The organism is Chitinophaga niastensis, assembly GCF_003014755.1.
GTDB lineage: Bacteria > Bacteroidota > Bacteroidia > Chitinophagales > Chitinophagaceae > Chitinophaga > Chitinophaga niastensis.
In genome coordinates this window covers 1-115,343 of record NZ_PYAW01000010.1, presented here as the reverse complement: position 1 = coordinate 115,343, position 115,343 = coordinate 1, and the positions used below count along the sequence as shown (strand labels likewise).

108 protein-coding genes and 1 tRNA gene (1 of these 109 running past the window's edge) are annotated in these 115,343 nt (G+C 40.0%); 63 read left to right on the top strand and 46 right to left on the bottom strand.

Annotation, left to right across the window (positions count from 1 at the left end):
* The 10 genes from CLV51_RS27605 to CLV51_RS27565 all read right to left on the bottom strand — a co-directional run.
* Positions 1 to 921 carry the start of an MBG domain-containing protein gene (locus tag CLV51_RS27605; protein ID WP_106531350.1) on the bottom strand. The gene continues 7,848 nt to the left of window position 1, outside the view, so 921 of the gene's 8,769 nt are visible here — the first part of the coding sequence; it begins with the start codon at positions 919 to 921; its stop codon lies beyond the left edge, outside the window.
* 93 nt (positions 922 to 1,014) lie between these two features.
* Positions 1,015 to 2,157, bottom strand: coding sequence for an ABC transporter substrate-binding protein (locus tag CLV51_RS27600; RefSeq protein WP_106531349.1), 1,143 nt, complete (start codon positions 2,155 to 2,157; stop codon positions 1,015 to 1,017).
* A gap of 19 nt (positions 2,158 to 2,176) precedes the next feature.
* Entirely contained in the window at positions 2,177 to 2,740 is a 564-nt protein-coding gene (locus CLV51_RS27595; RefSeq protein WP_106531348.1) for a phage tail protein, read from the bottom strand.
* A 38-nt stretch (positions 2,741 to 2,778) separates the two neighbouring features.
* Positions 2,779 to 3,327, bottom strand: coding sequence for a phage tail protein (locus tag CLV51_RS27590; protein ID WP_106531347.1), 549 nt, complete (start codon positions 3,325 to 3,327; stop codon positions 2,779 to 2,781).
* 9 nt (positions 3,328 to 3,336) lie between these two features.
* Entirely contained in the window at positions 3,337 to 3,894 is a 558-nt protein-coding gene (locus CLV51_RS27585; protein ID WP_106531346.1) for a phage tail protein, read from the bottom strand.
* Positions 3,895 to 4,231: 337 nt separating this feature from the next.
* Complete coding sequence (locus CLV51_RS27580) at positions 4,232 to 4,534, bottom strand: hypothetical protein (RefSeq protein WP_106531345.1); 303 nt, start codon at positions 4,532 to 4,534, stop codon at positions 4,232 to 4,234.
* Positions 4,535 to 4,576: 42 nt separating this feature from the next.
* Positions 4,577 to 5,470: an NAD(P)H-binding protein gene (locus CLV51_RS27575; protein ID WP_106531344.1), complete on the bottom strand. Its 894-nt coding sequence runs from the start codon at positions 5,468 to 5,470 to the stop codon at positions 4,577 to 4,579.
* 182 nt (positions 5,471 to 5,652) lie between these two features.
* Complete coding sequence (locus tag CLV51_RS29980) at positions 5,653 to 6,051, bottom strand: RagB/SusD family nutrient uptake outer membrane protein (protein ID WP_106531343.1); 399 nt, start codon at positions 6,049 to 6,051, stop codon at positions 5,653 to 5,655.
* Positions 6,000 to 6,203, bottom strand: coding sequence for a hypothetical protein (locus CLV51_RS29975; RefSeq protein WP_146151395.1), 204 nt, complete (start codon positions 6,201 to 6,203; stop codon positions 6,000 to 6,002). Before CLV51_RS29975 ends, CLV51_RS29980 begins: the two co-directional genes overlap by 52 nt.
* A gap of 89 nt (positions 6,204 to 6,292) precedes the next feature.
* Entirely contained in the window at positions 6,293 to 6,568 is a 276-nt protein-coding gene (locus CLV51_RS27565) for an RNA polymerase sigma factor (protein ID WP_106531342.1), read from the bottom strand.
* Positions 6,569 to 6,832: 264 nt separating this feature from the next.
* On the opposite strand from CLV51_RS27565, the gene CLV51_RS27560 reads away from it, so the two are divergent.
* The 3 genes from CLV51_RS27560 to CLV51_RS27550 all read left to right on the top strand — a co-directional run bounded on the left by CLV51_RS27560 (position 6,833) and on the right by CLV51_RS27550 (position 9,609).
* Positions 6,833 to 7,564: a DUF92 domain-containing protein gene (locus tag CLV51_RS27560; RefSeq protein ID WP_106531341.1), complete on the top strand. Its 732-nt coding sequence runs from the start codon at positions 6,833 to 6,835 to the stop codon at positions 7,562 to 7,564.
* A gap of 97 nt (positions 7,565 to 7,661) precedes the next feature.
* The gene (gene mgtE, locus CLV51_RS27555; protein ID WP_245898980.1) at positions 7,662 to 9,044 is read left to right on the top strand and encodes a magnesium transporter; all 1,383 of its coding nucleotides are present in this window, start codon (positions 7,662 to 7,664) and stop codon (positions 9,042 to 9,044) included.
* A gap of 163 nt (positions 9,045 to 9,207) precedes the next feature.
* On the top strand, positions 9,208 to 9,609 hold the full coding sequence (locus tag CLV51_RS27550) for a winged helix-turn-helix transcriptional regulator (RefSeq protein WP_106531340.1): 402 nt from the start codon (positions 9,208 to 9,210) through the stop codon (positions 9,607 to 9,609).
* A 116-nt stretch (positions 9,610 to 9,725) separates the two neighbouring features.
* Here the strand turns inward: CLV51_RS27550 and CLV51_RS27545 are convergent, their stop codons facing one another.
* Both CLV51_RS27545 and CLV51_RS27540 read right to left on the bottom strand, forming a co-directional pair.
* Positions 9,726 to 9,914 (bottom strand): class I lanthipeptide, encoded by a 189-nt coding sequence (locus CLV51_RS27545; RefSeq protein WP_106531339.1) that lies wholly within the window; start codon positions 9,912 to 9,914, stop codon positions 9,726 to 9,728.
* Positions 9,915 to 10,355: 441 nt separating this feature from the next.
* The gene (locus CLV51_RS27540; protein ID WP_211302138.1) at positions 10,356 to 11,822 is read right to left on the bottom strand and encodes an RICIN domain-containing protein; all 1,467 of its coding nucleotides are present in this window, start codon (positions 11,820 to 11,822) and stop codon (positions 10,356 to 10,358) included.
* Positions 11,823 to 12,395: 573 nt separating this feature from the next.
* Here CLV51_RS27540 and CLV51_RS27535 point away from each other — a divergent pair.
* Both CLV51_RS27535 and CLV51_RS27530 read left to right on the top strand, forming a co-directional pair.
* Positions 12,396 to 12,923: a CHRD domain-containing protein gene (locus tag CLV51_RS27535; protein WP_106531338.1), complete on the top strand. Its 528-nt coding sequence runs from the start codon at positions 12,396 to 12,398 to the stop codon at positions 12,921 to 12,923.
* 157 nt (positions 12,924 to 13,080) lie between these two features.
* On the top strand, positions 13,081 to 13,581 hold the full coding sequence (locus CLV51_RS27530) for a CHRD domain-containing protein (protein WP_106531337.1): 501 nt from the start codon (positions 13,081 to 13,083) through the stop codon (positions 13,579 to 13,581).
* A 203-nt stretch (positions 13,582 to 13,784) separates the two neighbouring features.
* Here CLV51_RS27530 and CLV51_RS27525 read toward each other — a convergent pair whose 3' ends face one another.
* Positions 13,785 to 14,282 carry a YMGG-like glycine zipper-containing protein gene (locus CLV51_RS27525; protein WP_106531336.1) on the bottom strand — a complete coding sequence of 166 codons (498 nt, stop codon included), beginning with the start codon at positions 14,280 to 14,282 and terminating at the stop codon, positions 13,785 to 13,787.
* A 59-nt stretch (positions 14,283 to 14,341) separates the two neighbouring features.
* Positions 14,342 to 14,443 carry an AraC family transcriptional regulator gene (locus tag CLV51_RS27520; protein WP_106531335.1) on the bottom strand — a complete coding sequence of 34 codons (102 nt, stop codon included), beginning with the start codon at positions 14,441 to 14,443 and terminating at the stop codon, positions 14,342 to 14,344.
* On the opposite strand from CLV51_RS27520, the gene CLV51_RS27515 reads away from it, so the two are divergent.
* From CLV51_RS27515 to CLV51_RS27505, 4 genes are all read left to right on the top strand, one after another.
* Positions 14,420 to 15,022, top strand: coding sequence for an MFS transporter (locus CLV51_RS27515; RefSeq protein WP_106531334.1), 603 nt, complete (start codon positions 14,420 to 14,422; stop codon positions 15,020 to 15,022). The two genes, CLV51_RS27520 and CLV51_RS27515, sit on opposite strands and share 24 nt — an antisense overlap.
* 14 nt (positions 15,023 to 15,036) lie before the next feature.
* Entirely contained in the window at positions 15,037 to 15,201 is a 165-nt protein-coding gene (locus tag CLV51_RS28970) for a hypothetical protein (RefSeq protein ID WP_158267173.1), read from the top strand.
* A gap of 76 nt (positions 15,202 to 15,277) precedes the next feature.
* The gene (locus tag CLV51_RS27510; RefSeq protein ID WP_106531333.1) at positions 15,278 to 16,357 is read left to right on the top strand and encodes an AI-2E family transporter; all 1,080 of its coding nucleotides are present in this window, start codon (positions 15,278 to 15,280) and stop codon (positions 16,355 to 16,357) included.
* Between the two features lie 56 nt (positions 16,358 to 16,413).
* Complete coding sequence (locus tag CLV51_RS27505) at positions 16,414 to 16,896, top strand: hypothetical protein (protein ID WP_106531332.1); 483 nt, start codon at positions 16,414 to 16,416, stop codon at positions 16,894 to 16,896.
* A gap of 42 nt (positions 16,897 to 16,938) precedes the next feature.
* Here CLV51_RS27505 and CLV51_RS27500 read toward each other — a convergent pair whose 3' ends face one another.
* A complete protein-coding gene (locus CLV51_RS27500; protein WP_106531331.1) occupies positions 16,939 to 17,316 on the bottom strand; it encodes a winged helix-turn-helix transcriptional regulator in 378 nt (125 codons plus the stop codon).
* A 126-nt stretch (positions 17,317 to 17,442) separates the two neighbouring features.
* On the opposite strand from CLV51_RS27500, the gene CLV51_RS27495 reads away from it, so the two are divergent.
* Entirely contained in the window at positions 17,443 to 18,453 is a 1,011-nt protein-coding gene (locus CLV51_RS27495) for a zinc-dependent alcohol dehydrogenase family protein (RefSeq protein ID WP_106531330.1), read from the top strand.
* 13 nt (positions 18,454 to 18,466) lie between these two features.
* Here CLV51_RS27495 and CLV51_RS27490 read toward each other — a convergent pair whose 3' ends face one another.
* From CLV51_RS27490 to CLV51_RS27480, 3 genes are all read right to left on the bottom strand, one after another.
* Positions 18,467 to 19,336, bottom strand: a complete 870-nt coding sequence (locus tag CLV51_RS27490; protein ID WP_106531329.1) for a universal stress protein — start codon at positions 19,334 to 19,336, stop codon at positions 18,467 to 18,469.
* Positions 19,337 to 19,346: 10 nt separating this feature from the next.
* Positions 19,347 to 20,930 (bottom strand): BCCT family transporter, encoded by a 1,584-nt coding sequence (locus CLV51_RS27485; protein WP_106531328.1) that lies wholly within the window; start codon positions 20,928 to 20,930, stop codon positions 19,347 to 19,349.
* A gap of 109 nt (positions 20,931 to 21,039) precedes the next feature.
* Positions 21,040 to 23,466, bottom strand: a complete 2,427-nt coding sequence (locus tag CLV51_RS27480) for an ABC transporter permease (protein WP_106531327.1) — start codon at positions 23,464 to 23,466, stop codon at positions 21,040 to 21,042.
* 208 nt (positions 23,467 to 23,674) lie between these two features.
* Here CLV51_RS27480 and CLV51_RS27475 point away from each other — a divergent pair, with 208 nt between their 5' ends.
* On the top strand, positions 23,675 to 24,214 hold the full coding sequence (locus CLV51_RS27475; protein WP_106531326.1) for a GNAT family N-acetyltransferase: 540 nt from the start codon (positions 23,675 to 23,677) through the stop codon (positions 24,212 to 24,214).
* Here CLV51_RS27475 and CLV51_RS27470 read toward each other — a convergent pair.
* Together CLV51_RS27470 and CLV51_RS27465 are read right to left on the bottom strand one after the other, a co-directional pair.
* Positions 24,182 to 24,592, bottom strand: a complete 411-nt coding sequence (locus CLV51_RS27470) for a hypothetical protein (RefSeq protein ID WP_146151393.1) — start codon at positions 24,590 to 24,592, stop codon at positions 24,182 to 24,184. The genes CLV51_RS27475 and CLV51_RS27470 overlap by 33 nt on opposite strands.
* A complete protein-coding gene (locus tag CLV51_RS27465; RefSeq protein ID WP_245898978.1) occupies positions 24,565 to 25,407 on the bottom strand; it encodes a DUF899 domain-containing protein in 843 nt (280 codons plus the stop codon). The genes CLV51_RS27470 and CLV51_RS27465 overlap by 28 nt, the downstream gene beginning before the upstream one ends.
* 140 nt (positions 25,408 to 25,547) lie before the next feature.
* Here CLV51_RS27465 and CLV51_RS27460 point away from each other — a divergent pair, with 140 nt between their 5' ends.
* On the top strand, positions 25,548 to 26,531 hold the full coding sequence (locus CLV51_RS27460) for a GlxA family transcriptional regulator (RefSeq protein ID WP_106531324.1): 984 nt from the start codon (positions 25,548 to 25,550) through the stop codon (positions 26,529 to 26,531).
* Positions 26,532 to 26,543: 12 nt separating this feature from the next.
* Here CLV51_RS27460 and CLV51_RS27455 read toward each other — a convergent pair whose 3' ends face one another.
* Complete coding sequence (locus CLV51_RS27455; protein ID WP_106531323.1) at positions 26,544 to 27,038, bottom strand: PH domain-containing protein; 495 nt, start codon at positions 27,036 to 27,038, stop codon at positions 26,544 to 26,546.
* Between the two features lie 209 nt (positions 27,039 to 27,247).
* Complete coding sequence (locus CLV51_RS27450) at positions 27,248 to 27,451, bottom strand: hypothetical protein (RefSeq protein WP_106531322.1); 204 nt, start codon at positions 27,449 to 27,451, stop codon at positions 27,248 to 27,250.
* Positions 27,452 to 27,790: 339 nt separating this feature from the next.
* On the opposite strand from CLV51_RS27450, the gene CLV51_RS27445 reads away from it, so the two are divergent.
* Positions 27,791 to 29,665, top strand: a complete 1,875-nt coding sequence (locus tag CLV51_RS27445) for a M1 family metallopeptidase (RefSeq protein ID WP_106531321.1) — start codon at positions 27,791 to 27,793, stop codon at positions 29,663 to 29,665.
* Here CLV51_RS27445 and CLV51_RS27440 read toward each other — a convergent pair whose 3' ends face one another.
* The gene (locus tag CLV51_RS27440) at positions 29,666 to 30,262 is read right to left on the bottom strand and encodes a 2OG-Fe(II) oxygenase (protein ID WP_106531320.1); all 597 of its coding nucleotides are present in this window, start codon (positions 30,260 to 30,262) and stop codon (positions 29,666 to 29,668) included. It abuts the gene before it with no gap.
* 210 nt (positions 30,263 to 30,472) lie between these two features.
* Between CLV51_RS27440 and CLV51_RS27435 the strand changes: the two genes are divergently transcribed.
* The 6 genes from CLV51_RS27435 to CLV51_RS27410 all read left to right on the top strand — a co-directional run bounded on the left by CLV51_RS27435 (position 30,473) and on the right by CLV51_RS27410 (position 41,613).
* Positions 30,473 to 31,036, top strand: a complete 564-nt coding sequence (locus CLV51_RS27435) for an RNA polymerase sigma factor (protein ID WP_106531319.1) — start codon at positions 30,473 to 30,475, stop codon at positions 31,034 to 31,036.
* Between the two features lie 59 nt (positions 31,037 to 31,095).
* Positions 31,096 to 32,319 carry a FecR family protein gene (locus CLV51_RS27430; RefSeq protein ID WP_106531318.1) on the top strand — a complete coding sequence of 408 codons (1,224 nt, stop codon included), beginning with the start codon at positions 31,096 to 31,098 and terminating at the stop codon, positions 32,317 to 32,319.
* A 160-nt stretch (positions 32,320 to 32,479) separates the two neighbouring features.
* Complete coding sequence (locus tag CLV51_RS27425) at positions 32,480 to 35,881, top strand: TonB-dependent receptor (RefSeq protein ID WP_158267172.1); 3,402 nt, start codon at positions 32,480 to 32,482, stop codon at positions 35,879 to 35,881.
* A gap of 21 nt (positions 35,882 to 35,902) precedes the next feature.
* The gene (locus CLV51_RS27420; RefSeq protein ID WP_106531316.1) at positions 35,903 to 37,564 is read left to right on the top strand and encodes a RagB/SusD family nutrient uptake outer membrane protein; all 1,662 of its coding nucleotides are present in this window, start codon (positions 35,903 to 35,905) and stop codon (positions 37,562 to 37,564) included.
* A gap of 76 nt (positions 37,565 to 37,640) precedes the next feature.
* On the top strand, positions 37,641 to 39,608 hold the full coding sequence (locus CLV51_RS27415) for a glycoside hydrolase family 97 protein (RefSeq protein WP_106531315.1): 1,968 nt from the start codon (positions 37,641 to 37,643) through the stop codon (positions 39,606 to 39,608).
* Positions 39,609 to 39,627: 19 nt separating this feature from the next.
* Positions 39,628 to 41,613, top strand: a complete 1,986-nt coding sequence (locus tag CLV51_RS27410; RefSeq protein ID WP_106531314.1) for a glucosidase family protein — start codon at positions 39,628 to 39,630, stop codon at positions 41,611 to 41,613.
* Positions 41,614 to 41,785: 172 nt separating this feature from the next.
* Here the strand turns inward: CLV51_RS27410 and CLV51_RS27405 are convergent, their stop codons facing one another.
* Both CLV51_RS27405 and CLV51_RS27400 read right to left on the bottom strand, forming a co-directional pair.
* Positions 41,786 to 43,471, bottom strand: coding sequence for a SusD/RagB family nutrient-binding outer membrane lipoprotein (locus CLV51_RS27405; RefSeq protein WP_106531313.1), 1,686 nt, complete (start codon positions 43,469 to 43,471; stop codon positions 41,786 to 41,788).
* A gap of 45 nt (positions 43,472 to 43,516) precedes the next feature.
* A complete protein-coding gene (locus CLV51_RS27400) occupies positions 43,517 to 46,951 on the bottom strand; it encodes a SusC/RagA family TonB-linked outer membrane protein (RefSeq protein WP_106531312.1) in 3,435 nt (1,144 codons plus the stop codon).
* Between the two features lie 320 nt (positions 46,952 to 47,271).
* Between CLV51_RS27400 and CLV51_RS27395 the strand changes: the two genes are divergently transcribed.
* Together CLV51_RS27395 and CLV51_RS27390 are read left to right on the top strand one after the other, a co-directional pair.
* The gene (locus CLV51_RS27395; protein WP_106531311.1) at positions 47,272 to 47,640 is read left to right on the top strand and encodes a YccF domain-containing protein; all 369 of its coding nucleotides are present in this window, start codon (positions 47,272 to 47,274) and stop codon (positions 47,638 to 47,640) included.
* 245 nt (positions 47,641 to 47,885) lie between these two features.
* Complete coding sequence (locus CLV51_RS27390) at positions 47,886 to 48,605, top strand: nuclear transport factor 2 family protein (protein ID WP_106531310.1); 720 nt, start codon at positions 47,886 to 47,888, stop codon at positions 48,603 to 48,605.
* A 45-nt stretch (positions 48,606 to 48,650) separates the two neighbouring features.
* Here the strand turns inward: CLV51_RS27390 and CLV51_RS27385 are convergent, their stop codons facing one another.
* Positions 48,651 to 49,229, bottom strand: coding sequence for a YdeI/OmpD-associated family protein (locus tag CLV51_RS27385; protein WP_106531309.1), 579 nt, complete (start codon positions 49,227 to 49,229; stop codon positions 48,651 to 48,653).
* Between the two features lie 117 nt (positions 49,230 to 49,346).
* Here CLV51_RS27385 and CLV51_RS27380 point away from each other — a divergent pair.
* Both CLV51_RS27380 and CLV51_RS27375 read left to right on the top strand, forming a co-directional pair.
* A tRNA-Lys gene (locus CLV51_RS27380) sits at positions 49,347 to 49,419 on the top strand.
* Between the two features lie 226 nt (positions 49,420 to 49,645).
* On the top strand, positions 49,646 to 50,992 hold the full coding sequence (locus CLV51_RS27375) for a site-specific integrase (protein ID WP_106531308.1): 1,347 nt from the start codon (positions 49,646 to 49,648) through the stop codon (positions 50,990 to 50,992).
* 103 nt (positions 50,993 to 51,095) lie between these two features.
* On the opposite strand, the gene CLV51_RS27370 is transcribed toward CLV51_RS27375, so the two are convergent.
* The 4 genes from CLV51_RS27370 to CLV51_RS27345 all read right to left on the bottom strand — a co-directional run bounded on the left by CLV51_RS27370 (position 51,096) and on the right by CLV51_RS27345 (position 53,898).
* Positions 51,096 to 51,434, bottom strand: a complete 339-nt coding sequence (locus CLV51_RS27370) for a hypothetical protein (protein WP_106531307.1) — start codon at positions 51,432 to 51,434, stop codon at positions 51,096 to 51,098.
* 11 nt (positions 51,435 to 51,445) lie between these two features.
* On the bottom strand, positions 51,446 to 51,850 hold the full coding sequence (locus CLV51_RS27365) for a hypothetical protein (RefSeq protein ID WP_106531306.1): 405 nt from the start codon (positions 51,848 to 51,850) through the stop codon (positions 51,446 to 51,448).
* Between the two features lie 596 nt (positions 51,851 to 52,446).
* Positions 52,447 to 52,704 carry a hypothetical protein gene (locus CLV51_RS27350; protein WP_106531303.1) on the bottom strand — a complete coding sequence of 86 codons (258 nt, stop codon included), beginning with the start codon at positions 52,702 to 52,704 and terminating at the stop codon, positions 52,447 to 52,449.
* A gap of 177 nt (positions 52,705 to 52,881) precedes the next feature.
* A complete protein-coding gene (locus tag CLV51_RS27345; RefSeq protein WP_106531302.1) occupies positions 52,882 to 53,898 on the bottom strand; it encodes a sensor histidine kinase in 1,017 nt (338 codons plus the stop codon).
* A gap of 448 nt (positions 53,899 to 54,346) precedes the next feature.
* Here CLV51_RS27345 and CLV51_RS27340 point away from each other — a divergent pair, with 448 nt between their 5' ends.
* Positions 54,347 to 54,694 carry a hypothetical protein gene (locus tag CLV51_RS27340; protein WP_106531301.1) on the top strand — a complete coding sequence of 116 codons (348 nt, stop codon included), beginning with the start codon at positions 54,347 to 54,349 and terminating at the stop codon, positions 54,692 to 54,694.
* Between the two features lie 145 nt (positions 54,695 to 54,839).
* Here CLV51_RS27340 and CLV51_RS27335 read toward each other — a convergent pair whose 3' ends face one another.
* The 7 genes from CLV51_RS27335 to CLV51_RS27300 form a co-directional block, all read right to left on the bottom strand.
* Positions 54,840 to 55,295 (bottom strand): macro domain-containing protein, encoded by a 456-nt coding sequence (locus CLV51_RS27335; RefSeq protein ID WP_106531300.1) that lies wholly within the window; start codon positions 55,293 to 55,295, stop codon positions 54,840 to 54,842.
* A gap of 433 nt (positions 55,296 to 55,728) precedes the next feature.
* Positions 55,729 to 56,196 carry a DMP19 family protein gene (locus CLV51_RS27325; RefSeq protein WP_106531299.1) on the bottom strand — a complete coding sequence of 156 codons (468 nt, stop codon included), beginning with the start codon at positions 56,194 to 56,196 and terminating at the stop codon, positions 55,729 to 55,731.
* 124 nt (positions 56,197 to 56,320) lie between these two features.
* Complete coding sequence (locus CLV51_RS27320; RefSeq protein ID WP_106531298.1) at positions 56,321 to 56,668, bottom strand: hypothetical protein; 348 nt, start codon at positions 56,666 to 56,668, stop codon at positions 56,321 to 56,323.
* 6 nt (positions 56,669 to 56,674) lie between these two features.
* Complete coding sequence (locus CLV51_RS27315) at positions 56,675 to 61,039, bottom strand: DUF6443 domain-containing protein (protein ID WP_106531297.1); 4,365 nt, start codon at positions 61,037 to 61,039, stop codon at positions 56,675 to 56,677.
* Between the two features lie 43 nt (positions 61,040 to 61,082).
* A complete protein-coding gene (locus CLV51_RS27310) occupies positions 61,083 to 65,192 on the bottom strand; it encodes a DUF5977 domain-containing protein (protein ID WP_146151392.1) in 4,110 nt (1,369 codons plus the stop codon).
* Positions 65,189 to 66,610 (bottom strand): hypothetical protein, encoded by a 1,422-nt coding sequence (locus CLV51_RS27305; protein ID WP_106531295.1) that lies wholly within the window; start codon positions 66,608 to 66,610, stop codon positions 65,189 to 65,191. The genes CLV51_RS27310 and CLV51_RS27305 overlap by 4 nt, the downstream gene beginning before the upstream one ends.
* A 520-nt stretch (positions 66,611 to 67,130) precedes the next feature.
* The gene (locus CLV51_RS27300; protein ID WP_106531294.1) at positions 67,131 to 68,336 is read right to left on the bottom strand and encodes an IS4 family transposase; all 1,206 of its coding nucleotides are present in this window, start codon (positions 68,334 to 68,336) and stop codon (positions 67,131 to 67,133) included.
* 558 nt (positions 68,337 to 68,894) lie between these two features.
* On the opposite strand from CLV51_RS27300, the gene CLV51_RS27295 reads away from it, so the two are divergent.
* The 26 genes from CLV51_RS27295 (at position 68,895) to CLV51_RS27155 (ending at position 94,032) form a co-directional block, all read left to right on the top strand.
* Complete coding sequence (locus CLV51_RS27295) at positions 68,895 to 69,251, top strand: helix-turn-helix domain-containing protein (RefSeq protein WP_106531293.1); 357 nt, start codon at positions 68,895 to 68,897, stop codon at positions 69,249 to 69,251.
* A gap of 265 nt (positions 69,252 to 69,516) precedes the next feature.
* Entirely contained in the window at positions 69,517 to 69,714 is a 198-nt protein-coding gene (locus tag CLV51_RS27285) for a hypothetical protein (RefSeq protein WP_106531291.1), read from the top strand.
* Between the two features lie 206 nt (positions 69,715 to 69,920).
* Positions 69,921 to 70,325, top strand: coding sequence for a plasmid mobilization protein (locus CLV51_RS27280; RefSeq protein ID WP_106531290.1), 405 nt, complete (start codon positions 69,921 to 69,923; stop codon positions 70,323 to 70,325).
* Entirely contained in the window at positions 70,322 to 71,470 is a 1,149-nt protein-coding gene (locus CLV51_RS27275; protein ID WP_158267170.1) for a relaxase/mobilization nuclease domain-containing protein, read from the top strand. Before CLV51_RS27280 ends, CLV51_RS27275 begins: the two co-directional genes overlap by 4 nt.
* A 19-nt stretch (positions 71,471 to 71,489) precedes the next feature.
* The gene (mobC, locus tag CLV51_RS27270) at positions 71,490 to 73,499 is read left to right on the top strand and encodes a conjugal transfer protein MobC (protein ID WP_106531288.1); all 2,010 of its coding nucleotides are present in this window, start codon (positions 71,490 to 71,492) and stop codon (positions 73,497 to 73,499) included.
* 23 nt (positions 73,500 to 73,522) lie between these two features.
* Positions 73,523 to 74,362 (top strand): hypothetical protein, encoded by an 840-nt coding sequence (locus CLV51_RS27265; RefSeq protein WP_106531287.1) that lies wholly within the window; start codon positions 73,523 to 73,525, stop codon positions 74,360 to 74,362.
* Between the two features lie 669 nt (positions 74,363 to 75,031).
* Positions 75,032 to 76,426, top strand: coding sequence for a S41 family peptidase (locus CLV51_RS27260; RefSeq protein ID WP_106531286.1), 1,395 nt, complete (start codon positions 75,032 to 75,034; stop codon positions 76,424 to 76,426).
* Between the two features lie 18 nt (positions 76,427 to 76,444).
* The gene (locus CLV51_RS27255) at positions 76,445 to 77,476 is read left to right on the top strand and encodes a sensor histidine kinase (protein WP_106531285.1); all 1,032 of its coding nucleotides are present in this window, start codon (positions 76,445 to 76,447) and stop codon (positions 77,474 to 77,476) included.
* Positions 77,477 to 77,494: 18 nt separating this feature from the next.
* The gene (locus CLV51_RS27250; protein ID WP_106531284.1) at positions 77,495 to 78,208 is read left to right on the top strand and encodes a LytR/AlgR family response regulator transcription factor; all 714 of its coding nucleotides are present in this window, start codon (positions 77,495 to 77,497) and stop codon (positions 78,206 to 78,208) included.
* Positions 78,209 to 78,317: 109 nt separating this feature from the next.
* Positions 78,318 to 79,187: an RteC domain-containing protein gene (locus tag CLV51_RS27245; protein ID WP_106531283.1), complete on the top strand. Its 870-nt coding sequence runs from the start codon at positions 78,318 to 78,320 to the stop codon at positions 79,185 to 79,187.
* A 104-nt stretch (positions 79,188 to 79,291) separates the two neighbouring features.
* Positions 79,292 to 79,813 (top strand): hypothetical protein, encoded by a 522-nt coding sequence (locus CLV51_RS27240; protein ID WP_106531282.1) that lies wholly within the window; start codon positions 79,292 to 79,294, stop codon positions 79,811 to 79,813.
* A 253-nt stretch (positions 79,814 to 80,066) separates the two neighbouring features.
* A complete protein-coding gene (locus tag CLV51_RS27235) occupies positions 80,067 to 80,405 on the top strand; it encodes a DUF4134 domain-containing protein (RefSeq protein WP_106531281.1) in 339 nt (112 codons plus the stop codon).
* Between the two features lie 20 nt (positions 80,406 to 80,425).
* Positions 80,426 to 80,794, top strand: coding sequence for a DUF4133 domain-containing protein (locus CLV51_RS27230; RefSeq protein WP_106531280.1), 369 nt, complete (start codon positions 80,426 to 80,428; stop codon positions 80,792 to 80,794).
* Entirely contained in the window at positions 80,751 to 83,222 is a 2,472-nt protein-coding gene (locus CLV51_RS27225; RefSeq protein ID WP_106531279.1) for a TraG family conjugative transposon ATPase, read from the top strand. Before CLV51_RS27230 ends, CLV51_RS27225 begins: the two co-directional genes overlap by 44 nt.
* Before the next feature lie 10 nt (positions 83,223 to 83,232).
* Positions 83,233 to 83,907: a conjugal transfer protein TraI gene (locus CLV51_RS27220; RefSeq protein WP_106531278.1), complete on the top strand. Its 675-nt coding sequence runs from the start codon at positions 83,233 to 83,235 to the stop codon at positions 83,905 to 83,907.
* A gap of 5 nt (positions 83,908 to 83,912) precedes the next feature.
* Positions 83,913 to 84,560, top strand: a complete 648-nt coding sequence (locus tag CLV51_RS27215; protein WP_106531277.1) for a hypothetical protein — start codon at positions 83,913 to 83,915, stop codon at positions 84,558 to 84,560.
* Positions 84,557 to 85,204 (top strand): hypothetical protein, encoded by a 648-nt coding sequence (locus CLV51_RS27210; RefSeq protein ID WP_106531276.1) that lies wholly within the window; start codon positions 84,557 to 84,559, stop codon positions 85,202 to 85,204. The genes CLV51_RS27215 and CLV51_RS27210 overlap by 4 nt, the downstream gene beginning before the upstream one ends.
* On the top strand, positions 85,201 to 86,403 hold the full coding sequence (gene traJ, locus CLV51_RS27205; RefSeq protein WP_106531275.1) for a conjugative transposon protein TraJ: 1,203 nt from the start codon (positions 85,201 to 85,203) through the stop codon (positions 86,401 to 86,403). Before CLV51_RS27210 ends, traJ begins: the two co-directional genes overlap by 4 nt.
* A 16-nt stretch (positions 86,404 to 86,419) precedes the next feature.
* Positions 86,420 to 87,037 carry a conjugative transposon protein TraK gene (gene traK / locus CLV51_RS27200; RefSeq protein WP_106531274.1) on the top strand — a complete coding sequence of 206 codons (618 nt, stop codon included), beginning with the start codon at positions 86,420 to 86,422 and terminating at the stop codon, positions 87,035 to 87,037.
* Between the two features lie 347 nt (positions 87,038 to 87,384).
* Positions 87,385 to 88,623, top strand: a complete 1,239-nt coding sequence (traM, locus tag CLV51_RS27190) for a conjugative transposon protein TraM (protein WP_106531272.1) — start codon at positions 87,385 to 87,387, stop codon at positions 88,621 to 88,623.
* Between the two features lie 20 nt (positions 88,624 to 88,643).
* Positions 88,644 to 89,480, top strand: a complete 837-nt coding sequence (gene traN / locus CLV51_RS27185) for a conjugative transposon protein TraN (RefSeq protein WP_106531271.1) — start codon at positions 88,644 to 88,646, stop codon at positions 89,478 to 89,480.
* Positions 89,481 to 89,500: 20 nt separating this feature from the next.
* Positions 89,501 to 90,631 carry a hypothetical protein gene (locus tag CLV51_RS27180; RefSeq protein ID WP_106531270.1) on the top strand — a complete coding sequence of 377 codons (1,131 nt, stop codon included), beginning with the start codon at positions 89,501 to 89,503 and terminating at the stop codon, positions 90,629 to 90,631.
* 462 nt (positions 90,632 to 91,093) lie between these two features.
* Positions 91,094 to 91,492: a DUF6943 family protein gene (locus tag CLV51_RS27175; protein WP_106531269.1), complete on the top strand. Its 399-nt coding sequence runs from the start codon at positions 91,094 to 91,096 to the stop codon at positions 91,490 to 91,492.
* A 59-nt stretch (positions 91,493 to 91,551) separates the two neighbouring features.
* Positions 91,552 to 92,325, top strand: a complete 774-nt coding sequence (locus CLV51_RS27170) for a DUF3560 domain-containing protein (protein ID WP_106531355.1) — start codon at positions 91,552 to 91,554, stop codon at positions 92,323 to 92,325.
* A gap of 91 nt (positions 92,326 to 92,416) precedes the next feature.
* A complete protein-coding gene (locus CLV51_RS27165; RefSeq protein ID WP_106531268.1) occupies positions 92,417 to 92,851 on the top strand; it encodes a hypothetical protein in 435 nt (144 codons plus the stop codon).
* Between the two features lie 806 nt (positions 92,852 to 93,657).
* Positions 93,658 to 94,032, top strand: coding sequence for a hypothetical protein (locus CLV51_RS27155; protein ID WP_106531266.1), 375 nt, complete (start codon positions 93,658 to 93,660; stop codon positions 94,030 to 94,032).
* A gap of 93 nt (positions 94,033 to 94,125) precedes the next feature.
* Here the strand turns inward: CLV51_RS27155 and CLV51_RS27150 are convergent, their stop codons facing one another.
* Positions 94,126 to 94,443, bottom strand: coding sequence for a hypothetical protein (locus tag CLV51_RS27150; RefSeq protein ID WP_106531265.1), 318 nt, complete (start codon positions 94,441 to 94,443; stop codon positions 94,126 to 94,128).
* Between the two features lie 244 nt (positions 94,444 to 94,687).
* Here CLV51_RS27150 and CLV51_RS27145 point away from each other — a divergent pair, with 244 nt between their 5' ends.
* The 11 genes from CLV51_RS27145 to CLV51_RS27090 all read left to right on the top strand — a co-directional run bounded on the left by CLV51_RS27145 (position 94,688) and on the right by CLV51_RS27090 (position 104,361).
* Positions 94,688 to 95,158 (top strand): JAB domain-containing protein, encoded by a 471-nt coding sequence (locus tag CLV51_RS27145; RefSeq protein WP_106531264.1) that lies wholly within the window; start codon positions 94,688 to 94,690, stop codon positions 95,156 to 95,158.
* A gap of 298 nt (positions 95,159 to 95,456) precedes the next feature.
* Positions 95,457 to 97,997 (top strand): DEAD/DEAH box helicase, encoded by a 2,541-nt coding sequence (locus tag CLV51_RS27140; RefSeq protein WP_106531263.1) that lies wholly within the window; start codon positions 95,457 to 95,459, stop codon positions 97,995 to 97,997.
* Between the two features lie 329 nt (positions 97,998 to 98,326).
* On the top strand, positions 98,327 to 98,572 hold the full coding sequence (locus CLV51_RS27130; RefSeq protein WP_106531261.1) for a hypothetical protein: 246 nt from the start codon (positions 98,327 to 98,329) through the stop codon (positions 98,570 to 98,572).
* Positions 98,573 to 98,579: 7 nt separating this feature from the next.
* Positions 98,580 to 99,047 carry a hypothetical protein gene (locus tag CLV51_RS27125; RefSeq protein ID WP_106531260.1) on the top strand — a complete coding sequence of 156 codons (468 nt, stop codon included), beginning with the start codon at positions 98,580 to 98,582 and terminating at the stop codon, positions 99,045 to 99,047.
* Between the two features lie 106 nt (positions 99,048 to 99,153).
* The gene (locus CLV51_RS29830; RefSeq protein ID WP_106531259.1) at positions 99,154 to 99,783 is read left to right on the top strand and encodes a DUF4145 domain-containing protein; all 630 of its coding nucleotides are present in this window, start codon (positions 99,154 to 99,156) and stop codon (positions 99,781 to 99,783) included.
* A 54-nt stretch (positions 99,784 to 99,837) separates the two neighbouring features.
* Positions 99,838 to 100,092, top strand: coding sequence for a hypothetical protein (locus CLV51_RS27115; RefSeq protein WP_106531258.1), 255 nt, complete (start codon positions 99,838 to 99,840; stop codon positions 100,090 to 100,092).
* A 16-nt stretch (positions 100,093 to 100,108) separates the two neighbouring features.
* Positions 100,109 to 100,528: a hypothetical protein gene (locus tag CLV51_RS27110; protein WP_106531257.1), complete on the top strand. Its 420-nt coding sequence runs from the start codon at positions 100,109 to 100,111 to the stop codon at positions 100,526 to 100,528.
* Between the two features lie 23 nt (positions 100,529 to 100,551).
* Positions 100,552 to 100,878: a hypothetical protein gene (locus CLV51_RS27105; protein ID WP_106531256.1), complete on the top strand. Its 327-nt coding sequence runs from the start codon at positions 100,552 to 100,554 to the stop codon at positions 100,876 to 100,878.
* Positions 100,879 to 101,039: 161 nt separating this feature from the next.
* The gene (locus CLV51_RS27100; protein ID WP_106531255.1) at positions 101,040 to 101,945 is read left to right on the top strand and encodes a DUF6731 family protein; all 906 of its coding nucleotides are present in this window, start codon (positions 101,040 to 101,042) and stop codon (positions 101,943 to 101,945) included.
* Complete coding sequence (locus CLV51_RS27095; protein WP_106531254.1) at positions 101,942 to 102,403, top strand: hypothetical protein; 462 nt, start codon at positions 101,942 to 101,944, stop codon at positions 102,401 to 102,403. The genes CLV51_RS27100 and CLV51_RS27095 overlap by 4 nt, the downstream gene beginning before the upstream one ends.
* Before the next feature lie 698 nt (positions 102,404 to 103,101).
* Entirely contained in the window at positions 103,102 to 104,361 is a 1,260-nt protein-coding gene (locus CLV51_RS27090) for a site-specific integrase (protein WP_106531253.1), read from the top strand.
* A 515-nt stretch (positions 104,362 to 104,876) separates the two neighbouring features.
* Here CLV51_RS27090 and CLV51_RS27085 read toward each other — a convergent pair.
* The 8 genes from CLV51_RS27085 to CLV51_RS27050 form a co-directional block, all read right to left on the bottom strand.
* Positions 104,877 to 107,015 (bottom strand): PLP-dependent transferase, encoded by a 2,139-nt coding sequence (locus CLV51_RS27085; protein WP_106531252.1) that lies wholly within the window; start codon positions 107,013 to 107,015, stop codon positions 104,877 to 104,879.
* Positions 107,016 to 107,221: 206 nt separating this feature from the next.
* Positions 107,222 to 108,793 (bottom strand): AMP-binding protein, encoded by a 1,572-nt coding sequence (locus CLV51_RS27080; RefSeq protein WP_106531251.1) that lies wholly within the window; start codon positions 108,791 to 108,793, stop codon positions 107,222 to 107,224.
* 2 nt (positions 108,794 to 108,795) lie between these two features.
* Positions 108,796 to 109,047 carry a holo gene (locus CLV51_RS27075; RefSeq protein WP_106531250.1) on the bottom strand — a complete coding sequence of 84 codons (252 nt, stop codon included), beginning with the start codon at positions 109,045 to 109,047 and terminating at the stop codon, positions 108,796 to 108,798.
* A gap of 12 nt (positions 109,048 to 109,059) precedes the next feature.
* The gene (locus tag CLV51_RS27070; RefSeq protein ID WP_106531249.1) at positions 109,060 to 109,950 is read right to left on the bottom strand and encodes a diiron oxygenase; all 891 of its coding nucleotides are present in this window, start codon (positions 109,948 to 109,950) and stop codon (positions 109,060 to 109,062) included.
* Positions 109,937 to 110,947, bottom strand: coding sequence for a methyltransferase (locus CLV51_RS27065; protein ID WP_106531248.1), 1,011 nt, complete (start codon positions 110,945 to 110,947; stop codon positions 109,937 to 109,939). Before CLV51_RS27065 ends, CLV51_RS27070 begins: the two co-directional genes overlap by 14 nt.
* A 96-nt stretch (positions 110,948 to 111,043) precedes the next feature.
* Complete coding sequence (locus CLV51_RS27060; protein WP_106531247.1) at positions 111,044 to 112,324, bottom strand: condensation domain-containing protein; 1,281 nt, start codon at positions 112,322 to 112,324, stop codon at positions 111,044 to 111,046.
* Positions 112,325 to 112,657: 333 nt separating this feature from the next.
* Positions 112,658 to 113,389 (bottom strand): alpha/beta hydrolase, encoded by a 732-nt coding sequence (locus tag CLV51_RS27055; protein ID WP_106531246.1) that lies wholly within the window; start codon positions 113,387 to 113,389, stop codon positions 112,658 to 112,660.
* A 106-nt stretch (positions 113,390 to 113,495) separates the two neighbouring features.
* Positions 113,496 to 114,125 (bottom strand): 4'-phosphopantetheinyl transferase family protein, encoded by a 630-nt coding sequence (locus tag CLV51_RS27050; protein ID WP_106531245.1) that lies wholly within the window; start codon positions 114,123 to 114,125, stop codon positions 113,496 to 113,498.
* A gap of 306 nt (positions 114,126 to 114,431) precedes the next feature.
* Here CLV51_RS27050 and CLV51_RS27045 point away from each other — a divergent pair, with 306 nt between their 5' ends.
* Both CLV51_RS27045 and CLV51_RS27040 read left to right on the top strand, forming a co-directional pair.
* Positions 114,432 to 114,818, top strand: a complete 387-nt coding sequence (locus CLV51_RS27045; RefSeq protein WP_106531244.1) for a phage integrase SAM-like domain-containing protein — start codon at positions 114,432 to 114,434, stop codon at positions 114,816 to 114,818.
* A 40-nt stretch (positions 114,819 to 114,858) separates the two neighbouring features.
* Positions 114,859 to 115,224, top strand: coding sequence for a site-specific integrase (locus CLV51_RS27040; protein ID WP_158267168.1), 366 nt, complete (start codon positions 114,859 to 114,861; stop codon positions 115,222 to 115,224).
* Positions 115,225 to 115,343: the final 119 nt, after the last annotated feature.

Sequence of the window (115,343 nt, the reverse complement as noted above, 5' to 3'; positions counted from 1 at the left end):
TATTTGGGTGATGCTGTTGAGTGGATCAGCAGCAGCAATGAGTGCATCACGTAACTCAGGCAAGGGAGAGGTCCAGTTGTGGCCATCGCCAGGTGTGGCAGACTGGTTATTTACATATACAATACCGCTTGCATCCGGATTGACTATTGTCAGGTTGCAGGGCAGTGCTTTTTTCAGGTCATAGGAAATTGGGATGATTGAGGAGAGGGTATTATCCATGCCCCAATAGGTTGTATTCTGGAGATGCTTACGCAGTTGATCAGAAGAGCCGATTTGGATATCGCACAAATACCTTGCGTTTACCGCATTTATACTGGGGAAGTTAAGGACAGCAGTCGTCGCCGGCATTACAGACTGGGAAGAGGTGAAATCGCATGAACCCAGAGATAAATCCCAGAAATTCCTGTTCACATTGATACCCGCTATCAGCGTAGGGCTATTAATATTCCCGGTGAAAGCAAACAGCTGATCACCGGCAAGGCCAAGACTGATATATGCCTTAGTGCCTGCTGATGCGGTGCTGACAGTTGGGGTTCCGGTTTGAATATATCCGATGGAGGCTGTAGGTCCATATTTACAGAAGATGAGCACCTGTTGACCGGCACGTATAACAGTATTACCGGACGACCAGGTGATAACACCATCTGTTTGCGAACCCGTACCTGCTGCACAAGAGAGCGACTGAAAGCCGCTACCGGTCCATCCCAGGTCTGTAAAGTTAATGAGCGTATTGGCCGGGCAATCACGTAGCATGACAAACGAAAAAACATCATTTTGCGTGACGCCATTGGTGTTGTCATCAAATATGTTGATCCCGGTAAACACCAGGTCGCCCGCGCCGATGGCCTGCGCCTGCACGCATTGCGAAATACTGGTGAGCAATAGCAGGGATATTACTGTCCTGAGTAAAGTTAACTTCATATAGGGGGGAAGTCTTTGGTATAAGAAATATATAAGTATACACCCTGTTTTTCAGGATGATAAATTATTTTAAATTACCTTACCGGGCCTTGTTTAGGCGCAGAGGTAGGTGTTGATCCAGCCGGAAGATACGCCCTGTATCTTCTCATTCACAATCTCCTGCCAGATCTGCGCAGTGTTATCTGTTCCTCCGATTATTTCGGGCTCAAACGCCTCGTTAGTTTGCACCAGCCATGCGGGGGCAATCATGTGGTGCGTAGCAGTGTCCATGCAAAGGGAGCCGCGCGGGCTATCCAGCGTAACATCGCTGAGTGCTGCCAGTATATCCCTTGCTTTGAAGTGGTGTATGTTTGCGGTATTGAAAATATGTTCCAGTATAATAGCGGTATCCCACCCGTGCATACCGGGGAGGTTGGCTTCGCGGCCAGTGTGACTTTGGAACTGTGTCTTCAGCAGTTGATTAGCATTGTTATGGAGAGATGATATCCATGGTACGTATCCGCTGATACGGAATGGCAATTTCAGTGCGCCATGCACTGCAGTTAAGCTTTCATCCAGCAACATAGGGCTGCCGAATAGCTGTAAGCCGGGTGTTACATCAGCATCCTGCAGTTGTTGAAGAAAACAATGCGCCAGGTCGCCGTTGAAAAGTGCCAGCAACGTTTGTACGTGCGCGTTAGTCCGCAGAAAATCATGCAGCGGAGCGGAGTTGAATTCTTTCACTTTGTATTGGCCCACGAAGTTATAAGCAACGTTGCCGCCGTTATCCATATATGACTGTACCAGGGCATGATTATGTGAATAACCGCCATCGTAGAACGAGGTACATACAGCAGCATTCTTTGAAATATCAGCTGCATAACGACCGGTAAGTCTGCAATGAATGATGTTGTTAAGCGTGTGTGACAGCACTGTAGGATGAGGTTCCCAGTCGTGCATATATTTAGCACCATTGTGTACTACCAGCACCAGGCGGTTCAATGGTTTTGCCAGGGCTGCTATTTTGCTCACCGCTTCCTGGTCTGCATATACTACCAATACATCCACCTGTTTTTCCAGCAGCATCTTTTCTGCCTGTTCCAGCATCATATCTGCATCTGTACCAAATTCAATATTGGCTGTTAGCAATTCCGCACTTACCTGCCGGTATTGCAGGTAAGCCTGCATGCCTTGCAGGAAATCGTGATGCAAAAGGGGATGAAATGTGGATCTTGGTAAAAGTGCTCCTATCTTCATATTGGTTGGTCCTGAATCATTAAGCTGACGGGAATATGCCGAACAGGGAAATAATAAAATTGACGACAAGGTAAGGCTGCATGTTCTCTATAGGTTGACCATTTCCGGAGGGTTGCACTGTCATCATCGTGTTAATGTCTGATGGGTTTACCAGTAGTGGGGCCAGGCGTTTAGTACCATTTGGGGCGCTACTATATGTCTGTGTTCCATTGGTAATGGCGTAGTAATTGTTATCAGGTGTTGCCAACGTACCGGGGTTTTCACCCAACATAGGCATATACACCGGTCCGGAAACAAGATGGGAGTGCGGTGGAAGATTGTTGGGCGAAAGCGTTACTGTTTCCGTACCATCAATTTGGGCCTGTGCATAGGGAATACCCATATTTGTACCGGGGTGTAAAGGTACTCTTCCCCGCAGGTCCGGCAGGTTAAAGGTATTTATACCGTCACCTCCATAAGTAGTGCCTATCAGGTTGAACAGCGTATCGTAATCTGAAATGGGAAGCGTCTGCCCCTGGCAGAACATCCATCCTACCGGTTCAAAGTTTCCTGCGAATATTCTTATTTCTCCTACAAAAGGCATTGGTAAAATTGTTTTAATATTATCTTATCATTTGGTTGTTAGGTCCTCGCAGGAAATGTTCCTTTCAAAGAGATCAGGAATAATATTGTCAGGTACGGTTGCATGTTGTTTACCGGTACTGGCGAGGCGCTAGGCATTGCCTGTATAGCTGTATTTATGGGCATTGTACCAGCTCCGGCAACAGTATCATACAGTAGTGCGGCACCATTGCCTGGATAATTGCCTACAGGATTGATAGTGTTACTTACGTCTCCTGCCGGTAGCGATAATTGCCGCGTCTTAATGATGTGTGTATGCGAAGGCATTTCATTTACGGATAAAGTAACCGTTTCAACACCACCGGTCATACCAAGATCCCGCTGGCTCATGCCCGGTCCTTGCCCGGTGCCAATAGGTACCATTCCTGCCATATTGGGCAGCGCAAAATTAGCTCTTCCATCTCCGCCATAGGTAGTGCCCAGCAATGAGAAAAGTGCCGTGTTCTGAGATATCGGGAGTAGTTGCCCGTTACATTCGGTAAAATTTATAGGGGCAAAATTAAAAGGAACCATTATAATTTCACCAACAAAAGCTTCATCAGCTGACATAGGGATATATTAATTTCGTGAAGGGAAGACACCCGTCAGGGCAATAATGAAATTGATGCCCAGGTAAGGCATTATATTATTAAAGGGAATCCCTGTGGACACACTGTTTTCTGTTTTAAGCGGACCGTTCTGCGGATCAGTTACGAGTGCATCTACCTGCATAACTTTCATCTGATCATCGGCCTTGTTGCTGTAGTTGGGGGCAACGGTTACTGCGGGAAATGCATTAACAGGTGAGGCAGTAGTAGCTGCACCTGCCGTTTGCATTTTAAGCGTAGCAGTTACTGCGTGCCCATGCTGCGGCATAGTTGATGTATCGATGGTAGTGAAATATGAGCCTCCCTTTTCTCCCAAAGTATGCCCATTACCCTGATGCATAGGGATGCGCCCCTGGAAATTCGGTAACCCAAAATTAATTCTTCCGTCACCGCCATAGGTAGTGCCCAATAAAGAAAATAATGCCTGATTTTGATTGATCGGTAGTATTTGCCCGTTGCAAAGTGAATAATATTTCGGTGCAAAATTAAAGGACACCATAACTATTTCTGACAGGAAGGGAGTAGCCATCTATATATACTTAGTGTGTTATAGGGGATAAAATAATAATAGCGCGCTTGAAAATTGGAGTAAAAGTATATTATATTTTTTTGCGACGCAACATTATTTATTCCGGGGAACAAAAAATCAGGGGGCTGCCTTGCAGAAAGTGCCTATGATCCTGAGAATGACCGGGAACTGAAGATATGGTATATCAATGACTTGCACAGGTAAATCACCCTACTAACGTAAACGCACCTATTAAAATGATCCGTGCCAGGAATAAAGCAGGCTACCTGGTTGCCGCCAAACGCAGAAAAATTATCCCTTCAGGGATAATTTTTCTGCGTTTGGTAGTTTTTTGAAATTATGCTGATAACATATTATAAAACCCAATTCCCTCCATCACGGTAACAACAGGTGCTTCATCGCATCTTTCTTTTATAGAAAGCTGGAACTTTTTGAAGGCCGGTAAGGTTAGTAAAGGATTGTTGTCTTCCATAAAATGCGCAATATGCATATAGCTAACCCCATCTGCCAATTTATAAATTGAGTATTGAAAATCAACAGGCTGGGATGCATGTAGCTCCTGTAATATCTCCCTGCTCAGCTCATCATTTTGCTGTACTTTTTCTGCCTTTACTTTGTAATGAACAATTACTTTTTTCATGATTTTTTTTCTTTTATCTCTCTGAAATATTTTTTATAAAAACTAATGCTGCTGATAAACAAATGCAAACTCTTTGGCGAAATCTGCAAAGCTTATTTTGCCGGAAGCATGCTGCTTATTTTTATAGTAGTCATCAAACAGTGTCCCATTTCTTAAAGCAATGCCTATTTCTACTACATAAACGGATGCCATTTGTTCCGTTAAGCCACTTTGCATCAACCCTTGTAATAATTCTTCGTCAGAAAAACCAACCCAGGCCAAATTTGGCTGGTCAATGGCATGACCTAATATGGCCGCTATTTCCCCGCCATTTTTTTCATCACTCGCTATGTAGCGGACATTCTTTCCTGTAAAAGAAAGTGTATCCAACGCCTCGGCAGCAGCTGCTGCAATATCCTCCGGATGCGACAGCACCATATTAACCGAAGCATCAAAATTATTTCCAATGATATTTTGATGTTTTATCATTTGCATAGCACCAAAGAAGTTGGTATAAAACATACCCGGACGAAGATGCAACACATGCGTATCCTTCAACTCATCTAATTTTTTTTCAACGTAATAGTTGGCACTGGTGGGTCCAAGGCCGTCGGGAATGTGAGCGCCGATGCTACTCAGGTTCACAACGTACCGGACACCTGTTTGCTCAATGGCTTTGGCGTAACCCGCACCCACTGTTTTCATATACGCACGGATATCTGTTGCAGCATAGTTAGGCGGTATCATAATATAAACTGCGTCTGCCTTGTTAAAAGCCTGCAGCAGAAAATCGTGGTCCTCCACCGACCCGATAGCAGGTATCGCATTTAATTGTTCAATAGCTTTCACTCTTTCGGGACTATGACTAACAACGGTTACGTTATGACCTTTTGCGGTTAATTTTTCTGTTAGCTTTTGGCTGATATTGCCCAGCGACCCTGTAATTGTAATGTTCATAATAACTGTTTTAAATTTTCTTTCACAAAAGTAAGAGAGTGCTTACTTTTATACAAGTACTTACCCTAAAGTAAGTACTTGTGATTAAGGTAAAGGAAAGGGCAGTTATCAGGTAAACAGTTGAAGAATGTCTTGTAATGTATATAATGGGAAAGGTCGATGGGTGGGCGATATGAGGATGTTCAACTGGTAGTCCATTGATTCTTTTTGGCGCCTTTAGGTTTCCAGCCAGTGAGCAGTTGACCACCAGCTCCCCAACGCAGTATATCATCATGGCGGAAACCTTCGCAGGCCAGTTCAATGCGTCTTTCACGTCGCACCTCATTGATAATAGGGCTCAGTGAAGGAAACTTCCAGTTAGGATCTGGCGTGATAGCACCCATTACTAAGTTGGGCATTCCAACCCGCTGGCGGAGTTTATTGATACTGAGGTCTATATCTCCCTGGTTAATAATACCCAGTTCAGCTTTTGCTTCTGCATAGTTCAGTAATACTTCTGCATAACGGAAAAGGATCAACGCAGTTGTACCTACATCACCGGCATATTGCTGGTTGTAATCCGGGTTGTGACCCTTGTACACCTGGTAGCCGGCTTGCCTTCATTGGCAGAAGAAAAAGTAGGCAACATGAAATACATGTTGGCAGCGCCTCCCGGCTGATTATTCGTAACCAGGTGTACATTATCATTTACATACATTGTTTGCGCCAGGCGGGGATCCCTTCCACGTACCACGGTGGTAAGTGAATCATCTCCTTTATAAAGCGGACTTGCAGCAATCGGTAATCCGTCAGCGCAAAGATAGTCGTCTACCAGGCCTTTGGTTAAACCAATTGCCTGTTTTTTCCTGCACGGATATAATTCGCAATTTTAAAACGGGTAGCAGCTTTGAGATAATGTTTTAAAGAAATGATCTGTACTTCGCTGCGGTGTTGCCATAACCAGGTGAAAACCTCCTGTATCACGTCCATGGCTTCTTCCTGGTTCCTGAGTATATAAAAGGCGTGTTTAAATAGTTCGGGCCAGTAGCGTGTATAGATGGTATCAAAAGCAAGGACATTACCTTCTTTTAAAAGATGCAAAAGTTCACTGTCTTCCATTGTGGCTCAACCGGACATTATTCTCTATTTTAATAGCAGATACTTACAGGAAATATACCAAACGGCTCTTTCATTGTTCAAATCAGTGCGTGCCTGTTGATGGTATTTACATATCATTGTTAATACACAATATAATCACTATTTGTAAAAAGCGCATGTATTTTACAATCAAATATTGTGAGAATTTTAGCATATGCCAATCCGGTGTACCTTTTTTCCTGATGCCTGATAATTGAAATATTTATATAGCTTCGCTGGTCATATATGCATACTATATCTATTACGGAATTACTGATACTGCTGCTGTTACTGATCACCATGATGGTGGTCTGCATAAAAACAGGGAAACTATCTTTTCCGGCGGCGCTGGCCGCAGGATTGACAGGTGTACTGGTATTTGCCGGCGCCGGTTATACAGGCATCGCCCTGCTGGGTGCTTTTTTTGTGATGGGAGTGGTGGCTACTGCGCACAAAAAGGCGCTGAAAGCAAAGATCACTTCCGACGGGCGTCATCCTGAAAAAAGAAAAGCCAGCCAGGTATTTGCTAATGGCGGTGTGGCCGCAATAACGGCGCTGCTGGCAATCGCTGATCCTGGTCACAAAGCCGTTTATACAGTGATGTTAGCTGCCAGCCTGGCCGCCGCAGCTGCTGATACCCTGTCGTCTGAATTAGGGATGGTATATGGTAGTAATTGTTTTAATATTTTAACTTTCAAAAAAGAACCCAAAGGTCTGGATGGTGTTATCAGCATAGAAGGCACTTTAATGGGAGCAGCCGGGGCATTGGTGATAGCAATTATCTACGCTTTTGCAAACGGCTTTAACCGCAATGGTGTTTTTATTTTACTCGCAGGTATCATCGGAAATTTTGTAGATTCCATACTGGGAGCATCTTTAGAAAGAAAACATTATATCGGCAATGATGTGGTGAATTTCCTGAATACACTGTTTGCTGCGTTGGTAGCATGGGTGTTTTATATAAGTTATTTCAGATAAATTTTCGACCACAAGGTATTATAAAGATTTAATCAGATCTTAAGCTTCAATAAGCGCTGAAAACCATTAAATTGTAGCAGTTTTAATCCCCTGGGCAATGATGAATTTAAAAGAAATAAGCAAAAAAATCAGGAACGGAGACTTTAGTAGTCTGCTTGGTCTTAGCAATGGCAACAAAAGAGTCCACCCGGCGGAAGTGGCGAGAATGCTGGCTTCTGTTTCTACAGATAAATCTGTAGAAGGCTTTATGTCTTTGCCATTGAATAAACAAACGGAGGTCTTCGCTTATCTCGACAGTCCTCTGCAAAAGAGAATTATCAGCACCTTAAATAATACAAAGGCTGCGTATATCCTGAATGAACTTAGTTCAGATGACCGCATTGCTTTCTATTCCTCCTTAACAGGCGTGCAAAGGTCTGCTTATCTGGAGTTCCTGGACGAAAAGAATAAAGAGGTTATTCATAACGTATTAGGCTATCCTAAAAATAGTGTAGCAAGACTGATTAATACCGATTTTGCGACTATCGACCCTGATATTACTATTGCTCAGGCAAACGAACATTTAAGAAAATATCATAGAGATACCGAAGCGGCTAATGTAATTTATGTTGTAGACAAAGACGGAAAACTGGTAGACGATATTCCGATCAGAAGATTTGTATTAAATGATCCTGAAAAAAAAATTTCAGATATCCTGGACGGCTTTTGTGTATCTCTTAAGATGACGGATAAAAAAGAAGATGCCGTAGCTAAATTCAAAGAATACGATAGGGTTGTTTTACCTGTTATTAATACAGATAATATCTTGTTGGGTGTTTTAACCGTTGATGATGTGCTGGATGTAGCAGAACAAAGAGATACAAAAGAAATTCAGAACTTTGGTGGTGTGGAAGGACTGGATTACCCTTACGTTAAAACAGGTTTCTTCTCCCTTATTAAAAAGAGAGCCACCTGGCTGATTGTGCTCTTTATTGGCGAAATGCTGACAGCAACCGCCATGGGGTATTTCGATAAAGAAATTTCAAAGGCAGTTGTACTGGCTTTATTTGTTCCATTAATTATTTCGAGTGGTGGTAACAGCGGCTCCCAGGCGGCAACGCTCATCATCCGTGCTATGGCTTTAAAAGAATTGACGATAAGGAACTGGTGGTTTGTAATGCGCAGAGAGATCCTGTCGGGATTAACGCTGGGATTCATCCTGGGTGCTATCGGCTTTGTAAGAATTGCCGTTTGGCAAAACCTCCATTTTTATGAGTATGGTAGTCATTGGTTCCTGTTAGCACTCACCATTTTCTTCTCATTAATTGGTATCGTTATGTGGGGAACACTGAGCGGCTCTATGATTCCTATTATCTTAAAGAAAGTAAGATTAGACCCTGCCACTTCATCTGCTCCACTGGTAGCAACATTGGTGGATGTTACCGGGCTGGTTATTTATTTTTCAATTGCAGCCATCATATTAAAAGGAACATTGCTCTAATCTGAACATACAACTCAATAATGAAAGCCTCGTGCATCCCGGGATGCACGAGGCTTTCTGTTACAGGTAAATTCCCCGTCTGCAATAACTGTTTTAATTTTTCTTTGGTAAAAATAGATTAGTGCTTACTTTTGTATGTGTACTCACTCAAAAGTACGTATCTATGGCCAAGGTAAAAGAGAGTTCAACTATTCAGGCAAATAAGAAGGCAGCATTTGAAGAATGCCCTGTAACATATGTAATGGAAAAGATCGGTGGGTATTGGAAACCCATCATATTATTTCATTTATTATCAGGCAGCAAACGATACAGCGACTTAAGAAAAGCAATCCCCGACATCACCGAAAAAATGCTGATCCAGCACCTGAAACAACTGGAAGCCGATAAGCTGGTAGCCCGGAAAGCCAAACCAGTAGTGCCTCCCCATGTTACTTACAATCTTACTGACTCCGGTCTGGGGTTAAAATCTGTTTTGTTAGCGATGGCAATATGGGCAGTTGAAGACAGCAAAGAAAATGCAGCAACATTCTCCAGGAATTTAAAAAACTTTCCTGGTATAGGTTGATTTTGTGTTGATAGGAGAGGTGCAGTGCTGAGCAGGATTATTAATATTTTACACGGTATAAAGCAGGAAAGCCTTCAATCCATTGGATTTGAAGGCTTTCCTGTATTCTTTATCTTTTAAGGTATGCAGGCTATTATTATGCTTTCACAATTTACTTCCATGCTGGGACATAATTGCCGGGTAGGACAACGAGGTGCTGAAGTTAATAGCTGACCACCTTGTAACATGTTTTGCTGGGCAGGGCTAAGCGTTGCAATTTTAATTTTACCAAGTTTGAGTTTTCCTGGTTGTTGCTTTTTTTTCATGATTTTGTTGGATTTTTAAATTTAATTTATGTGGGAGCACCTGATCATCAATCAATCGTTTTCGGAATAAACAGCCTTTTTATAGTATTATATCAAGTGCATGGAGCTTTTGGTTGTGATGAAGGGTATTCTTAAAATTAAGTAGTTCCTGGTTTTCAAATCAGGTCATTATCATAGGATGGAAAACTCACGTTAACGACTATTTGTTCCAGTGCCTGTAAACGATTTTAAGTAAGTATGAATAACATTTCATAGGATTGTATGTTGGCTATTCAAATATATCGAAATTTATTTTTGATATAGTATCATTGCCGGAAATTATTAATATTAAATGATGAGTGGATTGTTATACCGGAAGATTTAAAAAAAAATAGACAGCAGCAAACTGATCTTTTGGATTAGTCCTCTGCTGTCTTTTCTGTGAAAGTTATTCCAGCCAACTTATTGCATCACAAACTTAAATTTTTGCGCATTGGACCCGTTGCTGCCCCATATCTCCACTTTAGTACCGTTAGCAGTATTGTTGCTGTATATATCGAGTGATGATGAGGTAGCACATGCAGGCGTAAGATTGTAATAACCGCCGCCAACACTGGTGATGTTCCATTGCTGTGCGCTGCTGCCGCTGTAAGTTAAAATATCTATCTGTGTGCCATCTGCTGATCCGCCGCCGCTTACGTCCAGGGCTTTGGAGGGCGCATTTAATGGTTGTACTTTATAATACCCGTTACCTATGCTGGTTACTACCCATTCCTGATTGGTGCTGGTAGGCGAGTTATTGCTCCATAGTTCTACTTTGGTGCCGTCGGTTGTTCCACCTCCCGTTACATCCAGCACGCTGCTATTATTGGTGGCAGATACGATCTTATACGTGGCCCCCGATACAATGCCGGTGCTGGGATTACTACCATCAAAATAAAAATCGATCTCACCGTTGGAGGTGCTGTTACTTACTATCACTGTATTATTGCCGGATGGTGTAGTTATAGCACCGCCGGAAACAGACCAGTTAAAGGTGGCTGGTGGCGTGCCTGAACGTACAGTAAGATTAATATTGTTCATGGCGGTGTACAGATTTTTGGGCCATTGCGTTACAATGTTCGTATATGCTTCCCAGCATTCTATTACGCCAGTAGCTTCTGTAGGCCGGGTTACGGTAACATCCGCTGCCGGATAGCCGGTAAATGATTCTTTGTACACCCAATTAGTTCCGTCGTAGGAAATGTAGGTGATGACGCCTTGCAGTTGTGTACCGGGAGATACATTCACGTATTGACCATGAAAGTAATTACCTCCAAGAAAATACCAGTTGGCAATAGCATAAAAGGCGCCTCCTGCAGTGCCTCCCCACATCAGTACAGGCTGAAGTGCACCACCATCTATCCCATTCCACAAAAAGGTGGTGGCTGTACTGGTAGACTCCTGCGGTACATCAGGGACGATCCATTTGGTTGAAAAAGATTTGATATTGCTTGCCGCGGCCTGTACGGTATAACCAGGATAATTTGTACCGCCTGAAGCAAGGGCGCTACTGTTAACAGCAGTGGTGGAAGCCTTTCTCGCATTAGCTGCTCCGCTGAACCTGGCAGCATAGGCGTAAGGGTTAGTGGCATGCAGGGCTTCTTCAGATAATTGCCCAAAATCCTGCAGCACTTTTCCTGTACTTACCTGTAATTTTTGAAGATGTCCGTTAACGATTTTTACAGTAGCATTATTATCTACTTCAAAAACCCTTGACGACGGAATCATGCCGTAAGGCGTTAATACCATGCTATCGGATTTTACTGTTTGCATAACAGTTTTTGCTGCACTTTCATTGGCAACAGTTTGATCTTTCTTACAGGAGAGCATTACGCTGGCTAATCCCATAGTGGTGGCAGCCAACCTGGTAAAGTTGTTTTTTTTCATTGTTTTTGATTTTTGGATAGAGAAATTATTATAGATAGTTAATGGTGCTGAGGTAAGTGGTTTTCAATCATTCGTCTTTGGGTTTATTGTTTTAGGATAATTCAATATTCATTACTGATGAAGACAGCAATGCGCATTCAATCTGGTTTGATATGGTTCGGATAGATTATGTACAGTCAACAAGCATCCTTTGTGCCCGTAGACATGTTAGCTGTTTTCAATAACTGAGATCGTGAATGTTGGTTTTTACAATATTTTATGGTTGAATGATTTCATTGTTTGCTCACTGATTTGGGTTGGCGGCTCTATTCCTTTATGGAATGCTGTATCAAAATACTACCTGTTGTGTTTATTAAGATGTTGGGTCATCTTATACTATACAAGTATAATATAAATATTGGGAATAAACAAACCCGGTATCTGGAAATATCGGGATACGAGACTGGTAATATTCCATTCATACGATACTATGATATTGATTTAAGTCATTGAACTTAAACCCTTTTTAGTTAAATTTGCTAATAATAAGCAACGATGAAATGTAGTTATACGTAAACACTAAAAACAACTGTTATGGATACTACATCTTTTTTCCGTCTTTACAGAAAACAGTTGCTGGCGTACAGTTTTGTGGTTACAGCTGCATGGCTGGCCTCTTGTGGTAAAGGTAACGGGTATGGTGGCGGTACTACTCCACCTCCCACTACTTATATGCTTAGCGCTTCTCTGAATGGCGGGCAGGAAACACCTTCCAATGCGACTACCGGTACCGGTACGCTTTCAGGTACTTACGACCCCTCTACATATAAAATCACTTACATGCTTTCATGGACTGGTATTAGTGGTGCGCCTACTGGCATGCACTTTCATGAACCAGCGCTGGCAGGAGCAAGTGCCCCTGTTGTGATTGGTATTACCGGCTTTTCCGTCGCTACTTATCGCAGCGTTTCAGGTAGTGCCGTAGCAACCCAGGCGCAGGGCGACGACCTGTTAGCTGGAAAATGGTATGTAAATATTCATACCAGCGCATATCCTAATGGAGAAATAAGAGGGCAAATTAAACCGGATAAGGTAATGACATATCATAATCCGGGATACTAAGTAATCCCGGTAGCACCCGGTTTATAAGGAAGAGTCTGACCTGAATCAGGGAATAAAGAAAAGGGTTTAAGTCATGCACTTAAACCCTTATTTGTTAATTAGCTATTTAAAAGCAACGATTAAAGGTAATTATACGTAAATACTAAAAACAACTGTTATGGATACTATATCTTTTTTCCGTCTTTACAGGAAACAGTTGCTGGCTTACAGTTTCGTGGTTATAGCTGCATGGCTGGCCTCTTGTGGTAAAAGTAACGGGTACGGTGGCGGTACTACTCCACCTCCCACTACTTATACACTTAGCGCTTCCCTGAATGGCGGGCAGGAAACACCTCCCAATGCTGCTACCGGTACCGGTACGCTTTCAGGTACTTACGACCCCTCCACATATAAAATCACTTATTCGCTTTCATGGACAGGTATTACTGGTGCGGCTACCGGCATGCACTTCCATGAACCAGCGCTGGCAGGATCAAGTGCCCCTGTTGTGATTGGTATTACCGGCTTTTCTTCCGCTACTTATGGCAGCGTTTCAGGTAGTGCCGTAGCAACCCAGGCGCAGGGTGCCGACCTGTTAGCAGGAAAATGGTATGTAAATATTCATACCAGCGCATATCCCAATGGAGAAATAAGAGGACAGATAATGGCCACAAAATGAATGTAGGAACGGAAACTGAATGAAGCAACAAATCCTGCGTTTAACATGTGAGATTTGTTGCTTGTTGTGTGATGTATTTTACCTCGCTTTTCGATTTCCCCCTGCGTTTTTAATGCCAGTAGGCTACGGATGAAAAATAACAAATAATAAAGGCGCCTTCCGGTCAGGAAGGCGCCTTTATTATTTGTTATTCGTAAACTGTATTATTGATTATTAAGCGCTCTTTTTTTCTTTTCATAGTCCACAATAGCACCTGTACCGGCACCTACACCTGCGCCTATCAGGGTTCCGATAGCAGCACCTTTCAAGTGATCTCTATTGATGAGGGCTCCTGTAATGGCACCTGCGCCGGCGCCTACTACAGCTCCTTTAGCAGTATGGCTCCATCCTTTTTTCTTTTTAACAACCGGGGTGGGAGCGGGGGTCGAAGCTACCGTATTGTTATTGGCCTCGTTAGCTGCCGGTGCTGTAGAATATCCGTTCTCATTATTGCTAACACCGGGTGCGTACCTTTCATGCCCTCTTTTTACTGCTCTCATGGAGTCAATTACCTTTTCCCTGGTAGCACTGATGGCACTCACATTGTTCATTGAATCAATTGTCTCTTTTCTGGCTTCTTCTATAGCAGTACCTGTATCAGCATTACTTTTACAGGAAAAGAGAACTACTGCTGTGGCTAAGGCTACAAATACTTGTTTCATGGCTTTAAATTTAAAAATATGGTGTTTATACCTGCACCTACCTAAAATTGTGCCATTTATTATTTTAACGCCTTTTTATTCGCCTTCCGGTAGGCCCCTGGCGTAATTCCGCGGTATTTTTTAAATATCCGGGAGAGATGGCTTTCATCTGTAAAATTCATCTCACTATTGTGTTGGCGATTTTGTTGCTACCGGAAAACAGGATGACCCGGCAACCCAAATTAGATATACCGGGTATGCTGTTGATATCGCTGGTGCTGTTTTTATTTATTTATCCATTGATCAAAGGGCGGGAAGCTGGTTGGCCGGCATGGATATTTGTTTGTATGGGCGCTGCTATACCCGCTTTGATCGTTTTTATTAATGTGGAAAACAGAACGGTTGCACTTGGAAAAGATCCGTTGATAGATCTGCGCCTGTTTCATGATAAACATTTTGTTACCGGTCTTATTATTATCTTTTTGTTCAATGCAACGGCTGCATTTTTTATGATCTATCCTATTTATTTACAAAACGGACTTCATTGGAATGTACTTTCCACAGGAATGGCTGTGCTGCCCTATGCTATCGGATTTTTCACGGGGCCCTTTGCCAGTCCGGTGATGGCCCGTAAGCTGGGAGCCGCTGTGGTATTGCTGGCATTGGGACTATTGGCAATTGGTTTTGGCATAGCTATTTGTGCTACGATGACCTGGCCACCTGGTTACCGGGTGTTTTCGGAACAAAACCGGATTTTATAGCCACTACAGATCAGATGGTAGTGAGATATGCTGTCTCCGGATTAGCTTTGATCACTTACCGCGAAACGCAGCAAACAACCGCCACCACTACAGTGAGAGTGTCCAGTGCTTTATTTATTGCTTGTGCAGATGGAACAGTATTATGGCGGCATTTACAGGAAACATGGGGTGAGCGCTAAACTAAATGAGGAATCTTCCTGTTCAGATATTATATTTATAAGATCAGTTCATTCCCTATTTATTAAATAACATGGTATGAATACTCGTTTCAGGCCTGCTTCAAGGAATATCATCGAAACTATTCTTGTTTTACTGTTACTGCTGGCTTTATTACTGGCACTCTATGATGTATTAAAAATTTTCTTTGGGGTATTAACCTTTGCGCTTATTTTTTCTGTTTCATTTCATCAGCTGTTTGAACGTTTTGCGGGCTTCATGCGTGGGCGCAGGAAGCTGGCTGCGGTCATTTATGCAATTGCCCTGACAGCGGTTATTGCATTGCCATTAACGTATATTATCTCCACGCTGAGCACACATGTAAGGGGAGCGGTAGAATGGATAAGTGTGGCCAGTACAGAGGGGTTACCAGCCTTACCGGCATGGATAACAAACATTCCTTTTGTAGGCAGTGAAATAGTTATTTTCTGGCAACACCTGAAAGAGAGCCCGAAGGAGACGATCAGTGTATATGAGCCGCAGATCAGAATGGTATTACATCATATGATCAACAGCGGCGCCGGTATCATTGGTGTAGCGTTTCAGCTGGTGATCGGCATCGTTATCTCTGCTTTTTTACTGGTAAGTGGTGACAAGGCGGTACAGCCACTTCGGTCTACCATTCAGCATTTGCTGGGGCGTAAAGATGGCTCTGCCTTGCTCAGCGCTACCACACAGGCGGTGAAAGGGGTGGCTATCGGCGTAATGGGTACAGCTTTTATTGCTGCCATCATTGCCTGGGTCGGACTAACCATTGCAGGTATTCCTTTTGCACTGGGGTTATCTGCACTTATATTTTTCCTGGTAGTTATTCAGATAGGACCTTTGGTGGTATGGATACCATTAACCATCTGGATGGCCATGCAGGGGCATACGGGCATGACTGTTTTCCTGATCATCTATGGCATATTGATGGTAGCGGGAGAAGCTGTACTGAAACCACTGCTGATTGCTAAAAGCGGGAAACTCCCTTTCCTGGTGCTTTTCCTGGGTGTAATTGGTGGCCTGGCTGCATGGGGCTTTGCGGGAATGTTTAAAGGAGCCATCATCGTAGCCGTATTTTACACTGTTTTTAATTCCTGGTTAGAAAAGAAAGATGTAGCCTCACCCGCTGAATAGCTGGAATACATAGTAACTTCGCGCTTAGCATCACAACAAATACGGACCTGATATTCATGAAAGCTGCCTCTATTAGCGAAATAAAAAAAGAATTAAATAGTATCCCACCTGCGGAGTTAGCCGCTTTATGTATACGTTTAGCCAAATATAAGGTTGATAATAAAGAACTACTGAACTACCTGCTTTTTGAAGCGCATGATGAACAAAGATATATTGAATCCGTGAAGAGCGAGATAGATAAAGGATTTGCGGATATCGGGAGTGATAAATTATATAATGCAAAAAAGCGTTTGCGTAAAATTCTAAGAATAACCAATAAGCATATCCGTTATACCAGCTCCAAACAGGTGGAGGCTGAACTGCTCATTTATTTTTGTACCAAAATGAAAGATGCAGGGTTACTGTCTACCTACAGTATACAACTCCACAACTTATATGAGCAGCAACTCAAAAAAATCACAAAAGTGATCGCAGTACAGCATGAGGATCTGCAATACGATTATCAGCGGCAATTGGATCGCTTACTACCTGCAAAATAAGGCTGAGCAGCGCTCCTATGGAAAGTTTGAAGGCAGAGCAGATCAATTTGCTTCCGCTACCTTTTCTGTTAACAGTGCTGTTCTGTCGGCCTTACCCCATTGCCATAACTGGTTAAATACTGTTCTGAGAGATTCCCCTCTATCGGTAAGTTTATACTCCACTTTGAGCTGCACTTCCTCATACGCCGTGCGATGAATTAACCCCCGCAGCTCCAGTTCTTTTAATTCGGCTGTCAGCATCCGTTCTGTGATAATAGTAATGACTTTTTTTAATTCGCTGTAGCGGGAAACACCGGAGAACAGCTGATGCAGGATCATGGGCTTCCAGCGGCCTTCAATAAGTGATAAGGTATATGAAATAGGACAGCTGGCAATAATCTTTTGCCTGTTCTCCTGGTTGGTAGATTGTAACTTTTTCATGATGAACTATTTATACAACTGCTGCGCACGAACAATTATGTTCGTTATTGTAAAAGTAAAGATCCCGGCGCACATTTGCATTAAACATTGACATCTGAAACAGGATGGAAAACAAAAACAATTTTTATGAAAAGCTACCATGTTAATTTAGGCGCAGGACTCTCCGGACTTACATTAAAAGAACATAACGAACCAACACCCGGTCTTAATGAAGTAGTGATAAAGATAAAAGCCAGTTCACTGAACTACCGGGAAATAATGATATTAAGGGGTTTTTATCCGTTGCCTGTCCGGCCGGATGTAGTGCCCTTGTGCGATGGCGCTGGTGAAGTGGTTGCAATAGGCGCAGCGGTAACCCGTGTTAAGGTTGGCGACAGGGTAGCAGGGCAGGTTTTTCCTGAATGGCAGGATGGTCCTTTCGCCTGGGAAAATGCAGCACAGCTGGGCGGTTCATTGAATGGTATGCTGACGGAACTGGCCGTGCTACATGAAAATGCAGTGGTACATATACCCGCACATCTTTCATATGTAGCGGCTGCCTCCTTACCTTGTGCTGGTCTTACCGCCTGGAATGCACTCACCGGCGGACGCGGACTGGTTGCAGGTCAAACGGTACTCACGCTTGGTTCCGGCGGCGTTTCATTGTTCGCCGTGCAGCTGGCTAAATTAGCCGGGGCACGTGTAATAGCCACTACTTCCAGCGAAGAAAAAGGCGCGCGGCTCAAAGCACTGGGTGCCGATGAAATCATCAACTATGCTGAAAATACCGACTGGCACCTGCAGGTACGTGAACTAACCAACGGTAAAGGTGTGGATCATGTAGTGGAAGTAGGCGGCGCCGGCACCATGGAAAAATCGATCCGGTCAACTGCTATTGAAGGAGAAGTAGCGATGATTGGCGGCGTAGCCAACGATTCCTCACTGCTCAACGTAAACCTGATCACTTATGGTATGACTAACATGCGGCCTATTGCTATTGGCAGCAAAGCGCAGTTCGTTGCTATGAATAAAGCGATTGCAGTAAATGGTATGCAGCCGGTGATTGATCAGGTGTTTCATTTTAGTGAGGCAGCAGAAGCATTCCGGTATTATATGGAAGGGAAATATTTTGGGAAAGTGGTGATCAGTCATGAATAATTTCCTTATCACCTCATTTCACCAGCAACAAACACACTTCCGTTTCCCGTTGTACCATTTCATTGGCAACACTTCCCATAAACAGATTGGTGAGTGAGGCAGTACCCTTTACGCCCAGGATAATGACATCGGCATGTACATTTATAGCATATTGCAATAGGGTGGCAGCGATACTTTTTTCATGCGCATGTATCAGCTGTAGCGAGCCATGGCCGGGAAACAAGGCCCTCCATTTTTTGAGGTTGTCTGCATCTTCTTTTTTCAGTGAGGCAGCTACTTCTTCATCAGATAAGATAGGGAAGAAGTGATAGCTCATCTTTGATACATAAACAGGGGTCAGTCGCAAAATAGTGCCATGGGGAGCAAATGCATTGATTTGCTGTCCCCATTGAAGTATCGACTGGGTATGCCTGGAAAAATCTATTGCCTGCAGGATATGTGAGGGCATACTCCTGCAGGTTTCGGGTACCAATAGCACTGCTGCAGGCAGCATCCGTATAAGCTGCTGATTTAAGCCGCCGCTGCCTTCCAGATCTTGTTTGTTTCCCAGCAGTACGAGTTCACTACCAGTCTTTTTTAAGACAGCAGTAAAGGCGAGTTCAGAAAATTCTTCTGCTGTGACGATTACTGTGAAACTACCGGATGGGGTATAAGTAGCAGTGATGAGTTGGTTTAATTTTTTTTCAATGCTACCGGCAATTTTGAGCAATTGTACTGGTGCTTTCAGCTCCTGCGGAAGTTCGCTTAGCTTAATATTGTGGAGGAAGGTAATATGCGCAGGTGGCAGCCACTGTTCCAGTAGCCGGATATAGTTAATCAGTATTGCGTCCATGTCAGAAAGATCAAGACCTGCCAGTAAGTTTAGTTTGGGTGCGGTATTCATGGCAGCAGCTTTATGTGTTGGGGTTGTTTTGTTCTTCTATCAGGTCTGCAATAATATTGCGATAACTTTTTTCCTGTTTCTGCCGCCGCTTTTTATTCATGCCGGAAAGTTCTTCCTGCATGCCTTGCCGCAGGCTATAGCACATCAGTAAAATAATAATGGCAAATGGAAATCCGGCAATGATCACGGCTGTTTGCAATGCCTGCAATCCGCCGCCCAACAGCAATACGATGGCAATGATCCCTTGCAGGAAAGCCCAGAATATTCTTTGCAGTGCTGGTGTTTTAGGAGCGCCGCCGGAGGTGATATTGTCAATTACCAGTGAGCCTGAATCGGAGGAGGTGATGAAGAAAAAGGACACCAGCACTACTGCCAAAAGCGAGAGAAAGAAGGTGAAAGGTATCTTTTGCAGGAATACGAAAAGCGCGGTGGAAATATTTTCTTTTACAGCACTAATCATGGTATTATCTCCATGTAATATAAATGACAGGGCGGTGCTGCCAAAGATGGTCATCCAGAGGAAAGTGAGTAATGCCGGTACTATCAGCACGCCCAGTACAAATTCTTTCACAGTCCGGCCTTTGGATATTCTGGCAATGAAGCTGCCTACAAAGGGCGACCATGCAATCCACCAGGCCCAGTAAAATACCGTCCAGCTGTTTTGCCAGCCGGATTGCCGGTAACTATCATTCCAGGTGCTTATCTGGATAAAATCGGCCAGGTAGGAACCGGTATTCTGGATAAAACTTTTAAGCAGATAAATGCTGGGGCCAAAGATAAAAATGAACAACATTAATGCCAGTGCCATCATCATATTGGCATTGCTCAGGATCTTTACGCCTTTATCGAGGCCTGAAAAGACAGAAATGGTGGCGATGGAAGTAACTGCCAGTATGAGTACTGATTGCAGCCCCACTGAAACAGGCCAGCCAAAAAGAAAATTCATCCCTGCATTCATCTGTTGTACACCCAGTCCTAATGAGGTAGATAGCCCAAACAGGGTAGCCATGACCGATAGGATGTCGATGCTATGTCCCCACCATCCATGAATTTTTTCGCCCAGGAAAGGATAAAATAAAGAACGGAAAGTAAGGGGTAATTTTTTATTGAAAGAGAAGAATGCCAGCGCCAGTCCTACCAGTGCATAAATTCCCCAGGCGTGCAGGCCCCAGTGTAAGAAGGTGAAGTCCATAGCTTGTCGTGCTGCTTCTATGGGGTTGCCTACGGGTTTTGGTGGTTTGGCAAAATGTGATACCGGTTCGGCAATGCTGAAGAACATAATGCCTATACCCATGCCGGCACTGAATAACATGGCAAACCACGACATCGTACTGAATTCGGGTTCGGCATTTTCGCCGCCAAGGCGTATGTGACCAAACTTGCCGAATGCCATCGACAAACAAAAGATCAGCACAAAATTAACGGTGAGAATAAAGAACCAGCCCAGGTTTTCTGTTATCAGGTATTGTGTGTGTGCAAACCATTCGTTGGCCGATTCACGAAACAGCAGGCAAAGCAGCAGGCTTACAAATACCAGCAGACAGGAGGTGTAGCAGACAGGTCTATTGATGATGAATGCATTCTTTTTAAGCATTGCGAAATAATTACAGCGACCATGTTTATCCCAATGATGAAGGATACACATGATCGCGTTAGTTATCTCATTAAACGTGCGGTGTAATCATTTTGTTCAGGAACGATGTTTATTCCGACCGGAGGCTCTTCACGGGATTCGCCAGGGCAGCATTTACCGCCTGAAAACTTATAGTGCAGATGGAAATGAAAATGGCCAGCATGCCCGCTGCGGCAAACATCCACCAGCTCACCTCAATCCTGTAAACGTACGCCTGTAACCATTGATTCATGGCCCACCAGGCAATAGGAATAGCTATCACGATGGCAATAAATACTAATTTCAGAAAGTCTTTAGACAATAACTGAACAATACCCGATACACTGGACCCCAGTGCCTTGCGGATGCCTATTTCCTTCCTTCTTTGCTCTGCACTGAAAGCAGCCAGCCCAAATAATCCCAGGCATGAAATGATGATGGCCATCAGCGTAAATGAATTGATGATACGCGACAACGTGATTTCCGTTTCATATTGTTTTTGTACTTCATCATCCATAAATTTATATTCAAAGGGTACATCCGGGAGACGGCTTTGCCAGATACGGCCTATTTTTCCCAGGAGCTCCCTGTAATTTTTACTGCCGGTATTTACTATCACATGGGAAAAATCCGATGGGTCTGTATCGTACATCAGCATAAAAGGTCTTACATTTTCATGCAGCGAGTTGTAATTAAAATCCTTCATAACACCGGCTATTACGATGCTGAAAGGAGGGCCTATATTGCTGGGCTGCGCAAATAACCGGATACCTTCTGCTGTTGCCGGGTCGATGCCCAGCTGTTTTGCCAGCGTTTCATTGATCAGTATACCGGTAGAATCCTGTTGCCGGAAATCCCGGCCACTAACCAGTTTGATGCCGGTAGCTTTTGCAAAGTATTCATCCGTCAGCATATATTGTGCATCCTTGAAGTTGGCTGCATTGCCGCCTGCGAGGTAAACGTCGATATCATTATACACAAACTGGCTGGGGTAATTATTGGCCCTGCCAACAGCTTTTATTTCCGGTAATTGCCGCAGATCATTAACAAAAGCAGCCATTTTACTTTTGGCATCGTTGGTATGAAAACTAAAAACGAGTTGCTGCTCTTTTTCAAATCCGAGATCCTTATTCTTAATATAATTCAACTGGCTATAGATAACGATAATGCCGGAGATGAGCACGATGGATAATACAAACTGAAATACAACCAGCGAACGGCGGATACCCGCGGCTGAAATATGATTGGTAAAGTTTCCCCTGATCACTTTAATGGTTCCGAAGGCGGAAAGATAGAAGGCAGGATAGCTGCCGGCCAACAGGCCTGTTGTAATGATCAGCGTGGCCATCACCAGCCAGAGCCGGTAATCAGTAAGGAATGACAGCTGAATATCTGCCTGTGTAATCTGGTTGAGATAAGGTAATGCCAGCAGGAGTAAAGGCAATGCTACCAGTACACCAATCAAAGACAGTAATAAAGATTCTCCCAGGAACTGTTGTATCAGGTCCTTTCTGTCGGCCCCCATTACTTTGCGCATACCTACTTCCTTGGCCCTTTTGGAGGCACGGGCAGTAGACAGGTTCATAAAGTTGATACAGGCAATCAGCTGAATCAAAGCAGCTATCAGCAGCAAAAGATACAGAAAGGAAGGACTCACTGTTTTGCTGAATTCCATCACATAATCTGTGGTGGTATGGATGCTGCTCACCGGTTGGAGGTGCAGTGTTTTTTCCATACCCATGCTTTTAAGTTGCTGCTGTCCGTGGTAACTCAGAAAGGCAGGTAGCTTCTTTTCGAGCGCGGTTACATTGGTGTTGGGATATAGTTTTACATAAGCATAAGCGAAGTTGTTGGTCGCCCATGAGTCGTTGTTACGCACAAAATCACCCAGGCCGCCACTATTCATCGTGAAAAACATATTGGCGTGAATATGCGATTTCCCTAAGCTTTCATCTACCACGCCGGTTACTTTAAAATCGAATATGCCGCTGGCATTATCTACCTTAATTAATTGGCCAACGGGATCAATATTGCCGAAAAGCTTATCGGCAGTAGCTTTTATCAGTACAACGGAATAAGGTGCGGTTAATGCACCGGCAGGGTCGCCATAGATGAAATGATAGGTAAAAATATCAAAGAAGGTAGAATCCACGAACACGGCCTCTTTCTCGTACATCGACTTTTCCTTGTAATGCAGCAGGTGCTGGTTCACGCTTTTGGAAACTACTACGCGGGTAAACTGCTGCACCTCGCTGAAGTCGTTCTTCATGGCCGGTGCAATAGGAGGGGAACCAGCGGCCGAATGACGCTCGTCGCCCCCGTTCTTCACAAAGGAATTGATACGGTAGATATCTGCTGCGTTCTGGTAATGTTTATCGTAGCTGTACTGTTCCTGCACATACAGCAGTATATATAAACAACATAATGTGCCGATAGCCAGGCCAACAATGTTGATGAAACTGAATGTTTTGTTTTTTTTCAGAAAACGGAATGCAGTTTTGAAATAGCTTTTAAACATAGCAGGGGACTTAATTGTATTAAGTTGCCGGCACTAACATAATGCCAGATATCTTAATATTATTAATCAATTGTTTATACCAGCAGTATTTTTTAAACTGTCCGTTTTTGATACAATGACTGACCGGTATTGATCCCGATTAATTCCTGTTGGCATCCATCAAAAGAAAAATTAAATTTGGATAGAATTGAACATAAGCGACATCTGCATGAAAATATTATTTGAAACACCCAGGTTGATTATCCGCACTTTTGCCGCAGTTGATGATGCATTTATTATGAAGTTGCTAAATACCCCATCATGGCTGCAATATATAGGCGACCGCAATATCAGGACCCTCGCAGATGCACAGCGTTACATCATGAATAACCTCCTGCAGCTGTACGTAGAACAAGGCTATGGCGCATGGGTAGTAGTGCTGAAGGAAACAGGTGCGCCCATTGGTATCTGCGGACTCTTTAAAAGAAAGTACCTGGACCAGCCGGATCTGGGGTTTGCTTTTTTACCGGAAGCAGAAGGCAAAGGTTATGCTTATGAAGCCGCTACCGGCACGCTGGTATATACGCAGGAACAACTGGCCTTATCAGGGTTGTTTGCCATTACACAAAGTGATAACTATAGATCTGTGCGACTATTGGAGAAGACCGGATTTAAGTATAAAGATAAGATACAGCCACCGGGAGAGTCCCAGCAGCTGATGTTATTCAGTATTGAGCTACAGAAAATAAATCCAAACAGCCCCCAGTAAAATAATAAATACCATTCCACTCAGGGGTATCTTTTGTTGTACCCCGTTGTTAGCATAGATTATTTTCACGCGACTGGCAGCAAGGTATACCAGTGATCCCACACACAACACCACAAGCCCTGTACGCAAATATCTGGCAGTAGTAACTGACAATCCTATACCGGTTCCTACAGCTACATATGCGGCTAAACAGAAAGGACACTTAGGTAACAATGCGAGGATAATGCCCGGAATTATCACGCGCATAAAGTTAACAAAGCGCTGTCTGAATGAAAGCCGTTGCCCGGATGGCGCGGAGATTGTTTTGCGAACACTGCTGCCCGTAGCAGTGTTGCAGGAACAATGTGTATTCATGAGGCTACCTCCCCGGAACCGCAACAGGCATCCGGTTTATCTTCATGGTATCTGCCGGTTTCATCTACATGGCCTTTGGCTTCATATTTATCGTGATGACGCACCCAGCCCGTCAGGTCGCCGCGTTCACTATGTTCATTACGTCCCAGTGGTGCGATGTCCAGGTAGTTATAGGTAGACAACTGTAATTCGCCACCACGGGCATAAGTAGAGTAAGTATGATAAATGTTTCCGGCTTCATCTTTATAAAATGCACTGAGCCCCTGCAGATCTTCCATCCTGTTATTGTTGATCATTCCATAGTTGTAAAATGTTTCGCCTTTTGCCAGGTCTTCTTTGGAGAAGGATACATGGTAATCGTAGTTAAAATCGCTGCCGTAGGAAGACACGAATTTAAAGTGCCAGTTCATTCTTTTTTTATAGGCGTTCAGTTTGGCGAGCGGTGCTCTTGCCACTACTACGAGTGATACATCATGGTGTTCCAGGTGGGGAAGTGTGCCTTCAATATGATCTGCTGCAAATGAGCAACCTACGCAACCTTGTTCTTCTTCAGGACCATACATAAAATGCTGAATGATTAACTGGCTGCGTCCGCCGAAAAGATCAGACAATGTTTCCCTGCCGTTGGGACCGTCAAATACATAGTTCTTTTCTACTTTTTCCCAGGGTAGTTCCATACGTTGCCGGGTGAGCTCATCCCGCAGCCGGGTATATTCTTTTTCTTTAGCGAGGAATTGTTTGCGGGCGGCCTGCCACTCTTCTGCAGATACTATGCGGTGGTGCTGTTGCGCTGGTTGGGTTACTTCATCTTTAAAACCAGTCATTGCGTTATCACTCATGATTTTTAGTTTTTGATGTCTTACAAATTTCAGCAGGAAAAACGAAAATTATCCTGTGTGTATATGCCTTGTGTAGGGCGTTTTTGTGCCATATTTTTGTCTATATTCGTATTGTATTACACTATACACAAACCACAACGATGAAAATATCTTTGCTTATTTATGAAGATGCGGTGTTATCAGCTGTGTCCAGTGTTATAGACATCCTTTCAGCTACTAATCAGTTTTTGCAGGAGTCGGGCGTAGCGGTTCCTTTTGAGCTGGAGTTAGTAAGTGAGAAAACAAAGAACATACAATTACAGGCACCTGCACAGTTTTTCTGTTATAGAACAATAGACCAGGTTACAGATACAGACCTGATTATTGTGCCGGCATTTTATGGCCATCCGGATACGGTACTACAGAAAAATAAAGTACTGATAGATTGGATCCGCACGATGTACGGCACCGGAACAGAGGTAGCGAGTTTATGCGTTGGCAGCTATTTCCTGGCGGAGGGAGGTCTGTTATCCGGCAAATCATGTACTTCGCATTGGAATTCGTTGGATAATATGCGTCAAAGATATCCTGAAATAGAAATCTTATCTGATATCGTGATGACCGATCAGGATGGGCTGTATACCAGTGGTGGCGCTTTTATCTCGCTGAACCTGGTACTGTACCTGATAGAAAAATTCTGCGGAAGAGAGGCAAGTATCTGGGCCAGCAAAATGTTTTCTATTGACATGGACCGGATGAATCAATCGCATTTTGCCGTATTCCAGGGACAACGTCAGCATGAAGATGAAGAGATTCTAAAAGCACAGGTATATATAGAGAAACATTTCGATCAGCAGATTTCTGTGGAGCAGATTGCGGAACAAACAAACATGAGCAAGCGTAATTTTATCAGGCGGTTCAAAAGCGCTACACAAAATACGCCATTGGAATATCTGCAACGGGTGAAGATAGAATCTGCAAAAAAAGAGTTGGAAAAAAATGCACTCAATATCAGCACACTGATGTATAATGCCGGTTATAACGACCTGAAAACTTTCCGGCAGGTATTTAAACGACTCACCGGTCTTACGCCCCAGGATTACAGGAGAAAGTACTGCAGATCAGCTGCCTTGCTGAGTAATTGATACGAGTCTATGTTACTTATAATGTTTCATCCGCTCCGTTGCATCATTCAGAAATGCAAAGTCTTCTGATGGGCTGATCAGGATCTTTTTATCTTTATATTCAATCAGGATTAACGTTTCCCTGTTGGTACACCACATCTGGTACCGGCCTATCTTATTGGACATAAAAGTGCCATTATACCCAAACAGACCGCCAGACCCGAATAGCCGGATGCTTCCACCTAAATCGACTTGATTGATCATTGATATATTACGTATATCCTTTAATGGTAGAGATAAATTTTTTAAAGGTCTTTTTATAACAATGGCATCTTCTTTTATTTCATAATATAGAGGACTATATCCCCAGCTGAGGAATATGGCAATGATCAATGCCACAGGGCCTATTGTAACGGGTAATCCTTTTGGAAAGGTGTTAAAGGCGATGGCGAATAATATCAGGGTTAAAATGATGACGCCATGGGTGATAATTTTAGTAAGGAAATCATATTTGGCAGCATATCGCATATTATTAAGTTGGTTTAAAGGCCTAAACAATTTACAGTATTATCTGCAAATTCCCATAAGCTTTACCTACTGGATTAGTTGCCTTTGTAGCATGCGTTCATAGGGCAATGGGGGTGTTAAAATACATTTTTGACAGGCTTTGGCTGCTGAAAAGAAGAAAGGGAATTCATACACTGAATTCCCTTTCTTTGTTGGGTTTAAACACTCCGTTACTTTGCTTTTACTTTTTCTGAATGTTTTTTTGAGGCTTCAACTTCATGTTCTTTAGCCTGAGCTGCATGTCCGTGAGCAGCCTGTGCGTGATGTGCGGCTTTTTCATCATTGCCTTCCTGATGGCTCTTGTGCGCTTCGCGATGGGATTTTGAGGCCAGATCATAATGGAAAGCTGCTTTCTCGTGGTGTTCATGTTTCATAAAATAGTGGTTTAATGTTACATCACTGAAGCAAAATCATGCCTTTAAAACATCCCTTCTGAATCAGGTTTTTACAAAGTAAAAATTTAAACATAAGTGAATTTGTTCCACATAAGCTGGAAATTGTTGGACAAACCTGTTTTTTATAGCCCCGTTTTCTAATCTCGTTTTAATCCTGTGGCCCGCTACAGCACGCTTTTACATTGCTTTATAGGGCTGTTGTGTGAGGTCGTTTAATGCCGGTTTACACAACAAGTAACCAGAATTAATTAACTTCAGATAAATTCATTTTGCTCTCTATACTTTCCCTATTTTTATCCCCGCTAATTTTTGATAACTATGACCAGAATTTTTTCCAGTCTGATCCTGCTGTTGAGTATTGCTACCACAGCGGGCGCACAGGAGCTGTATATGCCACGTAACATAAAACAGGCCTATACCAACGAATCAAGAGATAAGAACGGTGCACCAGGTAAGCACTACTGGCAGAACAAAGGCACTTATAACATACAACTAACGGCCAACCCACCATCCAGGAGGGTAACGGGTACAGAAACGATCAGCTATGTTAATAATAGTCCGGCTCCTTTAAATAGTATTATTATCCGGCTCATATGCAACGTGCATAAGTATGAGTCGCCCCGTTCCGGCTATGTTAATAAAGATGGTTTAACAGCTGGTGTAATAATAGATACCCTGATCATTAACGGGGTACCAGCGAGGTTTGACAATAACGTAGGTACAGTGGCTGGTGTGCCGCTGCAAAATCCGCTGGCAAGTAAGGATAGCCTGCAACTCAGCATCAACTGGCATTATGATTTGTCTGTGGAGGCAGGTAGAGAAGGGGTGATTGACAGTACTACTTTTTTTATGGCATATGCCTACCCAAGAGTATCTGTATATGACGACTATAACGGATGGGACATTATAGAACATACGGGTCGTGTAGAATTTTACAGTGATTTCAACGATTATACCGTCGCCGTAAAAGTACCCAAAAACTATGTGGTATGGGGAACAGGTAATTTGCAGAATGTACCGGAAGTACTACAACCCACATTTGCAAAACGTTTACAACAGTCCTATACTGCCGGTGAATTAATGCATATTGCCACCAAAGCAGATATGCAGCAACAGGTAGTAACGCAACAAAATGACTGGAATACCTGGCGGTTCAAGGCTACACATATTGCAGATGTAACGTTTGGTATAAGCAATCATTATGTATGGGATGCCTCCAGCGTGGTAGTAGACAGTGCAACCATGCGCAGGGCCAGTGTACAGGCGGCTTATAACGATACCGCTTCCGACTTTCATCACTCGGTTGATTTTTCCCGCAATGCATTGGGCTGGTTCTCCACGCATTGGCCTGGGGTACCATATCCCTTTTCTACTATGACAGCCTTTCAGGGTTATGCAGATATGGAATACCCTATGATGGTGAACGATGGGACGATGGGTAATGAGCTTAACTTTGCACAGTTGGTACAGGATCATGAAATAGCCCATACGTATTTTCCTTTTTATATGGGGACCAATGAAAGTCGCTATGCCTTTATGGATGAAGGTTGGGCCACCACTTTTGAATACCTCATCGGGATAGCGGAGAAAGGAAAGGAGCAGGCAGACAGATTTTATAAAATGTTCCGGGTAAACGGCTATACCAATGATCCTTCTGCAGAAGAGGATCAGCCTATTATCTCCATGTCTAACCAGGTAAGTGGAATGGGCTATGGCAGCAACGCTTACGGCAAGCCCTCACTGGCCTATCTTGCATTAAAAGATATGCTCGGCGATGTGCTGTTTAAAAAATGTTTGCACGCATACATGAACAACTGGAACGGCAAGCATCCTATTCCGTGGGATTTCTTTTATTCTTTTAATACCGCTGCCGGGCAAAACCTGGATTGGTTCTGGAGTAACTGGTTCTTCAGTAATAATTATATAGATATTACACTCACAGATGTAAAGTTAAAAGATAAAAAAGCAACAGTGTATATCAGCAACACTGGCGGCTTTGCCAGTCCTTTTGATGTGATCATTACTTATACGGATGGTTCTACAGAACAAGTACATCAAACATCACTTGTATGGAAAAACAATAGCAAAAAGCTGTTGCTCACTATACCTGTCAGCAAAGCAGTAGCGGCTGTGAAGCTGGATGGTAATTTGTTTGTAGATGCCAATCTGAAAGATAATGAGTGGAAGAAGTAATTAATCACGCTTCAACCATCCGGTAATACTCATTCTTGGTTTGTTGGTGAGTAATACTTCGTGTGCTAATTCACTGCTTTTGAAAAAGACCGTTTTACCACCGGTAGGATCAATTTGTTGTTCATTGCCTTCCGCATGATGAATGGAGAGTTGTCCTCCGTCACCAGCTATCCATTCAGTATTCAGATAGATGATCATAGAGTATTGTCTGCTTTGGTTATTACGAAACTGATCCAGGTGTTTCTTATAAAAACTTCCTGTTTCATATAGTGTGTAATGAAATTCATAGCCGGTGATGCCTGTGTAGCAGGAGCTGTTTAAATAAACAACAAAAGCGTCCATCACATCAAAAAAAGCATTTTCATGCTGATTATTATGCTCGCGGTCTAACCAGTGAATCACGTCACCTCTGACGGATTTGTCGTGTGCTACCAGGTTACTGTTGCCAGTACCGGCCGCCAGCATTTGTTTTTCTTTATAGAGATGTATCAAATTGTCTTTTAAGTCTTTAGCCAGTTGGGTACTTAAAAAATTTTCTGAGATGCCTACTTTACTATCAATAAAACTATTGATGAGTATCTCAAAGATCTGTTGCAATAAGGGGGAGATTATAGGGACAGAATTATCCGTATTGCCGTGAAGGTAGGCTTAATTAGCTGTAATTGGGGGTTATACAGAATAATCTGCATCTGTTGTAAAAGTTAAAATTTGCATACAACCGGATAATATCTGTTTGTATTTTGTTTCTCAATCCGCTAATTTCACACCCGAAGCTTCCGTTGCTTTTATTGAAACTGCACCTACTACATGGCCAAAATAATGTGTGTTGATTTGCCGGAACAGGAAAAAGAAAAGATTTTTAAATCTTTGTTTGAGCTGTTTAATAGCCGGTTATTATTATTTGCAGAAAGTATGTTATCTGCCAATGAAGAGGCAGCAGACCTCGTGCAGGAGGCCTTTGTAGCACTATGGCAGCGCATGGATAGCTTTGATAATCTCCAGGCCATCAAAGTATTTTTATATCTCACCGTTAAAAATAAGTGCCTTAACATATTTAAGCATGAAAAAGTAGTCCGCCGGTTTACAGATGGATACATGCCTGAACCCGAAGATAAACATATCATGGCACGGCTTATTGAAGCAGAAGTGCTTGGAGAAGTGCAGCAGGCATTGACTAAACTGCCTGCCGGATGCAGAAACGTGCTTCATCTCAGTTATTTTGAGGGGCTTAGAAATAATGAAATCGCTGACCGTTTAAACATATCCATTAATACGGTGAAAACACAAAAAGCCCGCGCCCTGCGTCTCATGCGGGATCTCCTGAAAAAACAACCTTTTCACTTTCTTTTCTTCTTTGGAAATATTTTTTAAAAAAAGCCACTTTTCTTTTCACCCACTTTGCCCGTCTCGTTGTTTATGTGATATACGTTATGGAAAAAACAGCAAAGAATATAGCGATTGCCAACCTGATAGCACGGCAATTAAAGGGGGAAATCAGCGCTGAAGAAATGGTGCAGCTACAGGTGTGGAGAGCGCAGCAGCCGGGGAATGAACAGTTATGGCAGCAGCTCACAGATCCGGATTACCTTGGCGAACGACTGCTACAGCTGAATAACGACGATCATAGCGAGGCATATGCGCAACTGATGGCAAGGATTAAACAGGAGGTGATTCCGATGCACCGGTCACATAGCCGCAACTGGCTGCGCTATGCTGCAATAGCCTTACCATTGCTGGGAACCACTGCTATCTGCTGGTTCTTCGTGAGCCGGAAGGCACCTGCCACTGTTGTCAGCACCATTACTTATAATGACACTACCGCACAACATCCTCCTGCAAACACCGTACAGCTGTTGATTGCCAACCAGGAAGCAATTCCGCTCAATAAAACAGGGCATCAAACCATCCGGGGGAAGGATGGTACCGTTGCTCAGAATAATGGCAACAGTTTATTATATCCCGTAAATACCCACGTAGCCGAAGGTGTTGCAGTAGCGCAACAGCAACTGATCACACCAAAGGGGATGGACTATAAGGTAGTACTGCCGGATGGTACCAAAGTGTGGGTAGGCGCAGCTTCATCCTTGCGTTTTCCGGCTGCATTCACCGGAAAGGAGCGCAGGGTGGAACTTTCAGGAGAGGCATTCTTTGAAGTAGCAAAAGATGTACAACATCCGTTTATCGTATACACGGCTAAAACCATCACTACCGTATTAGGCACCGCCTTTAATATAAAAGCATATAGTGGTGAACGTTGTGAACACACCACCCTGGTGAATGGTGCCTTGAAAGTAGCCACAGTGAACAATAGTAACGGGACCGGCAATAATAAACTGCTGGAACCGGGCCAGCAGACCGTTGTAAAAGAAGGTAGCATTATAGTACAGGCAGCAGACATGGAATCTGCCCTGGCCTGGAAAAATGGCATGTTCATCTTTCACAGCGAGCCAATGGCTGATATCCTGGACGAACTATCCAGGTGGTATAATGTAATAATAGTGCGGGAACCGGGGGTAGATCTCTCTTCACATTTCACCGGGCGCATGATAAGGAGTCAGCAAATAAATGATATACTGCAATTTCTGGAAGCTACCGGAAAAGTACATTTCACCCAGCAGGGACAGGTATTACGGGTATTACCCGGGCGTAAATAAACCATTACAACCAACATCAATCAGTTATAATTCCATGTAACCAACATCAAAAAAAACCGGGAATGCGCTAACATCCCCGGTAAATAACGCCACACAGCCTGCTTGTATTTGTGAAAAAGGCACAAACAGGTATTGTCTAACTATTATGCTATTCAAAGTTATGAAAAAAAATGTATGCTCCTGGCGCCAGCCGGGCAACAAACTATTGCTGGTACAAATCTTCCGTACAATGCGTATTACATTATTGCTTACGCTGACGTGTATACTACAGCTACACGCAGCCAGCAGCTATTCACAGGAAATTAAATTATCTGTCTCACTGAAAGAGGCTAAGATTTCCAGGCTCTTTAATCTTATTCAGCAAAAAAGCGACTATCAGTTTTTGTATAATGATGAAGATGTACAAAAAGCACCTGCCATCAGTATATCCATGAAAGACGCTACCATCCCGCAGATCCTGGATGCGTGTTTTGCCGGTTCCACGCTGCGTTACCGGATCACCGACAAAAAAGTGGTGGTATATGCTGCTGCAATCAATGAAAATGTAATGCAGGAACGTACCATTACAGGTATCGTGAAAGATGCTGATGGAAAACCATTGCCCGGTGTAACAGTGGCTATCAGTAATACCAGCATTGGTACTACTACCAATGAAAAAGGATTTTATTCATTGAAGCAACCGGATGGTAATCATACGCTTGTTTTTACCAGCATCGGCTTTACACGCCTGGAAGTGAACATCAATGGCCGGTCTGCTGTTAACGTAACCCTGCAAAATAATATCTCTTCCCTGGAAAATGTAGTGGTAGTGGGTTATGGTACCAAAAAACAAGCAACTGTTACAGGTGCTATCTCAACTGTAAAAGGTACAGAACTGAGACAGAGCCCTTCCGCCAACTTGTCCAATTCCTTGGTTGGCCGCATTACCGGAATTATTGCCAACAACAGATCCGGAGAACCAGGCAACGATTATTCAGAGATATTCATCCGCGGTAAGGGTACATTGAATGATAACAGTCCGTTGATTGTTATTGATGGTGTAGCTAACCGGGGCGCTTTCGAAAGATTGAATGCAGACGATATAGAAAGTGTTACGGTGCTGAAAGATGCATCAGCGGCTATTTATGGCGCCCAGGCAGCAAACGGTGTTATCCTGGTAACTACCAAAAGAGGGAAAGCAGGCAAACCTGTTATATCCTATACTGCCAGCTATGGTCTTACACAGCCAACCCGTTTGCCTAAGCTGGTAAATGCTGCGGAATATGCTACCTATATGAATGAAATAAGTGACAGGAGAGGTGAGCCGCATCAGTTTACCAGTGATGATATAAAGAAGTATGCAGATGGATCAGATCCATTGAGCCATCCTAATACTAACTGGTATAATGCTGTGCTCAAAAACCTGTCGCCCCAAACAAGACATGCCTTGTCGCTGAGTGGCGGTACAGATAAAGTGAGTTATTTTCTTTCCGGCGAATATCTTTACCAGGACGGAATTTATCGTAATTCTGCTACGAATTATCGGCAGTATAACCTGCGTTCCAATATTGATGCAAATATTACCTCCAACCTCAAAGTAGGACTGGACCTGTCTGGCAGGCTGGAAGACAGGAAATATTCCAACTACAGCAGCGGATCTATTTTTGGCGAAGTATTATCTGCGTATCCTACTTTACCTGATTATTATCCGAACGGATTACCTGGTCCCGGACTGGAGAACGGCCGCAACCCGGTGCTGATGGCTGCAGGCGCTACCGGTTATAACAAGGTAAAAGACTACTTTGTACAAACCGCACTCACTTTTGAATGGAAGCTGCCGGCTATTACAAAGGGACTGTCGCTGAGCGGATTACTCGCCAACGATTTTCAGTTTAATGCAGGTAAATCACTGTATGATAACTGGGATGCTTATCAGTATGATCAAACTTCCCAACAATACCTTAATATGAAAGGCTCGGAAGGAACGATCAATATCAATCAGAATTTCAGAAACTACAAGCTCAATACTTATAATCTGCGATTGAATTACGCACGCAAGTTTGGAGTGCATGATATCAGCGGGTTTGTGGCCTATGAGCAGAGTGCCGACTATAATGAAGGTATCAATGCTTACCGCAACTCGTTTTTAAGTGATAAGGTAGACCAGCTTTTTTTAGGGGATGATCAGGGAAAAGATAACGGTAGCAATGTAGGCCAGAGCGCAAGACGGAATGTTTTTGGCCGCGCAACCTATGCTTATAATAATAAATACCTGGCAGAAGTAATTCTTCGTTACGATGGTTCTTATAAATTTCCTGCTGACAGCCGTTGGGGCGTTTTCCCTGGTATCTCACTGGGATGGAGACTTTCAGAAGAACCTTTCTTCCAAAATCTATTACCCATGGCTAATCAGTTTAAGCTGAAGGCTTCCTGGGGAAAACTGGGTAATGATAAAATAGATCCTTATCAGTTTATGCAGCAGTATAACCTGGATGCAGGCTATTACCTGGGAGATGGTTATACGCATGTACGTGGTTTGAGTGCAGGTGTAACACCTAATCCGTTTATCACCTGGGAAGTAGCAGAAAACCGCAATGTGGGCGTTGAAACATCCTGGTGGAATGGTAAATTAAATGTAAATGCAGATGTTTTTAAATCGAAAAGATCCAATATCCTCATTCCACGCAATGCGTCTATTCCTACCAGTACCGGTCTGTCTGGCATGTTGCCGCCGGAAAATATCGGTAAGGTAAATAACAGCGGATTTGAACTGGAAGTATTCCATCAGCAGAGAGTAAATGAGCGCTTTTCGTATAACGTTGGATTCAACTACACCTACACACATAATGAAGTAGTGTTCAGGGATGAGGCAGCGGGAACACCGGACTGGCAAAAGATCCAGGGACATCCGATGGATTCCTGGCTGATCTACAAAACTGCCGGCATCTATCATAATCAGGCAGAAATAGATAATTCAGTACATCTTCCCGGCGCACAGCCCGGTGATATCAAATTCCTGGATGTAGATGGTGATAAAAAGATTACCGGAAATGATATGCAAAGAGTTTATTCCAGCCCCACACCACAGGTAATTTATGGTGTAACCATGGGGGTTAATTACCGTGGAATAGGATTGAATGTACTCTGGCAGGGACAGGCAAAAGCAGAACAGCTGATCATACCTGCGAGAAATGGTGGTGCATTAACACCGCCACACTGGATGTTCGACAACCGCTGGACACCTGATAATACCAACGCCAATTTCCCTGCTTCGTTTGATCGCAGAGATAATATTAATACACTTAAATCAGATTTTTTTCTCAAAAATGCTGCTTTCCTGCGTCTGAAAACAGTAGAGCTGTCCTACGTATTACCGCAAACACTGGCTGCTAAACTGAATCTCCAACAGGTACGTGTATACGTAAATGGCTTTAACCTGCTGGTGTTTAGCCAGATAAAGGATTATGATCCTGAATTAAACGGTACTACTTCAAAAGCAGATTATCCCAATATCAGGGCGGCTGTTGGTAGTTACTATCCGCAAACCAGGATCTTCAATGCCGGTATTAATATTTCCCTGTAATTAAATGCTAAACGAACAATCATGAAAAGTAAAATATATGCTCTTGTATTGGCAGGCCTTTGTACAGTGATCGGCGCTGCTTCCTGTCAGAAGGATTTTCTTGACAGAAAACCACTGGATACCTATGCAGACCAGGATGTATGGAGTGATATCCGATTGGTAGAAACCTTTGTTAATTCCAAATACCGCGTATTACCGCATTGTATCAACGGCGACGCTACAGCCAGTGTAACCGGTTATTCTGCCGCATCAGATGAAGGTTATTCCAGGCATAATTATGAAGGCGTATTTACGATAAATCAGGGACAACAAAGCCCGGACAATTTATCGCTGGAGAACTGGTCTGTTGATTATAATTATATCAGAAGCTGCAACCTGTTTCTTAGTAAGATAGATAACGTACAAGGTGATGCAGATATGAAAACGCGGTTGACCGCGGAGATAAAATTTATCCGCGCCTGGTGCTATTTTGATCTGATCAGCCGTTATGGCGGTGTACCAATTATTACAAAAATTTATTCCTTATCAGATGCGAGTTTTGTAGTGAAACGTAATACTTATGATGAATGTGTTGATTTTGTAAATAAAGACCTGGATGCAGCCATCGCAGTATTACCTACTAGTTATGACGGTGCCAACAAGGGCAGGGTTACCAAAGGCGGTGCGCTGGCATTAAAATCGAGGTTGCTGTTATACGCTGCGAGCAAACTGAATAATCCTGGTGGTGAAGCCGGCAGGTGGCAACAGGCAGCAGATGCGGCCAAAGCATTGATTGATCTCGCTGATCAGGGAACTTATTCGCTGGATCAACGAACCGACTACAGTAAAATATTCCTGGATAAAAGCAGCCCGGAAGTGATTATGTCTTTTGGTATGGATGGTACTTTTTATGATCCAACCTTAGGCGATTACGGTTCAAGCCTCGACCTCTACATCTGGCCCAATGGTTTTCACGGATGGTCGGTATACACCCCCTCCCAGAACCTTGTGGATGCATTTGAAATGAATAATGGTAAGATGATCACTGAACCAGGATCGGGATATGATGCTACTGCGCCTTATGTGGGCCGTGATCCCCGGTTTTATGCTGACATTCTTTACAATGGTGCAACGTTCAAAGGCAGGAAACTGGAGTATTTTAAAGGCGGTATGGACAGTCCTCAAAGTTCGGTAGAATCCTGGAATGCGAGTCTTACCGGCTACAGCTGGCGTAAGTATGCCGATGAATCCTATGTAATGGGTTCGCATGGCAGCAACCAGAACTGGATCATTTTCAGACTGGCAGAAATTTACCTGAATTACGCAGAAGCGAAATATCAACTGGGCGACGAAGCTACTGCGCGTAAATACCTGAACCTGGTACGTTCCCGTGCCAGCGTTGGTTTACCTGCTGTAACAGCCACGGGTACAGATCTGATGGATAGGATTGCACATGAAAGAGCTGTTGAATTTTGTTTTGAAGGTATGCGCTTCATGGATGTACGCCGCTGGAAAATAGCCGGACAAACCGATAATAAACCATTGATGGGCGTACAATTGACTAAAAATCCCGATGCCTCTTTTTCCTATACCTATTTTAGTTTACAGAAGCGGAAATTTGATGAATCAAAAAATTATCTGTTGCCAATTTCCCGTGACGAAATAAACAAAAATAACCTGCTGGTGCAGAATCCAGGCTATTAATTCTTAAAGGCGGCCGTGGCGGCACACGGTATTTCATCCATGTTTGTACTCCATCTCTTTAAAAAAGTATTACGTTATGAAACCATTCTTTTTATACGCTGCTATCATCTGTATGTGTTTCACCACACAGCTGCATGCGCAGGATTATCACCTGTCATCTCCGGATGGGAAAATTGTGGTGCAGATTTTTACACGCGACAGTGTGCACTTCACCGTTAGTAACAATGGGCAGGTTTGTGTAACCCGGCTGGATGCAGCCATGGAACTGGCCAGTGGGCAGATGCCTGGTATTGGCGGAAAGGTAACAGCCGCAAAAACAAAGAGCGTACAGCAACAGATTAAGCCGGTAGTAGCCATCAAAAATAATGTCATCACTGATCAGTACAATGAACTGCAACTTAACTTCCGCGATCATTACGCGATAGTAATGCGGGCTTATAATGATGCGGTAGCTTATCGCTTTGAGACAGACTTCCCCGACAGTATTTCCGTGAAATATGAAACCTGCAATGTGCAGGTGCCTGCAGGCAGCGAGGCCTATTTTCAGTGGGTAAACAGGTGGATGAACCATTATGAGCATACCTATGAAAAGAAGGGAATGGATAGCCTGCTGAATACCCGTAATACCCAATTACCTTTATTGATAACAACTCCGCAGGCCGGGAATGTATTGATTACAGAGTCTGACCTGTATGATTATCCCGGTCTGTATTTTACAGGCGGAGAGAAGGGAACCATGAAGGCCATATTCCCACCGGTTGTAAAAACGGAGCGCGAAAATAAACGGGGAGCTAAAGACTGGGACCGTCGTTTCTTTCCGGTTGCTGCGTACGATTATATTGCCCGTACCAGCGGCAAACGCGCGTTCCCATGGCGTATCATGGCATTGGCGAAAGATGATATCCAATTGCTCAATAATGAAATTGTGTACAAACTGGGTACGCCTAACAGGCTGGCAGAAACAGCCTGGATTAAACCCGGACAAGTGGCATGGGACTGGTGGAATAACTGGGACCTGACAGGTGTGGATTTCAGAGCCGGTGTAAATACAGCTACTTATAAATACTACATTGATTTTGCATCAAAAAATCATATCCCTTATATCATTATGGATGAAGGATGGTATGAATTGGGTAACCTGATGAAAATTGTGCCGGACGTAGACGTAAAAGCGCTGATAGCTTATGGAAAAGAAAAAAATGTAGACATCATTTTATGGTGCGTATGGCGTACATTAGATGAGCAACTACAACCGGCTATGCAGCTGTTTCAGGATTGGGGCGTAAAAGGAGTGAAGGTGGATTTTATGGACAGAGATGACCAGGCGGTTGTGAATTTCTATTGGCGTTGTGCGGCGGCAGCAGCCAATCATCATTTACTGGTAGATTTTCATGGTGCACATAAACCATCAGGTATTAATCGTGCTTATCCCAACGTCATTAATTTTGAAGGTGTGCAGGGAATGGAACATAATAAATGGTCTGATAAAAATGCCAGTCCGCAGATGGCAGTAACGCTGCCGTATATACGAATGTTTGCAGGTCCTATGGACTACACACCTGGTGCTATGCGCAACGCACAGCAACGGGATTTTGCCATCGTATATGATAAGCCTATGAGCCAGGGTACCCGTTGCCAGCAGTTAGCCATGTACGTGTTGTATGATGCGCCCCTGCAGATGTTATGCGATAATCCATCGGCTTACGAAAGGGAAAAGGAATGCACCGGATTTATCACCAGCATTCCTACTACCTGGGACCAGACCATTCCGCTGCAAGGTAATACTGGTCAGTATTTGCTGATGGCGCGTAAAAAAGATAACAAATATTACCTGGGAGCGATGACCAACTGGACAGCCCGCGATGTTATAACGGACTTGTCGTTTTTGCCACCCGGTACACATCATATTACCCTGTTCCGCGATGGCATTAATGCAGACAGGAATGCTACTGATTATAAGAAAGAAGAACGGACGGTTACCAGTCAGGATAAGCTGAGTATACACCTGGCTCCTGGTGGCGGTTTCGCAGCTATTATTGATTAATTGAATTTATACAGCAACAGTGAAAAAAAGGAACATCTTATTAAGCGTATTACTGTTATGCCTATACGATGGTGCATTGGCACAGTCGCCCCGCTGGGCATTTGCCGGCGATGGAGGTATTCAATGGACAGTGCAGGCCGGCAATGCCCATACAGATCATATTGAAATGAGCGGCAAACAACTCTCCGCTATTATCACCTATGGTGTGGACGATAAAGGTGCATTGGTGCTGAAAAAGCAGCTGGTATTTCCCATGCTGCGTACCATTCCCAACGATACACATGCCAGCCTTAAAACTACCTTTGATGGCAGCGAATCACCTGCCATTACTGTGAATGGTGTGCTACTGCAAACAGTACCGGTAGATTTTTATCTCAAAGGAATCATATGTATTCATTCCCGCACCAATACTGCACTAACGGTAACGGACATACTTTTTCCATCTGTTGACAAGGCTGTCTTCATTCAGCAACGTCAGTTGGTAAATACTTCCGGGCAAGCATGTACCGTACATATAGATAGTGTTGTAAGGGAGATACATACACCGGCTGATAAAGGCGTATATGGTGAATATATTATTACTGCTGCTGGTAACGGACAAGGCACTTTCACACTGGCTCCCGGCGAAAAGAAAGAATGGACAATCATTTATTCTGCAAGAAAGGTAACCACACCGCCCTGTTATTTTTCATCCGCTTACGAGCTGGCACGCAGAAAAGAATTTGTACAAACGCTGATGCAGGACCTGGTGCTGGAAACACCTAATGACACTATTAACCGTGGTTTTGATTTTGCCAAGATCCGCGCCACGGAAAGTATTTATGATACTAAAGCCGGATTGATGCATGGCCCTGGTGGTGGCGCTTATTATGCGGCTATATGGGCAAACGATCAGGCTGAATATGCTAATCCGTTTTTCCCTTTTCTGGGTAATATCAATGGCAATGAATCTGCAGTAAATAGTTTCCGGTTATTTGCGCAATATATGAATCCGGAGTATAAACCTATTCCGAGTTCTATCATTGCAGAAGGTGATGGTTATTGGAATGGTGCCGGTGATCGTGGCGATCAGGCGATGATTGCTTATGGGGCTGCCCGTTTTGCATTGGCCAGCGGGGATACCGCCACTGCCCGGCAGTTGTATCCGTTGATACAATGGTGCCTGCAATACCTGGAACGTAAAAAACAATCAAACGGCATCATCACGTCTGATGCAGATGAGCTGGAAGGGCGCTTCCCGGCCGGTAAGGCTAATCTTTCTACCAATGTACTGGCTTACGGGGCCTATCAGAGTGCGGCTTATCTGGCCACTGCATTAGGACAAAAAGATACCGCTGCTGTTTATAAAAGCCATGCAGGACAACTATCTGCCGCCATTGAAAAATACTTTGGTCACCAGGTGCAGGGATATAATACTTACCGGTATTATGAAGAAAATAACACCTTACGCTCCTGGATCTGTTTACCACTGGTGATGGGATTATTTGACCGCAAAGATGCTACCATGCAGGCATTGCTGTCGCCTTACCTGTGGACAAACAACGGTATCCTCACCGCTGCAGGAGATCATACTTTCTGGGACAGATCCACGTTGTACGCTTTTCGCGGTCTTTTCTTTGCAGGTGCTACGGATACTACGCTTAAATATTTAGCCTGGTATACCCGTCAGCGATTACTGGGAGAACATGTACCCTATCCTGTAGAAGCATGGCCGGAAGGAGATCAGCGGCATCTCTCAGCGGAAAGTGCACTGTATTGCCGGGTGATAACAGAAGGTCTTTTTGGTATGGTACCAACCGGCCTTCGACAGTTTAACATGTGTCCCCGCTTACCCGTTTCGTGGAATCATATGGCGTTGCGCCACATCAGGGCTTTTGGTGCTGATATGGACATCACTGTAGTACGGCAGCACAAGAACTATAAAGTAACGGTGATGAATAAACGACAGCTGGTGCTTAATAAAGACTGGAATGGAAAAGATGTGATCAGTGTGCGATTGCCGTAAAAATATTACCAACCATTAATTATCTGAACCAGGATTTAACGGATTTAATGGATTACCATGATGGATGTTATGTTGTTTACAATATACGCAAAGATCTTCACTACAATCTTTGGCATCCATCATGGTAATCCATTAAATCTGTTAAATCCTGGTTCAGACAATTCTACTTCAATTAATTCCCCTTTCCAAAATCAGGCGCTGCTTTATCATACCAAACCCTTTGCGAGCTAAGTGTTGTAATATCCTGTGCATTTGGTGTAAATCCTTGTTGTTGCATCGCTGCCATCCAATTGGTGCGGTTTACTTCACCGGGATCCGTAAGCCAGAAACGCCGTGGTATTAACTCGTTGAATGTTTCCCGTGCATAATAGGCAGAACCGGTTTTAGGGTAGCCCGTACGTCTGCAAAATACATACGCTTCATTTGGCTGACGATAAAGACCAAGGTATTGCTGTATGTAGATACGCTCCAGGTCATTAACGCCATTAAATTTCACCACAGGATTATTCAGGTAATTATTGATTTCTGTTTCGCCGGTACCAGTGAAACCCGTTGTGGAGCCAGCGGCTATAGCAATTGTGTTCATGGTTTGTATGGATGACGTAATACCTTTTTTGTACCAGTCGGCTGCAGTACCCTTTGTATCTACTGCGCCGGCATATCCTTTCTGAATGAATTCAGCAATATAAAAGCAGGTCTCTGCATAAGTCACAGATACATCCAGGAAGTTACCGGTTGCCTGGTTTAATTTAGGAGAAAAGAACCTGCGATTGATAGCAGATATCAGGAAATACTTTGTATACTGACTAACAATTAAACTATTACTGATATAGGCCGCTACAGTGGGATTGGTGGTCCAGTCTGCAGGTCCGCCCTGGTAAGAGATCAACGGATCATTGGGGTCAATAAAGGCCGGCAGGGATACGTTGTATTTAGCCAGTGTATCTTTATAACTGCCTACCAGGTCATTCTGCTGAAAATAAATGGGCAAACGCGGATCGTTGCTGTTTTTTAAGAACTGCATAATTGAAGTAGTAGCATAACGGCGACTACGATAATCAATATCACCGCTATTCCCAAAGGGCGTATAGAGATTCATATATTTTACCTGCGCAGCATCTCCATCAATTGGTCCGGTAGCATCCTGCAGTACCTGCTGGAAGATAGCCTGGCATTTTGTTTTATCAGTATTTTCCAGCCGGGCAGCTATGCGTAGCTTAAGTGTGTTGGCCAGTTTCACCCATTTGATCCAATCACTCTGGTAAAAGATATCGGATTTGCCGTAATCAACCTGGTTGGTGACGGAGGCATTTGATAATGTTTTAATGGCATCATTTAACTGGGAGAGCCAATTATCAAACAGTGGTTGTTGCTGATCGTACACCGGACTGTATTTGCTGTCATACCGGCCTTCTATGGCCTGGGAATAAGGAATGGAGCCATTCATGTCTGTTACCTTGATGCCATGCATCACCTGCAATATATAAGTGACCATTTTTACTTTCTGGTATTGCTCTTTTGCCGGCATCAGATCTGCCTGCCTTCTTATTTCAAAAAGATTGGGCAATATATCCAGGTAGTAGGTATTGTATCGGGTATTTACATTGTTGGTGATCTCATAAGGACTGGAAGTCACATGTTGCGTAAAACGCATCAGTTGTTCCATGCTTTCCCATACCCATTCTGTACCCTGGTAGGTGATGATCTTGTCTTCCACATAACTGAGCAGGAATTTCACATCCGGCTTGTTTACCACGCTGGGGCTGGAGTTGATGTCACCAAAGTTTTTTGTACAGGAATCTGCTGTGAGTAGCAACAATAGGCAGGTAACTGTATATCGATTCAATATTTTTTTCATGATCTTGCTATTTAGTGTGTACAAATTTTACTGCGTTATGTTGCTTTACAATCCAATCCTGATAGTACCTGCAATAGATCGTACCATTGGTAAAAAGCCTTGTTCACCTGAAAAGGCGGTGTTGTTGGAGTTGTTGGAAGCAGGATTGTAATTATATGGCAGTGAATTGTACAGGTATAATAAATCGCGTCCTACTATGGCGACACTGAGATTATTCATCTTCATCTTTTTACAAATTTTTTCAGAGAACTGGTACGCCAGGGATACCTGCCGCAGGGAGATCCATGAATTCTTTTTAATCCAGTAGTCTGATACACCGGTAGAAGAAGAGCCGTAACGGTAATAGAACTGCGGAGCGTGTGTAGGTTCTACGTAACCTTTTGCGTAAGCCTGTGCGTAGGTCATGCCGCCAACATCTACCTGTGTGCCATCAGCTTGTTGTATCTTCTGACCTTTAGCAAACACACCATCGGGGATCAGACCGTCGTCATATGTCTGTGAATCGTATTTGCTGGTCCAGGTAATGCCGCCGTGTTCTGCATCCCTGCCCTGTAGGGTGTTGGGGAATACACCGGTATGTGTGCCATAGCGGTAAGTGAGCAGAACAAAGTCGCCGCCAATTTTAGCATCCAGTAATACATTCAGCGAGATGTTTTTGTAGCGGAATGTGTTTCCCCATCCACCGCGGAATTTGGCGTTGATATCACCTACATCTTGCAGTGTATTGCTGCGGGCAGGAAATCCGGCCCTGGCATCTGAGCGCCATGCCAGTTCCGGCTTGCCGTTGTTGGGATCAGCTATGGGATTGCCATTGGCATCAGTAGCCTGGTATGTCTTAGAGTGGATAGTGGTACGGAGTGTACCGTATGACTTACCTACAATTGCCCAGGTGCTTATTTCGCCTATATCTGCTTTCAGGTCAAATTCTGTTCTGCCGGGATATAATTCTTTGATCAGGTTCCTGTTCAGTGAATAATTGAAGGTGCTGTTCCATTCAAAGTTTTTTGTTTTAACGGGTGTACCGTCGAGTAATATTTCGATCCCCCGGTTTTGAATATTTCCTGCATTGATGATAATGCCTTCCAATCCTGATTCAGGCGGTGTGCCGATATTCAGGATCTGATGTTTAGTATTATCCTGGTATACGGAAACATCAATGCCTAACCTGCTTTTAAAGAAACGCATTTCAAGCCCAAGCTCTTTGGCTATCTTTCTTTCTGGTTGCAGATTTGGTACCAGTGCTATGAATTTGCCGGTGAGCGGATCAGGATAACGGGTGTAGGTAGATATCGGCAGGTCCTGCCCGTTAGCGTTGGTATAACCATTAAATGCAAATCCGGGATTGATGGTAAAAGGATCGGTGTCTTTACCCAGTGCCGCGATATTGCCTCTTAATTTACCATAGGAGATCCAGGCCGGCATTTTAAATGTTTCGGAGAACAGCCAGGAAAGGCTCACCGCAGGGTAGTTATAGAAGTTGTTGCCGGAGCCGTTGGTATAGGTAAGTGCAGATGACCAGTCGCCCCTGAAAGTAGCCTGTAAGAACAGTTGATTTTTATACGCGAGATCAGCACTGGCATATAAAGAATTAAATGCTTTTTTTGTAGAGAGTCCACCATCTGCTTTGGGCTTCTGTACTGAGTTCGCCAGGAAATAATTGCCCGGATAGCTCAGTCCTCCTACCGTTTCACTATAGTTAAAAGTGGTTTGGTAACGTTGTGTTTCTCCACCAACATACCCGCTTAGTTCAAGATCTTTTGTGAGTGTTTTATTAATCATCAACATCCATTTCAGGAAGTAACTTTCTTTGCTGGTATGCCCGAGTCCATATAAACCGCCGGTAAAATTCTGTCCCTGTCCTAATTCCTTGTTCTCATTTCTTGTATAAAGATTATTTACATTGCCTTCCAGCAGGAGCTTAGCCCAGGGTGTGAGCGTAGCGGTAAGGGCTACACGACCTCTGATGCTTTGCTCATTCTGCAGATAATCATTTTCAAATAAGTTAAACCAGAAGCGGGACTCCGGCGACTTGTTGGGTTCATTAGGATCAGCAGGATTAGGGGCTCCACCAAACTGACTGGTGTATTTATCTTTCTGCATCCAGTACCTGGTATCATAGTTCCTGGGAAGTATCCATGAAAAAAGTTTACCAAAATTATAGGATGCAAATGCATCCAGGCCGCCGAGCCTTGGTGGATTTTTTCCATCAAAGGCAGTGTAGGTAGCGCTTACGTCTGCATTCAGGAATTTGTTGATCACGTGTGTTACACGAAGATCGATCGCGTTTTTTAGCAAACTGTTTTTACGGACAATTCCCTCACTCTGGTCGCGGGAGTAAGAAAGGCGGAAGGTAGAGCGATCGTTACCGCCATCTATGGATATATTGGTAGCGGAACCATGGCCATTCTGAAAGGCATCCAGGAAGTTGTTTGGTTGCGCTACATATTTGGTAGGGGTGCCGTCGTAGTTAAGCACATCCTGTCCGGAAAAGCGTGGTCCCCAGTTTTCCAGTTCGCGGCCAACCTGCCGGTCTATATAAGGTTTGCCGGTAGCGGGATCTGTAGGAAATACTTTGGTCCTCCAGTTTTCATTAGGTTTATAATTAGGGTCGCGGTTGTCTGTAAAGAAAGCGCCTACTGTTCCGCCGCCATATTCATTTTGAAAATCAGGTCCGGAATACGGTTTAAAAACATTGAATGTCTGGCTAACGTTAACGCCTAAACCTTTTCTTTCATGCCCTTTTTTGGTAGTGATCAGGATAACGCCGTTAATGGCCCTGGAGCCATATAAAGCTGCTGCTGCAGAACCTTTCAGGACAGATACGCTTTCGAAATCTTCCATGTTCAGGTTTTTCAGATCATTACCAAAGTCGCGACCCGTACCGCTAAAGGTGTTATTTTCTATAATCACGCCATCTATCACAAAAATGGGTTGATTATTATTCCCTAATGTAGAGTTGCCACGTATGAGTATTTTGGTGCTGCCAAAAAGGCCTCCGGCGCCCTGGTCTATTTGTACCCCGGCAGCTTTACCCTGTAAAGCATTCACAGGATTTATCTCATTAGTGATAGCAAGATCAGATCCTTTTATCTCTGTAACAGAATATCCCAGGCTCTTTTTTTCCTTCTTTACACCCAGGGCGGTTACTACAATTTCGCCGAGTTGCTTGTTATCTTCCGTAATGATGACATTAAGGGTTGTTTGATTATTAACATCCACTTCTTTTTTGATAAAGCCGATGGAGTTAAATATCAATATACCGTTGCCCGGAACATGGATCACATAATTGCCCAGGTAATCTGTGATAACGCCTGTGGTGGTGCCTTTCAATAATACGGATACGCCCGGCAAGGGCTCGTTGGCCGGAGAAGTTACCTTTCCGCTTACTTTAATGTTTTGGGCGAATACTGCGCTACAACAGCACAGTAACAGGAATAGAGAAATTGTCCTGCGTTGGCAGGAGTGTAGACATTTCCACATACTGTTGGATTTTAGAGGTTGATAATTAAAATGAAAACTGGTTGATTTGCGTGCGTTTGCATTAAATAACCATGACAGCTGATTTTATTGGTGCTTTTGTTACACGTATGCTATATCAATGTTCTGGTTGATTGATTTTGGAAGTTTGTCTGTACAATATAACAGCTGCCGCTTTCTAATGTTCATAGTAGTTTAACTGATTTTAATATTTTTTTACCAGAATATGCCAGTCAGCATACTGTGTAAGTTGTTGCTACTTTTTTTTGAATAAGTTATCAAGTCATTACCACTCAATTTAAATTTGCCGTATTATTACAGGTATGAATCTAATCGGCAACATCCTGTGGCTCATCTTTGGAGGCTTCGTTTCATTTATCCAGTATATGATAAGTGGTTTTTTATTGTGCCTGACTATTATAGGTATCCCTTTCGGGCTGCAGTGTTTTAAAATAGCGTTTTTTGTACTGATGCCGTTTGGCCGCCAGGTGCGGGAAGTACCCGGACAAACAGGTTGTCTGGCTACCTTGTTTAACATTATCTGGATATTTATTGGTGGCCTGTGGATAGCCCTGGGGCATTTTGTATTCGGGCTGCTGTTATGCATCACCATTATTGGTATTCCCTTTGGCCGCCAGCATTTCAAATTGATGAGCCTGAGCTTTACACCTTTCGGGAAAGAAGTATATTAATATTTCTTTCCTTCCTATTCTTTGCTATCTTTAGGGCATATTTACTTTATCTACATATCAAAACCGGATCTCCAAAAATCCGAATTCCTAAAGAGGAAAAAATAACAGCTAATGTCTTAGCATAGGATTGTTATGTCCGTTCCTCTTTCACCCAAATTCATAACATCAACATTTAATCAATTGTATGTCTTCCTGCGCAATAGCGCCATGGACAGACGTTTACCTACTTTTATAAAAGCAAGAAAATGATACAGACTTCAAATAAAGCCATCGTATTAGCCGCATTGAAACACCTGATTGGGCAACTGGATAGTTCCTATATCGATACTTATGTCAGTGACCGGTATATACAGCATAGTCCGACAGTGCCAGATGGCAAGGCCGGTTTATTGCAGGTTTTACACTACCTGAAGCAAATGCCGCAGCCAGCCGAAAGGAAATCGCCGGTAGTAAGGGTGATTGCTGATGGCGACTTTGTAATGCTGCATATGGACCTGGTATTTATGGGCAGCAGAAGGGCTGTTATAGATCTTTATCGTTTGGAGGAGGGTAGATTGGCAGAGCATTGGGATGCCTCACAGGAGCAGCGGGAACAGGCAGCTGGCGATAGTACCATGACCAACGGTACCGTGGATATTACGGACCTCGCCCTAACGGAAGAAAATAAATCTATAGTAAGCCGGTTTTTTCTGGAACCAACAGCAGTACTGTTGAGCGCTGATTATACCGAACATGATCCATTTATTGGCTGGTTAGATACTTATTTGGCTGCACAGGTGAACAGAACAGTGCATCGGGTAATTGGAGAAGGCAATTTTGTATTGGTACAATCAGCAGGAGAGGAAGGGCCGTTTCCTTTTGTTTTTTATGATATCTGTCGTATTGAAAACAAGCAGATTGCTGAGCATTGGCGGGTGATGCAAGCCATTCCTGATGTGATGTCACATGAGAACGGCATGCTATAATCGGTCTTGTTGATAGCCATCCTGTAACAGGGATGGCTATCATTTTTAATGAAACTTTTCCTGTTTTTCCAGCATGGCGATGAATGTTTTTATACGATTGGCACGTGTTTCAGGCTTTTTCGCACTTTGCAGCCGGAAATAAATAGCAAATAAATTTTGCTTATTCAGGGTGTCGAAGAAAGCTTTCGCTTTTTTATTTTTATTGAGTGCGGCCATGAAATCTTCCGGTATAGTGGCATCTTTGGAAGTAGCATAAGCCTTTTCCCAACGTCCGTCGGCTTTAGCTTTCTCTACCTCGTGCATACCGGCAGGTTTCATTTTCCCTTCTGCTGTAAGCCGGGCTATATGTTGTGTATTCCTTTCCGACCATATGCTCTTAGCGCGGCGGGGCGTGAATTTCTGCATAAAGGACACGTCATCGATAGACTTTGATATGCCGTCTATCCATCCGTAGCAGAGGGCTTCTTCCAATGCCTGGGCATAATTGATGGAAACAATATTGGTATGTTTTTTATACATGCGTAGCCAGACACCATCTGGTTGCGCATGGTTTTTTTCCAGCCAGTGGGCCCATTCTTGCTGGGTTTCAAAGGTGAGTAGCGGTAGTTCTTTAGGAGTTGTCATAATTATGAAGATACGATATTGATCAGCGTGTATGCATAGGGGTTATAAAAATTTTTTCTAAAAAAAAATTGGAAGTATGGAATTAATTCCTACTTTTGCACTCCCAATAAATGAAACGATTCCCTAGCTCAGTTGGTAGAGCAATACACTTTTAATGTATGGGTCTTGGGTTCGAGTCCCAAGGGGATCACAAAGGCGCGATTATTCGCGCCTTTTTTCGTTTAAATCCATTGACTACAGCGGGTTTACAAAAAAAAGAAACACAAAGTCGCACAAATAAAATCAATCTGTAAGGGTACCTATTCGGGTACCCTTATTCGTGACGTATATTGGTACCCTTGATTATTCCCACAATTCCGGGAATGTGTGCAGATAGGCGCTTTTAGGCCATTTCAAAACCTAAAAACTTTGTGTTTATGAAAATCAACAAAAACCTTTCAGTTCTTTTTTTATTGGAGTTTTCAAAAAAATCTCAAAATGAAGAAATCGTACCAATTACTGCCCGTCTTACCATTAATGGTTTAAGATCTGAGCTTAGTGTGGGAGCAAAAGTCCATCCTGAATTTTGGGACCAAAAAAGGCAGGAAGTAGTTACTATCAAAAACCCTGGAAAGGATGATGCTTTTTCTATCAATTCCATTCTGAAAAAGACAGTTACCGATTTGCAAACCCATTATTTACGGTTAGAGGCCCAGTACAACACTGTTTCATCTGAACTTTTAAAAGCATCCTATACAGGTACTCTTCATCAGCCGAGTATAGAGACTGAAAAGCCCCCACAAGAAAGAACCCTACTACAAACGTTTAATTTTAAGTACGCAAACTTTGCCCATCTTGCAAAAAAGGGGAAAAGAGCTAAAAGCACATTAAAGAAGTGGGCAACGACCAAACGGAAGATCCGCGAATTTTTGTACTTCAAATTCAAAAAATGGGACGTGCCACTTTCTCAAATTGAATTTCACCATGCGGACGACTTCATGAATTATCTTGTCCTGCATCACAATATTGAAGAAAATACCGCCCGGAAATACTTAAAAAATACTAAGCACCTTTTAAAGTTAGCTACTGAAAGGAAATGGGTACCATCTAACGCATGGAGTACATATGTCGTAGGTTATGACCAGCCCAAGCGGGAGTATTTAACATTATCAGAAATTATTACGATTGCAAATAAATCCCTAATAGGTCGTTTAGATCATGCTCGAAATGTTTTCCTTTTTGCTTGTTTTACGGGCTACGGTTTTCAGGAATTATTGGATTTGACTAGAAATGACTTGTTTATTGGAAACGATGGTAAGAGGTGGATAATGATTGACAGGCAGAAAACAGGTAACCCGGAAGGAATGCCATTATTGCCAATACCTTCTGCTATAGTCGATAAATATGAAAATGATGTATTCTGTATAGCAAACAACAAGCTCTTGCCTGTTAGAAGTTATCATAACTATAGCGGGTACCTGAAAGAAATAGCAGATATTTGCGGTATAAAATTAAATCTTACTAGCCATGTTGCTCGCCATACCTTTGCAACTACGATTTGTCTCGATCATGGTGTACCATTGGAAACCGTAAGTAAATTACTAGGGCATAATAATATCCGATCAACACAAATCTATACAAAAATAACAAAGAGGAAAATTAGCGATAATGTTGCAGATCTTGAAAAGGTCTTGTTTACCACTGAAGGAGATTTGAAATTCGGAAAATTGCCAGTAGTTACTGTTAAAAGGATAAATGATGAACCCGCAGCAATAGCAATTTAGCAACTGTCCTGATTTAGGATATATTATAACTATATTTTAAAAATCAAGGTCATGTTTTAAGCATGACCTTGAAAATAGACATATAAAATTGGTAAATCTAATGCTACGATATGTTCACCAGAATGCTAATATCGGGCGAACCTGCTCTTCCTCTTCTTCCTTTGAAAATATGCACCACCTTGTAAACAGATTCTATTTGTTTTTGCGGACGAGGTAATATATCTAAATTAAGGTCCATTATCCAAGTTCTTTTGTCACTTCTTATCCCTCGAAAAAAATCCTTTGTTCCATCAATAAAAACCCCCATGTAATTCCCGCTATCCATTTCCATAAACTCACGAAATTCAATTTTTATTAATAAAACAATATTGAATTTACGAATTTTAGGAGCATTCAGATTATTGTCAATTATTACATAATGTGTAGCTGTATTCTTTAGCATTAGAAATAATATTAAGTATTAGGATCATTACTGTTTTCGACTTTATTTGAATCGCTAGTAGAAAAATAATAGCCGTAAAATTTGGCTATTTCCCAGTATCGGCTATAATACAATTCAGACCTTTTGTGTTCTCCAATTCTTTTTTGCTTCTGTAAATCTAATTCACTCTTCAGATTTTTATACTTGAGTTTTAAAAGACAATGTTTGTCTTTTAGATCACTGTAACTTAATGACAGTTGGGAATCATTATCAGGGAATTTTGTTTGATACCTACTAAAAACAAACCTTGCAACGTTCCTCATTTTAGTTAATATTGGGCTGAATAATTCCTCTGGTACCTTTTCATTGTGGCGGGATTCAAAGAATATTTCTGTAAGAAACAGTGTGAATGAATCAATATATGATGTATCCCTCATATAAATTTGTTTATATCACGTTCACAATTTGCAAATCGAATCAACAGGTTATCATATTCCTCGTGAAAAACCTCTGCGACTTTTTTCTTTTCAGCATTGCTCAATGACTTAATTGACCTACTCTCCTTATCCTTTATAGTCTTAATTCTTCGATAAAACGTCTGGGTGCTCCAGTTGCATTCCTGACAGATTCTATCTCGAATAATACATGGAAGTTCAGTAACTTGAGAAAACAATTCGTGCAAGAAATTGATCTTTGGCGAATTATTTTTGGCCGGTTGATATACGATTTCAAAACTGTTAAGAAAATCAATTTCATTTTTCATATAGTATTATTTAGTGATTAAGCATCCGAAATAATAGTAGCAATACTTGAACTTTTGCTGAAGTGTATTTTCTGTTTATTAGGTTAATTGAATTTATTTCATCAGATAGAATTACAAGATCCAAAACATATTTACATGGTTTTATCATATTTCCTTTCACCTTATTAAATATTTCAGTTGCTACATTACCATTGCCAAATGTGATTTTAATAAGGAATTTCGATTTATCAAGAGCAGGATTAGTATAAATCGATATGTATATTTTCATATTCATACTTCTTTTTCACTGAAAATGAGAAAGACCGCCTCAACCATTTTGTCAATATTTTCGTAAAGACCAATAATGCCTCCAGCATTAACGCTTTCATTCTGAAATGTATCGACTAGCCAATTCCACAATAAAACTCGAATTTCAGCCTGCTCATACTCCCAACATAGGTTTTTCAGAACCTCTTTGGGGTGCTTTATTTCAGACTTAGTGAGTCGAAAAGGCAAATTGTGCCATTCAGGAAATTTTTTTTCACTCATAATACTTTCATTTGAAAAAACCGATGGTAGAATAATTCAATTATCGGGATTGTTATCTGTATGTCGTTCCACATTTATCGTAGCGTTTTGTAGTCGTCAAAAGTGACCGTTGGTTGAATAAACAATTAACGGGATACAATTTTGCCGTTCCACCTTTATGCAGACTTAAAATATTCTTTACCTTACTTTACTTTCAGATAGTCCAATATTTTTCTCAGGTATGGATATAATAAATTCTGTGCAACCATCTTCTTTACTTTTAATGAAAATAGCACCCCCTATTAATTGAGTGTATAACTGCGCAATGTATAATCCCAATCCGGCGCCGGTTGAATTTGGTGATAATTGTACAAACGGCTCAAAAATCCTTAATCTGTCACTTGCAGGAATGAAGCTGCCTTTGTTTTTAACTTTTATGATTAATGAGTCTTTCCAACAACATTCAATTTGAATTTTACTTTCTGGGAGGCAATGCTTTAAGGCATTCTGAAGTAGATTTGAAATTACCTGATGGAATTTAATTCTATCCGTCTCAATTTCCAATGGCAGATTTGAATGTAGATTTGTGGTAATTTTTACATTGCTTAATGTGGCCTGATATGCAAATGATTCAGGAATAGAGTTTAAAAGACCAGCTATATTGAATTTTGTTTTGGTTAGTGTCATTGCCAATTTCCCTTCACGATACATAACAGTAGTAATTAAATTGTGCAAAGTTTCCATGCCATTAATCAATATTGCTTTTATCGTACTAAAGTAAAACTCATTAGAAGTTGATATTTCATTAGGGAGATCAACAAAATTATTTTCAATCGCTTCAATACAGCTTTTTACTCCTGAAAATTGTGTGTTCATTTCATGAGAAAATATAGCCATAAACCTTTCCATAGCCTCTACTTCAGGCTTGTTGAATTCAGTGGAATTTTTATTTATAACAAATGCTGCCTCAATTACTTTTTCTAAATCAGCCAAAAAATAAATAAATCCGTCTTTTTTTAAATGTTCATGACCACTAAGCACGTAGTGAAGTACTTTGTAATTGTCCCTTAGAGTTGGCAGATCGTAACCAAAGAAGAAATCCTCAAATACCTTTACAGGAGATTTAATCTCTTCCAGTGTTAATTTTAAAGGCTGATTATGCCACTGAGGCCATTTATTTATGTCATCACCCCTTGTTAAATCAATGGAATCCATAAGTTAATTTTTGTGATTAGACAATAGAAATTTGGATCATATGAAATGATCGCACATTGAGATAAAATGTATATGAAAAGGGGATGTGGTTAACAAAAAATGCGCAGGTCACATCCCACCGTCATTGAGGTACTGGTATACCCATGGGACAGGCAGGAGGACCCACGCAGTATTGCATGGGCCTTAACCTAACCTCTTGTCCCATTTTAAAAATTACCAGTTTTCAATGACAAGAATTTAAGCAAAGGCTTCAAATAATTTTGAAGAAGCGCAAATATACTAAGTTTTGCGTGTTACCATTATTTTTGATATTATTTGAGATCAAAATTAAAACAAAATATCAAAATTACAAAAAAATTGTAATAAAATTCAATAAAAGTGTAAAATAATACGGAATTACCATAATGCAATCTGATGATTTACAACGAATTTTCAAATATTTTGCAATATGAAAATTCATATAGGGCAAATTATTCATGAAACTGTTCAAAGACTTGGGATAAAAACTAAAGACCTGGCAAATGGTATTAATGTTGGTGCGACAACAGTATATGATATATACAAAAGAGAATCGCTAGACACTGTACAATTGATTAAAATTTCTGTTTTCCTGAAAACGAATCTATTGCAGTATTACTTTGAAGAACAACCATTGAAGGGGTTAGTGAATAATGATATTTCATCATTGAAAAAGGAGTTTGAAGAATTAAAGTTAACTGTAAAAAGAAAAGATAACCTTATTGAAGAGTTGGAAAAGTTAAATAAAGTATTGCAGAAAAGACTCGATATGAATTGATTCGTGGCATAAAACCCAAGGGAATTTTTGATGCCCTGTTTGATAATTGTAGATTTTGTAAATCCTTTTAAATACTGGTCATCTGCTTTGCTTGTTTTGGAATTAGTAATTATTATTGGAATTATTGATTTATTGCTATTTATATTTATCCTGGTTTATAATTCTCTACTATAAATAAATCTATCTCCGGGAAGTGGCTTGAGATTTCATTTATGGCTGTTTTTACTTCATCCCAATTTAAGCCACCTAAGCCTGCTCCAATTTTAGGCAAAGCAATTTCTTTAATCTTCAATTCTTCTGCTATTCCAAGCATCTTCTGCAAAGCAGACTTAACTGATTTCAGTTCTGCTTTAGTTTTCCAGGTTAATTGTGTGCCTAAATTAAATACATACCCTGCTCCATAGTCAAACAAGAATACCTCGCCTATTTTAAATGTTTCATTCCTACATAGTTCCTTATATTGCTTATACATTTCAGGAAACCGACCTTTAAACTGAATAGCTATACCTTTGCCCATTGCCCCTGTGCAATTACAACCATGTGCATAATTTTTAACATGCGGCAAGTTAAAAATATCTCCAAACTCTATATAAGTAGTCATTACTTTCTATTATTCCAGATTAATTCAAAATCTTCTTCAGTTATAAAATATTTGTCTTCCAGATCAAGTTCATCCAAAGACTGGTCGCATTACATAGAATCACCTTCGGTGGGGTTTTCAGTAGAGAGATATCGTTTCCAATTGGGAGAAATCTCAATTTGCCTTATGGCTGTGCCATCCTCAAAATGTAGATAAAATAGAATATCTGATTCATCCCAATACTTTTTTACAAAGAAATTTTCCAGGATTTTACAGCTTAAGTACTGAAATTCCTCCTAGAAAAAATATGCCTGCAAAATATCTAGCTGTTTAGGACCATAGAAGTTCAGATCTTTTCAACTTCGCAAGGTTAGGGGTTTTGGTTAGTTCTTCGCCTAGCGGGGGCACTCTTCAAACGCCCATTAATTCAACAATATTCATCTAAATGGATTAATTAATATGCTTTCAAATAACCTCCCAATAGCTCTTCTATATTTTCTTTTTCATCATCATAGTACTGGTCATCGAGATCGTCTAAGGATTTAAATAAAACGTCATCATTAAATAAGGTACTAATTTCCTTATTTAATATCCGCTTTCTAAAAACAACATCCGAATCATTATCCTTATTTACTAATTTATATGCTTTCTCCAACAGCGTTGCTTTTCGATTAGCACCAATAGCAATTAGGGCGCGGATTGTTTCAGTTGTAAATTGGCCATATCCGTTTACATAATATTGTTGAAAGCCACCATTGAAAATCTGGTTATCCAAAACAACAATCAGATATGTGGTTTGCAATTTATTAGAAAGTCTGGTTATATATTCATACCATTTGGTATGTTTGCTTATTAACCATTCCTCCATTATCCCTGCTACAGCATCACGATAGTTTTTTTTTATTATCTCTTGATTTGCCATAGCCTAAATCTCAAGCTAAATGTTGCAGTGAATTAAATATAATGGCAGCAATAACTAACAGAAAGTAGAAATTAATTTTAGGTTCCTTGATTTCCTTTAGATTATTCCCAACCATATATCAGACTTAAATAAGCTCATGTAGAAAATCACCGGTTTGATCACTTAATATAGTTTTCTGACCATCTTTCTCATAGATCAGTTTGAGTACCCCTTTATTAGGACCATTCTCTATTGCCATGACCCCATCCAATAGACATAGAAATGTGAAAACTCCTGCCTCAACTGATCTTCTTATTATCCTAGTCACAAACTCTTGATTCGCGCTGTCCAAATTATTGAACCAATTAGATTCTTCAATTGTATCCTTTGCAGGAGACCGGCCAGGAGGGTCCAACAAGTTTTCTTTCACCCCAGAAATAGTTCTTTCTATTGAGCGTAATCTAATGATATCAACGAATTCTTCCTTATTCATATTTTATTATTTAATTTTTTCTAATATTTTTCCATACATTCTTTTGTTCAAATTTAGTATTTCGAACTGACTTGAAAGTGGAGCATTTGTATATTTCCTTAGATTCCAAAGATCATGTGCCAATTGCTGCCTCGCAGTCCCGGCTCCTCCTGTTCCCTTAAAGTTAGGTATCTTTAAATGTTCGCGAGTAGGCAAAGCTATCGAAGGTGCCAAATTCTCATCATACCCAGGGAATGCATTAGGAGCTGGTTTTTTTTGTACAAGGTGGTGTACCGCCAGGTCGTCATAAGTTAATTCCCTTGCCTTTAGGTCTTTAAATAGTCCAACTTCATAGGGCTTTATACCTTTAACAGTGTTTAATTCCTCTGCCTCTCTCGCAACCATTGATAGCTCTTCAATCGCAGCATCTCCAAGGACACCTTCAACTCCTGCAATGCCAGTAACGGCACTCAGAGGATTTTCCGAAAGATCATTAAAAATTACTTGTGGAGTTGTGGTTCCTGTTTCTAATCTATAATTAAAGTTCTGAATTCCTCTTATCGCTAAACTTAATGTGGTAGAAGCACCTTCAATCATATTTCGCTTGAAATTTTCAATGCCAACGCTTATGATCCGTTCAAACAAATTTGGTTGAGCCATTGCCTTTACGCCTATACTCGCAATTTGATTAAACCCATTGGTAGTAAAATGTTGTATTCCCCCTTCTACAAGCCCTTTTCCAGCTAGGTTTTGGCCAAAGACTTCAACCTCATCCAGGAGGATAGAACCATTACCATTTTGCCCAATTCCAAGCTGAAATGCTAGCCAGGTCCATCCAGGATCATTACCATCAGGATCTGTAAAAGAAATGGGGTTATTAAAATTACTGTTATAAGGAGAAACCCCAGGATAAGTATTACCAGAGGGGTCCATTTGCCACCAACGACCTATTTGCGGATCTAAAGTGCGATAAAAGGCATCATACTGATTAAGTCCAATCTCCGTTGTTTGCTCAATGCCATTATAATTATTTTTATTCTCGGCATATGGATTTTTCAAAGCCTTTGAACTGATCCCTGCCATCGAAAGGCCAAACGGGTAATAGTGCGTTTCTTCCAGTAGCGGCCCGCTATTATGTGCAACAACAATATTATCAAAAAACACGTCCTGGATACTTTCATTGCTGGTGTATACATAAAAGAATCCATCCTTTTTAATGACCATTCTATCTGTAGCAAGCGTCTGTAACTCATTGGCGTTACCTTGCACTTGTTTTACACCACTATTTTCATCTACGAGATTCAATAAATCATCAAAAGCAACAAAATTCAGATAGGCTTTGGGTTTCGTGGATTGATTTTGTAACGGATCTTTGTTCTGTAACTGTTGGTAATTGACACTGGTAAAATTACTCGTAATAGGAGATCCTGGCCCCGCCCCATTGCCATGCGCCCCATCTCCAGGCGCAGTACTGGAAGTGAAAGCCTGTAATAAAGCGGTTACCATGTCTGCCGGGGTTGAACTGGAAATATTGGCAGCTGTAGACTTATAGAATGCTTTGGAGCCCAATTGTATCGTATCCCCTGCCATTACCCGCAAGACTATAGAAGGGCCAATTTTTTGTGTGCCGGCAGTAGCATTTAGTTTAGACACATAATCATTGGGAGAAGTGGTGTTATCTACTGGATAGCCAACGGGTTTCACAGTCCGTGTATTATCTATGTTGGAAAATAAAGCATTTTCCTTTGCTGAATTAGCAGTCTCCATAGTGGCTGCATAGGTAGCCGTATTGGTTTGCTCAGTAAGCACCATACGAGTATTATCCAAATGGTCTGATATAAAGTAATCGTATACGAGTGCCGGAGGCTGGCCACTGGCATACAAAACCCTTACCCTCCCTTCATCATGAGCGAAGTATTGTAAACTATCATTCTTATAAACAAACCCGCCAATATAATCTGTAGTTGTAATACTTCCGCCACCTGAAAAGTCTGTTACCTTTTTACGCAATCTATTTCCAGCAGCATCATAGGTGAATGCTATATATCCTTTGCCCAGCACAGTAATACTATCTGATAGGTTTAGGTAATTATAAGGCAAGGGACTCATTAATCTGTTCATGTCCACAGCAAGATTCCCGGATGCATCATAGTTATAATCCTGCGATTCGTCGTTTACGATTTCTTTGAAATCTCCCAATTTGCTTTGAGGGTCGTTTTTCTTATCTGTAACAAAAAATAATTGATTGGTATAAGGTATATATCCGTATTTAAGGCTATCAATTACGGCGATACCTAACCCTTTCATGCCCTTCTGCAGCATGCCGGTTATATTACTATTAGCATCGTAGGCCAGATTACTGACTGAAAAATCTACCTTATCTACCGTCCAATTAATGCTCCCCTGATTTTGCTGCGAAAAATCTGCTTTTAAAAGCCGGTTAGCATTGTCATAACTGTAACCAAATGCCCTGGCAATACCATCTCCACGGCTTTTCCATTTTGCCCCGGCAATGCTGCCATTATACTGGTTTGTATTAAATCCATAATCGTAGGAAAGTTCCTCGCCAAACCAGTTCGATGTACTATTAGAAGTATTTATATAATCTTTGTTCACACTCTTTAGCCAGCCCTGGATCGTAAATTCATAATTTAAGGTCTCAATGGGAACCTGGTTGTTTATGCCAATACTTTTAGTTTTCAGAACGCCACCCTCATCATAATTTAAGTAGGCTAAAATTCTTTTTGAAGGTAAGCTGTCATTTACCGTCATATCTATTTCAAAGGGTTTACCAGTAGGATCATAAATTATTGTTTTAAGAATAGTGGTCTGTGGTGTGACTGCGCTGTGCGGATTGGTATGCCGTAAATAAGTGCTCAGCACTTTACCGGTAAAATCGTATAAATAGGTATTTACCTCTTTACCTGAATTAATATTATCCGTTATTACCTGAATTTTTCTTCCTTTGTCATTATAGTAGATGGTCGCAGCAAGCCATTGATTGGTCCCTATTATTCTTACCCGCAGGCCTGTAACCAGACCTCCTGTACGGTGGCTAATGGCTGAATTGGGTTCCGCATTTGATGCCGCACTTTGAGGTTTGGTAAAATCAGTTGTAACAGCAGCCTGTACTCCTGGAAAAGCATAATTATCATCGTAATAAATTAAGGATTGATCGCTAAGGTAGGCAGGAGCTATAAATGGAAAGGTACCTGGAGGAGCGCTATTCGTAAGTATTTGCAGGGCATCCCGGTTATTCGCTGATTGATAAATGGCAGTTCTTAATGGTCGGTTTAATCCATCGTAAAAGGTAAGCATCCATTGGCTTTTCGCCTTCATATTGCCATCCCGCTGCATTACCGGCCTATCTAAAGGATCATATACCGTTTCAATTGAATCGGCGCCTGGTGGTTTTGTTACAATATTCCGACCTCTTTCATCATATTTATATTGAGAACATAATCCAGGGGCTACATTAACCGTATTCCAATAACCGTTTACAAAATACGTTGCAAGGGGAGGAATAACGCAGCGTAGATTGCCTAAATCATCATAAACAAAGTAGGTACATAGCCATCCCGTTTGTCCAGTCGCAGGAGTGGCGGATAGCTGTATTTTCTTTAATACAAGCCGTGAATTTTTATCTACGTACTGAATCACCTGGGCACCTGTTTCATCTTTATAGGTGCTTTTAAATAATTGCCCGGCATCAAAACTTTTAGTACTTACAGGAATCCCATTGGAAGGAAAATCCCATACACGCACGGAATCAGCCACCGTATTAACCATAAGGTATTGTTCCTGGGGCTTTTTTCCTCCTTCCTTCGCCCAAGTATTTCCAGGGTTATAGTTTCTTATTGCAGTAGAAGAGGGCGCATCTTCATATTCAATTTGCGCATAAAAAATATTTTCACCTTTACTGCTGGGACTTAAAAAATTATCCTGGTAAAATCCCTGCTGGCTATTAAAGGGGTCCATTTTAAATTTACCATCATTATTATTGCCGCTTTGCTGGGCATAAGGTAAGTACCGGTACTGGGTTCTCCCATAGCTATCATAAACAGAAGATGAAACCAGGTCTTTCCCGGAGCTGCTAACTCCCTTGACGACTGTCTGAATGGGCCTGTTAAGTCCATCCGTATATTGGGTTTGTTGACTGACTTCCTGCACTGTTCTTGAAGCGTTCGTAACTATAAGCGGGTCTGTGATCGCCACCTGGGACACCCAGGTCCTCACATAATTAATCCCAGGATTTTGATATGCAGCAGGTACGGGTACCGGGCTGGCAGCAGGACGTGTCGTGGCAGAAGGTATTACCTGTGCATCTATTATTTTATAAAAGAATAGACAGATACCAATTGCGAGTATATTTTTTATTATCGGGGAAATCATAAAATTGATTGGATAATTTAAAAAATTATTGTTCCTAAAATCGTCAAGGGCAGGTGACGTAGCCGCCTAAATAAGTGGGTCCGTGAGAACCATCGGAATACCGGTACCAATAAGCGCTTTTACAATTGGCTCCTCCATCGACTGCCACTACGAAATCTTCCCGAACACCCAATTCGCAGACACCACCGATGATAGCATGATCAACACCTACACAAGAGCAAGCCGTATTTTGATTGACATAATTTTGTCCATTTTTTAAAATATCTGCCATTGCCATTGCGTAGGCTGCGGTGAAATCATCTGCGGTATATGTTCCTGCCGGAATGGTATATACTCCCGTACCTGGGGTAAATCCTTGTCCACAACCCTGTTTGGTAAAAGTCTGTGATACAGCCAGATTGCTATAGGATTGCCCGCCACAATTTTCCGGTTGCCCGGCATAATTGTAACAGATCCGCTTTAAAATATTTTTATGCTCATCTTTAACAAAACACAGTCTTCCCAGTGGATCATACTCATTAAATACTGTCCGACCATTTTCATCAGTTTCAGAAGTGATACCTATTAGAGGTAGATAGGTATAAGTAGTTATGGTAGCATCCACCGGATACACTCTTACTTCATCAATGCCAACTCCATCACTGAGCACCATATTGTTGGTGTATGGCTTAGACACATAATTCCAATTGCCTGCGGACAAATAACGATAATCAATTTTATAGCTCCGAGAATCAGCTATGTTGAAGGGAACCGTATAACTACCGATGTTATATTTCTTACCTGCATAAGGATTATCGGTGGCAGCATTCGTAATATCTTCAAATCCCTGGTAAAAGAATCCTGCAGGTATGTTTACGGTAGGTTCAGTTGAAAAAGCATAATTCAAAGAAGTACTTGGATTTGGCTGGCCGGAGATAATTTGAAAATTGTTAGCGGTTATCGTGTAGGTACCCGCTGGGAGATTTGAAAATAAAGCGGAACGAGGGTTAGCTATTTTATAGGTATTCCATATATCCGGTACCTGACCTGTGCTAACTACATTACATAAATTACCACTTTTAACAAGAACAAGATTTTTCGAAAGGAAATAGGAACAATACCTGGCTTCACCAGTAGGGGGAGCTACCAATTGCAAATAAATATTTCCGGGTTGAGAAAGGGTGATGGTAGCCGTTTGAGTCTGATTATTTACTGCCGACATGATCCCATTGGTAACATTTCCGACAACTCCTTTTTCGATATGGGCTGCATGTGCATTTTTCACAACTGCTACCACATATTCATTATTGTAACCCCATTGATAACCAATTTCAGGGGCGTTTGGATTCAAAATATGAACAGGACGGCCAGAGGAACTATCAAAACTTAACGCTTGCTGCAGCTTTATATAAGAAGGAAGCCGATTCAAGGTGGTTCCGTCAAATGTTCCAGCAATGGAAGAAGGTAGTGGGCTGGCATTTTGAAAGGTAAGGTTCTGTGTTACTTTCAGGTCACCTGAGCATAGTGGTCTAAAATCTGAGATACTAGCATCTAATAACTGTTGTCCGGTACTGCTTAATTTCCAGGTCTCTTGTGAAATAGGGATATTGATCATGTTGGCATCATTCATTACTTTGAAGGCTATTATATTGGCTGAATTGTAATCCGCGGTATAATAATTTCTCTGCTGAATGGTATCACCAATACTATTGGTAGTGGTAATTTTTTTGGGATAATAATTTATGTTATCATTTGTGAACGTAGTAACAGTTTGCGTAAAATTTCCAGTGCTATCATATTTTTTGTTGGTGACAGATAGTAATTCGGTTCTTCCTACCAATGGTAAATAACTATCATTAATCAACAGCACAGAGCCATTATAACCATTGTACAACCCCTCTGGGCACATGAGCACCTGTTTTGCTTTCCATCGAATGGAGCCCACCCCGTTAGAATTTAATCGTGAAATGGAAGCGTTATAGTTGTTAATGGTCTCAAAACTGGGATTATTATTCTTATTCAATTCTAATTTTCTTTTCAACATTCCATACACCCAAGGCAAACACCTCTGATTGGCTGAGAATGGGGCTTGCTGCAGGGGCACTGAAATCGGAAAGTCTGTTGGGGAAGTAAACTCATAAACGGTTTTGCCGATATTATTTGCAGTGGATCCTTGGTAAACCTCCACTCGGCTATACATGTGGGGTAATAAATTATACTTAGATGGATGGTCGCTCAACTCCTGGTAAGATGGGATTGTCTGGATGGTGGTAGCGGGTGGTGGGGTAAATAAGTTTTGAACAACGGCAACTGCAATGCAAATAAATACATTAAATCCCAATAACTCTGCGATATCAGCCGCTTTAATCTTTTTATCATCCGTTATCACCAGTTTGGCCGAAGATGCCGTGTTATAGCTCATGTTTACCGGTTTATAGGGAGTAGATGAGGGCGGCAAAACCAGGTAATTTGAACTGGTATCCAGTAATAAGGGAGTTTCATAACCCCATCCGGAAGAGCTACTATCTACATTCACATAGCGGTAGTCATTTATTATTTTTTTGGTAGTATCTACCATATCGATTTGTGTAGTGCGCCGGACTCTGATCCCGCCCGACAAAACAGTAGATGCCCCAAAAGCTGCAGTATTATTTTCATAGTCAAATTGGAGCTTTCCCCCTGCCGGATATTGTACTTCTTTTAATGCCCCAATTACAGGGGGACCTACCGCAGCAAACCTATGCGTATTAAGCGTTAAGGCCCTGGTGCTATTCCAGGCTAAATCAGTGGTTGAATAATCCTGCCCCTGGACATCATTATTAAAATATCCAAAATGGTCCCGTCCTCCTGAAGTGCGGGCTGGCATAGATGCGTAGCCATATTTAGTGAAATAGGAAAAAACATAGGGAGGTTCTAATATGGAATACAACCCGGATTTCTGAATTGAATTCAGACATAACCTTGGGTACTGCAGCTCATTAGCGGCAAATGAATAATTAAAAGCACGGAGGGTATCCTTAAAAAAATAGTTGTAATTGAATTGGTATCCCGTTGTCTCTATGCTATCTCTTAGAACAACCATTTGTTTTAATGCCTTTTCTCCAGGCAGGTCCACCAAATCCGTATCAAAATATTTAAACAATACATTTGTTTTTCCACCGGGGAAAGCAATCCCTGTAATCCTTTTTCTTTTACCAGAAAACCTTTGCTGAATACTTTGGGTGGTAGCCTGTCCTGTACCGCCAACTATATTTAAGGCATAGGCACCGGAATAGCCTATTAAATAATCAAGATTGTAATCAGCATAACTAAAAGTAATTTTGTTGGAGGATAAAGGGTCATAGATTTCTGTGAGATACCAACTGGTAATCACGGAATAATTATTTATTTTATATTGCAGATTTATTAAAGTTTGATTAAAGGTTGTCGTTGATGCCGCTCCTCTTTCATAGCTGATGACCTTACTGGTTTCGGGAGCTAAAAAGGTATATCTAATGCCAACTTCATCGGTGATAACAAAACCGCTGATCCTCGTAATAATGCTGTCGGCGGACATATCCTTTTCTAATTTCTCGATTTTCAATTTTGAATTATCCAGCGGAAGGATATTACCATTACTAGCGATAATAAAACTTCCGGTTCTTCCTCCATACTGAAATACGAAAATATCTTGTTCTAAATCTATCATTACCGAGGAATCTGGTTTGTAATAATCGGAACTCCAGTTATAGGGAATAAGTGGTACAAATCCACCCCTGGGAGAAATAGGATTTAATAAATTGGTGTAGGGCGGGTATAAATAGCCGGAGCTGTACCTGTCTCCTGAATATACACCACCTATCTGATCATCCGGTACTCCGTTTGTATTTCTTACAATGACCCCGCCCGCCTGTAAGCGCCAGCCAAGACCTGTGCTAGTCGGAATCTCATCTACTTTAATGCCACTTCCCCCGGTATAATCTAGCGAAATATTAGAGGAAAGGCGGTTGCCATCTGTATACTGAAATAGTGGAACATTGAAGGAGGCGCTTCCTGTCGGAAGATCTACCTGGCAAATAGCGGTAATGGGTAACAATAATTGCAGGAAAATGAAAAAGGGATAAAATTGTTTTTTCATAAAAGGACCGTTGAATTTATTGTTTAATAGATTTGAAATTATAGGTGGATAAATCAAAAATTATAGCCTGTTCGCAGTTTAAAAGGATCTGTCCTCGGCACATGCTGATTGGATAAAAAATCAAAGAGCAAAATGATATTACCCTTTAATTTGCTATTGATGTTATATTTTTTACTGATCCCTATAAGGCCGCTCTGTGTCCACTGCTGACCAAGGCCATTGACTAAGCCAACATAATTAGGTTGATAGTTTTGCTCATAGCCGCCATTAAGGAAAATGGTTCCTTTTATCTTCCAGTCGATAAAGGAACGAATACCTACTCCCTGGTTGGAGAAGTGGATATTATCAAAGCCGGTACCCATGCCCAGCTTGTAGGAAATCCCTACACCCGTACTCCCATTCTTATGGAACTTGTAAGCTACCTGTCCTGCCAGATCTCCGATAGTAGGAAAAAATTTATTACTACGCTGAAACTGAATATTACTACCAAACTCCAATCGTTGCATAAAACTTTTCGATTTCATTTCACTGGGCTTAAAATTGGGCATATCCCCAGCATTATTAAGTTCAGGGAATTTGCTTTTCAATTCATCCATTTTGCTACGGGCTTCCCCCATCTGTTGATTCAGTGCAGCATTAGCATTAGGGCCGCTTCCAATGCGTTGCTGAATCAAATTTTCTACCTGGCATCTGGTTTGCAACCCTTCCAAACTTTGAGTGGAAGCAGCAGTGGTTTGGATATTAAAAAGACTTGCCAGTTGAGAATGCTTCTGCATAAAATCAGTGAAAGCAGGTAACTTTTGAATGATCTCCATTGCTTTCTGTTCTGCCTTCCTTTTATCTTTAAAAACTTCTTTATATTCTCTTAACTGCTGTCCATAATAAAAAGCTTCCTTGTTCATCCTTTGCAGGTCTTTGGAGAAGCCGGTATATTGTTTTAGTTGCTCGGTCAATACTTGCCTACGTTCCCGTATATATGCTTTTATCTCTTCTACCTGTTGTAGTTTATCTTTCAATTGTCCTACTGAGTTAATGGAGCTGCTCAATTTATCAGTGATACCCTTTGACTGATTCAATAAATCTTTGGATTGTTTTAGGAAAGCCAATGAGTTTTGGAGGCTGTCCAGGTAAGGCCCCCCAGATTGCATTAAAGGATGGGATATCTTGCCCAGCTTACCTTGCATGCGTGCTTTTAAATTTCCCAAAGAGTCAATTGAGTTTGAAAAAAGTTGTTTTGCCCTGGTGGAGTCAATTCGGGCGAGTCTTCTTTGCATCCTCCCTTCTTCATTGATAAATCGGGCCAGTGCTTTTTCAGTTCTTTGACTAACCTGTTTTTCTAACTTATCAGACTTCTTATTTACTTGGGAAAAATATTTATCAGGTATCTTATTATGCTTACTGGTAGTACTATCCTGCGCCTGAATTCCCAATAACAGCAACAGTTGAAAAAATATAAGTAAATAAAGAGGTTTCATGTGATCAATAGCTTCAGGGTAAAAGGAAATACGGAGCCTGTCTAAATTCAGTCTTTATTAAATGCCGGTAGTGCCGAGCTAAATTACAATGCCATAATAGATTGAGGCGTATAATTCAAAGTGGTATTTATGCTAATTTTTTGGGTTGTAATATATTTCCACATTTTATGTTAATTCTTACCGGATAAATATTCACCTTTAAACATTCAATGCTTAAAGGTCATCCACGTAAATTAGCGTTCAGTCAAAGGTTACAAGGTGGCTTTCCTTTCAGGACTTCTGCCAATAATGAAAATGTATTTTGTATGATATGTAATGGATACTTATGGTATACAGATACTAGAAAATGGGTGATTTTTAGAATTGACCAAAGTGATTAATTTTCCTGCTATTTTAATTGATTCTAACACATTGTTGTCCGGGTAAAATCGACATAAAATAGCCTGTATCTCTTTGTGAGTAAGTGATACAGAAGGAAAAAATATTATAATAAAATCCGGGGGAGCTCCCCCGGATTTTATTATGGAGAAAAGTCCAGCATTGCATTATGTATTTTTCTCCATGCTTTATAAGTGTCTTTAATGAACTCCAGTAATCCTACATAGCTCATCAGATGAAGTCTTATTACAGTAATCATATTGGAAAAAGACTTTTTGGTTGCAGCTTTTCTCCTTATTACGACCATCAACAGTTGTGCAATCAGCACACAATAGACCTGCATTTTAATGGCATTGGGGCTTTCTCCCCAGAAGTAACGTAACGGAAAGTTCTGTTTGATCTGTTTAAAAAGCAATTCGATCATCCAGCGGTTTTTATAAATGGTAGCTATCTGGCAGGCGGGTAAAGTAAAGTTATTGGTGATGAACATATACACTTTGCCCTCATCTGACTTAAAGGTGATACGTCGCAGTTTTAAGCGCTGGACAACTGTTCCGTTTTGTTTAATTCCTACGGTTACGTATTGCTCCTTCAGCACTGCTTTCCTGTTGTGTTTGCGGGTCCTGTCAATCAGTACTTTGGTCACATGAAAAAGAGCATTATCCCTTTCCCGGGTTACAAACCAAATCTGCTGTTCACTCCATTTAGCGAACCGATGATAGGTTGTATACGCTTTATCGAATACCAGCCAGCTATTTGCGGGCAGCTTCAGGTGATGCAGAAACTTTTGGTCATGTTCACGGGCTTCCGTCAGGCGTACAAATTCAGTAACTCCACTAAAAGCATCCATCATGGCATGGACCTTGAATCCACCTTTCTTTCTGCTGCCATCTCCACGGGCACGGCCTACACCACGCAGTATTTCACTGAAAAGCTGAATTGTACTGCTATCAACCACTTTCAGATTGCGGATACTCAGCCCTTTTAACCGGCTGTCCGAGATAAAGCTGTGATACTGGCGTAGTAGTCCGTAATAAATTGTTTCAAAGACCCGATAACTACGCCTATTATTGGCATCGGAGAGCGTACTGCGGGCAGGAGCTTTATCCAGCCCCAGGTGGCTAAGTTTTCCCTCACAGGCCAGAAGACCCTCACATACTTCACGAAGGCCATTACAATAGCTGAAGACACCATATAACAGACTTACTAAATGAAGCCGAAGTGGTAACCGCTTGTAATAACGGTTCGCGTTATGTTTCCTGCTCGCAGTATGAATTACTGTTGACGGTATTACATTTAATATTTGTGATAAGATCGGCTGTCCGGGAAATTTTTTAAATTCGCTCATTAGTTATTGTTTAGGTGTGGTAACTCAAACATAACTAATTAGGGCGGTTCTATTGAACTGCCCTTTTTTTGCCCTTTAAATTATTGTTTACCCGGACAACAATGATTCTAACAGATAAAAATCACTACATAATGGAGAGTTATCCTGATTAAAATAAATCCATTTACTCTTTTTCGGGAAATACATTACCTGGGGAAATACTAAACTTTATTTTCACAGGGCTTATGCAAAGAATCAGATAACTAAGGTATAGTAATTCCTTATTCGGATTGTTAATCGAATGTAAATAGGTATAAATACGAGAATAGATGCGTATAAATACGCTCATATTGAATAAATGAAATATATTAAATGAACAAAAAAATTCAACCCAATAAATTCAAACCTCTCTTCAGAATTTCAATAGTTTCAATTTTTACTTTTTTGAGTATACAAATTACGCCTATATTTTAGCTTCAAGTCCTCCACATATTTTTTACTTTTTTTTCCTAACTATGAATTGCACTATGAAAAATCACTTTTTCATGCAGTTATATTCGTGCAAGATTTTGTGCGTATATGGCAAATGTGAAAAATAGTATTACTTCTTCCCATCCCATTTTTAGAGATCAGCTCGTAACGGTTGCTGATCTGGAAATTTTAAAAACCGAGTTGCTGATCGCATTTAGGCGAATACTTGCAGAAACTACACCGCAATCTCAAAAGAAGTGGCTTAAAACTCACCAAGCCAGAAAATTTTTAGAATGTTCTGCCGGCACTCTTTTAACCCTACGTCAAAACGGTACCCTGGCTTTTACCAAAGTAGGAGGAACTATTTTTTATTCCAGTGAAGAAATAGAAAAGCTATTATCCTCCCGTATACAACTGCATTCCAAGCAAAAATTGCAACGAATAGTTACTGCCAAAAAGACATAATTATGATAAAGTTTTCCAACAACATACCGCCGAAAATTGAAGCAGTGAAAGCGTATTTTCTCCATCGAGGTATTTCCGATCTGGAAGCTACGCATTTCTTCCTGTTTTATGATAGTAAAAACTGGCGTTCAAAAAAGGGTTGCAGTATACGTAATTGGAAAATTTCAGCCCATAACTGGATCATGAATATGGTGCCTACTAATTCACGTTCAACTTTGAATCCTGCAAAATCCAATATTAGTTTATACATAAAAATTGATGTTATATGTGGATAGTGCGCAAGTTCGATGAGGCCGTTGGTATCTACGATGAGGATACATCATTTGTCCGTATGCTACTAGATGAAGAAATAGAACTGGTGAAAAAAGAATTTCCCGAATTGGAAGAAGAAACCGTTACCTGGATACGGATACCTGAAATTACCAGTATCAACACCGGCTTATTACCACCGAAATCACCATAAAAAAAAGTTTGTGACCGTCAGTTAGGATCAGAAGCAAACCGGCTTCTGATCCTAACTGCCCCGGAATTACCCCGCTCACCTGAGCGACTGGGTGAATTTTCTCTGCACTTGTGCGTGCAGAGCAAGATGTATTGCCGTATACGGCAACGAAAAGCTATCCGCTATTTCTCACAGTGCATAGCACCTTATCACATAAAGTCTACTATATGCCACAGAGAAAATCAAAAACAGAAGCAGAACTTAAATATCATCTCCAAACAAAAGTTGATATATCAAAATACACGGAACTACAAAACCTCCTTTCTCAAAGCGCTAATACTGACATGAGTACTCTGCTTAGAGATATACTACATAACCGGGTGATCAAAACAGTTTGCCACGATCAAAGCCTAGATATTTTAATGGAGGAACTAGCAGCCATTAGGTCGGAAATAAAATCAATAGGTGTGAATATTAATCAAATTACTCGCTTGTTTAATACATATCCTGACGAGAAACGAAAAGCATTTTACGCCCGTATTGCATTTGATAAATATTTATTACTTGATGAGAAAATTTCCACCCTGCTTGATTTAATATCTGTAAATGCAAAAAAATGGTTGTCCGAATGAGTACTGGAAAATCAATCAGAGGCGCATTGCATTACAATGAAAGGAAAGTTGAACTGGGAAATGCAGATTTAATTTTCGCTTCAAAGTTTGCATGTGATACAGACGATTTGACATTTCATCAAAAACTAAAGAGGTTTAAAGCCCTGACAAACAAGAACAGAAAAATAAAAACAAATACCCTTCACATCTCCTTAAACTTTTCTAATAAAGAAGAACTAAGCATAGAAACATTACAAGAACTCTCCCTTGATTATATGAATAGAATCGGTTTTGGTGGTCAACCTTTCCTCGTATACCAACATAGGGATGCCGCCCATCCGCATGTTCATATCGTAACTACTAATGTCCAAGCAAATGGCAAGCCTATAAATCTTCACAATATCGCCAAGATTAAAAGTGAACCTGCACGCAAAGCCATTGAAAAGGAATACAATCTCATTGTTGCAGAAGGCAGTAAAGAATCTATCGGTATACACGCTACAATAGATGATATTGTTTCCAGAGTAACCAGCACTCACTTGTATACAACACTTGATGAGCTGAACGCTATTCTACGTCTGCACAACGTTATTGCTGATCGGGGAGAACCCGGTACGCTGCTTTATGAAAGGAGAGGACTAACATACTCACAGCTCGACAGGTTTGGTGGTAAAACCGGTATACCTATTCCCGCCAGCTCAATTTCATCCTTTCCCGGCCTTGACTATATCGAAAAAAGGATGGCGATTAACGGCCTGAAAATTTTACCAATGCGGCAACGAATGGATAAGATTCTTCAGCAAGGCTTACTTAATTCAAACACCGCCCAACTTCTTCAAAAACAGAATATTTTCTGTCACCTGGCGTATAATCCTGCTGGGCAACTGACCGATGTTATTTTAGTTGATAGCCGTACCCGCGCAGCAGTATCGGTAGCTGATTTGAACTATCATCCATCAGAGTTTTACGACAGGTTAAGATTCGACAGTTCACTGTCCAACAAAGATGCCAGTACAGATACAGCACAAACTATTCATAATAACCATCATACTAATCTCAATACAACGATTGCCATCTATCAGCATCTTTTTTCACACGAAAATACTGGAAACGATCTTTTACCCGAATTTTTGAAAAAGAGGAAGAAAAAAAGAAGAAAATTTTAAACAATATAAATACACCGTTATGCAGACAGGGGAAAATGTGCAGGAGCTACAACGGATCTTAGATTTTATCCGGTTGGGTAGTATCGTAATCCTATTGATACATTTTTACATTGCTTGTTATACTACTTTTCAGTATTACGGAATAAGCAATGACTATGTAGACCGTTTTTTTTATAATCTTACTCGTAGCCTTTTTTTCTTAGCCACCTTAACCAAGCAAAAAATAACAATACTATTACTATTAACAATCTCACTTATCGGCACAAGAGGGAGAAAAGATGATAAACTAACTATAATTCCCATTTTTTTTTGTATTATTTCTGGACTTATCCTGTATTTCACCAGTAACATTTTACTGGCTATTCCGAATTACACACTTGCTGATCCCCTCTATATTGTTACTACTACTTCTGGATACATTACCATACTTGCAGGAGGTACCCGTTTAACAAAAGTGCTAAATCTCCGCTACAAGGGAGATATTTTTAATGAGAAAAATGAATCATTTCCACAATGCGAAACACTTATCGCCAATGAATATTCTGTAAACCTCCCGGCACAATATTATTTGCGTGGAAAACTCCGTAAGTCAATAATTAATCTGTATTGCGTTTTTAGGGGCACCATAATTCTGGGTACTCCTGGATCTGGAAAGACATATTATTTTTTTCGACATATAATAAGCCAACACCTAGAAAAGGGTTTCACCATGTTCATCTTCGATTTCAAGTTTCCTGACTTGACCAAAATAGCATATAACCACCTGCTTAAAAACTGCCATAAATATAAAGTGCCTCCAAAATTCTATATTATCAACTTCGATGATTTAAGCCGCACGCATCGCTGTAATGCTTTGGCACCGGAGCTAATGCACGATATAACAGATGCCACCGAAAGCAGCCGGACATTTATGTTAGCTTTAAACCGCGAGTGGCAACGGAAGGTTGGCGATTTTTTCGTAGAATCCCCAATAAATTTCACTACTGCTCTGTTTTGGTTTCTCAGGAAATATGAAAACGGTAAGTATTGCACTCTTCCCCATGTTATAGAACTCGCCCAAATTGAATACCAGCGTCTATTCCCGGTACTTTCATTGGAGGAAGAAATTTCTGTATTAATTAATCCGTTTTTGAGCGCACTGGCTCATGGCGCGAACGAACAACTTGAAGGGCAGGTAGCGTCAGCAAAAATAGCAATGGCCCGAATCTCATCTCCATCTTTATATTACGTTCTTTCAGGCCACGATTTTAACCTTGACGTAAATAATCCCAATGACCCTAAAATTGTGTGTATTGGTAGTAATCCGGCAAAGGCCCAAACATATGGTGCTGTTATATCACTGTATACAGAACGTATGTTTAAGCTGGTTAACCAGAAAGATAAAATTAAGTCAAGTCTGATTTTCGATGAATTTCCAACACTTTATGCTCCTGCCATAGATACAACCATTGCCACAGCCAGAAGTAACAAGGTAGCCACATTCTTAGGTATACAGGATATGTCGCAGCTTGTAAAAAATTATGGTAAAGAATCAGCAGACGTAATCATGAACATCTGCGGTAATATAATATCAGGACAAGTTATGGGTGACACTGCCCGGCAGGTATCCGACAGGATCGGCAAAATTATGCAGGAAAGAGAATCCATTTCTATCAATGCCAGCGATACTTCAATTTCAAGAAACATGCAACTTGATACAGCGGTCCCACCTTCTAAAATCGCCGGATTATCAAGTGGGCACTTTGTCGGTGTATTAGCAGATGAGCCTAGCCAGCCATTGAAATTAAAAGCCTTTCACTGCGAAGCATTAAACAATCATGAGGCCATACGCATTGAAGAATCCGCATACGTTGACATTCCCATTATACGCAATGACAATGATGTTGTAATGCAAACTTATTTGCAAATAAAAAAAGACGTACTCAACATTATAGATACCGAAATATCAAAAATAAAATCTAATCCGGCATTTACTCAACAGGATCAAAAAGGTAGCAGTAACAAGAAATCCAAAAACAAGAGCTTTTAATATTCACTTTTAAAATACTTTTTATGGTCGAAAAAAATTATTCATTTCTTACAGAAACTATCTCTAACCTGGGATTTGGAAATATTTTTGATGAACCACTTCGCAACGCTATGAAATTAGGGATTCAAGTAGTAGAATTGAAAGCAAATGCCAAAAGGAAAATTGGTGATTATGGTTTTAACGTAGTCGTTGAAAAAGGCAAGGCCATTACACCTTCACAAAATCAGGACGATTTCTATTTCGCAAACCGTATCCACGTACAATTTAAGGAACATGGTATCAATGAAGAAAAAAGTCACACCTTCGGTCTTTATAAGCAAAAAGGTTTTACTGTCGCCCAAATGGAAAGCCTCATGCGCGGAAGGTTTGTTCATAATACCTTCCGTAATACTGATACTAATGAAATGGTAGGCAGGTGGCAGTATATTGATTTCAAAATAACGAAGGAAGATGGTACCCATCCTTTAAAGTCGATTTACGACAACAAAATCGAATTTAACGTTGTAAAGGAAATTGGAAATCTACCCGGATTATCAGCTACACAAGAAGAGAAGGAAAGTATGGCAAGGCGGATGAAAGATGGTAGTGATATTGCTGCTTCCATTAGAGTAAATGGTGTAAAGGAAAATGTGTTACTTAGGGCAAATCCGCGTATTGCCGAAATTGAAGCATATAACCTGCAAGGAGTAAAGATCCCGCTTAAACAAAATAACATGCAGCTGTCCGAATCTACTTTAGCCCTGGCACAAGACAACAATATGGGTAAAGCTGTAAAGCTCCTGATAGATGGGGAAACTGGAAAAAAGAATCAAGGCAAGAAAAATACTCCTGCTGGCAAGAAAACTCCTTCTAAAGGTAAGTAAAAATTACTGCGTTAATGTCCAGATAAAGCAATAACAGTTCTTATTCTCCGCAGTTGATCTTTCCAAAACCCGGTGCAAATCTTTGCACCGGGTTTTTGTATCATATTATATCCTTTAACCTGGCAACTGCCCATTTTCGATGAACCATTATATTTTGTATATCATAACGCCCAATTTTATTTAGGCTCTAATCTATAAGTTTTTAATTATCAAGGATAAGTACGAAGGAGTTGTTTCTGCCGATTCAAAATTTGATGTCTTAATAAATGAATTATTGTTTTCTATAATATTTGCCTATTTCTGAAGGTTTTTAGTTATCTTAATTATAGAATAATACTTTCTGTATATAGCAAAACCCGTTTCAGATTATTTAGCTTTAGCGAAAGTGGTGGTATTATATATTTGCTTTGAAAACCGAAATGATATTTTATTTATTAATTTGTTAATTGTATTACCATGAAAACCCTTCAAAACCCACCTCCACTGCGCCTTCATAAAATAGTTGTAGCAAATCTGAGTAAAGTTAATTATGCTTTTTTGGGAAAAGCAGTTACAACAGTTAAAGAACCTAAACCTAGTCACAGTTGTGCTAGTTGTTCAAGTTTAAACGAATCATGTCTTGGAAGTGCTTTTACATCATTAACTTATTTTTCCATAATCTGTTAATTTATGCGCATTATATTTTTATTTGTTTTGATACTGTGCTCAAAGTCAGCATTTTGTCAATGCAATTGCATTGACAATTTTGACAGTTTAAGTAATAGTGTCGAGAAAAACTATATTGCCTTTCAACAAAAAATTGATTCTATTGGAGATTATATTCAATTCAAAGAGAGCGTTAGAAAACAGGCATTTATGCAGGATGGATTTAAATGTTATACGTTACTGAAATCCTATCTTACGTATTTTGGCGATCCTCACCTTAATATAAATTTAGTTGGTAATAAAGAGAATCAGAGTGCATTGGAATCTTTTTTTAAAAATTGGCCGCGGGCTAAAATAAGTAAGAATGAGGTGATGAAATATTTCCAAAGAAATAAACTTGACAACATTGAAGGAATATGGGAAATGAAATCGCTTAAAACAAAGGTTGCTATTTATCGAAAATCCCCTGGGGTTAGAAATTTTGTAGCTGTCATTTTTGAATCAGATAGTCTCTTATGGGATTGGGGAATGGTAAGAATGGAGATAAAAAAATCCAATAATCTTTATTCGATTGTTTATTACAAAAAGGATCACACCCCTATTAATTCACTTGCATACATTCAAGAGAATAATCTTGTAATAAAGGGGAGTGGAACATGGACTAAAATATACCCCAATCAGGTTAATAGTGGAAATGATAAAGAAGGAATTTCATTTCATACTTTAGGCAATGATGCATCTGTGGTCACAATAAATAGCTTTTGGATTAGTAGGCGTAACGAGATAGACAGTCTTTTTGGAAAAAATGATAGCATTATTTCAAACAGAAAATATTTATTAATTGATTTGAGAAATAATCCTGGTGGTCATATTATGTCCACTTTTTCCATACTGAAATATATATATTCGAACCCAATCCTTTCTGATGGCCTTATAGTGCGATCCTCGCCCGAGAATATTTCAATTTATCAGAAAATAAGAAATACACCTGGATTTAGTTCAGACGATAAGTCTACATTCGATTCTATAATATTGAAGATGCGCCTACATCCTAAAAGTATTGTCCAAGTAACTGAGCGCGATACAATGACATTTGAAAAGAAAATGAGGAATCCAATAAAGGTAGCAATATTGACAAATGAGACAACTTTAAGTGCTGCGGAATTATTTGTTTTATGGGCCAAACAGAGCGCTAAAGTAATAATATTTGGCAGGCAAACTGGTGGAGCCTTAGACTACACAGAAATTGGCAGCGCGAGAAATTTGCCATGTCCGTTATATACATTTTTATGTCCAATGGGAACGACTTACCATGAATTCATTCCCCTTATTGACAATGTTGGCATTAAACCGGATGTTATTTTAAATGTAGGTAATCAGGACTGGATTAAGGTAGCTTATGAATATTTGAGAAAATAGCAATAAAAAATAATACTAATGCAGATAATCGCATTCTTGAAAAAGAACAAACATCTCATATTGCATTTACTTTTCTGGATTATATTGACTGTTCTTAGTTACTTTGTAGCAGTTATTCAAGAAAATGATGGAGGAGTTTTTTTTGAGGATGCACTGGGAAAGTATACAACCTCGAGCTTTATTTTTTATTGCAATGCATTATTTGTTTTCCCAAGACTGTTTGCTCATAAAAGGTACACATTAGTAGTATTTGCCAGTTTCTCAGTGCTTTTTATCTCTTACTTTTTAAAATGCATATTATACATTTATATCTTCCCTGTTTTTGATTATCCCCCAATTCCATATACTTTATTCCAATTTTTTAGTATGCACCTCTGGTGGTGGATACAATACACTCTATTTGGAATTGGCTATTGGTACACAATTCAAGCCCATGATATTGAAAAAAAGAAAATCTACCTGGAAGGGGAAAAAATGAAAACTGAATTTGCGTACCTATCTGCAAAAATTGATCCTCATTTTCTTTTTAATGTTCTTAATGTTTTTTATTCCAAGGCATTATCGCTTTCTGAAGAATTGGCTGATAACATTCTTACCTTGGCTGACATAATGCATTACGCAATATCTGCAGAAGAGGAAGATGGTAAAACTGAAATTTCCAAAGAGCTCGAACAAATAAATAATGTAATTAAAATAAATAAAATGAGGTTTTATGATGACATAGATGTTCAGTTCACAATTGATGGAAACTTTGTTGGAATGCGTATTATTAGATTTGTTTTGATTTCCTTAGTTGAAAATGCCTTCAAGCATGGAGAATTATTAAAAGGGAAAAAGCCTTTAATTATTAATATAGAATTCAATGAATTTTCCAGATCAGTAAATATGATCGTAATTAATAGTAAATCTAATAAACCCAATTGGAGCTCACAAGGAACTGGATTGGAAAATGTTAAGAATAGGTTGACAATTGAGTATGGTAGTAGGTATAGTTTAAATTTAAAAGAAGATGCCAATACTTTTAAAGTTGATCTACTAATTTATCTTTAATTACATAATTTATTTAGTATGTTAAAATGTGTAATAATTGATGATGAAAAATTTGCAATTTCAGTGCTGACCCACCATATTGAAAAGACTGATTATTTGCAGCTTGTTGGATCTGCAACAAATGCTTTAGAAGGACTCGAAATTATCAAAAAACATGATGCTGATCTTGTATTTTTGGATGTGCGAATGCCTGAGCTAACTGGGATTGAGCTATTGAGTTTAATCCCGCAAAGGTGCAAGGTTATACTTACTACGGCCCACGCTGAATATGCAATTGATGGTTTTGAAAATGAAGTTGTTGATTACCTGCTTAAGCCAATTTCTCTTTCTCGGTTCCTTAAAGCATGTTTCAAAGTGAATTCCATCATATTACAGAGTGGATCTCCTATAATAAAGGATCAAGACTATATTTTTGTGAAATCCGGAACAAAAGGGAAACTTATAAAGATTTATCCGTCGCAGGTCTTTTTTCTAGAAAGTTTTAAGAATTTTGTTAAAATATACCTTGAAGAAAATTGCATTTTAGTAGCAGGAAACCTAAAAGACTTTGAAGCAGTTTTTATTAAGCCTATATTCATTAGAGTTCATAGATCCTACATTGTTTCAATCCCCAAAATAAAGATAATCGAACAAGGATTAGCCATATTTCATCCAGACTTGAAGCCTGTTCCCATTGGGGATTCTTATAAAGAAGAATTTTATAATTTAATTGACAGAAATATATTCAGATAATGTTGACCTTTTAAATCTAATACTTTCTGTAATTGATCTTTTTTGGCATTTAATCATAGAATAAGCAATATATTTTAACCAGTGACTTTTTCCCTTATAAACTTTGGTTATGTTACTTGCAGCCGATCTTCTACTGCGTGAACTTACAGCAAAGATTAATATATTTTCGCGCGATCCTGCTTCTACACAAATAAAGAAAACAGAAAAAATAATTCAGCATATAAACAATGCATTGGGGAAATTAAAGATCCTTATTAAAACTCACAGCTTTATTAACCCGGTCGATGAAATTAAATTCTATAAAGAAATTAATCCAGAGTTTTATTCCCTTTACATCTATTTTGGAACAATTTTTAATATTCAAACGCATATAACTCCTGGATCAACTAAATATAGGATTAAATATTTAGAAAATCAACTCATCAAAATTGATGATTATTTTTACCACAATTTAGATTTCTATAAATATTATAGTTCAGGAAAATCTGAACTAGATGAAGAATACTTTATACGCGGCAATGGAAAGGCTGACGTTCCTATGGATTTGTGTCAGGTGGTGATGGATCGAGAGTTTTGCACACCACATAGTTTGAAAATAGCTACTATTCTGGCTAATCAAAAACTGAAGGATTATTTAAATAATGCTATATCAGATGAACTGACACCACTCAAATCGGGCGAAACTGATTATAAGACTGAAACAATGCAATGGACTGAAAGTAAGGTTGGTCTATACGAATTAATTTATGCATTTCATTCCGGAAAAGTTTTCAATAATGGATCTGCTACAATAGAATCTATTACAAGATATTTTGAAAAAATATTTTTTATAGAATTAAAGACACCTACTGTTACATTTCAAGAAATACTCCGTAGGAAAAAGGGGCTAACCTTCTTTTTAGACTTCCTGCGTAACACGTACCTGTTATATATCGAGAAAATTGAAGAACGTAACCGACAGAAAAGAAACAAACCCTAACTTTTTTTAAAAAAAACCTCATAACTAGGAAATACACTATGATATTTTGCTTTTAACCAACTGCATCTTTGCTCTGAAGTTGTTAAAACATAAAAACACAGTGTATGTCAGTATCAATATTCCAATCGTCCCCCGTGCTGTTAGCGTTGTTTTTATCTTTGCTTACCTATGCACTGGTTCAGATCTACATCAAGTTCAAGGGTAAGCTGGAAAACAAAGACAAAGATGGAATGCTGCAAGTAGCTGGACAAGATCCCCATTTTTATAACAATTTACAAGAACGGTCTTATTCTCCATTACATATTCCTGTAGAATCTGAAATGCAAATTATCCTGGAACCAGAAGAAGATGATGAATCTATATTTGAACTTGTTGAGGATGATACCAGCATCCTGTTAAAAGAAGCTGAAAATGTAACAGAACAAATTAGCCACGTCATTAATAACATTGCCAGCAACCCACCTAATCCAGCAGAAGTATTCACAAAGATCAGTGCTATCGTCTCCCAGTATAAAATATTTATGGACACTGAATTTTACGATGCTATTAACCGGTATATCTACATAACGGCCGAACGTGATCTCAAAATTACTTTTACGCAATCCCAGTTGCAGGAAATGTGGTAGTGATAGATGTTTTGGGTAAGTAGTAGTAAGATAAGTTGCCCTGTCAGTGACATTGATATAGTGTAATCCGATTTTGACAGGGCGACTTTTTATGCTACTATGACCAAATAGTCTTGTAGTCCAACATCATTTTTCCAATACCTATTTAAGTTCGTCTCTTCCCTTTACTTCAAAGCCCTGCCAGCCGTTACCCACCTCCTGATCCGGTTCCAGGCAGGGCTATATTTTCTCATTCTTTTTAAATAATCTGATTATGTGCAGCCTGAAAAGTGCGGATAAAGCCCCTCTGTGCGCTACTGTAATTATTGTCTCCCTCCTTATACTCATATCTATTGCCGCCAATGCCCAAGATCCTGCCGATGGCGGAGCTGGTATAGACAAAGCCACAGAGCTTGTGAAAGGATACTTTGAAAAAGGAATCCTGTTGCTTTATGCTATTGGCGCAGTGCTAGGTTTGGTAGGCGCTGTAAAAGTTTATTCAAAATGGTCAAGCGGTGATCCCGACACCAGTAAAACAGCCGCATCATGGTTTGGTAGCTGTATTTTTTTAGTGGTCGTTGCCACCGTGTTGAAATCCTTCTTTGGTATTTAAGGCATATAGCCGTTTACGTTATGTCAACAGTTTATGAAATCAATAAAGGCATTAACAAGAGCATCGAATTTAGAGGTATTAAGGCCCAATATATCGTGTATCTCGCTGCTGGCCTTGTATTCCTGCTACTGTTTTTTACAATCATTTACATTATAGGGATTAATATTTATGTATGTGTTGTAATTATACTCGCATCCGGCGCAGCCTTGTTTACCACCGTCCAACGGTTTTCTAAAAAGTACGGTCAGCATGGCCTCATAAAAAAGGCCGCACAATCCCGATTACCGTCCTTTATATATAGTTCCTCCCGAAAAATATTTTTTCAGTTAAGTGAAAGCGATAAACATGAAGCAGATAAAGAAACTGGAAAACGTACTACCAATCTTTAAAGTAGAAGATGATTTCATTATTTCCAAATCCGGCGACATAACTATAGCATTTTCTGTTACCCTGCCGGAAATATTTACCCTGTCAATAAATGACTACGAAGCTGTGCATCAGGCATTCTTAAAAGCTATTAGAGTATTACCAGACTTTACAGTACTGCATAAACAGGATTGGTTTATTGAATCAAAATTTAAACCCGATTTTACAGATACCGAACAGTCCTTCTTAACCAGATCAAGTAACAGGCATTTTAATGAAAGACCTTTTCTTGATCATGAGTGCTACATCTATCTCACAAAGATCGCCAATCCTTCTAAAGAAGCCACCCCTTTAACTTCCATCCTCATTAAAAATTCTATCGTTCCCTCAAAAATGATAGATGATAAGGAAATTCAGCTCTTTGAGGACAAAGTAGGGCAATTCGCCCGCATTCTCCAGGATAGCACTTATTTCGCATTGCAACGACTGAAAAATGATGAGCTGATAAGCAGTGAAAATAAAGTAGGGTTAATTGAACGGTATTGCTTTTTATTGGGTAGAGGTGAGTTGCCATATCTGGCTGACATTAAAACCGGTAGTGACCTAGCCATTGGTAATAGACAATTGCAGATATTCGCGCTCAGTGACGCCGAGGATCTGCCATCTCTATGCGGTCCCCGCGTCAATCTCGATAAATATTCAACGGATAGAACCAAATTTAGCATTGGCTTTGCAGCTCCATTAGGGCTGTTGCTTTCCTGCAACCATATTTATAATCAGTACCTGATAATCGGCAATGCGCACGATGCTATAAAGAAGCTGGAAAGCAAAAGGCTACGCCTGCAATCATTATCTACATATTCCCGTGAAAATACTATTGCACGCGATGCCACAAACGCCTTTCTCAACGAGGCTATCAGCAAAGGGCGGCTTCCAATACAGGCGCATTTTAATATCGTGGCATGGGACGATGACCCGGCCAAGGCCCGTGATATTAAAAATATCGTTTCTTCTGCTATCGCTGGTATTGACGCCAACACCAAGATTGAAACAGCCAGCGCACCGCAATTATTTTGGGCGGCATTCCCCGGCAATGCTGCTGAAATACCCAACACTGCCAGATTTGATACGTTTGCAGAACAGGCTTCGTGTTTTTTTAACATAGAAACAAATTACCGTACTTCTGTTTCATCAACAGGGTTGCGGTTGGGGGATCGCATCAGTGGCCTTCCCCTTAACGTGGATATTTTTGAAGAACCGATTGCGAAAAATATTATACAAAATAGAAATATTTTTCTATGCGGTCCATCTGGTTCAGGTAAGAGTTTTGCTACCAACCATCTTTTGCGCAGCTGCTGGGAGCAAGGCGCACATGTAGTCATTGTCGATGTCGGCCACAGTTACAAAGGGTTGTGTAGCCTGGCAGAAGGATATTATTTTACCTATGCTGAAGATAATCCAATTGCTTTTAATCCTTTCTATATTCCTGATAATATCCTCGACACTGAAAAGAAGGAATCTATCAAAACACTATTGCTTGCACTTTGGAAAAAAGATGATGAAACCTATTCCCGATCCGAATACATATCCTTATCTAATGCGCTCCAAAATTATTTTGACTTCCTGAAGTCAGACACCGGCCTCTTTCCCTGTTTCAATTCCTTCTATGAATATCTACGTGACATTTTTTTGCCGGACCTCCGTCAGCAAGGAGTGAAAGACAGAGATTTTGATGTTGATAATTTCCTGTATGTTCTGAAACCGTACTATAAAAATGGTGAATATTCATATCTGCTGAATGCCACCACCCAACTTGATTTGCTGGATCAGAGGATGATCGTATTTGAGCTGGATAAAATTAAAGATCATCCAATAATTTTTGCAGTAACAACGCTCACGATTTGCGAAATTTTTATCAGTAAGATGCGCCGGCTAAAGGGAGTAAGGAAAATTATACTTATTGAAGAAGCATGGAAAGCGATAGCCAGACAAGGGATGGCGGAATATATCAAATATTTGTTCAAGACAGTACGTAAGTTTTGGGGGACAGCCATAGTCGTTACACAGGAGGTAGATGACATTATTTCCAGCAGTATAATTAAAGACGCTATCGTAAATAATTCCGATATAAAAATATTACTAGACCAAAGTAAGTACGCCAATAAATTCCAAGCCATACAAGACCTTTTAGGCTTATCAGACAAAGATAGGACGCTCATCTTATCAATGAATAAGGCCAACGATCCCGCAATGAAATACAAAGAGATTTTTATTAGCCTGGGAGGATCTGTAAGTAAAGTTTATCGAACCGAAGTATCACTGGAAGAGTATCTGGCTTATTCTACGGAAGAGAAGGAAAAAGTTTTATTACAACAGTATGCTAAAAAATTCGGCTCCATAAAAAGAGGTATCGCAATGCTCGCAAGCGATATAAGACAAAATAAACTTTAAATGTTTCATCATGAAAAAAGCCATTGTTATATTCTTGTTTCTCACATGTTCCCTTACCATTTTACCTACCAAGAAAAGCCATGCTATCATTTGGGTGGTAGTGAAAGCTGCCATTAAAAAAATCATTAAGGCTATTGATCTACAGGTTCAACGCATCCAGAACAAAACTATTGCTCTTCAAAACGCGCAAAAAGTTTTGGAAAATCAACTTTCCAAATTAAAGCTAAATGAGATTTCCGAATGGACTAATAAACAGAAAGAAATTTATCAGAAATATTTTGATGAATTGTGGAAAATTAAATCCGCTATAGCCTACTTCCAGCGCATAACAGAAATTATCAGTAAACAGAAACAGCTTGTCAGTGACTACAAGAACGCTTACGCATTATTTCAGCAAGACCGGCATTTTACTCCCAGCGAGATTGAGCATATGTATACCGTGTATAGCAATATCATTGCTGAAAGCCTGAAAAGTGTTGATAATATATTATCAGTAGTAGATGCCTTTTCGTTGCAAATGTCAGATGCTCACCGGCTCCAAATAATAGATGAAGCTGCCGCCGAAATTGAAACCTACATAGTTGATCTCCGAAAATTCAATCAACAAAATATCTCCATCAGTATGCAACGTGCAAAGTCTGCCGATGATCTGTTTACCCTCAAACAATTATACGGTGTAAAATAACAATTATGAAAAAAAATCCTTTTATACTGGTCTTTATATTCCTTATTGCTTTTCCCGCTATCTCTTATGCGCAACTACTCGAAGAATGGATAAACCAAAAATCAACTCAAAGAAAATACCTCATTGTGCAAATTGGGGCGTTGCAAACTTACTTAGGCTATATTAAAAAGGGATACAGTGTTGTTGGCACTGGGCTTAAAACTATCGGACAAATAAAAAATGGTGATTTTAATATCCATAATACTTTCTTCTCATCACTACAATCCATCAATCCAAAGATTAAAAAAAGCGCAAAAGTTCTCGAACTTATTGCGGCGCAAATATCCCTTATCCAATATTGCAATCAGTCGTATAAGAATATCTCTGCTATTGGAGGAATAAAACCTGATGACCTTTTACAAGTAAAAAACATCTACTCTGGATTTCTTTCATTTATAGATGCTGACGCAGACCTGCTTACTGACATATTAACCGGCGGACATTATGAAATGACAGATGACCAGCGACTACAGAGGATCGATGAGCTATACGCTGTAATGAAAGACAGAAGGGGTTTTATTCAGAAATATACTTTGCAGGTAACAACTTATGCGCAGCAAGAGAAGCATACAGCAGATGATTTGAAACACACCCTCAAACTACTTTCACAATGAAAAAATACTCCTGCTTTATTATTGTCTGTATCCTGACTTTTACCTTACCGAAATTCGCCAAAGCACAAGCTGATGAGCTTGCACAGCTCGCGTTAAATATCGAAAAGTTAAATCAGTTTAGGCAGATACTATCTGACATGAAAAAAGGATATGAAGTAATATCCAAAGGCTATAATACCGTGAAAAGCCTTACCGAAGGGAATTTTAATATCCATCAAACTTTTTTGGACGGCTTGATGGCTGTTAGCCCTGGCGTGAAAAAATATAGACGTGTAGCCGACATCATTTTACTGCAAAAACAACTTATCTCAAGTTATAAATCAGCCTTCTCTGCTTCAAAAAGCGCGCATGTATTTAATGATAATGAGTTATCTGCTATGGGGAAAGTATATGGAAACCTATTTAACCGGTCACTGAAAAATTTGGATGAATTACTAATGGTGATAACTGCCAATACTTTGCGGATGTCTGATGGTGAAAGGTTACAGGCTATAGATAGAATCTACCTGGACATGAAGGATAAAGTGGAATTTCTACGTGTTTACAACGTCAATAATTATATGCTCTCTATTCAAAAGCAGAAAAAGGCCAGCAGCATACAGGATATTTCCGATTTATATGGCATTCAAAAGGAAAATCTATGAAAAATATAATCTCTCTTCTTTTAGTATCCTTCTTATTACTATGCCCTGCATTGTTATTTGCTCAAACAGTTGAAGGTGAAGTTAAAACTATGCATAGCGTTTTGGCTAAACTGATGGATGACATGATGCCATTATGTAGTAAAATAACAACCATAGCCAGAGGTATAGCAGGTTTTGGAGCCATCCTTTATATTGTTGTCCGCGCTGGCAGAAACATTGCCGCCGCTGAACCGATAGATTTTTTTCCTTTGCTTCGGCCATTCGTTTTAGCCGTATTGATCGGTATGTACCCTACAGTCCTTAGTGTAATTAACGGCATTCTCAAACCAACTGTAGAGGCTACAAATACACTCGCTGATAAAGAGAATAAAGCTGTAATTGATCTGTTGTATCTGGAATATGAGCTGAAAAGTACTGGTAAGGCGCAATTCCCGGCAGGACAAATGAGTAGCGATGAGGCAAAAGAATGGTACCAATATGCTCATCCAGAACAGGCAGGAAATGATGAGCAAAGCATGGGTTTTTGGTCACTTGTTTGGGGTAAAATTGAAGGAACAATAACCTACTGGATCAAACTTGCACTTTCACAAATTTTGCAAATCCTATTTTTTGCAGCTGCCCTTTGCCTGGATGCGATGAGAACTTTCCATTTAGTTATACTCGCCATATTAGGTCCATATGTTTTCGCGCTGTCTGTCTACGATGGTTTTCAACACACCTTATCTATCTGGCTGGCAAGATACATCAACATTTATATGTGGTTGCCTGTTGCGAATCTTTTTAGCGCCATGATTAGCAAGATACAGGGTAATATGATAAAAGCTGATATAGACCGTATGTTGGCTGGTAACTATCAGACCTCATTTGACTACACCGATATGTCCTATCTGATATTTCTTATCGTGGGTATAATCGGTTATTTCTCCGTTCCCAGTATCGCAAATTATATAGTTCATGCCAGTGGTGGCAACGCATTGATGAGCAAAGTAACGGGCATGGCAAAATCTGCTGTTACCATGACTGCCACAGGTGGAGCATCTGGCAGCGGTGGAGCTTCCGGCGCTTCCGGTACCAATGCCGGTAGTATGGCTGGTGATAAACCATATAACGATAAATTGTCCTACTCCTATGCAGATGCAGCCAATTCGGAGAACTATTTACCAGATGGAGGATACCAACAGAAAAGAATAGGTGGATAACTGAAAACTATTTACTATGCTAACACACTTAAAAAATATTGACACCTCTTTTCGGCACATAAGACTGTTTTCCTATGTACTCATTGTTGCAAATGCGCTCACCTGTTGTTATGTAGTATACAGTTGCCAGCAAAGCATTAGGTTAATGCAATCAAAAGTTTTAGTAATAGCAAATTCTAAACTTTTTCAGGCTACCGCCGCCAGTAGAGAGGCTTTTTTACCAATCGAAATAAAGGACCATGTTGAGACATTCCATTTCAATTTCTACACCCTGGCACCGGATGAACTGGTAATAAAGAAAAACGTTACCAAAGCGCTATATCTGGCCGATATTTCAGCAAAAGAGGAATATGACAATCTAAAAGAATCTGGCTACTATAGTTCTATCGTTTCCGCCAATATCTCCCAGACTATTGAACCAGATAGTGTTTCTATTAATCTGGATACTACGCCATATCAGTTTACATACTTCGGAAAAATTAAAATTGTCAGATCATCTTCCATTTTAATTCGATCCCTCATTACAACAGGCACTATCCGTATAACTACTCCGTCCGATAATAATGTACATGGTATGCTCATTGAAAAATGGAGAATTATTGACAACAAGGATTTATCCATTCAAAAAAGATAGTTATGTTTTATCTCTTTAAAAAAAAGATCCAAACAAATAGTAGCCCTATCACAGATGGAATTGCACAACAGATTAATTTATTCCTGCACAAAATACAGGTCATATGTGCAGCTTATCTATCCCAAAAGGAAATGAAATTGAAAATCTCCCATAAAAGAGCCTTACTATTATTGTTTGCTATAATCACATGCACATTTTTTATCTATCTGGTTATAGCTGGTATTTCTGGGAATGATAATGCAATTCCCATACGCCAACCTATTCATCTTCCTCAAATAGATACGCCTACGAAGGCTATTACACCACATGATTAATCCATCTTTTTCATTTTTTTAAATAATTATCATATGCAAGCTAATACTTTGAGCGTGATAGGTAAAGTGAATTGGACTAAAGTATTGCCAGTTTTAATTTTCTTTACAACTATCATTACATACTACCTGTTTTCTTTTGCTACTTTCATAAAACATAGTACACAGCAGGATTCTACTTCCAAAAGTGCTTTTAACGTAAAAATGCCAAGCCCTACACTTGATGAGAAATACAAGAATAAATTAGACGTTTACATGCAGGCAAAGCGCGATAGCCAACTTTTAAAAAAAGAAAAGGAAAAGGATGCCAACACTGCCGGTATTGATTTAAAGGATGACTATTTACCTGTTAGCCAGCTCCCCGTGTCTACTATAAAAAAAACTGCTGTTAAACATACTTTGCCTGTTGCAATGGATGAAAACGAGCGCAAGGTATCCGATAAACTGGATCGCTTGTATAAGGAACTGCAACGAAGTCCTGATACAATTCCCGTTCACAGCATAAAAGAACAACCACTAACGCCTCTCAACTCCCCGGAAATCGAGCAGCTTGAAAAATTAATGACTGCCATTAGTTCACCACAAACCGGTGACCCGGAGATGAAACAACTTTCATCCATGCTCGATAAAATAATTCAAATTCAAAATCCATCCGGGGCAGTTAATAAAAATGCTCAATTGTCAGTTGATAAACCTTTTACAGCTAATGTTAGCTTGTCACCGGGAACTGATATGAAAACTACAGTATCTATTGATGCAGATAATGGATTCTTTGGTTTAGCATCTGATCACCCCGATACTGTCAAGTCCAGGCATCCAGGTATATCAGCGGTTATTCACGATGACCAGACAGTTACGGATGGCGCTACGGTGAAGCTACGCCTGCTGCAAGACGTGTATATTAATAGTAACCTAATCCCTCAGAACTCCTTTATCTATGGGGAATGTTCTTTAGGAAAGCAACGCTTAAATATCGTTATAAAAAATGCTATTGTGGATAACTCCATATTGCCTGTTAAACTGACTGCCTATGATACTGACGGCTTAGAAGGTATTTTTGTTCCAGGAGCGGTTAGCCGCGAAATTTCAAAGCAGGCGCTTAATAATGCGGTCCAGAGCTTAGAGCTATATTCCCCTGATCCATCCATCGCCAGCCAAGCAGCGACAGTTGGCGTTCAAGCTGCAAAATCCTTCATAGGAAAAAAGGCCAAAGCTATAAGCGTGACGCTGAAAGCGAACCATAACGTCATTCTGTATAATCCTCAATATAATTGATAACCTGAAAATTGTGTCTCATGAAAAGTGCTATTATTGTTATCCTAATGCTCATATCTGTATCCGTTTTTTCCCAACCGGTACAATTACCTGCAAAAAGCATTGTCAAGCCGTATGCTTTACCGGTATCATTTAATCATACAACGGTCCTCGTCTTTCCGGCACCGGTAAAAGACGGCGATAGAGGGGATAAAAATATCCTTGCAACCAGACAAACAGGAGTGGACAATGTATTGAAGGTAAAAGCCGCCCGTAAAGGCTTTGATACAACCAACCTTCACGTTTTTACCAGCGATGGCCAGCTGTATTCATTTGAAGTGTTTTATAGTGAAAGTATTACTGATAATACCTATAATCTCAACACCTATAATCTGAAATCAACCAACTATGGTGCTGCGCCTCTAATTTTGGCTGATCTTGTTGAATCCAATGAAAACATACAAACCAACGCCCTGATTGTTAAAAACAGCCGACCACAGTTTCATCTTACAAAGCGAAAGTTTAATATGAAGCTCGCACTAAGAAGCATTCACTATTCAGATGATAAACTATACTTTTCTTACCGTATCACTAATAGATCAAACCTGCCATATATTATTGACTTCTGCCGCATGTATATTTCCGATACCAGAAAAGTTAAACGCACGTCCTCCCAAGAGCAGGAAATCATTCCCCTCTTTAAGAGTAAAGAAGCCTGGGTAAATGGTAGTTCATCTATTGATGTGATCATAGCGGTAAAAAAATTCACTATACCTGATGGTAAAAAATTTAAGATCGAGTTTTTTGAAAAAGGGGGTGGACGCAATATCAATATCGCGCTAAAGAATCGTCACATTTTTAGAGCAAAATCTCTTTAGAATGCTTTAACCCCTTTTTTATGAACGCCAACGCCAATACAAACCGGGTTTCTGATGCAGTTAATCTTTATGCAGAACAGGATGCGCTACTGAAAACCAGCAACCCGGCTGGATGGCGCTCAGATCAAACCGCTATTGAGCTAAAGTATCAGTTCTATAAGAATATTTTAAAAACCTACCAAAAAAAGCCTTCTGACAGTGAGAGAAAGACGCTTTTATACGTCCGGCGCGAGATCCGGCGAATGGATACTGAATTGCGCCCATCGTTGCTAAAAAAATTATGGAATCATCCGGTAGCATCAGCAGTTCGTGCCTTTATCTTTGGAAACTACAAAAATTTAAAACAACAGACTGCCATTGTGCAGGGTATTGAGAAATCCGTAATACGTGATCAGAACTTACAATCTCTCAGGGATGAATTAAAAAAAGCTGAATTTAATATCAGTATAGATACAGCCTTACAGGGTATGATCAGGCATGGCTTTGATAGCTTTCATATCAGGTATGTTGATCCCTTACATTGCAAGAACACCAACTTTGTACTGCACTTTGAAAAGATCCCCGGCTCTGATACCTACTATTTTAAACAATATACGGCATCTGCACAACCTGATTTAAAGTCAGCAATGAAAAATGATCATGCTGTTGTGAAGCAAACCTTTTCCTTACAAAATGACCTTGCCTTTTCGGCACAGGACGCCGCTACTTTGGTAAACAGACGACATATTTGTAAATCCATTAATGGTCGTGAAAAATGGGTGTCTTTAAATTTGTCAAAAATCAATTCTTTTGGCAAAACGCACCTGCATGAGAAAACTTTTGATGTAAGAAAAGCCGTGTCGAAATTACCATTAAAAAACAATAATGCCGATTACATTGAAAAATTGATTTCAACCTTAAAAACGGGCGCCAGTAGGGTAGTAGATCTGGTAGGACAAGGGGGTAGAGCTATAAAATGTACAGTCAAAGCCGCTCCGCATATCGGAAAGCTACTACTTTTTGACGTTAATAATAAAGCCATCGACTTAGGGCAACTAATAAAAGGCGCAGCACTACAGCTTTCCACCGATTTAGGTAAAGTCGTCAATATGACGCCAACTAGTGAGTATGATGATCTGCCGCAACCTAAGCGGAAAGGAAAGCATATGTAGCATTGGGGCTTTGCTGTGTTGTTTTTTCTTTATAGAGTCGTCGCTTTCTCCTTTACGCTGCGTCCGTTGCGACGCTCCGTTTATCGCTGTTGCTACTATTGGGCTTGCCTGTTTCCGTATTCACTTTTAGCCTGGTATCATAGCTATTAACAAACCTGCTTCCGGCTTGCAACAATCCTGCTTCCAGCTTGCAAAAAAAAGTTCAAATTTTCTGAAAAGCAAAAAGGATAAAAAAGGGACGGCAAAAGTAAGCGGAAGGGATCATATGGTCAAATAAATTGGGCCGTTTTAGATACATAAAAAAACCGTGGGTAGTAAGCGCTACCCACGGTTTTTTTTATGTACGGCCAAATTTATTTGACCATATGATCCCTTCCGTTTGCCGCTGTCCTTTCTTTTTTATCCTTTTTTCTTTTCAAAAATTTTTCACCTGCGGAACGGTCCCGTAAAAAAAAATGGTTTATGGAAAATTTTGCTCTTAAATGTTTTAACGTGTCCGCTCCCGGCAAATCTGCGGCGTTTTATCTGCTCTCACGGGGGAAAAATACCGGACGGCCAGCCTTCGAGCCTTACCGCAATTCCTATGCGTTTTTTTGCTCTTCCGCCGAAACAGAGAAATACTACTGGTGTGTATACGCACTGTGGAAATCCGGCTGTTTCCGCCCGATGCTACACGGCACAGTGATAGAATTTATTGGAGTAGGAGAGCTATACACCATCATTTCCACCGCTATAGGAGCATTCCGGGACGTGGATAAACTCATTGCACGCCTTCGCACTATCTATCAACTTGAAATTTCATACAGGGAGAAACTGCGCCTGCTGGAACTACTGCAACAAAGCCTATTACATCAATCATGATTTTTTTATCACATCACATATCCGGGGGTGCAGCCGGTAAAGGGGCACAGCTTAAACATATGAAACATAATTATGAAGAAAGAAAACAAAACCGCATTCTTTATGCCGCTACTATGGCCGGAAAAAAGAACCAAGAAAGCGACACGCTGTATAACAAAGCTAAAAGTATGGCTTCCGTCATACCCTTTGGGCAGCCAATTTTAGTCGGCCATCATAGCGAAATAAGAGACAGACGGTATAGAGCCGGTATTCATAACACATTTGGTAAGGCATTTAAAGCAATGGACACCGCTAAATATTATGAAGAAAAGGCCGAAACCATAGAACACAACAACGCTATTTCTTCTGATGATCCAACTGCAATAGAGAAGCTACAGGAAAAACTTCATGCTACCGAAAAACGACATGCTTTTATGAAGGCTGCAAACAAGGCTGTTAAGAAGAAGGATAAAGAAGGCTTTATGAAGCTGGAAGGTGCGACCGAACCTTTATGGAATCAATTACTTGTTGATGGCGGTTTTGCATGGTATGCGCTCCCATATGCCACCCGTGACATAAAAGCATTGAAAAAACGTATTGCTGAGTTACAAGAGAAAGAGCAACAGGGGGATCAGGAAGCAATGATTAACGGTATTCGCGTGTTTGCAAACGTCACTGCTAACCGTTTACAGCTAATTTATCCAGGTAAGCCGGATTATAACTATAGGAAGAATGTCCTAAAAAAGAATGGTTTTATATGGTGTGGCAGTGAAGGCGCATGGCAAAGAAAACTAAATGGTAATGCGAAATACGCAGCCAGAACGGTTTTAGCATTGCCTATAACATACGAATAAGTCAGGATTATTTACCCGGTGACCTGTGATCAGATTGCCGGGTAACTCTTTTTTATTACTTACTCAGATTTTCACTTTTAAAAATCATTTTATGAAAGCGTTAAATAATCTTTCTCTTATACAGCGGGCAAGGCTGCTTCATCAACTATTTCAGGAACAAATTCCCCTATTCCTACAGCATTTAAAGAATATTTGTGGATTGGGCGCAACATTGGATGCCGACATCGAAAGCGACAGTTACTATAGCATTATGGAGTTAAAGGATATGATGATACGGGTAAATGAAATATTTGCAACACATGATTACCATCTTGAAAAAAGTCGGAAAATATTTAGCGAAAACTTATTTCAGGATAAGATAGCATCGTTGGTTACTGATTGCTTATTAGTATATGTAGCAGATGATATGTCAACCTGTAAGAAATTCGACTTCATGGTAGCTATTTTGTTTATTAATGATGATAATTTTGATGAGGATCCTTTATCTATAGGTATTAAAGAAGGAGGTGAACATGGAGCCGAATAACACAACCTACCAACACAAGCATATTAAGACAATGTTTTGCAAGATCATTTGCTTAACTAAACGCGGCTGTAAAGTATCTCAATGGGATACTACCTATAAAAATGGAAAACCCAAAATACAGTACTATGATAGCTATTACTTTTTACCAAACGGAGTATGGCAGAGGGTAGCGACACTAACAGATTGATATAGCTAATTACTTACTGGCAATTATATAACCGGCAATGAGCAACCATTGCCGGTTTTTTATTCCACTCCCTGTAAAAAACGCTCTTTTATTGCTGGCTGGATTTTGTTTGAAGGAATTGATCACAGGTAAGGTCCGGGGGTAGGTGTGCGCCGCAAGGGAATTGCCGGGAATAAACTTTCCCGTTCCTCCCTTGCGGACGGCCCCCAGCCCCCCGGCCCTTTCTTCCTGTGATCAATTCCTTCAAACAAAATCCTTGAAAAAATGAAACATGTAATCTCAAAGAAACTATACTACAAATTACCATTCCTACCTATATGCATAGCCAACGCACGGGATGATCCACTTATCATTAATAGAGAGATCCTACAAAATTATTTGCAATAACCTTTAAATACGTTTTTATGAAGCAATATAATTTTCAATTCGATGGAGATAACAGCATTGTTGAATGGGACAAAGTAAGAATCAGAACCAAGTATCTACGTAATTGGGAAGATGCCGTTATATTGGCCCGTAGAGTGGCTAGGAGATACCGTGTTATTGTCAGATTGACGGAGGGGAATAGCCCCTTAACTGTATCCGGTACCTATATTTATCACAACATAAACTTTCATTCATGAAATCAATAATTGAATTAACCAATGCTGAAAAAGCAGGACTGATATATTCACTTGTACCGGAAGATATACCCGGATACCTGGATTATATTCAGCAAACATATAATCAACTTTGGGAGAATAAAGCAAGATTTGAAGAACAGTGGGAGGGTGGATTTATAGAGTTCGGCTGTTGGTTGGAGATGGCCGAATGTGTTAATATGAGCATTGAAAACTATGGAAAAGAAATAAGAATGAAGAAAACAGTTTTCATGCGTGAATTATTTGAAAATAACTACGGCTTTTTATTCAGTATTCATTGTTTAGATCAGTATAGTAGGACTGATATTGCCACCTTCCAGTGTACAGCGCTCGTATCTGCGCTGTTTAAATAGATTCAATCGGCTACGCTGCCGGATAAAAAGTGTATTATACCAGCATAGTCTTTCCTATGCTGGTATTCTTGTAAGAAATTAAAATACTGGTAATTATTTTTGCCACCATAGTTTAACTGGAGGTGCTTCAGGCTTTTTTACTTTCAATAGGTCACGAAAAAAAATCATGGACAACTCTTTGCCTTCCACTGTATAAATCCTGTCATCGTATTTAACAAATCCCGCTTCCTTACTTATATATATGTGTACCCCGACAGGCAGGAAATCCATTAACAGGTCAGATTGATAATCTTTTTCTAAAACAAAGGTTGTGCTATTTTCGTAATATGTTGCACCGAACAAGAGGTAGTAGGTAATGCCGTTTATAGTCGGACTTATGCTGACATAGTTCATATTAATGCTTTTTTTCATAAAAGCATTGGATTAGTTGCGTTTATCTGCCGCAATATTACAGAATATCTTTAAAACAAGATAAGTATAATAGCTATAGCAGTAGATTTTAAGGTGAATAATTAATTACCCATAAGGTCGGGGGCTGACGTACACCGGTCAAAAAACGACGGGTAAAAGCGTCCCCTTTGTTTTTTGCCGGATGGCCGCCCTTGCCCCCGGTAGTTGTGTGGGTAATTAATTATTCACCTTAAAATCTACTACAATGAAAAATCCAGATTTAAAAAGTGCAATCGCTCACCTGAAAGTGACTTTTGATCCTGAAATCCCACGTACGGAAAGGTTTAAAGTACGTACTATAAGAGATGTTTATAATTTGTTTTTAGCAAATTGGGATGAAACCGCCATTGATAGCTATGAAGAAGCAAAAGTTATTTATCTGGATGAAGAAGCCACAGTTATAGGCATTTTTGACCTGGCAATGGGAAGTGATTCTGAGGTTGTATTCGACATTAAAGTACTGGCGGCAATAGGGGTTCAAACGCTGGCCAAAGCCTTTGTACTAGCACATAACCACCCCGGTGCACCTATTGTTCCGTCATTTAGCGATATTGCTACAACTTATAATGTGCAGGCTGGCTGCCAGTTACTCAATGTTCATTTGCTGGATCACCTGATAATTAATAAAGAAAACTACTATTCATTTAGGGAAGATGGGCTGTTATTGCAGTTGTGAATATAAAAAAAATAATAATATTACAAAAGAGTGGCTGTCATTGGCAGCCACTCTTTTGTAGTATTTAGTAAACTTTGTAATTCCCTTTATAATAGTACCATGCCGCTATCTCCTGTGTATCTATGATTGGGTATTTTATTCTTTGTCAGCCGATTTTAGTGCTGAACCGACCAATGCTGAACGGAATAAACTTTGTATATATGTAATATGCCAATATTTTGCTGTATCTTTTTATAGCTTTTTAGCCACGTTTTACATTTACATAACCCCTCATTTACTACACTAAAAAACATCTGTAATGGTAGATTTTAAGAAGAAATTAGGAAAAAAAGAACCCGAACGGAAAACTGACCCAATTGAGATTTATAATAATCTGGACCGCAGTAGCGTAACTGGGCCACTGAGGCCTGGTCAGGAAACAATTTTGCAAGAGTGGTACAACAAGCGTCAGAATGATAAGGACTTAATAATCAAGCTACATACTGGCGAAGGCAAAACGTTAATCGGACTGCTGATTTTGCTTTCAAAGCTAAATTCCGGATCTGGACCATCCCTTTACATTTGTCCAAATAAGTACTTGGTAGCACAAGTTTGTGCGGAGGCTGCAAAGTTTGGCATTCCTTATTGCACCTTCGAAGATAATGGAGAAATGCCCAATGACTTTACAGAAGGCAAGAAAATATTAATTACCCATATTCAAAAAGTATTCAACGGAAAGTCTGTATTTGGAACCGGTAACAATTTCCAGCCCGTAAAAAATGTGATTCTTGATGACTCCCACGCCTGTATCGATTCTATCAAGAGTTCTTTTACTATCCGATTGCCAAAGGACCATCCAGCATTTACAGCCTTAGTCAACTTATTTGACGCAGACGTAACAGAACAAGGAGAAGGCACATGGATGGATATTAAAAGTGGGGATTATGATGCTATGCTTCCTATACCATACTGGGGATGGATAGACCGAAAATCTGAAGTATTAAAAATACTATCTAATCATAAAGAAGATTCACTTATCAGGTTTGTTTGGCCAATAATAAAAGATAGGATTGAAAATTGCCAAGCGTTTTTTTCAGGTAGCCAGATAGAGATTTCTCCTTATTTTGTACCTCTGCACCTTTTCAGTTCCTTCAATAAAGCAGAGCAAAGGATTTTGATGTCCGCCACGACTCAGGATGATTCATTCTTTATTAAGGGGTTAGGATTTGAGGTAGAAGCTATCAGAAAGCCGCTGGCAAATGAGAAAAGCCTTTGGTCAGGTGAAAAAATGATCATTTTACCATCCTTAATAGATGATGAACTGGATCGTAACAGGATCGTCAATATGTATGCGCCACCAGAGGCAAACCGTAAATATGGGATAGTTGCATTAGTTCCCAGTTTCCAAAAATCCGAATACTACCAGCAGTTTAAAGCTAAGGTAGCTTCCATTACATCTATATTTGATGACATTACTATTCTTAAAAAGAAGGAGTATAAAGAAACACTGGTCATTGCAAACAGATATGACGGAATTGATTTGCCAGATGATGCCTGCCGGGTATTAATTATTGATTCATTGCCTGTTTCGCTCTCACTTGTTGATCGCTATGAAGAAATGTGTCGGGTAAACAGTGAGCTGATAAGCATAAAAGTAGCTCAAAAAATTGAACAAGGGCTAGGCCGCAGCGTTCGCGGGGAAAAGGATTACAGTGTTATCTTACTTATTGGAGCCGATCTCGTAAGATTTGTAAAGGCATCCCGGACAAATAAACTCTTTTCGCCTCAAACCCGTAAGCAGATAGAAATCGGCCTGGAAATTTCTCGTGAGGCGAGTGTGGAGGTGGACCCGGAAAAGATAACAAAAGTAGTAACAAGCCTGATAAAGCAATCTGTTGAAAGAGATGAAGGTTGGAAAGAATACTACACACGGGAAATGAATACGATTAAGCCGGATGCGCCTAAAGATGATCTATACCAGTTGCTCAAACTTGAACGGGATGCAGAAAACGAGTTTTATAATGGCAAGGTTGAAAAAGCCTGTGAAATTATGCAGAAAATAGTGGACTTATATAACAAGGACGAAGATCAGGAGGAAAAAGGGTGGTATATGCAGTTATTGGCACGCTATAAATATGCTCAATCAAAAATAGAATCAGCTAAAATTCAGGAAGGGGCATTCTCTGCAAACAATGATTTACTTAAACCCATAAAGGGAGTGACTTATAAAAAATTGGAATACATTCATGGAGGTAGACTTAAAAGAATAAAAGACTATTTTAAGAAATTTAGTTCTTATGAGGAACTGATGCTGGCAACTGATGGTATCCTAAATAATCTCTCATTTGGTCAGCGGGCGGAAATTTTTGAACGCGCGCTAAATGATGTAGGAGAACTTATTGGTTTTGTTTGTCAAAGACCAGATAAAACTATCAAAAAAGGTCCAGATAATCTTTGGGGTGGTGTATCAGATAGGTATTTCCTTTTTGAATGTAAAAGTGAGGCAAAAGAGGACAGGACGGCTATAATTAAGCATGAAGCAAACCAAATGAATGGGCATTGTGCTTGGTTTAGGAAAGAATACGGAGCGGATACTCCAGTAACAAGTATTATGGTTATTGAAACAAAAGAGCTGTCCTATCATGGAGATTTTGCAGATCCAGTGGTAATTATGAGGAAAGGCAATCTCAAAAAATTCAAAAATAACGTAAAGTCTTTTATCGGGGAGTTTTACAAATATGATATTCATCACCTAGAGGATGATACTATGCAGGCTTTCCTGATCCGTCATCAGCTATTACCGGAGGATATTGAGACGTTTACGGAACCCGTTAAACATCAATCCAGGATCAACAAATAAATGGTTAAGGGTAAGATTACTATGGAGTAGTATTTCCTGAAAAATTAATCCGCTAAATCCTAGAGAATGTTATAAAATACCAACGTTCCCATAAAACTGAAAAACAATATCGCTTTAGATACAATTGATGAACTATTTACAATTTTTCAACAAAATAAAAACCTCAGAATTTAAGCACAAAACAGGAGACGAGGTTGGCAGAACCAAGGTTGTAAAGGGTGGTCCCACGGCATTTAATGGATATAATGCATCCTATGGCATATTTTCTAAAATAACTGATCTGTATTTAAGAGATGAATTATTGAAGTGCATAAATAAATATTAAAAATATGAATCCCTACATCTCGGTAATATTTTTAGGAATATTAGCCTACCTGGCAATTCATTATTATGAAAAGCAAAATAAAGGACGAAAGAAAGCAGCTGAAATCAAAATAAAATATGATGAGGCTCTGCGCGGTAATGGTAAGGCAGAAGCATTGCGGCTTGGCAGGGAATATTATTCAGCCATACGCGGCAAATTGACCATTTATGATGAGCAGGCTATTACTAACGATTTATCAGCAATGAAATAGAACTGCTATGAAAAAACTGCTATTTCCTCTTTTCGTTTTTATCTCATCCTTCTGCTTTGGACAAAATAATGCAGGAGAAAGAAAAGCTCTTTTAGAACCATTTAAAGGCGCAAAAAAGATATGCCTCACCTTCTCCTTTGGAGCTGATTCCCTGTACGCATTTGTTTCCAAATCATTAATTAAGGCTGGTTATGCTATTGTAAGCAGAGATAAGGAATTAGGAACAATAGCCACAGATGTTAAACACATCAAGTTTATTGATTACAAAATGAACCTGGTGGTTGACGGTAGTACAGTAACTATCACTGGGCAGGGCAACACGGGTATGGGGATGACTTTAGGTACTGCCTATGTCGAACCCTCTTGGGTGGATGCGGATTATCGTAGTAAAGCAGATCTACGCCGAAAGGTCTTTGACGACATAATAAAATTTGCCGAATCTACCCACCCTGATAAGATTGAGTATTCAAAATAGAAAAACTAAAATCCTATGCGAAGCGGCTATTTCACTTGCTACCTTTAGTCCCAAAACTTCGTTTTCGCAGAAACTATGTTATGTATAAAAAATAATTCAATTGTTTATGGTAATAGAGAAAATAAGCGTTTTGGCTAACACTAATAATAATCCAACGATCTCCATCACTTGTCCAGGGTGTGGCCACAGAGGCGTATTTAGGACTTCAGGAGGTGATTTGGTTGATAATAGTAATACTAGAATTTATGGTCAGCGATACTGCCCAGATGATTATTGTAGGACACATATATTTTTTGTTTATAATACTTCCATTGGGTCATTTTATACATATCCAAGTCAGACAATATCGTTTGATAAAGCTAGTATTCCTTCTGGGGTATTGCAGGCATTTGAGGAGTCTGTCATTTGTCATGCAAACAAGTGTTACATAGCATCAGGAATAATGATCAGAAAGACATTGGAAGAAATTTGCACTGATAAGGTGGCGACTGGCGCCAATTTATATCAAAAACTGCAGGCATTGTCACAGTCTATTATGATCCCTCAGGAGTTAAAAGACGCGATGCAAGATCTTAGACTATTGGGCAATGATGCAGCACATATAGAGGCACAAACATATAACCAGGTAGGTAAAGATGAGATCGAAATATCCATAGAATTTACAAAGGAGATATTGAAAGCTGTATATCAGTATGACGGGCTATTGGCGAAATTGCGTAGTTTGAAAAGGACATAATTAGCGTGAGACTCAGAACCACTATGAAGAAACTCACGCCCAAAATTTTTTTTTATGGCCGCATTTGATTATTTCGCAATTGAAAATGGTAATTACGCTGAGACAAGCATCTATTGGCTAATCCAGCAATTGGTAAAGAAGGTTAGATATATAAGGTCCCAGATTCCAGCAGATAAGATACAGGAGCATTTACCTGAATTGCATTCACTGGAAAGAAAAATACAAGAATTGGAAATGGGAATAGGAGAGCCGCGGATAAACTATATAGCTGAGATTAATCAGGTTTTGAAAGCTGACAATATATACTAATTTTATATATACCACTATGAAGAAGCTATTATTCCTATTACTATTCACTCCTTCCTTAATTTTTGCCCAGAAACGACAAGTTGTAATTGATCCCGCCGGGAATCATGGATTGGTAATCTATGATAGTATTATGCAGGGCCTAACGCGACAAGAGGCATATCGCATCAGTGAGTCTAATGCAACGGAGGGATGGCGCCTTCCAACGCCCAAAGAATTAAAGGCTATTTTCGAGTTAACGCTTGATCCGCAAAGATCATATGGAATAATACCATCTGGCTACTACTATTCATCGTCCTATGAGGTTGACCCAATGAGCAAAGACACTGTACCACATGTCGGTAGAATGTATGGTACGTTCGCCTTAACATATGGAGATGCCTATGATTCTTTCGGCGGAAAGAATTTCTATAGTTTATTCCTTGTAAAACCATTTTAATAACCAGTCATAAACAATCATCTATGGAAAACAATGAGGGAAAGAAGCCATCAAGTGCTTTAAAGGCTATTATATCTATCGCTATTGCCATCGGGGCTCTGTGGTTCTTCTTCGGTGGCGGATTAGAGCAAAAAGCAAAAAGTGATCTAAATAAAATAGAGAACCAGGTAGCTGAAGATGCTGTTAAGCAGTATGAAATAGCTAAAAAACAAGGAGATAAGATGCAAACCTATGTTCAGGCTAGCTTGGTGGCTACCGCTTATTTACAGGCAAAGGATGAAGTAAATTATAATAAATGGAAGGATATTGAAAAAGAAGCAGGAGAAGCTGCCGGTGTCAAAGAGCCTTAGTAATATTATGTAAATAATATCGCTGAATCGTCGTTGGGTGATCTGACTATATGCATTATCATTATGTGAATCGATCTAATTGAGAATCATCCGCCGCTCCCTAAAAAATATTAACCATATTCTTCTGAGCTCCTCGATATTAATCACTCCAAAATAATCGCATGAGTAATGTAACCAGGTTCCACATGTTTCAGGTGGCTATAAATCCAAAAGTAGATTCTGAGATAACCACCTTCAAGGATATGCTGGATAATATGCCAGAGATCACGCAGGTAATGGCTAAATATGGAGATAAATTTGATTTATTAGGAAAGACCACAAAACGTGGTCGAATCTATACTGGCACTTTTTGCTTAGTTCAATCAAATGGATTGCCACCAAGAGCTAAATTAGGGGAGTTGCCGCATGATCTGGAATTGGAGGAAGATGAGGGATTGGGACACTATACATCGTTTTTCTATGATCCAGCGAATAATGTAATCCTGGTGCAGTATAATCGAAATGGTATTACCGCAAACGGGATAGCAGCCTACTTCAAAGCTAATTTTAAAGACGACATTCGTAAGGTGGAATTTAGAGTACTCATAAATCCTTATGACATTACCAAGCTACAAGAGATGAGCGAGATTAAAAAGGTCGAGCTATCAGTTGCAGGGATTACCCGGGGAGGTATTCTTGCCAATGACGGGGTAAAACGGTCCTTCTCGGAACTAAATGATATAACCGACAAAACAAATGCGACGGGAATGAATTTAACTCTTTCTGTAGGAAAGGCTGGTGGAGGAATTAGAAGGAGTGTGATCTCACAATTATTCAGATCTCTTATCAATGCTGATACTCATGGAAATATAGTTAAGATGGAAATTACCGGTCGCGAAGAAGATGAAGATGCGTTAAAGGTGATTGATTTTCTCAACAACAAGGTTATAATTGACGTACCTTTAATTAGGACAAGACATCTTAATGAAGCAGCAATAAGGAAAATTATTACTGACGCGATAAGTCAGTATGATCTCATTAAAGATGAAATAGCAATCTCATACCGTGTTAAAGGAGCAGAGGAATGAACTATCATATAGAAAAATATTACCCCATTTACTTATCCAGCGCAATCGCTGCCATATTATTTTTAGGGCATAATCATGTTGCTAAAATTGATCAATTAACCGATAAGGTTTGTGAAAATGCCCTTTCATTATCGGTTACACTTGTGGGGTTTTTCCTGACGATTTTAACTCTCTTAAATTCCATTGAGAGTAGGAGAATGCAGTTTGTAAAAGATGCTGGTATGATGCCTCGTGTGCTCGAATATTTACGAAAAGCAATTAACTATAATATTGGGTTAATTGCCTTTTCATTTATAGTCAAGTTCATTGAACATCGGACACCTTGGTATTTTTATGTGAATGAGGTCAATATCATAGATCTTCTTTATTTATATCTTTTTAGCTATACAGTACTATTGAGTTTTCGTTTTACCCAAATATTTGTTTCACTGCTTACAGATCCTAAAAATAATTCATAGAAAGAAAGGCCGCCGCCGCATACTTCGAATGGTGTGACGCAGGAGTGCTAGGTACCTAAATTAATTAATGGCTTATATTACGCGCATAGGAAAAATAATTTACACTCAGAATTTTGCAGGAGCGGGCGCAGGGCTACTCCAAAAATGGAGCATATCGCCACTTCCTGTTTAAAATTCCGGTATGACATCGCCTATATTATCACCGATACTCACTCCACGGGTACAAAGCGTACGACCACTGTAAACTAATACAGTATTGCCTTTGGAAGGAAAATATTTTTTATTTTGAATGATTTTGAGTAGCTTTGCAGCAATAGTTCTTTCTAAAATTGCTTATTTGTACACAAATACAAAGGGTACCTATTCGGGTACCATTCGAGTATTGTTTTTATTATAGTCGCTACTATGGTGGGTTTCATAGGGATTTTCAAAGTCCCAAGGGGATCACAAAAAGAATATCAAAGACAATTAAAGCCGCTTAAATCGTAGGATTTATGCGGCTTTTCTGCTTTTGGGATATTAAGGTAAACTACATCAAACGAATCTGAAAGGATACATAAAAGGATACAATAACTTTTTCTACTTTAATGTATCCTTTTTCTCCGGAGATGCTTATCTATACTGGGTTTTAGGAACTCAAACCGAACCAATTAACACCAAACAAAACCAATTAATCGGTAACCTAAAACTTTTGGAAGATGAAAGTAAGCCAAGATTTATCAATCCTATTTTTTCTGCGTAGGGATAACGGGAATACAACCGGTAAAGGAACTCTCACCGTTCGATTAACCATAGAAGGCGTACGGGATGGGTTCTCTCTCGGATACCAGATTGACCCTAAGAAATTCGATAAGAAAGCCGCTGCCATTATCGGTAAATCAGCGGAAGCCATAGAAATAAATGCGCAGATCCAGCATGTCAAAAGTGAATTACTCCGTCATTACAACCTGCTAAAAGCCCAGGCCCCCACCGTTACACCCACGATGATTAAGAATGCCCATCTCTGTATTAATCAGGAAAAAAAAACTTTAATACAGGTGGCCGACTTCCACAATGCGAAGTTTAAAGAGAAGGTAGAAAAGGAGAAACGCTCTCCCGACACTTTAAAAAAATGGGTAACTACGAAGGACAAGATTACAATTTTCCTGAAGTCGGTATTTAAAATGCCGGATATTCCACTCGAAAGAATCGAATATGCTTTTGCTGAGGATTTTTTCGATTACATGACACTTACGGAAGGTATTCAGGATAACACTGCCATGAAGTACCTGAAAAACACCAAGCAGCTTTTAAAGTTGGCTGTGCAAAGGAAGTGGTTAACCCATAATCCTTTGGCGGATTTCGTTTGCACTTATATTAACCCTGAGCGGGATATTCTCAGTATGGACGAACTCAGTACACTGTATCAAAAGGAGTTTACAATTCCACGTTTGCAGGAGACAAAAGACGCTTATCTGTTTATGGCTTTGACCGGCTATGCTTATAAGGATGCGTTGATGTTGTCTTCAGATAATGTTGCGAAATTTTTTGATGGAGAGGACTGGATTGTTAAAAATCGTGAAAAGACCTGGTGCCGCGAAAATGTACCCTTGTTACCAATAGCAAAAGAGATCCTACAGAAGTATAAAAACCATCCTTATTGTGTTGCGAATAATGTTCTCCTGCCGATCAACAGCAACCAACGTTTCAACGGCTATCTTAAAGAGGTTGCGGACCTTTGCGGAATTAATAAGAACCTCACTACACATACCGCCCGTCATACATTTGCAACTACAGTAACACTGGCCAACGGGGTACCGTTGGAAACAGTAAGCGCAATGCTGGGCCATAAATCTATCCGGACAACGCAGATCTATGCAAAGATTGTAGCCAGTAAAGTGAGTGTTGACATGAAGACGTTAAAGGGCATCTTTAATCTTGCGTTGCCTGATTCGTTGTTGTACAGTGCTGTTGCATAGTCTAAAATCATCAAGACAGGTACATTTTTCAATGTACCTGTCTTGATAATCAATGCCTTAACAAAGCGTTAACATCGTAAATAACCCCAAAATCATTTATTGCAGACCTTGTTGATACCTGGAGTATCATTTACCCCGTTCATGTGAATCTTTATGACTAACCATTACGGCACCAAAATAATCAATACGCGCGCTCATTCTAAAACCATATACATATGTAGCAGCAGTACCATTTATCCTTTTTCGAAAAACTTATTCACGTTGACCTTTAACAAACATCATAACGGGCGTTAAGGTATGCACCTGCGAGAGTGTCCAATATGCGTTTTTCAGCTCAGTGTTATCTGGAAAGATAGTGTTTAAAATAGGGCTAAAACGACGGGCGTACTTTTTTAAAGCGCAGATTTCACCAGCAAAAAGTAGAAAAATGAGTTGTTGCAAGGAATGCAGAAAAAAAATTAACGGTATTGCGTTATACTAGCTTTAAATGTTGATCTATATCCTGAAGGAATCCGTTACCGCAGATTTGAAAACTTCTGGTGACTAATGCCATATTTTTTAGATGTTCTCTGGAATGCTTTTTTAATCTGACTAACCAATGTCACATAACTTTCATGGCCCAGGTAAATTCTGAAATATTGGCCCTCAATGCTTTCATTATCAAGTTTGCGGCTAGCTTTTAAGTTAATTTTTTTAATTAAAGAGAAGCTGCCGCCATAACTATCTCCGATAGCAATAGCACCGAGAGATGCCAAATAATTCAATAAATATGTTGAATATTGTTCTTTCAATACATCCTGCAGCTTAATTGTTAGTAAACTATTTACACCGGTATAAAGATTCTTCCAGCTGTTATATTGCGGGAAGTTCCGTAAACCAGGGAAGATCACAGTTTTGACCTCCTGGACTTGCAGAAGAGATTCAGCTATTTTATAGGCGACTTCCTGTTGTCTCATCAACCGGTGATCAAGTGAATCTAATGCTTTAGTAGCTGATTGGCAGTCGAGCTGACTAACCCTGTTCCCAACACTCAATGATTTACTTTGCAAGTAATGAAACAGTGTTTTGTCTCTAACAATAATGGCACCCATTGATATGCCTGATATAGCAAAGTGATATTTCCCAAGAGAAGTAACAACGACATCGACTCCCCATTCCAAAGGCTTCAGAAATTTAGAAGCTGACCAGGTATTATCGAAAATAGTTGTAATACCTATTTGCTTTGCCAACAATACAACAGCAGACAAATCCTGTATTTCATATGTATATGAACCAGGTGATTCCAGGAAGATAACTTTTGTATTATGTCTGATCTTCTGCCTTAATTCATTGGCTGTGATATGTGGAGAATAATATTCGATTTCTACTCCAAAGGAATTAAGGTAATTATCACACAGAAAAGATTTAGTACTAAATGCTGCAGTGTCTACAACTAGCGCATGATCTCCACTTCGCAAGAACGCACACATTACCTGAGCTATGGCGGCATGTCCGGTTGGTGTCAGAATAGCATAGTTCCCGCTTTCCATCTCTGCTATTATTTGCGATAGCTGCCTGTCTGCCGGAGTTCCAATACCACCATAATACACACTACTTAATGATAGTTTTGCATCCTCAAATGATTTCAGCGTTGGAAAACCAACTTGGGTAAATAGCTGCAGATTGTGAATAGCATCATCCCCCTCCCGTGGATATACGTCGCCAGTTTCTAACCGGATCTTAGGCGGGTAAAAGTTTGTTCCTTTAGTTCTATAACTAATTTCATCGATTTCCTTCAACAGTAGCTCCTTCTCCTGTTTGTTCAATTCATTGTAATTCTGCATATATACGGTATATATACAATTCTCATGACCATTGCATCTATCATTCTTACAATCAATACTAACAAAACCTGCAAGAGTGGTATCATTTGTGACTATATTCACATTAACTGGTCGCAATACTCCATAAGAATGCTTTTGCAATTGATGCACCAGATCAAATAACCGGCTTCTACGTGTATTAGGCTCATTTATATCAACCCATAACGTCGCAGCAGATTTAATCCTCATTTTCTCTAAGAACAGAACAGCGCTTTTCACATTTCTTTTCCATCCTTTTTTTCTTCTTCCGGCTAGTGATTTTGTGATTTTATGCGGTTCTTCACGAACATCACCTGTTTCAAGATCAATTAAAATATGCTCTAAGCCGTATTCTCGCAGTCGTAGAATGATGTCCTTAAATTTCAATACCAGAGAGGCACTAAGTCTGATGGCAAAGGAAATGTTAACCGGATGGTTTTCTATTAGTTTGCAGAATTCTTCCATCAATATCCGGGAACCTAATAAAAAAACCGGGTCTTCTATTATTGCACATCCCGAACAATCAAAATCCAGCATGATTATCGAACCTGCAGTTATCAATTGGTCTAATAACCTTTCCGCGATACTACCGTTTAGGCTTACAAGCCCATTTTTATTTAAATTAATACACCCCTTGCAATTACAATCAGCTTCAGATACCGATTCGCTAAAAATGTGGGCAGTAGGCTTACCTTCAAAAAGATTACTTACTGAGTCAACTCTAATATTCAATTTGTTGAGCATAAGATAATTGATATAAAGTAAACTAATCATACAGGCATCCACCGATATACCAACGAAATTCCAGTACATGAAAATTGCGATTTAACACCTCATTATTATTGGGGAGGGTAACATCTATAATTGGGGCAACAATTTCATCTGCTGATAAGGGATTAATGCCAGACGATAATTACTAATTTTCACGCTTAAATATTGTGCCTCCTGCCATATTATCACTGTGCATAAAAGTTCGGAAAGCCTATTTTCGAATAGGAAAAATATTAAGTATCAAACATTTAAAGCCGTAAAGTCTCTTTCTCTAATAGCTCCTTAAAATAAGTTCTATCAACCTTGCCATTCCTGTTTAATGGCATCTCATTTAAAATATAGATCTTCCCAGGCACCATATAAGTAGGAAGTAACTTTTTACATTCCATAATAATTGAAGAAGTATCCAACAAATCTTTTGATTCAATGAAGCTCGCAATCCCAGACTGTAGCCCCTTATTGTCATTAAAGGGCATAGAAACCACAACCTCAGATTTCGTAATTTTCCTAATAGCACTGTTGATTTCCTCTTCATCAACACGGTAGCCATTAAATTTGAATTCATAATCCTTCCTCTGCAGAAAAAATAAATATCCTTCTGCATCCTCATAAACAATATCTCCTGTTCTGAAGTATAAAGTTGGATTGGGATCAGCTATCATAACGAACCTATTTCTAAACTTATTACCGGAGAAAGAATAACTCTCAATAACCTGAGATCCCGACAACAAAAGCTCTCCTGATGAATTTTTCTCTAAAATATTGTCATACTCATCCACAATCAGATACTTTTGAGTAGTAAATATCCTTCCGATTGATACACCTCCATTCTTTGCCTTATTCTCCTGGCCCTTCTTCCATGAATAGGAGCTGATACCGACAGTTCCTTCAGTTTGACCATATATATTTATTATTTCAGAATTGGGAGCCGCAATTTCCCATTGATCTAACAAACTAACATTCAACTGCTCTCCTGCAAATAGGCTATAGCGAAGCGTTGGGAATAAATTCGCCTTTAGTAAATTACTTTTCAACAAATGATATCCTAATGATGGTACTGAGAACCAAACAGTTAGGTTATTAGCTTTAGCAAACTTCGCTGGATTAATTATATTCCTTTCAGGAATACATAAGGTTGCACCAGCCTTCCAGGTAACGAACAGGTCATGAACACTGGCATCAAAGCTAAGATCGAAAATTTGTGAACATTTATCATCACTATTTATCTTTAAGTCTGCCAGTATATAATCAAGGTAATCGACCAAGCTATGATGTGAAATCTCTATAGCCTTTGGCTCTCCTGTACTTCCTGTTGTGAACAGTAAATATACGTTGCCATTAATGGGTGCTATTATTTCACTATCGGAACTTGCACTATCGACATCATTGAAATCATAATATCCCACATCGTCATTAGTATCACCATTCACCACTGAATTATATTCCGGCAGAATAAATAGCATATCATCCCTCCTGGATAATCCTGCTATTAATGATTTTGATTCTGAATCTACAACAATGGTTTTCATATTCGTTGCAACCAGAATTTCATCAATCTTACCAGCAGGCAGTTTAGGATTCAGCGGCACATAGGTTTTACCAGCTCGAAGTGTAGCAAGAATACCTATATAAGCTGAATAGGATCTATGGGCCAGAATTCCGATATAATTCGACTGCTCATCATTTAAAAAATTAGCCAGCTTACTGCTAGCAATAAAAACATCCTTATAAGTAAATTCCTTTTCCGGAAAAGAAAGGCAGATCTTATCGGGATACTTTTCGTAAGAAGAAAGAAATAAGTCATAGATATTCTTAACCATAATCAACTTTCTTTGACTTGCACATTTGAAAAAAAGCTTCTTTCTATCTGATTCAAGGTTGAGAAATCAGAAGTAGATACCAACGACATATCAATAATTTGACCTGATAACTGTTCGATTAAGTATACAAGTTCCAAGAAGTGCAGGGATTGGAGAATCCCATGTTCAATAATGTTGAAGTCGTTATCAAAATCTCCAATTCCAGGAGCCTTTGATACAATCCATTCTTTGATTTTAATCATATTGTCATTCATAATTTCAAGTGTTTATGAGTAAATGTTTTTATCTAGTATAATTTCGTAATCATACAGTTTATTCAACATGCCTTTTAAAATTTCCTTGTGCATTTCCCTACGGCCTTCGTTTTCCAAAAGGACATTACGCATAGAAAAGAAGTCTTCGATCCCGGCTGCTTTATAGGCATATGGATTATAAAACATGCCCATTCTATTTTTAATATAATTTTGGGTATATGTTCTTATTGAGTTAATAGTTTCCGAGGATTCTAGTTCCAGTAAATCCTTGAATACAGACTGCAGCAGCTTTCCGCCAAAAGCAATATGCCTGGATTCATCTTTGTGATGCAGACCGTTAATTTCCTGTATAAAAGGATGTAGGCTTTTATCGTTCGCCATTTGAGAATTATAATAATCCACAATCATCTCAAAGGTCCATATGCGCATGAAAACGAAAAAAAGTCGGACATTGCCTGAGGTATTATCTGTTGGATATTTCAGAAACTTATCATCATAAATCTTTCCGGCATATTTTTGACAAAACTTTGCGAAGAAAAACATATGCTCATTCTCTTCATCAATGAAATGATGCAGGAACTCAGATACTACTTCAAACTTTGGTTGATGGATATATTGCATCACATCTAACAACAACTCCCTGATACCATGCACATTCAGGCTAAAGAAATTCACACATTCCTCCTTACTTAATCTATATAACTCTTCTTCAGAAACCTGCTCAATCAGGGGCGTATTATATAAGCTAATAAGGTGTCGGCTTATCCAAAACTGGTTATCATCCAATTGGTCCGGCCAGGATATATCATTAAATACGTCATGCTTATCAGCCTTTGACATACTAACCAGCTTGGTTATCATTTTTTTCAGACCTTCGCCGACAATTTTGCTATGATCTTCCATGATTTTTTTTTGCTTTTATTACAGATAATCCGGTGCCTTTAAGTTTAAAGATTTTTTCAAACTCAAACCCAGTCTCACTTAACAACCGCAAAAGGTCTTGTACTGTACAGCCTTCGCTTTTGTTCCAAATAATGGTTGCATATAAGTTTATGAGAGTAGTGAATAGCGTACTATTGCTAGCATCATCAAGAAAATATCCCTGTATGATGACTTCTCCATCCCATTTTAATGCGTTGTAAGCTTTGGATAAAATAGATTTAGTCGTGGCAAGTGGCTCCTGAAGTAGCATGTTAGATAGCAGGATTGTATCTGCGATTTCTATTCCGAAATCATTGGTAGTATAATCTACTTCTTCCAGCGAAATGCGATCCTGTAGTTCATATTTATTCACAACGCTTTCTGATATTGGCAATACTGATTTTAGTTCCAGTAATCTTACTTTAATTTCAGGATTGGACTGACACAATGCAATTGAATAGGTTCCTGCGCCACCACCAATATCAAGAAGATCTTTTCTACCGGCAACAATTACATTTTGTTTAAAGTCATTTATAGACACAAGAGCTATTTCATGATTAGCAAGAATAAAATCAATCTGATACTCTAGGTCGTCCCCCAGTGATTTATAGTTGATTTCAGCCTGGCGACCTATAGTAACCGCTTCTTCTAAGTAAGTCCAGGGATTGGACCATCTATTCATCAACTTAATCCAATTGACAACTGAGCCAGGACTAGTAGTCACCAAAAGACTACGAGCTATTGGACTATTGGAATAGGAATCCCCATCTTTGACAATCAATCTCAGGGCTATACCTGCTTTCAAGACTACATCTAAGGAAAATGCAGGAATATTAACCTTACTATTTAATTCCTTGAATGATTGTGGCCCATCATCCAGGAATTCAAAAACATGGAGTTTAACAAGTGTGAACAACGGGTGGGAATTCCAATAACCCAGTGCCAGTTGCATAACATACGTAAATTGTAGATCTTCCATTTATACTATTTTTATTACCGGAAACGAAATCAGTACTAAGCTGTAATGAGTTCCCAGGTTGAATTACAGGTTGATGTACATGATAGATTAGTGGAACTATTCTTTATTATTTATCGCAGCACAAATAAGATCGTAGCTTTTATTAAACAGGACATTCATTGTTTCTGGATTTATGGACCAGAATTTTTCATCCCAAAAAAGCTTAAATAGTACTCCGTCACTAAATTGCCGGGCGTGAAAATGGAAACTTCCTATGGATACCATTTTTCCTGTAGACATACTATCCAATCGTTCTGTAAAAAGGGGATTAGGGTATCGAAGCGCATCTTCCTCTAATATAAAATTACACTCCCGTGTCAGGTTCTGATTGCCTTTATTGCTGGTTATAAACGCCAGAATTTTCCGGGAATCGAATTGACTATGAATAATTGCATTAAATAATGTTTCTCTGATCCTGTCTAACATTTGCAGGATCGATTCTTCCGGATTCCATTTAAACCGTACAAACAATGGCATAAAAATATTCGCCACAATAGAATTTTCTTCTTCCCTCAACCTGTTTGAAAACGGCACAGAAAGAATAATATCACTCACCTTTTTTGATTCGTAAATTATTAGTAAGTGTATAGCTGCAATGATTGTTAGACTTGAATATTTAGATTCGGCAGAAATCCTTTTAAAATTGTCTAATTCCTCACAGGAAAAAATCCTGATATAGTTCCCGGCAACAGCCAATGGATTTTTACTCTGTGGTAGATCTAAATATTCAATTCCATTTAAGTTATCGTACCAATACTTTAAATTATTTTCTGCTTTGTTGTTATAATTTGCTTCTTTTAGTATAAGCTTTTCAAATGATTCTGAAGCCAGACATTGCATCAGATTTCCAGCAATAGCTTTCTGGTAGCATTCTACCAACTCCCGTTCAAATAGGCCAAATGATATTTCATCGGCGGCTATATGAGAGATACATAAACTTAAATAGTACTGTTTATTTATTCTGAAAATAGTTAGTCTGATAGGAGATTCCTTTTCAAGATCAATGGCAGGTTTTATATCTTCTCCTATAAGTAACAAACCATACTGTTTCCTGAAAGCTTTTGTTAAACCTCTTACTGTAGTTTCTACAATCGGAGCCGTCTGGTCCACAAATTGCTGCCGCCATCCACTACTAGTTCTAAGTAGTCTTAATCTCAAAGAAGGATGCTTGTTGGTTAAATACCAGATAACTTCTTTAAATGCAACCTGGCTAAAATCGTTTTGAAACTTGTAAACTCGACGAAGAGGAAAGGTGTTCTTGGGATCTGACTCATAGTTTTGTACAAGATGTCGCTGTCCATATGCAAGTGGATATATGCCTTCTTTTATTAATTCCATAGCAGTAATTAATTGAGTAGTTTATACCATCAAATAAATGTTAGCGAAGAATGTTGCTACAGTATTAATCTATCATTAGTGCTTTACTACGCATAGGGCTATGTTTCACAGACGTTTGGGTGTTAAATTGCCTGGAAGTCATAACTGTATAGGAAAACCTGCAGTATTCTATTCGATAGGATAAAAATAGGTCATAGAACTGCAATGGGGTTACGTGTTACCATTCAATTTTGAAATTCATAATTCATGCTGTTATAATAAAACGATGATGCCGTCTCGATAAGATCAAGACGGCATCATTATAATAATCAGTATACTTAGAAATCAGGCAAATCAAATTCTATTGAAAAAGCCGGTAATTATCTCCTTATATTCAGGTCTGCTGCGTAAATCCCCATGACCGCCACCTGCAAGCATTATTAATTCTTTATCTCTGGTACTTAAATTATTGTATATACGATGGGCGTGGTCGGGGGTGATTATATCATCCAAATCTCCATGAATGACCAAAGTCGGGATATTAACAGATTTAACTATTTCTTTATTATCAAGTTTGTAAGAAGGAGCTTTATCACCAAATATTCCTATTTCTGCTATTGACGAATATGCACTTTCTAACACTAAAGCTTTTGCTTTTACTTTAGATGCAAGGTATGTGGCCATTGCAGAACCCATTGAATAACCATAAAACGAAATTTGATCATCATCGTACCCTAATGATTTTGCGTACTCATAAATCTTTTCTGCATCACTATACATTTGGCTCTGTCCACCGAGAACACCATCAGACTTACCAAATCCTCTATAATCAACAACCAGTATAGAATGATTCCATTCCATTGACATATTGTGATTATCCAACCAATTCTGTAAATTTTTAGCATTGCCCTGGAAGTAGATTAACAAGCTTTCGCTAGCAGGATTGTCAAAAAATATCCCATTTAAATTTATCCCTGGTTCAACCGCAATTAATACTTCCTCTAAATGTTCTGGAAGATTAAATTCATAGTCCGGAGCAAGTTTAATAGGCTCGAAGATTACATTGTTTTCGTTTACGATGTTCATAAGTGTATTATATGGAGTTAATAATATCTACTGAATAGTTTTTTTGGGATGCAGAGATCATAGAAGTCTCTCAGCACGTCGTCACATAACAAGTTTAAATACTGACTTAGATAATTACTTTAACTACGCATTCAGCGTTTTCTACGGATGTTGCAGTATAGCATATATAGCCTGGATCAAATTCAATTCGGTTAAGAAAGTAGCTAGTATCACCAATTGAAACTACCTTTCTCATAATTTCAATCGATTCAAAAGGAGCTAGAATACCTCTACCATCGGCTTTGCAAATAGCCTCCCGTCGAACCCAGAAATTAAGAAATGTCTTATCAACATTTACAGAATCCTTTATGCTATTGTAATCACTCTCTGAAATAATTCTTTCATAACCCTTCAAGCTAACGATGGTAATCTGCTGTATATCGATACCGATTTCTCCACCCGCCACTAATGCACAAACAGCCCAATCTCCGGAATGAGAAATATTGAATTTAATAAGACTGGAATCTAAAAACGGTTTTCCATATTCAGTATAACTGATATCATCCAGATCAATATCCTGGTTAAGCATACTCATACCTTTGATCAATAATGAGCGCCCTAGTAATGAAGCTTGAACATCCTGCCAACGTTTATATCTATTCAACCTTTCCTTATATGATAATGGCAGCATTGGTAATGATGACAGTATCATATCAGAATACTCCCGGCCTGGTATTTTTGAGAATAGAACTAACATTGTAAATAAGCTAGTATTCTAGTGATCCTTTAAGCACTGCAGTAGATTTTGGTAGCCTTATTTACTATCAAAATGATGGTTAATTGACAGCTTTGGCTTCCAGAATTTAATTGAAAAATATTTAAATATGATTGTACTATGATCCATAATATTATATTACAAATACATATGAGATTACTAAGGGAGGAAGTTAAGAAAAATTAGTAATCAAACAGTAATTAGGAGGAAGAATTGTTTTAACTACTGATCCGAAGTTCGTATTCCTACCAAAGACAAAATTACTGGTTCCTAAAGTCGGTATTTAAAATGCCGGATATTCCACTCGATAGAATCGAATATGCTTTTGCTGAGGATTTCTTCGATTACATGACACTCACAGAATGCATTCAGGATAACACTGCCATAAAGTACCTGAAAAATACTAAGCAGCTTTTAAAGCTAGCAGTGCAAAGAAAATGGTTAACCTATGATCCGCTGGGAGATTTTGTTTGTACTTACATTAATCCTGACCGGGATATCCTTGATATGGACGAACTCAGTGCATTATATCATAAGGAGTTTACCATACCTCGTTTGCAGGAAACTAAAGACGCTTACCTGTTTATGGCCTTGACCGGCTATGCATATAAGGATGCGTTGATGTTATCTCCTGATAACGTTGCGAAATTTTTGAGGAGAAGACTGGATTGTTAAAAATCGTGAAAAGACCTGGTGTCGTGAGAATGTGCCGTTGTTGCCTATCGCAAAAGAGATTCTGCAGAAGTATAAAAACCATCCTTATTGTGTTGCAAATAATGTTCTCCTGCCTATTAACAGCAACCAACTTTTTAACGGGTATCTCAAGGAGGTTGCGGACCTTTGCGGGATTAGTAAGAGCCTCACTACACATACTGCGCGTCATACATTCGCTACTACAGTAACGCTGGCGAATGGCGTACCGTTGGAAACAGTAAGCGCCATGCTGGGGCATAAATCCATCCGGACAACGCAGATTTACGCAAAAATTGTAGCCAGCAAAGTTAGTGCTGATATGAAGACATTAAAGGGCATCTTTAATCTTGCTTTGCCTGATTCCCTGTTGTATGGTGCCGTTGCATAGTCTAAAGTTATCAAGACAGGCACATTTTTCAATGTACCTGTCTTGATAATCAATGCCTTAACAAAGCGTTAACATCGTAAATAAACCCAAAATCATTTATTGCAGACCTTGTTGATACT

Excerpts from the sequence above, each read along its gene's own strand:
- CLV51_RS27340 (WP_106531301.1), top strand. The coding sequence starts at position 54,347 with ATGAAAATTCATATAGGGCAAATTATTCATGAAACTGTTCAAAGACTT.
- CLV51_RS27475 (WP_106531326.1), top strand. The coding sequence starts at position 23,675 with ATGAAAATATTATTTGAAACACCCAGGTTGATTATCCGCACTTTTGCC.
- mobC (WP_106531288.1), top strand. The coding sequence starts at position 71,490 with ATGCAGACAGGGGAAAATGTGCAGGAGCTACAACGGATCTTAGATTTT.
- CLV51_RS27415 (WP_106531315.1), top strand. The coding sequence starts at position 37,641 with ATGAAACCATTCTTTTTATACGCTGCTATCATCTGTATGTGTTTCACC.
- CLV51_RS27445 (WP_106531321.1), top strand. The coding sequence starts at position 27,791 with ATGACCAGAATTTTTTCCAGTCTGATCCTGCTGTTGAGTATTGCTACC.
- CLV51_RS27370 (WP_106531307.1), bottom strand. The coding sequence starts at position 51,434 with ATGCTAAAGAATACAGCTACACATTATGTAATAATTGACAATAATCTG.
- CLV51_RS27305 (WP_106531295.1), bottom strand. The coding sequence starts at position 66,610 with ATGAAACCTCTTTATTTACTTATATTTTTTCAACTGTTGCTGTTATTG.
- CLV51_RS27170 (WP_106531355.1), top strand. The coding sequence starts at position 91,552 with ATGAAACATAATTATGAAGAAAGAAAACAAAACCGCATTCTTTATGCC.
- CLV51_RS27285 (WP_106531291.1), top strand. The coding sequence starts at position 69,517 with ATGTGGATAGTGCGCAAGTTCGATGAGGCCGTTGGTATCTACGATGAG.
- CLV51_RS27405 (WP_106531313.1), bottom strand. The coding sequence starts at position 43,471 with ATGAAAAAAATATTGAATCGATATACAGTTACCTGCCTATTGTTGCTA.
- CLV51_RS27435 (WP_106531319.1), top strand. The coding sequence starts at position 30,473 with ATGGCCAAAATAATGTGTGTTGATTTGCCGGAACAGGAAAAAGAAAAG.
- CLV51_RS27465 (WP_245898978.1), bottom strand. The coding sequence starts at position 25,407 with ATGAGTGATAACGCAATGACTGGTTTTAAAGATGAAGTAACCCAACCA.
- CLV51_RS27090 (WP_106531253.1), top strand. The coding sequence starts at position 103,102 with ATGAAAGTAAGCCAAGATTTATCAATCCTATTTTTTCTGCGTAGGGAT.
- CLV51_RS27385 (WP_106531309.1), bottom strand. The coding sequence starts at position 49,229 with ATGACAACTCCTAAAGAACTACCGCTACTCACCTTTGAAACCCAGCAA.
- traN (WP_106531271.1), top strand. The coding sequence starts at position 88,644 with ATGAAAAGTGCTATTATTGTTATCCTAATGCTCATATCTGTATCCGTT.
- CLV51_RS27600 (WP_106531349.1), bottom strand. The coding sequence starts at position 2,157 with ATGAAGATAGGAGCACTTTTACCAAGATCCACATTTCATCCCCTTTTG.
- CLV51_RS27255 (WP_106531285.1), top strand. The coding sequence starts at position 76,445 with ATGCAGATAATCGCATTCTTGAAAAAGAACAAACATCTCATATTGCAT.
- CLV51_RS27450 (WP_106531322.1), bottom strand. The coding sequence starts at position 27,451 with ATGAAACATGAACACCACGAGAAAGCAGCTTTCCATTATGATCTGGCC.
- CLV51_RS27100 (WP_106531255.1), top strand. The coding sequence starts at position 101,040 with ATGAGTAATGTAACCAGGTTCCACATGTTTCAGGTGGCTATAAATCCA.
- CLV51_RS27240 (WP_106531282.1), top strand. The coding sequence starts at position 79,292 with ATGTCAGTATCAATATTCCAATCGTCCCCCGTGCTGTTAGCGTTGTTT.
- CLV51_RS27540 (WP_211302138.1), bottom strand. The coding sequence starts at position 11,822 with ATGAAAAAAAACAACTTTACCAGGTTGGCTGCCACCACTATGGGATTA.
- CLV51_RS27425 (WP_158267172.1), top strand. The coding sequence starts at position 32,480 with ATGAAAAAAAATGTATGCTCCTGGCGCCAGCCGGGCAACAAACTATTG.
- traM (WP_106531272.1), top strand. The coding sequence starts at position 87,385 with ATGCAAGCTAATACTTTGAGCGTGATAGGTAAAGTGAATTGGACTAAA.
- CLV51_RS27220 (WP_106531278.1), top strand. The coding sequence starts at position 83,233 with ATGAAAAAAGCCATTGTTATATTCTTGTTTCTCACATGTTCCCTTACC.
- CLV51_RS27165 (WP_106531268.1), top strand. The coding sequence starts at position 92,417 with ATGAAAGCGTTAAATAATCTTTCTCTTATACAGCGGGCAAGGCTGCTT.
- CLV51_RS27595 (WP_106531348.1), bottom strand. The coding sequence starts at position 2,740 with ATGCCTTTTGTAGGAGAAATAAGAATATTCGCAGGAAACTTTGAACCG.
- CLV51_RS27210 (WP_106531276.1), top strand. The coding sequence starts at position 84,557 with ATGAAAAAATACTCCTGCTTTATTATTGTCTGTATCCTGACTTTTACC.
- CLV51_RS27520 (WP_106531335.1), bottom strand. The coding sequence starts at position 14,443 with ATGAATTTTACAGATGAAAGCCATCTCTCCCGGATATTTAAAAAATAC.
- CLV51_RS27215 (WP_106531277.1), top strand. The coding sequence starts at position 83,913 with ATGAAAAAAAATCCTTTTATACTGGTCTTTATATTCCTTATTGCTTTT.
- CLV51_RS27080 (WP_106531251.1), bottom strand. The coding sequence starts at position 108,793 with ATGGTTAAGAATATCTATGACTTATTTCTTTCTTCTTACGAAAAGTAT.
- CLV51_RS29830 (WP_106531259.1), top strand. The coding sequence starts at position 99,154 with ATGGTAATAGAGAAAATAAGCGTTTTGGCTAACACTAATAATAATCCA.
- CLV51_RS27560 (WP_106531341.1), top strand. The coding sequence starts at position 6,833 with ATGCATACTATATCTATTACGGAATTACTGATACTGCTGCTGTTACTG.
- CLV51_RS27490 (WP_106531329.1), bottom strand. The coding sequence starts at position 19,336 with ATGAATACCGCACCCAAACTAAACTTACTGGCAGGTCTTGATCTTTCT.
- CLV51_RS27515 (WP_106531334.1), top strand. The coding sequence starts at position 14,420 with ATGGCTTTCATCTGTAAAATTCATCTCACTATTGTGTTGGCGATTTTG.
- CLV51_RS27225 (WP_106531279.1), top strand. The coding sequence starts at position 80,751 with ATGAAGCAGATAAAGAAACTGGAAAACGTACTACCAATCTTTAAAGTA.
- CLV51_RS27260 (WP_106531286.1), top strand. The coding sequence starts at position 75,032 with ATGCGCATTATATTTTTATTTGTTTTGATACTGTGCTCAAAGTCAGCA.
- CLV51_RS27590 (WP_106531347.1), bottom strand. The coding sequence starts at position 3,327 with ATGTCAGCTGATGAAGCTTTTGTTGGTGAAATTATAATGGTTCCTTTT.
- CLV51_RS27315 (WP_106531297.1), bottom strand. The coding sequence starts at position 61,039 with ATGATTTCCCCGATAATAAAAAATATACTCGCAATTGGTATCTGTCTA.
- CLV51_RS27480 (WP_106531327.1), bottom strand. The coding sequence starts at position 23,466 with ATGTTTAAAAGCTATTTCAAAACTGCATTCCGTTTTCTGAAAAAAAAC.
- CLV51_RS27105 (WP_106531256.1), top strand. The coding sequence starts at position 100,552 with ATGGAAAACAATGAGGGAAAGAAGCCATCAAGTGCTTTAAAGGCTATT.
- traJ (WP_106531275.1), top strand. The coding sequence starts at position 85,201 with ATGAAAAATATAATCTCTCTTCTTTTAGTATCCTTCTTATTACTATGC.
- CLV51_RS28970 (WP_158267173.1), top strand. The coding sequence starts at position 15,037 with ATGGTAGTGAGATATGCTGTCTCCGGATTAGCTTTGATCACTTACCGC.
- CLV51_RS27345 (WP_106531302.1), bottom strand. The coding sequence starts at position 53,898 with ATGGATTCCATTGATTTAACAAGGGGTGATGACATAAATAAATGGCCT.
- CLV51_RS27510 (WP_106531333.1), top strand. The coding sequence starts at position 15,278 with ATGAATACTCGTTTCAGGCCTGCTTCAAGGAATATCATCGAAACTATT.
- CLV51_RS27250 (WP_106531284.1), top strand. The coding sequence starts at position 77,495 with ATGTTAAAATGTGTAATAATTGATGATGAAAAATTTGCAATTTCAGTG.
- CLV51_RS27235 (WP_106531281.1), top strand. The coding sequence starts at position 80,067 with ATGTGCAGCCTGAAAAGTGCGGATAAAGCCCCTCTGTGCGCTACTGTA.
- CLV51_RS27390 (WP_106531310.1), top strand. The coding sequence starts at position 47,886 with ATGATACAGACTTCAAATAAAGCCATCGTATTAGCCGCATTGAAACAC.
- CLV51_RS27530 (WP_106531337.1), top strand. The coding sequence starts at position 13,081 with ATGGATACTATATCTTTTTTCCGTCTTTACAGGAAACAGTTGCTGGCT.
- CLV51_RS27245 (WP_106531283.1), top strand. The coding sequence starts at position 78,318 with ATGTTACTTGCAGCCGATCTTCTACTGCGTGAACTTACAGCAAAGATT.
- CLV51_RS27140 (WP_106531263.1), top strand. The coding sequence starts at position 95,457 with ATGGTAGATTTTAAGAAGAAATTAGGAAAAAAAGAACCCGAACGGAAA.
- CLV51_RS27275 (WP_158267170.1), top strand. The coding sequence starts at position 70,322 with ATGAGTACTGGAAAATCAATCAGAGGCGCATTGCATTACAATGAAAGG.
- CLV51_RS27230 (WP_106531280.1), top strand. The coding sequence starts at position 80,426 with ATGTCAACAGTTTATGAAATCAATAAAGGCATTAACAAGAGCATCGAA.
- CLV51_RS27060 (WP_106531247.1), bottom strand. The coding sequence starts at position 112,324 with ATGGAATTAATAAAAGAAGGCATATATCCACTTGCATATGGACAGCGA.
- CLV51_RS27295 (WP_106531293.1), top strand. The coding sequence starts at position 68,895 with ATGGCAAATGTGAAAAATAGTATTACTTCTTCCCATCCCATTTTTAGA.
- CLV51_RS27130 (WP_106531261.1), top strand. The coding sequence starts at position 98,327 with ATGAATCCCTACATCTCGGTAATATTTTTAGGAATATTAGCCTACCTG.
- CLV51_RS27545 (WP_106531339.1), bottom strand. The coding sequence starts at position 9,914 with ATGAAAAAAAAGCAACAACCAGGAAAACTCAAACTTGGTAAAATTAAA.
- CLV51_RS27280 (WP_106531290.1), top strand. The coding sequence starts at position 69,921 with ATGCCACAGAGAAAATCAAAAACAGAAGCAGAACTTAAATATCATCTC.
- mgtE (WP_245898980.1), top strand. The coding sequence starts at position 7,662 with ATGATGAATTTAAAAGAAATAAGCAAAAAAATCAGGAACGGAGACTTT.
- CLV51_RS27110 (WP_106531257.1), top strand. The coding sequence starts at position 100,109 with ATGAAGAAGCTATTATTCCTATTACTATTCACTCCTTCCTTAATTTTT.
- CLV51_RS27150 (WP_106531265.1), bottom strand. The coding sequence starts at position 94,443 with ATGAAAAAAAGCATTAATATGAACTATGTCAGCATAAGTCCGACTATA.
- CLV51_RS27525 (WP_106531336.1), bottom strand. The coding sequence starts at position 14,282 with ATGAAACAAGTATTTGTAGCCTTAGCCACAGCAGTAGTTCTCTTTTCC.
- CLV51_RS27085 (WP_106531252.1), bottom strand. The coding sequence starts at position 107,015 with ATGTACTGGAATTTCGTTGGTATATCGGTGGATGCCTGTATGATTAGT.
- CLV51_RS27575 (WP_106531344.1), bottom strand. The coding sequence starts at position 5,470 with ATGAACATTACAATTACAGGGTCGCTGGGCAATATCAGCCAAAAGCTA.
- CLV51_RS27365 (WP_106531306.1), bottom strand. The coding sequence starts at position 51,850 with ATGAGGGATACATCATATATTGATTCATTCACACTGTTTCTTACAGAA.
- CLV51_RS27175 (WP_106531269.1), top strand. The coding sequence starts at position 91,094 with ATGGAAAATTTTGCTCTTAAATGTTTTAACGTGTCCGCTCCCGGCAAA.
- CLV51_RS27115 (WP_106531258.1), top strand. The coding sequence starts at position 99,838 with ATGGCCGCATTTGATTATTTCGCAATTGAAAATGGTAATTACGCTGAG.
- CLV51_RS27265 (WP_106531287.1), top strand. The coding sequence starts at position 73,523 with ATGGTCGAAAAAAATTATTCATTTCTTACAGAAACTATCTCTAACCTG.
- CLV51_RS27070 (WP_106531249.1), bottom strand. The coding sequence starts at position 109,950 with ATGGAAGATCATAGCAAAATTGTCGGCGAAGGTCTGAAAAAAATGATA.
- CLV51_RS27075 (WP_106531250.1), bottom strand. The coding sequence starts at position 109,047 with ATGAATGACAATATGATTAAAATCAAAGAATGGATTGTATCAAAGGCT.
- CLV51_RS27400 (WP_106531312.1), bottom strand. The coding sequence starts at position 46,951 with ATGTGGAAATGTCTACACTCCTGCCAACGCAGGACAATTTCTCTATTC.
- CLV51_RS27095 (WP_106531254.1), top strand. The coding sequence starts at position 101,942 with ATGAACTATCATATAGAAAAATATTACCCCATTTACTTATCCAGCGCA.
- CLV51_RS27580 (WP_106531345.1), bottom strand. The coding sequence starts at position 4,534 with ATGAAAAAAGTAATTGTTCATTACAAAGTAAAGGCAGAAAAAGTACAG.
- CLV51_RS27055 (WP_106531246.1), bottom strand. The coding sequence starts at position 113,389 with ATGAACATCGTAAACGAAAACAATGTAATCTTCGAGCCTATTAAACTT.
- CLV51_RS27045 (WP_106531244.1), top strand. The coding sequence starts at position 114,432 with ATGCCGGATATTCCACTCGATAGAATCGAATATGCTTTTGCTGAGGAT.
- CLV51_RS27375 (WP_106531308.1), top strand. The coding sequence starts at position 49,646 with ATGAAAATCAACAAAAACCTTTCAGTTCTTTTTTTATTGGAGTTTTCA.
- CLV51_RS27460 (WP_106531324.1), top strand. The coding sequence starts at position 25,548 with ATGAAAATATCTTTGCTTATTTATGAAGATGCGGTGTTATCAGCTGTG.
- CLV51_RS27535 (WP_106531338.1), top strand. The coding sequence starts at position 12,396 with ATGGATACTACATCTTTTTTCCGTCTTTACAGAAAACAGTTGCTGGCG.
- CLV51_RS27320 (WP_106531298.1), bottom strand. The coding sequence starts at position 56,668 with ATGAATAAGGAAGAATTCGTTGATATCATTAGATTACGCTCAATAGAA.
- CLV51_RS27430 (WP_106531318.1), top strand. The coding sequence starts at position 31,096 with ATGGAAAAAACAGCAAAGAATATAGCGATTGCCAACCTGATAGCACGG.
- CLV51_RS27180 (WP_106531270.1), top strand. The coding sequence starts at position 89,501 with ATGAACGCCAACGCCAATACAAACCGGGTTTCTGATGCAGTTAATCTT.
- CLV51_RS27550 (WP_106531340.1), top strand. The coding sequence starts at position 9,208 with ATGGCCAAGGTAAAAGAGAGTTCAACTATTCAGGCAAATAAGAAGGCA.
- CLV51_RS27420 (WP_106531316.1), top strand. The coding sequence starts at position 35,903 with ATGAAAAGTAAAATATATGCTCTTGTATTGGCAGGCCTTTGTACAGTG.
- CLV51_RS27455 (WP_106531323.1), bottom strand. The coding sequence starts at position 27,038 with ATGCGATATGCTGCCAAATATGATTTCCTTACTAAAATTATCACCCAT.
- CLV51_RS27300 (WP_106531294.1), bottom strand. The coding sequence starts at position 68,336 with ATGAGCGAATTTAAAAAATTTCCCGGACAGCCGATCTTATCACAAATA.
- CLV51_RS27350 (WP_106531303.1), bottom strand. The coding sequence starts at position 52,704 with ATGAGTGAAAAAAAATTTCCTGAATGGCACAATTTGCCTTTTCGACTC.
- CLV51_RS27585 (WP_106531346.1), bottom strand. The coding sequence starts at position 3,894 with ATGGCTACTCCCTTCCTGTCAGAAATAGTTATGGTGTCCTTTAATTTT.
- CLV51_RS27500 (WP_106531331.1), bottom strand. The coding sequence starts at position 17,316 with ATGAAAAAGTTACAATCTACCAACCAGGAGAACAGGCAAAAGATTATT.
- CLV51_RS27395 (WP_106531311.1), top strand. The coding sequence starts at position 47,272 with ATGAATCTAATCGGCAACATCCTGTGGCTCATCTTTGGAGGCTTCGTT.
- CLV51_RS27125 (WP_106531260.1), top strand. The coding sequence starts at position 98,580 with ATGAAAAAACTGCTATTTCCTCTTTTCGTTTTTATCTCATCCTTCTGC.
- CLV51_RS27050 (WP_106531245.1), bottom strand. The coding sequence starts at position 114,125 with ATGTTAGTTCTATTCTCAAAAATACCAGGCCGGGAGTATTCTGATATG.
- CLV51_RS27325 (WP_106531299.1), bottom strand. The coding sequence starts at position 56,196 with ATGGCAAATCAAGAGATAATAAAAAAAAACTATCGTGATGCTGTAGCA.
- CLV51_RS27485 (WP_106531328.1), bottom strand. The coding sequence starts at position 20,930 with ATGCTTAAAAAGAATGCATTCATCATCAATAGACCTGTCTGCTACACC.
- CLV51_RS27335 (WP_106531300.1), bottom strand. The coding sequence starts at position 55,295 with ATGACTACTTATATAGAGTTTGGAGATATTTTTAACTTGCCGCATGTT.
- CLV51_RS27565 (WP_106531342.1), bottom strand. The coding sequence starts at position 6,568 with ATGGAAGACAGTGAACTTTTGCATCTTTTAAAAGAAGGTAATGTCCTT.
- traK (WP_106531274.1), top strand. The coding sequence starts at position 86,420 with ATGCTAACACACTTAAAAAATATTGACACCTCTTTTCGGCACATAAGA.
- CLV51_RS27065 (WP_106531248.1), bottom strand. The coding sequence starts at position 110,947 with ATGGAAGATCTACAATTTACGTATGTTATGCAACTGGCACTGGGTTAT.
- CLV51_RS27495 (WP_106531330.1), top strand. The coding sequence starts at position 17,443 with ATGAAAAGCTACCATGTTAATTTAGGCGCAGGACTCTCCGGACTTACA.
- CLV51_RS27145 (WP_106531264.1), top strand. The coding sequence starts at position 94,688 with ATGAAAAATCCAGATTTAAAAAGTGCAATCGCTCACCTGAAAGTGACT.
- CLV51_RS27155 (WP_106531266.1), top strand. The coding sequence starts at position 93,658 with ATGAAATCAATAATTGAATTAACCAATGCTGAAAAAGCAGGACTGATA.
- CLV51_RS27505 (WP_106531332.1), top strand. The coding sequence starts at position 16,414 with ATGAAAGCTGCCTCTATTAGCGAAATAAAAAAAGAATTAAATAGTATC.